Source organism: Pedobacter sp. 22226, from assembly GCF_052045455.1.
In the GTDB taxonomy this organism is placed as follows: Bacteria; Bacteroidota; Bacteroidia; order Sphingobacteriales; family Sphingobacteriaceae; genus Pedobacter; species Pedobacter jeongneungensis.
In genome coordinates, this window is the sequence record NZ_JBQEPB010000002.1 from 114,676 (window position 1) to 230,018 (window position 115,343).

General features: G+C 40.0%; 99 protein-coding genes and 2 tRNA genes (2 of these 101 only partly in view). 71 read left to right on the forward strand and 30 right to left on the reverse strand.

Going from position 1 to position 115,343, the window contains the following annotated elements:
- Together ACTJKC_RS03935 and ACTJKC_RS03940 are read right to left on the reverse strand one after the other, a co-directional pair.
- Positions 1-104, reverse strand: partial view of a toll/interleukin-1 receptor domain-containing protein gene (locus ACTJKC_RS03935; RefSeq protein ID WP_090985843.1) — the beginning only. It extends 1,249 nt beyond the left edge of the window; the window shows 104 of its 1,353 coding nt (coding positions 1-104); its start codon is at positions 102-104; its stop codon lies off the left edge, out of view.
- A 133-nt stretch (positions 105-237) separates the two neighbouring features.
- On the reverse strand, positions 238-873 hold the full coding sequence (locus ACTJKC_RS03940) for a hypothetical protein (protein WP_090985841.1): 636 nt from the start codon (positions 871-873) through the stop codon (positions 238-240).
- Between the two features lie 382 nt (positions 874-1,255).
- On the opposite strand from ACTJKC_RS03940, the gene ACTJKC_RS03945 reads away from it, so the two are divergent.
- The 9 genes from ACTJKC_RS03945 (at position 1,256) to ACTJKC_RS03985 (ending at position 6,983) form a co-directional block, all read left to right on the forward strand.
- The gene (locus ACTJKC_RS03945) at positions 1,256-1,711 is read left to right on the forward strand and encodes a single-stranded DNA-binding protein (RefSeq protein ID WP_090985837.1); all 456 of its coding nucleotides are present in this window, start codon (positions 1,256-1,258) and stop codon (positions 1,709-1,711) included.
- Between the two features lie 68 nt (positions 1,712-1,779).
- Complete coding sequence (locus tag ACTJKC_RS03950) at positions 1,780-2,865, forward strand: DUF932 domain-containing protein (protein ID WP_090985835.1); 1,086 nt, start codon at positions 1,780-1,782, stop codon at positions 2,863-2,865.
- A 43-nt stretch (positions 2,866-2,908) separates the two neighbouring features.
- Positions 2,909-3,133, forward strand: a complete 225-nt coding sequence (locus ACTJKC_RS03955; RefSeq protein ID WP_090985833.1) for a hypothetical protein — start codon at positions 2,909-2,911, stop codon at positions 3,131-3,133.
- Positions 3,130-3,666 (forward strand): PRTRC system protein E, encoded by a 537-nt coding sequence (locus ACTJKC_RS03960; RefSeq protein ID WP_090985831.1) that lies wholly within the window; start codon positions 3,130-3,132, stop codon positions 3,664-3,666. The genes ACTJKC_RS03955 and ACTJKC_RS03960 overlap by 4 nt, the downstream gene beginning before the upstream one ends.
- Before the next feature lie 18 nt (positions 3,667-3,684).
- Entirely contained in the window at positions 3,685-3,903 is a 219-nt protein-coding gene (locus ACTJKC_RS03965) for a PRTRC system protein C (protein WP_090985829.1), read from the forward strand.
- 331 nt (positions 3,904-4,234) lie between these two features.
- Positions 4,235-5,080 (forward strand): hypothetical protein, encoded by an 846-nt coding sequence (locus ACTJKC_RS03970; protein ID WP_440790412.1) that lies wholly within the window; start codon positions 4,235-4,237, stop codon positions 5,078-5,080.
- Positions 5,055-5,771 (forward strand): hypothetical protein, encoded by a 717-nt coding sequence (locus tag ACTJKC_RS03975; protein WP_090985825.1) that lies wholly within the window; start codon positions 5,055-5,057, stop codon positions 5,769-5,771. Before ACTJKC_RS03970 ends, ACTJKC_RS03975 begins: the two co-directional genes overlap by 26 nt.
- Positions 5,768-6,559, forward strand: coding sequence for a PRTRC system ThiF family protein (locus ACTJKC_RS03980; protein WP_090985823.1), 792 nt, complete (start codon positions 5,768-5,770; stop codon positions 6,557-6,559). Before ACTJKC_RS03975 ends, ACTJKC_RS03980 begins: the two co-directional genes overlap by 4 nt.
- 244 nt (positions 6,560-6,803) lie before the next feature.
- Positions 6,804-6,983, forward strand: coding sequence for a histone H1 (locus tag ACTJKC_RS03985; protein ID WP_090985931.1), 180 nt, complete (start codon positions 6,804-6,806; stop codon positions 6,981-6,983).
- Between the two features lie 166 nt (positions 6,984-7,149).
- Here ACTJKC_RS03985 and ACTJKC_RS03990 read toward each other — a convergent pair whose 3' ends face one another.
- The 4 genes from ACTJKC_RS03990 to ACTJKC_RS04005 all read right to left on the reverse strand — a co-directional run bounded on the left by ACTJKC_RS03990 (position 7,150) and on the right by ACTJKC_RS04005 (position 10,196).
- Complete coding sequence (locus ACTJKC_RS03990; protein ID WP_090985821.1) at positions 7,150-7,713, reverse strand: hypothetical protein; 564 nt, start codon at positions 7,711-7,713, stop codon at positions 7,150-7,152.
- Positions 7,714-7,762: 49 nt separating this feature from the next.
- Entirely contained in the window at positions 7,763-8,899 is a 1,137-nt protein-coding gene (locus tag ACTJKC_RS03995; RefSeq protein WP_440790415.1) for a sensor histidine kinase, read from the reverse strand.
- Positions 8,900-9,092: 193 nt separating this feature from the next.
- Positions 9,093-9,821 carry a LytR/AlgR family response regulator transcription factor gene (locus ACTJKC_RS04000; protein ID WP_090985817.1) on the reverse strand — a complete coding sequence of 243 codons (729 nt, stop codon included), beginning with the start codon at positions 9,819-9,821 and terminating at the stop codon, positions 9,093-9,095.
- Positions 9,822-9,932: 111 nt separating this feature from the next.
- Positions 9,933-10,196, reverse strand: a complete 264-nt coding sequence (locus ACTJKC_RS04005; RefSeq protein WP_090985814.1) for a helix-turn-helix domain-containing protein — start codon at positions 10,194-10,196, stop codon at positions 9,933-9,935.
- A gap of 610 nt (positions 10,197-10,806) precedes the next feature.
- Between ACTJKC_RS04005 and ACTJKC_RS04010 the strand changes: the two genes are divergently transcribed.
- The 3 genes from ACTJKC_RS04010 to ACTJKC_RS04020 are packed head-to-tail and all read left to right on the forward strand — an operon-like array spanning position 10,807 to position 16,022.
- Positions 10,807-11,373 (forward strand): TlpA family protein disulfide reductase, encoded by a 567-nt coding sequence (locus ACTJKC_RS04010; RefSeq protein WP_090985812.1) that lies wholly within the window; start codon positions 10,807-10,809, stop codon positions 11,371-11,373.
- Between the two features lie 10 nt (positions 11,374-11,383).
- Complete coding sequence (locus ACTJKC_RS04015) at positions 11,384-14,638, forward strand: SusC/RagA family TonB-linked outer membrane protein (RefSeq protein WP_316845005.1); 3,255 nt, start codon at positions 11,384-11,386, stop codon at positions 14,636-14,638.
- Positions 14,639-14,663: 25 nt separating this feature from the next.
- Positions 14,664-16,022 carry a RagB/SusD family nutrient uptake outer membrane protein gene (locus ACTJKC_RS04020; RefSeq protein WP_159435273.1) on the forward strand — a complete coding sequence of 453 codons (1,359 nt, stop codon included), beginning with the start codon at positions 14,664-14,666 and terminating at the stop codon, positions 16,020-16,022.
- A 57-nt stretch (positions 16,023-16,079) separates the two neighbouring features.
- On the opposite strand, the gene ACTJKC_RS04025 is transcribed toward ACTJKC_RS04020, so the two are convergent.
- The 4 genes from ACTJKC_RS04025 to ACTJKC_RS04040 all read right to left on the reverse strand — a co-directional run bounded on the left by ACTJKC_RS04025 (position 16,080) and on the right by ACTJKC_RS04040 (position 18,989).
- Complete coding sequence (locus ACTJKC_RS04025) at positions 16,080-16,466, reverse strand: hypothetical protein (RefSeq protein ID WP_090985806.1); 387 nt, start codon at positions 16,464-16,466, stop codon at positions 16,080-16,082.
- A gap of 107 nt (positions 16,467-16,573) precedes the next feature.
- Positions 16,574-17,011 carry a MauE/DoxX family redox-associated membrane protein gene (locus ACTJKC_RS04030; RefSeq protein WP_090985804.1) on the reverse strand — a complete coding sequence of 146 codons (438 nt, stop codon included), beginning with the start codon at positions 17,009-17,011 and terminating at the stop codon, positions 16,574-16,576.
- A 136-nt stretch (positions 17,012-17,147) separates the two neighbouring features.
- Positions 17,148-17,720, reverse strand: coding sequence for a hypothetical protein (locus tag ACTJKC_RS04035; protein ID WP_090985803.1), 573 nt, complete (start codon positions 17,718-17,720; stop codon positions 17,148-17,150).
- A gap of 147 nt (positions 17,721-17,867) precedes the next feature.
- Entirely contained in the window at positions 17,868-18,989 is a 1,122-nt protein-coding gene (locus ACTJKC_RS04040) for a hypothetical protein (protein WP_090985800.1), read from the reverse strand.
- Positions 18,990-19,284: 295 nt separating this feature from the next.
- On the opposite strand from ACTJKC_RS04040, the gene ACTJKC_RS04045 reads away from it, so the two are divergent.
- Positions 19,285-19,560, forward strand: coding sequence for a helix-turn-helix transcriptional regulator (locus tag ACTJKC_RS04045; protein WP_090985930.1), 276 nt, complete (start codon positions 19,285-19,287; stop codon positions 19,558-19,560).
- A gap of 67 nt (positions 19,561-19,627) precedes the next feature.
- Here the strand turns inward: ACTJKC_RS04045 and ACTJKC_RS04050 are convergent, their stop codons facing one another.
- The gene (locus tag ACTJKC_RS04050; RefSeq protein ID WP_090985798.1) at positions 19,628-20,071 is read right to left on the reverse strand and encodes a hypothetical protein; all 444 of its coding nucleotides are present in this window, start codon (positions 20,069-20,071) and stop codon (positions 19,628-19,630) included.
- A 1,257-nt stretch (positions 20,072-21,328) separates the two neighbouring features.
- Here ACTJKC_RS04050 and ACTJKC_RS04055 point away from each other — a divergent pair.
- The 24 genes from ACTJKC_RS04055 to ACTJKC_RS04170 all read left to right on the forward strand — a co-directional run bounded on the left by ACTJKC_RS04055 (position 21,329) and on the right by ACTJKC_RS04170 (position 41,097).
- Positions 21,329-21,739 (forward strand): plasmid mobilization protein, encoded by a 411-nt coding sequence (locus ACTJKC_RS04055; protein WP_316845006.1) that lies wholly within the window; start codon positions 21,329-21,331, stop codon positions 21,737-21,739.
- Positions 21,740-21,986: 247 nt separating this feature from the next.
- Complete coding sequence (locus ACTJKC_RS04060) at positions 21,987-23,114, forward strand: relaxase/mobilization nuclease domain-containing protein (protein WP_090985794.1); 1,128 nt, start codon at positions 21,987-21,989, stop codon at positions 23,112-23,114.
- Between the two features lie 17 nt (positions 23,115-23,131).
- On the forward strand, positions 23,132-23,770 hold the full coding sequence (locus ACTJKC_RS04065) for a ParA family protein (protein WP_090985791.1): 639 nt from the start codon (positions 23,132-23,134) through the stop codon (positions 23,768-23,770).
- 12 nt (positions 23,771-23,782) lie between these two features.
- Complete coding sequence (locus ACTJKC_RS04070; RefSeq protein WP_090985789.1) at positions 23,783-24,139, forward strand: hypothetical protein; 357 nt, start codon at positions 23,783-23,785, stop codon at positions 24,137-24,139.
- On the forward strand, positions 24,136-24,453 hold the full coding sequence (locus ACTJKC_RS04075; RefSeq protein ID WP_090985787.1) for a hypothetical protein: 318 nt from the start codon (positions 24,136-24,138) through the stop codon (positions 24,451-24,453). The genes ACTJKC_RS04070 and ACTJKC_RS04075 overlap by 4 nt, the downstream gene beginning before the upstream one ends.
- Before the next feature lie 2 nt (positions 24,454-24,455).
- Positions 24,456-24,752: a DUF4134 family protein gene (locus tag ACTJKC_RS04080; RefSeq protein WP_090985785.1), complete on the forward strand. Its 297-nt coding sequence runs from the start codon at positions 24,456-24,458 to the stop codon at positions 24,750-24,752.
- 69 nt (positions 24,753-24,821) lie between these two features.
- A complete protein-coding gene (locus ACTJKC_RS04085; RefSeq protein WP_090985783.1) occupies positions 24,822-25,130 on the forward strand; it encodes a DUF4134 domain-containing protein in 309 nt (102 codons plus the stop codon).
- Between the two features lie 2 nt (positions 25,131-25,132).
- On the forward strand, positions 25,133-25,441 hold the full coding sequence (locus ACTJKC_RS04090; protein WP_090985781.1) for a plasmid transfer protein: 309 nt from the start codon (positions 25,133-25,135) through the stop codon (positions 25,439-25,441).
- Entirely contained in the window at positions 25,419-27,884 is a 2,466-nt protein-coding gene (locus ACTJKC_RS04095; protein ID WP_090985779.1) for a TraG family conjugative transposon ATPase, read from the forward strand. The genes ACTJKC_RS04090 and ACTJKC_RS04095 overlap by 23 nt, the downstream gene beginning before the upstream one ends.
- Before the next feature lie 13 nt (positions 27,885-27,897).
- Positions 27,898-28,560, forward strand: a complete 663-nt coding sequence (locus ACTJKC_RS04100; RefSeq protein WP_090985777.1) for a hypothetical protein — start codon at positions 27,898-27,900, stop codon at positions 28,558-28,560.
- Complete coding sequence (locus ACTJKC_RS04105) at positions 28,557-29,222, forward strand: hypothetical protein (RefSeq protein ID WP_090985775.1); 666 nt, start codon at positions 28,557-28,559, stop codon at positions 29,220-29,222. Before ACTJKC_RS04100 ends, ACTJKC_RS04105 begins: the two co-directional genes overlap by 4 nt.
- The gene (locus tag ACTJKC_RS04110) at positions 29,219-29,884 is read left to right on the forward strand and encodes a hypothetical protein (RefSeq protein ID WP_090985773.1); all 666 of its coding nucleotides are present in this window, start codon (positions 29,219-29,221) and stop codon (positions 29,882-29,884) included. Before ACTJKC_RS04105 ends, ACTJKC_RS04110 begins: the two co-directional genes overlap by 4 nt.
- A gap of 54 nt (positions 29,885-29,938) precedes the next feature.
- Positions 29,939-30,673, forward strand: coding sequence for a hypothetical protein (locus tag ACTJKC_RS04115; RefSeq protein WP_090985771.1), 735 nt, complete (start codon positions 29,939-29,941; stop codon positions 30,671-30,673).
- Between the two features lie 11 nt (positions 30,674-30,684).
- Complete coding sequence (locus ACTJKC_RS04120; RefSeq protein ID WP_090985769.1) at positions 30,685-31,833, forward strand: plasmid transfer protein; 1,149 nt, start codon at positions 30,685-30,687, stop codon at positions 31,831-31,833.
- A 17-nt stretch (positions 31,834-31,850) separates the two neighbouring features.
- Positions 31,851-32,465 carry a conjugative transposon protein TraK gene (gene traK, locus ACTJKC_RS04125; protein ID WP_090985768.1) on the forward strand — a complete coding sequence of 205 codons (615 nt, stop codon included), beginning with the start codon at positions 31,851-31,853 and terminating at the stop codon, positions 32,463-32,465.
- Entirely contained in the window at positions 32,443-32,871 is a 429-nt protein-coding gene (locus ACTJKC_RS04130; RefSeq protein WP_090985766.1) for a hypothetical protein, read from the forward strand. Before traK ends, ACTJKC_RS04130 begins: the two co-directional genes overlap by 23 nt.
- A 10-nt stretch (positions 32,872-32,881) precedes the next feature.
- Positions 32,882-34,078 (forward strand): conjugative transposon protein TraM, encoded by a 1,197-nt coding sequence (gene traM / locus ACTJKC_RS04135; protein ID WP_412467486.1) that lies wholly within the window; start codon positions 32,882-32,884, stop codon positions 34,076-34,078.
- A gap of 6 nt (positions 34,079-34,084) precedes the next feature.
- Positions 34,085-34,924, forward strand: a complete 840-nt coding sequence (traN, locus tag ACTJKC_RS04140; RefSeq protein ID WP_090985762.1) for a conjugative transposon protein TraN — start codon at positions 34,085-34,087, stop codon at positions 34,922-34,924.
- 10 nt (positions 34,925-34,934) lie between these two features.
- Positions 34,935-36,893 carry a type IV secretory system conjugative DNA transfer family protein gene (locus ACTJKC_RS04145; RefSeq protein ID WP_090985760.1) on the forward strand — a complete coding sequence of 653 codons (1,959 nt, stop codon included), beginning with the start codon at positions 34,935-34,937 and terminating at the stop codon, positions 36,891-36,893.
- Positions 36,894-36,897: 4 nt separating this feature from the next.
- Complete coding sequence (locus tag ACTJKC_RS04150) at positions 36,898-37,386, forward strand: M23 family metallopeptidase (protein ID WP_159435272.1); 489 nt, start codon at positions 36,898-36,900, stop codon at positions 37,384-37,386.
- Between the two features lie 61 nt (positions 37,387-37,447).
- Complete coding sequence (locus ACTJKC_RS04155; protein ID WP_090985758.1) at positions 37,448-38,257, forward strand: DUF4099 domain-containing protein; 810 nt, start codon at positions 37,448-37,450, stop codon at positions 38,255-38,257.
- Between the two features lie 51 nt (positions 38,258-38,308).
- On the forward strand, positions 38,309-39,106 hold the full coding sequence (locus tag ACTJKC_RS04160) for a hypothetical protein (protein WP_090985756.1): 798 nt from the start codon (positions 38,309-38,311) through the stop codon (positions 39,104-39,106).
- A gap of 139 nt (positions 39,107-39,245) precedes the next feature.
- Positions 39,246-39,440 (forward strand): hypothetical protein, encoded by a 195-nt coding sequence (locus ACTJKC_RS04165; protein WP_090985754.1) that lies wholly within the window; start codon positions 39,246-39,248, stop codon positions 39,438-39,440.
- A 43-nt stretch (positions 39,441-39,483) separates the two neighbouring features.
- On the forward strand, positions 39,484-41,097 hold the full coding sequence (locus ACTJKC_RS04170) for a recombinase family protein (RefSeq protein ID WP_090985752.1): 1,614 nt from the start codon (positions 39,484-39,486) through the stop codon (positions 41,095-41,097).
- Here the strand turns inward: ACTJKC_RS04170 and ACTJKC_RS04175 are convergent.
- Both ACTJKC_RS04175 and ACTJKC_RS04180 read right to left on the reverse strand, forming a co-directional pair.
- Positions 41,057-41,130 (reverse strand) — tRNA-Met (locus ACTJKC_RS04175). The two genes, ACTJKC_RS04170 and ACTJKC_RS04175, sit on opposite strands and share 41 nt — an antisense overlap.
- 865 nt (positions 41,131-41,995) lie before the next feature.
- Positions 41,996-42,484: a hypothetical protein gene (locus ACTJKC_RS04180; RefSeq protein WP_344848517.1), complete on the reverse strand. Its 489-nt coding sequence runs from the start codon at positions 42,482-42,484 to the stop codon at positions 41,996-41,998.
- Between the two features lie 481 nt (positions 42,485-42,965).
- Between ACTJKC_RS04180 and ACTJKC_RS04185 the strand changes: the two genes are divergently transcribed.
- The 3 genes from ACTJKC_RS04185 to ACTJKC_RS04195 all read left to right on the forward strand — a co-directional run bounded on the left by ACTJKC_RS04185 (position 42,966) and on the right by ACTJKC_RS04195 (position 46,153).
- Entirely contained in the window at positions 42,966-43,346 is a 381-nt protein-coding gene (locus ACTJKC_RS04185; RefSeq protein WP_025146797.1) for an START-like domain-containing protein, read from the forward strand.
- 30 nt (positions 43,347-43,376) lie between these two features.
- On the forward strand, positions 43,377-44,801 hold the full coding sequence (locus tag ACTJKC_RS04190) for an LptF/LptG family permease (RefSeq protein WP_344848521.1): 1,425 nt from the start codon (positions 43,377-43,379) through the stop codon (positions 44,799-44,801).
- Between the two features lie 140 nt (positions 44,802-44,941).
- Positions 44,942-46,153, forward strand: a complete 1,212-nt coding sequence (locus ACTJKC_RS04195) for a bifunctional 3,4-dihydroxy-2-butanone-4-phosphate synthase/GTP cyclohydrolase II (RefSeq protein WP_440790419.1) — start codon at positions 44,942-44,944, stop codon at positions 46,151-46,153.
- 835 nt (positions 46,154-46,988) lie between these two features.
- On the opposite strand, the gene ACTJKC_RS04200 is transcribed toward ACTJKC_RS04195, so the two are convergent.
- Complete coding sequence (locus ACTJKC_RS04200) at positions 46,989-51,275, reverse strand: translocation/assembly module TamB domain-containing protein (RefSeq protein WP_440790420.1); 4,287 nt, start codon at positions 51,273-51,275, stop codon at positions 46,989-46,991.
- Between the two features lie 221 nt (positions 51,276-51,496).
- Here ACTJKC_RS04200 and tsaD point away from each other — a divergent pair, with 221 nt between their 5' ends.
- Both tsaD and ACTJKC_RS04210 read left to right on the forward strand, forming a co-directional pair.
- Positions 51,497-52,498, forward strand: a complete 1,002-nt coding sequence (tsaD, locus tag ACTJKC_RS04205; protein ID WP_440790421.1) for a tRNA (adenosine(37)-N6)-threonylcarbamoyltransferase complex transferase subunit TsaD — start codon at positions 51,497-51,499, stop codon at positions 52,496-52,498.
- A 405-nt stretch (positions 52,499-52,903) separates the two neighbouring features.
- Positions 52,904-53,101, forward strand: coding sequence for a hypothetical protein (locus ACTJKC_RS04210; RefSeq protein WP_440790422.1), 198 nt, complete (start codon positions 52,904-52,906; stop codon positions 53,099-53,101).
- Positions 53,102-53,216: 115 nt separating this feature from the next.
- Here the strand turns inward: ACTJKC_RS04210 and recA are convergent, their stop codons facing one another.
- The 3 genes from recA to ACTJKC_RS04225 all read right to left on the reverse strand — a co-directional run bounded on the left by recA (position 53,217) and on the right by ACTJKC_RS04225 (position 56,168).
- Entirely contained in the window at positions 53,217-54,230 is a 1,014-nt protein-coding gene (gene recA, locus ACTJKC_RS04215; protein WP_440790423.1) for a recombinase RecA, read from the reverse strand.
- Between the two features lie 136 nt (positions 54,231-54,366).
- On the reverse strand, positions 54,367-55,032 hold the full coding sequence (nth, locus tag ACTJKC_RS04220; RefSeq protein WP_440790424.1) for an endonuclease III: 666 nt from the start codon (positions 55,030-55,032) through the stop codon (positions 54,367-54,369).
- A 173-nt stretch (positions 55,033-55,205) separates the two neighbouring features.
- Positions 55,206-56,168 (reverse strand): hypothetical protein, encoded by a 963-nt coding sequence (locus ACTJKC_RS04225; RefSeq protein WP_344848537.1) that lies wholly within the window; start codon positions 56,166-56,168, stop codon positions 55,206-55,208.
- A 367-nt stretch (positions 56,169-56,535) separates the two neighbouring features.
- Between ACTJKC_RS04225 and ACTJKC_RS04230 the strand changes: the two genes are divergently transcribed.
- Together ACTJKC_RS04230 and ACTJKC_RS04235 are read left to right on the forward strand one after the other, a co-directional pair.
- The gene (locus ACTJKC_RS04230) at positions 56,536-57,021 is read left to right on the forward strand and encodes a hypothetical protein (RefSeq protein WP_440790425.1); all 486 of its coding nucleotides are present in this window, start codon (positions 56,536-56,538) and stop codon (positions 57,019-57,021) included.
- A gap of 1 nt (position 57,022) precedes the next feature.
- A complete protein-coding gene (locus ACTJKC_RS04235; protein ID WP_440790426.1) occupies positions 57,023-57,568 on the forward strand; it encodes a hypothetical protein in 546 nt (181 codons plus the stop codon).
- Between the two features lie 214 nt (positions 57,569-57,782).
- Here ACTJKC_RS04235 and ACTJKC_RS04240 read toward each other — a convergent pair whose 3' ends face one another.
- The 3 genes from ACTJKC_RS04240 to ACTJKC_RS04250 form a co-directional block, all read right to left on the reverse strand.
- Positions 57,783-58,967: an MFS transporter gene (locus ACTJKC_RS04240; RefSeq protein ID WP_440790427.1), complete on the reverse strand. Its 1,185-nt coding sequence runs from the start codon at positions 58,965-58,967 to the stop codon at positions 57,783-57,785.
- 499 nt (positions 58,968-59,466) lie between these two features.
- Positions 59,467-59,661: a hypothetical protein gene (locus ACTJKC_RS04245; RefSeq protein ID WP_440790428.1), complete on the reverse strand. Its 195-nt coding sequence runs from the start codon at positions 59,659-59,661 to the stop codon at positions 59,467-59,469.
- An 88-nt stretch (positions 59,662-59,749) separates the two neighbouring features.
- Complete coding sequence (locus ACTJKC_RS04250) at positions 59,750-60,334, reverse strand: RNA polymerase sigma factor (protein WP_113950442.1); 585 nt, start codon at positions 60,332-60,334, stop codon at positions 59,750-59,752.
- Positions 60,335-60,591: 257 nt separating this feature from the next.
- Between ACTJKC_RS04250 and uvrA the strand changes: the two genes are divergently transcribed.
- Together uvrA and ACTJKC_RS04260 are read left to right on the forward strand one after the other, a co-directional pair.
- A complete protein-coding gene (gene uvrA / locus ACTJKC_RS04255; RefSeq protein WP_440790429.1) occupies positions 60,592-63,405 on the forward strand; it encodes an excinuclease ABC subunit UvrA in 2,814 nt (937 codons plus the stop codon).
- An 8-nt stretch (positions 63,406-63,413) separates the two neighbouring features.
- Positions 63,414-64,067: a LysE family transporter gene (locus ACTJKC_RS04260; RefSeq protein ID WP_344848557.1), complete on the forward strand. Its 654-nt coding sequence runs from the start codon at positions 63,414-63,416 to the stop codon at positions 64,065-64,067.
- Here the strand turns inward: ACTJKC_RS04260 and ACTJKC_RS04265 are convergent.
- Both ACTJKC_RS04265 and ACTJKC_RS04270 read right to left on the reverse strand, forming a co-directional pair.
- Positions 64,057-65,379 carry a peptidoglycan DD-metalloendopeptidase family protein gene (locus ACTJKC_RS04265; protein WP_440790430.1) on the reverse strand — a complete coding sequence of 441 codons (1,323 nt, stop codon included), beginning with the start codon at positions 65,377-65,379 and terminating at the stop codon, positions 64,057-64,059. The genes ACTJKC_RS04260 and ACTJKC_RS04265 overlap by 11 nt on opposite strands.
- A 4-nt stretch (positions 65,380-65,383) precedes the next feature.
- A complete protein-coding gene (locus tag ACTJKC_RS04270) occupies positions 65,384-65,824 on the reverse strand; it encodes a hypothetical protein (RefSeq protein ID WP_440790431.1) in 441 nt (146 codons plus the stop codon).
- Positions 65,825-66,021: 197 nt separating this feature from the next.
- Between ACTJKC_RS04270 and ACTJKC_RS04275 the strand changes: the two genes are divergently transcribed.
- The 3 genes from ACTJKC_RS04275 to ACTJKC_RS04285 are packed head-to-tail and all read left to right on the forward strand — an operon-like array spanning position 66,022 to position 70,183.
- Positions 66,022-66,867: a metallophosphoesterase family protein gene (locus ACTJKC_RS04275; RefSeq protein WP_440790432.1), complete on the forward strand. Its 846-nt coding sequence runs from the start codon at positions 66,022-66,024 to the stop codon at positions 66,865-66,867.
- 11 nt (positions 66,868-66,878) lie between these two features.
- Positions 66,879-67,718: a hypothetical protein gene (locus tag ACTJKC_RS04280; protein ID WP_440790433.1), complete on the forward strand. Its 840-nt coding sequence runs from the start codon at positions 66,879-66,881 to the stop codon at positions 67,716-67,718.
- 23 nt (positions 67,719-67,741) lie between these two features.
- Positions 67,742-70,183 carry a bifunctional YncE family protein/alkaline phosphatase family protein gene (locus ACTJKC_RS04285; RefSeq protein ID WP_440790434.1) on the forward strand — a complete coding sequence of 814 codons (2,442 nt, stop codon included), beginning with the start codon at positions 67,742-67,744 and terminating at the stop codon, positions 70,181-70,183.
- A 470-nt stretch (positions 70,184-70,653) separates the two neighbouring features.
- Here the strand turns inward: ACTJKC_RS04285 and msrA are convergent, their stop codons facing one another.
- A complete protein-coding gene (gene msrA, locus ACTJKC_RS04290; RefSeq protein ID WP_344848573.1) occupies positions 70,654-71,142 on the reverse strand; it encodes a peptide-methionine (S)-S-oxide reductase MsrA in 489 nt (162 codons plus the stop codon).
- Positions 71,143-71,531: 389 nt separating this feature from the next.
- Positions 71,532-72,755 carry a YdcF family protein gene (locus ACTJKC_RS04295; RefSeq protein ID WP_440790435.1) on the reverse strand — a complete coding sequence of 408 codons (1,224 nt, stop codon included), beginning with the start codon at positions 72,753-72,755 and terminating at the stop codon, positions 71,532-71,534.
- Between the two features lie 347 nt (positions 72,756-73,102).
- On the opposite strand from ACTJKC_RS04295, the gene ACTJKC_RS04300 reads away from it, so the two are divergent.
- Both ACTJKC_RS04300 and ACTJKC_RS04305 read left to right on the forward strand, forming a co-directional pair.
- Positions 73,103-76,375, forward strand: coding sequence for a SusC/RagA family TonB-linked outer membrane protein (locus tag ACTJKC_RS04300; RefSeq protein ID WP_440790436.1), 3,273 nt, complete (start codon positions 73,103-73,105; stop codon positions 76,373-76,375).
- A 32-nt stretch (positions 76,376-76,407) separates the two neighbouring features.
- Positions 76,408-77,931, forward strand: a complete 1,524-nt coding sequence (locus ACTJKC_RS04305; RefSeq protein ID WP_440790437.1) for a RagB/SusD family nutrient uptake outer membrane protein — start codon at positions 76,408-76,410, stop codon at positions 77,929-77,931.
- A gap of 142 nt (positions 77,932-78,073) precedes the next feature.
- Here the strand turns inward: ACTJKC_RS04305 and ACTJKC_RS04310 are convergent, their stop codons facing one another.
- On the reverse strand, positions 78,074-78,733 hold the full coding sequence (locus ACTJKC_RS04310) for a LexA family transcriptional regulator (RefSeq protein WP_344848585.1): 660 nt from the start codon (positions 78,731-78,733) through the stop codon (positions 78,074-78,076).
- Positions 78,734-78,820: 87 nt separating this feature from the next.
- Between ACTJKC_RS04310 and ACTJKC_RS04315 the strand changes: the two genes are divergently transcribed.
- Positions 78,821-79,978, forward strand: coding sequence for a hypothetical protein (locus tag ACTJKC_RS04315; RefSeq protein ID WP_440790438.1), 1,158 nt, complete (start codon positions 78,821-78,823; stop codon positions 79,976-79,978).
- A gap of 16 nt (positions 79,979-79,994) precedes the next feature.
- Here ACTJKC_RS04315 and ACTJKC_RS04320 read toward each other — a convergent pair whose 3' ends face one another.
- The gene (locus ACTJKC_RS04320; protein ID WP_440790439.1) at positions 79,995-84,038 is read right to left on the reverse strand and encodes a two-component regulator propeller domain-containing protein; all 4,044 of its coding nucleotides are present in this window, start codon (positions 84,036-84,038) and stop codon (positions 79,995-79,997) included.
- Positions 84,039-84,382: 344 nt separating this feature from the next.
- Here ACTJKC_RS04320 and ACTJKC_RS04325 point away from each other — a divergent pair, with 344 nt between their 5' ends.
- The 10 genes from ACTJKC_RS04325 (at position 84,383) to ACTJKC_RS04370 (ending at position 102,963) form a co-directional block, all read left to right on the forward strand.
- A complete protein-coding gene (locus ACTJKC_RS04325; protein ID WP_440790440.1) occupies positions 84,383-87,445 on the forward strand; it encodes a SusC/RagA family TonB-linked outer membrane protein in 3,063 nt (1,020 codons plus the stop codon).
- An 11-nt stretch (positions 87,446-87,456) separates the two neighbouring features.
- On the forward strand, positions 87,457-89,139 hold the full coding sequence (locus tag ACTJKC_RS04330; RefSeq protein WP_440790441.1) for a RagB/SusD family nutrient uptake outer membrane protein: 1,683 nt from the start codon (positions 87,457-87,459) through the stop codon (positions 89,137-89,139).
- A gap of 40 nt (positions 89,140-89,179) precedes the next feature.
- Entirely contained in the window at positions 89,180-92,290 is a 3,111-nt protein-coding gene (locus ACTJKC_RS04335; RefSeq protein WP_440790442.1) for a SusC/RagA family TonB-linked outer membrane protein, read from the forward strand.
- Between the two features lie 11 nt (positions 92,291-92,301).
- Positions 92,302-94,032 carry a RagB/SusD family nutrient uptake outer membrane protein gene (locus tag ACTJKC_RS04340; protein ID WP_440790443.1) on the forward strand — a complete coding sequence of 577 codons (1,731 nt, stop codon included), beginning with the start codon at positions 92,302-92,304 and terminating at the stop codon, positions 94,030-94,032.
- 132 nt (positions 94,033-94,164) lie between these two features.
- Entirely contained in the window at positions 94,165-96,456 is a 2,292-nt protein-coding gene (locus ACTJKC_RS04345) for a glycosyl hydrolase family 95 catalytic domain-containing protein (protein WP_440790444.1), read from the forward strand.
- A 3-nt stretch (positions 96,457-96,459) separates the two neighbouring features.
- The gene (locus tag ACTJKC_RS04350; RefSeq protein ID WP_440790445.1) at positions 96,460-98,565 is read left to right on the forward strand and encodes a polysaccharide lyase family 8 super-sandwich domain-containing protein; all 2,106 of its coding nucleotides are present in this window, start codon (positions 96,460-96,462) and stop codon (positions 98,563-98,565) included.
- Positions 98,566-98,586: 21 nt separating this feature from the next.
- Positions 98,587-99,771 (forward strand): glycoside hydrolase family 88 protein, encoded by a 1,185-nt coding sequence (locus ACTJKC_RS04355; protein WP_344848611.1) that lies wholly within the window; start codon positions 98,587-98,589, stop codon positions 99,769-99,771.
- Positions 99,772-99,980: 209 nt separating this feature from the next.
- Positions 99,981-101,204: a DUF2264 domain-containing protein gene (locus tag ACTJKC_RS04360; protein WP_440790446.1), complete on the forward strand. Its 1,224-nt coding sequence runs from the start codon at positions 99,981-99,983 to the stop codon at positions 101,202-101,204.
- Positions 101,205-101,288: 84 nt separating this feature from the next.
- A complete protein-coding gene (gene kduI / locus ACTJKC_RS04365) occupies positions 101,289-102,128 on the forward strand; it encodes a 5-dehydro-4-deoxy-D-glucuronate isomerase (protein WP_344848617.1) in 840 nt (279 codons plus the stop codon).
- Between the two features lie 70 nt (positions 102,129-102,198).
- Positions 102,199-102,963, forward strand: a complete 765-nt coding sequence (locus ACTJKC_RS04370) for an SDR family NAD(P)-dependent oxidoreductase (RefSeq protein WP_440790447.1) — start codon at positions 102,199-102,201, stop codon at positions 102,961-102,963.
- Between the two features lie 131 nt (positions 102,964-103,094).
- Here the strand turns inward: ACTJKC_RS04370 and ACTJKC_RS04375 are convergent, their stop codons facing one another.
- From ACTJKC_RS04375 to ACTJKC_RS04390, 4 genes are all read right to left on the reverse strand, one after another.
- Complete coding sequence (locus tag ACTJKC_RS04375) at positions 103,095-103,721, reverse strand: carbonic anhydrase (RefSeq protein ID WP_440790448.1); 627 nt, start codon at positions 103,719-103,721, stop codon at positions 103,095-103,097.
- A 60-nt stretch (positions 103,722-103,781) separates the two neighbouring features.
- The gene (locus ACTJKC_RS04380) at positions 103,782-104,291 is read right to left on the reverse strand and encodes a flavodoxin family protein (protein WP_344848626.1); all 510 of its coding nucleotides are present in this window, start codon (positions 104,289-104,291) and stop codon (positions 103,782-103,784) included.
- Between the two features lie 260 nt (positions 104,292-104,551).
- A complete protein-coding gene (locus tag ACTJKC_RS04385; protein WP_344848629.1) occupies positions 104,552-105,160 on the reverse strand; it encodes a hypothetical protein in 609 nt (202 codons plus the stop codon).
- 308 nt (positions 105,161-105,468) lie between these two features.
- Positions 105,469-106,113 (reverse strand): Crp/Fnr family transcriptional regulator, encoded by a 645-nt coding sequence (locus tag ACTJKC_RS04390; protein WP_440790449.1) that lies wholly within the window; start codon positions 106,111-106,113, stop codon positions 105,469-105,471.
- A 78-nt stretch (positions 106,114-106,191) separates the two neighbouring features.
- On the opposite strand from ACTJKC_RS04390, the gene ACTJKC_RS04395 reads away from it, so the two are divergent.
- From ACTJKC_RS04395 to ACTJKC_RS04435, 9 genes are all read left to right on the forward strand, one after another.
- Positions 106,192-106,881: an HAD family hydrolase gene (locus ACTJKC_RS04395; RefSeq protein WP_440790450.1), complete on the forward strand. Its 690-nt coding sequence runs from the start codon at positions 106,192-106,194 to the stop codon at positions 106,879-106,881.
- Position 106,882: 1 nt separating this feature from the next.
- Entirely contained in the window at positions 106,883-107,527 is a 645-nt protein-coding gene (locus ACTJKC_RS04400; RefSeq protein WP_440790451.1) for a CatA-like O-acetyltransferase, read from the forward strand.
- A gap of 71 nt (positions 107,528-107,598) precedes the next feature.
- Positions 107,599-107,805: a hypothetical protein gene (locus ACTJKC_RS04405; RefSeq protein ID WP_344848640.1), complete on the forward strand. Its 207-nt coding sequence runs from the start codon at positions 107,599-107,601 to the stop codon at positions 107,803-107,805.
- Positions 107,806-107,929: 124 nt separating this feature from the next.
- Positions 107,930-108,003 (forward strand) — tRNA-Ala (locus tag ACTJKC_RS04410).
- A gap of 78 nt (positions 108,004-108,081) precedes the next feature.
- The gene (locus ACTJKC_RS04415; RefSeq protein WP_440790452.1) at positions 108,082-108,594 is read left to right on the forward strand and encodes a hypothetical protein; all 513 of its coding nucleotides are present in this window, start codon (positions 108,082-108,084) and stop codon (positions 108,592-108,594) included.
- A 441-nt stretch (positions 108,595-109,035) separates the two neighbouring features.
- Complete coding sequence (locus ACTJKC_RS04420; protein ID WP_440790453.1) at positions 109,036-110,337, forward strand: M12 family metallopeptidase; 1,302 nt, start codon at positions 109,036-109,038, stop codon at positions 110,335-110,337.
- 244 nt (positions 110,338-110,581) lie between these two features.
- The gene (katG, locus tag ACTJKC_RS04425) at positions 110,582-112,849 is read left to right on the forward strand and encodes a catalase/peroxidase HPI (protein WP_440790454.1); all 2,268 of its coding nucleotides are present in this window, start codon (positions 110,582-110,584) and stop codon (positions 112,847-112,849) included.
- Positions 112,850-113,048: 199 nt separating this feature from the next.
- Positions 113,049-113,981, forward strand: coding sequence for a ketopantoate reductase family protein (locus ACTJKC_RS04430; protein ID WP_440790455.1), 933 nt, complete (start codon positions 113,049-113,051; stop codon positions 113,979-113,981).
- Positions 113,982-114,574: 593 nt separating this feature from the next.
- On the forward strand, positions 114,575-115,343 hold the 5' portion of the coding sequence (locus tag ACTJKC_RS04435) for a SusC/RagA family TonB-linked outer membrane protein (protein ID WP_440790456.1). It continues 2,432 nt past the right edge of the window; only the first 769 of its 3,201 coding nucleotides appear in the window; the start codon lies at positions 114,575-114,577; the stop codon falls past the right edge of the window.

The window sequence follows — 115,343 nt, forward strand, 5'->3', positions numbered from 1 at the left end:
TTTTCATTTGCAATATCTACTATACCCCTCATTTCATTTTTTTGATAGGCATGATAATATGCTCTATAAACAATATCAACTATTACAATTTCTTGAGCATCCATTTTATTTATACAAATTATCTAATTTTTTGGATTAGGTTTTAATTTTTGTTTTGCAAACAATCGTTCAAAGGCTGGCAGTGGCATCTTTGTTTTATATATTTCTTCTTGGTAATTCTAACAATAAGTATGAGATTTATTTGAGGAATATTTTGTGAAACGTATTTTTAATCAACTCATAAAGAAGTACCGCATTATCCTTGGACACACCAAGTTGGACCACTATGCTGATGATAGTACCGATCAATAAATTTTGCCAATCAAATTTATTAAGCTGGGCGGTTAATTCCAACAGATGATCGAGCTGATTTTTTATAGCAATAGTTTGTTCTTGCAATAACGGAATTCGATCTAAAGATGTTTTTATAGTTTGAATTTGAGAAGATATTAACAAATATTCATCGTGAGTGAAATGCAAATTTTGATCGACTGTACCACCTATTAGATACTGTGCTTCATCAAACGCGCGTCCCCATTTATCTGGAGACGAAACTTCTCTTTTTAGGTATTTTAGCCATTTTTTAAAATATTCTTTTACATCTTTCCAAACGATAGAAGAGGATGCATCTTTATAAAGTATTTCGCCGGGTGAAAAATTAACTATTAAAGAGTTCGCATATCCACTATTCTCAAATATTTTAAAATAAAAAGCTGTTCCTGTAAGCCGAAATTCAGTACCTGTTGCTGACTTATCAAACTGGGTTGGGGAAAAATATCCCGTATCTACGATTAAAGTATATAGTTCATTAAGTTGAGAGCGTAATAATTCCATTTAATTAGTTTTTTTGCAATATCCGAATTTAAATGTTACATCAAACAGGTATTGCTCATTTTTCTATTTAGATGATTTTCGCTATTGCTAGTAAACCATCTCCAAGAACATAGTGGTATTCATAGATAGACTGCAGTATGTTAATCTTCGTTTGAATCTTTCCAATCGAAACGGATAAAAAGGCCGTGAATTTCGGGCGCTCCTTTCTCTGCGAGCGCATAATGTTCTGGCTGTGCCAGAACACCCTCCGGGACTTATAGCTCTCCGTTTTCTCTGCACCCGTTTTTCCGGACTTTCTTTTTTTCCGTTTTTTCTTTTGAAAAGATTTTTTGGAAAAAGGGAAAGGAAACAAAAACAAAGTAAAACTTAAAATTTTTTGATCATGGAAATTACAGGAAGATTAACAGGAGATGCAACGGTAAAGACGTTGAACGGAGAACGGAAAGTGGTCAACTTTTCAATTGCAATTAATGACAGCTACCGCAGTGGTGGCGAACAAAAGAAGATTACTACATTTTTTGACTGTTCATACTGGTTGAACACAGGTATTGCAGAATACCTAAAAAAAGGAGGTTGGGTTCAGATTTATGGCAGAGTGGGCGTAAATGCCTATATCAATGGGGGCGGTGAGGCAAAAGCTTCGCTTACCTTTCATACTACCGAGGTAAAACTGTTAGGGGCTGTTGTCACAGTTAGCAGTAACAGCAGTAGAAATAAAGGCGCTACCGTTAGCAGTAGAAATCCTAACGGTTCAGCAGGAGAAAATGTAAAAGGGGTGGGTGTCCAAATTGTGCCTACGGACACATTCGACGGGCTAGAGGGTGACCTGCCTTTTTAAGCCTTTTAGCTTTAATACTACAGTTACAGACAATTTATTCATCATTAATTATTTAAGAATTTTTTATCATGGCACATAACCTTAATTATAACAGCAGAACAGATAAATACAGTTTTTTTTCGGTAAAGGAAAAAGCTTGGCACGGGTTGGGTATAATAGTGGAATCTTATCCCACTTCAGCGGAAGCGCTAAAATTTGCGGGTTTGGACTATAACGTAGAGAAACGTCCGCTATTTACTGTTGATTCCCGTAACCTCGTTACTTTTCAGAGCAAAGATGCAGGGGGGCTGAATGATGCCTTTATGCCCGATATATTAGTGCCGAATTTTTATTCTACAGTACGGACAGATACAGAGGAAGTCCTCGGAGTGGTGGGCAGGGATTATAAAGTAGTTCAGAATACAGAGGCATTTTCTTTCTTCGATAGCATTGTTGGGGGAGGCGAGGGTATCCTTTATGAAACCGCAGGGGCTTTGGGAAAAGGTGAGCGAATTTTTATCACCGCCAAACTGCCCTCCTATATCAAAGTGGGCAAAGATGATCTTATTGAACAATATTTATTTCTCACCACCTCTCACGATGGGTTTGGAAGCATTACAGCTGCCTTTACCCCTGTAAGAATTGTATGCAATAACACGCTTAATGCTGCCATAAAAAACTCAAGCAGTTCAATCCGAATCCGTCATTCTTCGGGTGCAAACGACCGTTTAAAACAGGCACACACGCTTATGGGTATTTCGGGCAGAATAGGTGATGAAATGGAGCAGATTTTCAACCATTGGGCAAAGGTGCGTATCACCGATGCAGACCTTAAAAAACTGGTACAGGTTGCAATGGCTCCAAATAGAGAGGTGTTGGACAAACTGCAAAGGGGATTACTGGATGAAGCTTCGAGTGTTTATAAAAATATTGTGGATGACGTTTACAGCTATGCGATGAGCGCACCATCACAGCTGATCGATACCGCCAAAGGCACCCTTTTCGGGGCATATAATGCCGTGACGGGCTATTATCAGAATGCCCGAAAATTCAAGGACAGCGAGGCGAAATTTAAATCCATCATTGAGGGAACAGCAAAGCAGAGGGGACAGTCAGCCTTTGACCTTTGCCTTGACCTTGGGAAAAACGGCAATGTAGACTTTCAGTTAAATTAAATCATCGGGAGCGGTTCTTCCGCTCCCATAAAAAACACTTATCATGAGCATATTGACAGAAAAAACAGAACGAAGGGTGCTTGCGGAAATCGCACAGACTTTAAAGCATTTTGAAAATCTTACCCTTATGGGTATTTCAGCAGGGGATGCAGTACGTATCCGTCATGCAGAAAATATTATCAGGGATGTAATCGCGCAGAACGGTTACCATACTATTTCACGGAGCAGGGGCATAGCCCTGCGTAAAGACAAGGGGGGCAGGTCATGAGGACTAATTTTTTTCAGGCCATACAACGCCTGCATAGTACAGGAGTATGGATATTCAACGTAAGCTTTTCAACAGAAAACGAAGTGGTGGTTTCGGTTGTGGTAAAAGATGGGGGAAATAGAGACGATAAAAACACACTCCCGCCGATGGTCTACAGGGGAACTCCACAGGAGATTGATGAGGGGATTTTCGATGCCCTTGTTCACCCAATCGAAGAAACAAAGAACCTCTTCGCCAACCTTACTGCCTACAATAAAGGGCTTGAGGATGCAAAGGCCAAGATTATGGTAAAACCGAAGATCGAAAAATCTGCCGATAAAAAGGGGGCAACTGAAAGTATACACGAGTCAACCGAAGATAGGCCAAAATTTGAGGACATCCTGTCGGAAATCAACAAACTCAATGCAGGCTGTAAGTATTCGGAAGCCCTCGCCCTGCTCCCTGTTGTAGAAAGTTTTCCCGAAAAAAAGGCGGAGATCGAGAAATTGAGGAAAGAATTGGAATGGAAAAGCAAACAGCTGACCTTATTGTAAACGCATAAAAATAATGTTATGATGACAGCAACGATATTGCCAAGGGTATTTGTTCTTAAAGCTAGGGAACAGGACATCCGTTTATCCGACCCCTCGGGAGCATTCAGCCCCGAGCAGGTCATGGATTTTTACTCGGGAACTTACCCGATCTTGACAACTGCAAAAATTGAAGGCCCCGAAATAACTGGTGACGAAATGCAATATAGATTTATCACCACACTCGGCACCAAGGGATAATTATGAAAAGGAGGGTAAAATGTTTCAGAACTACACCACACTCCAAAGCTTACTACCTGCACCAACAGCTAGCAAGCTTTGCGCAGAACCTAGACCGCACGCCCGATCTATCGGATATAAAAAACAATCCGAAAAAGCCTGCACCCCCGATTTTAACGGAAATGGTTTTTTAAACCACCATTTCTTACCTGTACTTAAAAGCTACCCCCATGAACTGAAAAATTGGAGGAAATTTGAAAAGGATTTTTTTCAGTCCGCTAAAAATCTGTGTGCCTTATATGGTATTGCAATAGATTACCATAATCAAAGTCCATATCCGCAAAATATAGCATTGGCATTCGCTGAACTGAACAAAAAAATGGCCTTATTGGATGATAGCCTTTCCCTTAAGATTATATCCATCGAGGAAAGCCTTGCATGTTTAACTACAGTTAAGCAGTTTGATACAGGGATGACCCTTTTTTATCTGCCAGTTGAACCGCTCAATACTCTACTGGCAGATAAAGCCCGAAAGGAAACGGCTGAACTGCTGTTATCGGTCTGCGCATATCTTTATCAGATAGGAGGAGTTCCCTATCATGAAGAAGATAGCAGCTATCTATATTATATCTACGATAATGTAACAGAGTGGAGCAGCGAACCGGAGTATTTCGAAGAATTAGGTCAACAGGAAGTCTATCTTAATGAGATTTTGCAGAGCCGTAAAAAGGGGTTAAAGTTGTTGGAAAGGCTCAAAAATCCGGTGAATTTAAAAACCTTAAAAAAAAGGCAAGAGCAGTTCATTCCTAAAACCAGTGCAGAAATCACACTTCACCGCATTGCCCAAAGGGTATGTAAAATGATGAATGATTACCCTAACCGCTCAATAATGGACAGTATTTATGGTGATCAGTTTTGTAAGGGTAATGATGGGGAAAACATAATCATGGCCGACCAGTATATCTCCTTTATGTGGAGTAATTCTGATCATTTATACGATCAAATTATTGAATGTGTCAATGCAGAACTTAACGAGTTTGATTCTATCGATGAACCGTTAAGCGTTCAGTTTTTCGATTTGCAGCAGGATCAGCCTGTTCACGACCTTTCTTTTGAAAAGGAGTTCTTTGATCTTTTAAATGAAATATCCGATAATCTAAATGACTTTCACAATGAAAAATATAACACCACTTCTTGATCAGATTTTTATGCCTTATAAAGCGTTGCTGTTCTACTCGTCACAGGCCGAAGGCAGTCATTATGTAGAGAGTTATGATATGGACAGCTTAGGCAGACCAATAAATGCCCATCCGTTGTCAATAAAGGAGAGCAGGCAACTAGCGGAATCACTTAAAAAAAGTGATAAAGAAAAACATACTGCTTTTTTACAGCCCGAGGGGCTTATTCCCGAGAATATTCTTTACTTCAGTTCCGCAGGAGACGGTTGTGCAGTTTGGTTTACTCCAAGGTGCAGGCAGCATCTACTTTTTAAAAAGGAACTTGGCATCGGTGACGGAGAAGCCATGTTGCCGCCCCTTTTGTGGAGGGCTACCAAAAATCATTTGTGGGTTTGGGCGTTGGGCAAAGAAAACAGACCTGATTTATCTGCACCGTTATACTTCGCCCCCTTTTTCAATTGTTACATAGATGGAAGGGTATGTATGGGCAATGTGGACATCAATGTGCCAAAGGACTGTAGATTGGAGCGGTTTATGGCGGAGTGGGAAAAGTATTTTTTCGGATCGGCTTTTAGCCATCTATTAGAGCAGGTTTCACCAGTAAAAGGTAACATCGTGCAGCTATGGAAAAGGCAGGTTGGCAAAGTCACAGATTTTCCTATTTCAATACTCAAAAAAAATGGCAGAAAACTTAAAGATATCCTATCATGAATGGCATAAAAAAACGGGTACACATTGTTTACCCTTACCTCTTAAATCCTACCAATCCTATTTCAGTTAACCTGATCGGTGCAGGAGGAAGTGGCAGTCAGATGCTTACAGCCCTTGCAAGGATCAACCATGCTCTAAATGTGCTTGGGCATGCAGGGCTGAATGTTTACGTATTTGACCATGATACAGTTCAGCGAGCCAATCTCGCAAGGCAGCTTTTTACCGAAAATGAGATAGGATTGAATAAAGGAGTTGCACTCATCAACCGTGTTAACCGTTTTTTTGGGACGGATTGGAAGGCTATGCCCTACGGGTATAATATAAGCACTGCGAAAAAACGTTTGGCTAATATTACCGTTTCTTGCGTTGATACTATTGGGGCCAGGCTTGAAATAGAAGAAAGTCTCCATTCGGGGAAAGAACACCACATTGATCGTGATTCCGCTATTTATCTGCTTGATCTTGGTAATGGCAGGGATTCGGGACAGGCTGTGCTATCCACCGTTGGAGAAATTAAGCAAGCTAAATCTTTAACTTTCGAGACAGTTGGAATGCTACCTTCTATGGTAAATGAGTATAAAGTAATGTTAGAGAATGGAGAAGAACTGGATAATCAACCAAGCTGCTCTTTAGCCGAAGCCCTTGGAAAGCAGGATCTTTTTATAAATTCTGCACTCGTGAATATGGCCGCATCTCTTTTGTGGCAGATGCTAAGGGTGGGCATCATAGAACACAGAGGGTGTTTTCTCAGTTTGGGAGGTTTCAGATCACAGCCGATAGCGGTATAAACTTATTCCAAATCGCCCGGCGGCGGGCTACGCCCGCCCGTTTTTCGGCAGCTGTTTTTGCCCCCCACATTTCAAGGCTAAACAGACTGCCGTGTGAAAAAATCAGTTTACCCGTGATACACATAATAGTGACATTTGTCGGCCGTTGGTTTTTTGGATGAAATGTTTAGTTTTGGCCCTGGAATCAATTCTGAAAGATAAAACAATTAACAGTGAGGTCTTTGACCGCAAAAAAAGAAAAGTAATGGATAAATTCAAAAAAGTACAGGAAGTGATCGCTTCAGTTGAGGCTGATGTTGCAAAATTTTATGACAATGGAAATGCAGCTGCCGGTACACGGGTGCGCAAAGCAATGCAGGACTTAAAGGTTTTAGCTCAGGATATCAGAACTGAAGTAACAGAAAAGAAAAACAGCGAAAAATAAACAATAACTGTTTTGGGATAAAAACCACTGATCAGCATCAGTGGTTTTTTGTTTAGTTAATAAAAACCTTCTTTGTGATATTTAAAATATTGCCAATTTTAGATCATAATCCAGCACGATAATTTGTGAAAATTAGCAATGCAATAGAATGTGGGAAAGCATAATATCATAAAGGATAATTGTAATTCACTTTCTTCTTGGAATATTCGTAGGCATGGTTCTTATCAGCTATGCCAAGTTCATCATAATATTTGTTCGCAGCTAACTTATATGTGTTGAACAGCTTTTTTCTTGATGCAATTTGTGTGGCACTGAACATCCAGCTTTCATCCCCACTAAACCTGAAACAAAGTTCGCTATAGATCTGTGCACGTAAGAGTTTCGCACGTGAATCAAGTATTTTTTCTTTGATTGCCAGCTCAATCATATCTTTTGCTATTGTCAGATTCTCTAAAGTTCCCTTAGTCCTTTGCGCGGGTGCAGCAAGCATCTGGTTATAACTATAATATAACAGTGATCGGTAGAGGAGGGCGGTTGTGTCTTTTGGTGATTTTTTCAGAACCTTATCAAGACTATCGGTAACAGGATTATATTTTCCTTTTGGTGGTACCAGGATAAGCCCATCTTCGACCGTCCGCAAGGTAAAGTTAATTACCCGGGTTGCGGGCAATTGCGCACTTGCAAAAAATGGAAGCAAAAATAAAACGGTGGGTATGATATATTTTTTCATGGTGTGGTGTTTTTTAATGTATTATTGACAGATGGAGGTTCCTGATAAATCAATCTAATAGGGGAGCGATAATCCGTACATCAAATATCCCTTCAGAAGTGCTGTATTCCATTGATGCCTTACTACCATAGATCAGTTTAAGCCGCTGTCTGATATTATCCAGTCCCTTATTCATACTTTGTGACGTTTTTTTTCTATTGAGAAGATTTCTAGAAGTAATTACGATCTGGTCATTTATCAGGCCGATATCAAGATTGGCCGGATTTTCAGGGTCCTGAAAAATACCATGTTTAAAGATGTTTTCTACCAGCGTTACGAGCACCAGTGGAATAAAATTCTTGGATACCAACTCCGCAGGATAAGTAAAATTTATGCATATATCATTTTCAAACCGGGTTTGGTGCAATATAATCAGCCTGTCTATCTGTTCCAGTTCATCCTTTAAAGGGACGGTCTGCTCACTGAACTCACAATTAATGCTGTAACGCATAATATCGGAAAGCTGCATAACCGCTTCTGCTGATTTCGGCAATTTACCATAAACGTCCTGATAGATAAAATTTAAGACATTGAACAGTAGATGGGGATTGATCTGCGCTTTAAGGTATGAGTTTTTCGCGTTTGCCAGTTCTATCTGAAGTTCGCGTTCGGAAAGAATGCTCTGGTAGTATTCCGTTTCCGTTTTCTTACGAACCTCTATCTCTTTTAGATGCACAAGAAAGAGGTAATAAAATCCTGCTGCTCCCATAAAGATCAACGATCTCCATAGCTGGTTGAAAATATACGGTTTACCTATGCTTATTTTGTGATAACTGTACCAAGTGGTTTCTTTCAGAAGATACGTGTCTATGCCATAGCTCGTAAATAGGTAGAAAAAATAGACGGCCCCCAAAAAAGTTGGCAGCTTCCATATCCAATTATTTCTAACCTGAAAAATCCGGTGATACAGCCATAGCGCACATAGATAGAATAAGCCTATGTTCTGTATATAATGATAGATATAACTCTTGGCATCCCCGAATACTCCAGTAGCCAACCCGATTATACCTGTCTCGGCACTGATGAAAAGTGCCCAGCTCAGAAAGTGGATTTTATACCTGGATAGTAAAATCGTAAAGTGCTTCATCACGGCCATAATATAATTTGGTAAAACCTCTAATACTGCTGGTGTAATAACTTCTTTCAAGCTTTAAAACACGGCTAGTTTCATAAAAAAAAAGCTATGAAACGCACCGAAAAGCGGCTGAAGAAAAAAACAGTTTTTGTCTTTAGCTCGGCAGGGAACCGAAATTCCCATGGTACTGATCCGACTACATCAAGTATCCTCATTACTATTACTGGAGGCATCGCAGATGCAAACCGTTAATTGATCAATCTTGCTAAATCCGGCCGGTAAGCAAAGTTTTTTCTTCAAGAAATTTTATGAGACCTTTTTTATAGGTTTCGCCCATTTGAACCTGATGGCCCTGTCCAAGGTTTATCGTATTTCCAACAATTTTCTGGATCTTTCTTGCATTGATTATATGTGATCGATGGACCCTATAAAAAAGATCTTTGCTGAATATTTTTTCAACATCCTTCAATGTCAGATAAACAAGTTGTTCAGTTTTGGAAGTTACCATTGTAACATAATTTTTTGCACCTTCAAAGTACAGGATGTCCTGCTTTTTCAATCGTGTAAGTTTCCCCTTTTCGCCCGTTTTATAAAACTTGATATTTTTTCCAGGTTGTTGCTTTAAGGAGAGTTCGTTCTCCATCACTCCAACAACTATTTGGGTGAATTTGGCTAGTTTGATAGGTTTCAATAAATAGTGTGTAGCCCTAACTTCGAAAGCTTCAAGAGATCGGTCAAATGCACTGGTGAAAATTATCGACCTGACCTTAGGTTTTAGCTCGAGAGCCAGTTCCAGTCCAGTAAGATAGGGCATTTCAATATCTAGAAATATGATGTCGATCTCATCTTCAATACATATTCCGGATAATGCTTCTAGAGGGTTGTTGAATGTTTTGACCAGTTCAAGATTGGGAATAGAACTGATATAAGTGGTGAGTAGCAAAATGGCATGGCGTTCATCATCAATGATGACGCATCTGATTTTGTTTTTCATAAGCGGTAGTTTGGGATGGTTTAATTTTTCTTTTATTTCATTGATTTAGTTTTACTGATTAAACAATAAGGATAGTCGAAGAGCGGTTTAATTTACAATTTAAATGATCATTTATTTAGGGTAAATTCGTTCCAGGTCTCCTGCGAACGGTTCATCAGGGAAAAAATCCTTTATGGAACATTCCAAGATTTCGGCAATTTTATTTAAATGGTTTAAATTGTATTTATCATCGGTTTTCGTACTCTCAACGTTTCCAACAAATTTTCCGCTCAGCCCCATTTCAAGCGATAATTGCTTTTGACCATACTTCTTTAAAAGCCTGATTTCCCTCACTTTATCAATTACAAACTGCTCTATTTCAGACGCTTTACCCATTTTGACTAAGTAAAGAATAAACAAAAAAATGTTTGCCCTACTATAGTAGGGTTTTTGATATTTTTCGTATATTTGAGATATATTAATTAGGTATTAATAAGAGTCTTGCGGTCGCAATTTCTGACGCCGTGACGTAGGACAGCAGTTTAATACCCATATCTATGTGTAGAAATCAATATATTTGTATTTCGAAATAGATGTGGGAACTGCTGTAATTCCGTGTCACTTAAGGCGTCAGAAACTTTATTGCACCACGGTTGGTAGTTCTCACATTTATTGAACTCAATCACCAAGACTCGTATAACCAATACGAGGATGAAAATAGACAATCACAATTCAGAACTAACTAACCATTGTTTTAAGAATGGATTGTATGGTTTTGTCCTCTATTTTCTAAAATTTTTATTAAATTTTTCAATTGTCTTATGCTACTGTCCCTTTAATAGGATGTATGCATTAAAGCCTAAAAACCCTGAGTGATCCCCCTGTGCCTACAGGAGGCAGTGCTTAATTTAATATAGGTTTAGTATTGGTTCTTGGCCTCCTGTGAGCATTTAATTTTTTCCGGATTCACCGGAAAAGTTTCATTTAATCAACTAACTAACAAATCATGAAAAAAACGATATTATTTATCGCTATGGCTACGCTATGCTTATTTTTTAAAGCTAATGCTCAGCTTAAATACCAACAAAATGTTAAAAATGAAGCCTTTGTAATCGGAGATAAGGTTCCTGATCTTATGTTCGACTCAGTTTACAACCATATTTCGAAAACTTTAAAATTATCGGATTATAAGGGTAAGGCTATTATTCTTGATTTCTGGGGAACATGGTGTAGTACATGCCTTAAATATACTCCCCACATGCAGGAATTTCAAAAGAAATATGGGGATAGGCTAGCCATTATCTTAGTGGATGATGCCAAAAGGGATACTGAGAAAATCCTGATGGACTTTCTGGAAAAAAGAAAAAGTGAGGGCCGGGAAATAACATTACCTATTCTTCTAAAACCAAAAAACACAAGGATATGGTTTCCTCATAATGTATTTCCTCATTATGTATGGATCGGTGCAGATCAACGAATAAAAGCAATTACTGGCCCAGACGAACTGAAGGAAGAAAACATTTCAAGATTAATCGCTGGGTTGAATCTTCATTTACCGGTAAAGGAGAGATAATATGGTAAAGATGAATTTTAGTAATTACAGACTAAGTAATAAAGCACTATGGATCATGGCATTTTTGATGACCCTGCTTTCAGTTTCCTCTGTATTTGCTCAGAATCCCCTGACTCAGGATGGACGCAACATAATAAAAGGCCAGGTGTTTCTTCCAGATGGGAAAGGCGTTAATGTCATTTTGCGCTCTGGTTCAGGCGGTACACGTACTGCAGATTCAACTGGACGTTTTATTGTTGAGTTGAGAAGATTGCCAGATACGTTAAGATTTAATGCAGTCGGATATATTACAGTTAGTAGAATAATCCGAAATCCTGAAGAAAGTAAAAGATATCTCTCAGTTAAAATGGTGCCTGAAATCCGTGATCTTGGTGATGTGCAGATTAGTACAGGTTATCAACGGGTAAGACCTAATGAGGTAAATGGCAGTGTTTCTGTAATCGATGAGAAAAGGTTAAATGCAAGAACGGGAACCAATATTCTGGACAGAATTATAGGTCAGACTTCAGGTGTAACACTGAATGTTGGGAAAGCTAATGGGAACCCACAAAATACAACCGGAATATCCATCCGTGGTCTGGGCACCATCAATGGTCCTCTTGATCCTCTGATCGTGGTTGATGGATTTATATATGAGGGTAATATCAATAACATTAATCCTTTTGATGTTCAGGATATTTCCATTCTTAAAGATGCATCAGCGGCTTCTATTTGGGGTGCAAGAGCAGGAAATGGCGTTATAGTTATCGCTACCAAAAAAGGTCGGTATAATCAGGATATCGTAGTTTCATTCAATGCAAACACGACAGTTAACGAAAAACCCAATTTAGGTTCGTTTAGGACGATGAGCTCGAGTGATTATATAGACGTCGAAAAAATGTTATTTGAAAAAGGGTTTTTTGACAATCGTATTAATACTGGATATCAGGCTTTGACCCCTGTTGTAGAAATATTATTGGCTTTGAGATCTAATAAGTTAACAAATGTAGAGGCTACTAAGCAACTTGATTTATTAAGAAGCAAAGATGTTAGGGATAGCTATCTGAAATCATTTTACAGACACGCCGTAACCCAACAGTATGCATTATCAATAAGGGGGGGAGCTATTAATAATTCTTACTCACTTTCAGCAGGTCATGATCAGACGGTTGATGAAAGCTATTCCTCCACTCAGCGAACTAACTTACGTTTTGCGCATAGTTATAAGGTTAGCTCAAAGCTTACCTTATCAACCAATATCTTACTCACAGCCGCTTCTTTCCAAAATGGAAGACCCGTTTATGGCAGCTTAAGTTCTGCAGGTAGGCAACCGACATATCTGAAATTTGAAGATGAATTGGGTAATGCTATTCCGTTGGCTCAGGTTTATCGGCAAATATATACTGATACTGCCGGCGGCGGTAAATTGTTGGATTGGAAATATTATCCTGCTAATGAATATGAAAATACAATATTTAAACAGAAGCGGAGGGAAATCTATGGATCAATATCATTGAACTATAAAATTCTATCCTTCCTTTCGGCCGATCTTACATACCAGCAGCAGTTTCAGCAGGAAATCTCAACAGATGACTATTCAGTAAACAGTTATTACGCAAGAAATCTTGTTAACAGTTATTCCCAATTAAACAGATCTACAGGTATCGTGAAATATAATATTCCCAAGGGAGGTATATCACGGGTTGCACAGAATAACATTAACTCTGCGACCTACCGATTCCAATTGAATGGAATTAAAAATTTTGGTGTCCATTCTGTTAATATTATTGTCGGCGCAGAGGCGAGAAACAGTGGAACCGATGGTAATACTAATTTATTTTACGGGTATAATGGCGATCCTTTGACATACGGGAACGTAGATTACATTAATAGTTTTCCCAATTTTATTACTGGAAGTACCAATCAGATTAGCTCTGGTGACGTACTCACAAAACTTGATTATCGTTTTATTAGTCTGTACGGAAATGCTGTATATTCTCTGAAAGGAAAATATACAGTATCTGCAAGTGTTAGAAAAGATGGCTCAAATATTTTTGGGGCAAATACCAATGATAAATGGAAGCCTTTGTGGTCAGCTGGATTAGGATGGACTATTTCTGACGAGAATTTTTATAATTTAAGAGAGCTTCCCATACTAAGGCTAACATCAACATTTGGGTATAGTGGCAATGTAGACCTTTCAAGAACGGCATCACCTGTGGGGCTTTATGGTTCTAATGCGATTACTGGACTACCATACGTCAGGATTAGAACGATCAATAATCCCGATCTCAAATGGGAACAGCTTTCCCAGTTAAATATAAAAATTGATTTTGCAACCAGAAAGGATCGAATTAAAGGTTCAATTGCTTATTACATAAAAAGGGGATCTGATCTATATGGACTCACTCCATTCGATTATACGGCTTGGGGCGGAGCCGCTGATGTTACCAGAAATGTGGCTGATATGAAAGGCTATGGTGTAGATGCAGAATTTCATTCCCTCAATGTTCAATCGGGTAATGTTAAATGGGATACGGACCTATATTTTAATTACTCTGAAAATAAAACTGTTAAATATTACAGGCAGAGTGTGACAGGGATATTTGGGCTTTTGGGTGCTGGACAGTCTATTACACCCATTGAGGGAAAACCCTTGTATGCAATAGCAGCATATAAGTGGGCAGGACTCAATTCCAGCGGCCTGCCACAAGGTTACTTAAAGGGAGCCGTAAGTACAGATTATGCTGCAATTTCTGCGGAAGGAAATCTAAATGGCGACAATATCAGGTACATAGGCCCAGCAAGTCCAGTTTACTTTGGCTCTTTGATCAATTCGTTTAATTTCAAGAACATAACTTTATCTTTTAACCTGAGTTATAGGTTTGGGTATTTCGCGCGAAAAGAGACTATTTCCTATAATTCTCTAGTGAATTCTGGAATTGGAAATGCTGATTATGAGAAGCGCTGGCAGAAGCCGGGGGATGAATCGTTCACCAATGTTCCCGCATTTATCTATCCAATAAATGGTCTAAGTGATTCTTTTTACCAAAATTCAGAGGTCAACATAATTCGCGGTGATAATATCCGGTTAGATTATGTCAATCTTGGATATAGGTTCGATGCGGGTAAATGGAGATTTCCGTTTCGAACTTTTGATCTTTTTTTTAATGCCACATCTCTTGGGATAATCTGGAGGGCAAACAAGGATGGTATCGATCCTGATTATGTTGGGCGCATCAACCCATTTAAGGGTTACACATTTGGGATCAGGGGAAGTTTTTAATGCTAAAAATTTTAAAATAAACGTTATGTACAGATTCAGCATATTATTGATACTAGTGGGCATGAACATTTTGTCTGGTTGTGACAAATACCTCGATAAAAAATCTGATGCCAAACTAATCGTTCCAAAAACTGTAGACGACCTCCAGGGAATGCTTGACGATGGCGCTACTATGAACCTGATGAGAACTCCATCTTATGGAGAAAGCGAAGCAGATGATTTTTTTCTACTCCCAACAACACTTAGTGGATTTAACCAGACACTAAGAGACGTATATCTTTGGAAATCTATAGACTATAGATTTGGGAATGACTGGTCAGACGCCTATCTCCCAGTGTATAATTCCAATTTATGTCTTGAGATACTACCCACCATTCCTAGAGATGACTTAAACTCAAAACAGTGGGATAATATTAAAGGATCAGCGCTTTTTTTTAGAAGTTATTATTTTTATTGCTTGACTACAACATTCGGTTTAGCATATAACCCGGCAACTTCAGAAAGGGATCTGGGAATTGTTTTGAGACTATCGTCCGATTTTAATGTCAAATCGGAGCGGGCTACGGTAAAAAAATGCTTAGATAGGGTTATCTCGGATATTGAAGAATCGCTATTGTTATTGCCAAATGTAGGAGAGAATACCTTAAGGCCTTCCAGGGCAGCTGCGTTTGCCTTATTGAGCAGGGTGAAGCTCTACATGGGTGATTACGCTGCCGCATTTAAATATGCCGATGAATGCCTGAAAATAAAGTCAAGTTTGATAGATTATAATTCAGATACTGATTTATTGGGGATTGATCTAAATGTCCCGTTTAAGCGGTTTAATAAAGAAACTATTTTCTACACAGAACTTAACTTCGGATTTTCAATTCATTCAACTTCAAGAGGGAAAATTGATACCCTGTTATACAACTCCTATAGTGCAGATGATCTGCGCAAAAAAGCGTTTTTTAGGCCGAATGGTCAGTATCAGCAATTCAAGGGCAGTTATGCCTCAAGTTCAACAACTTTTTTTAGTGGTTTGGCAACGGATGAGATGATCCTAAATAGAGCAGAGGCGAATGCTTACCTTGGAAATATAGAAGCAGCTTTGACAGATCTGAATTTATTAAGGAAAAAAAGATGGAAGAACTCAGTTCCTTTTATACCTGTCACAGCGATAGGGAAAGTTGATGCACTTTCTAAAGTCAGGGAAGAGCGGCGGAAGGAATTACTTATGAGGAATATTAGATGGGCTGACATCAAAAGATATAACGTGGAAGGTGCTGGGATTACACTTAAGCGGGCATTAAATGGAGTTATATATTCTCTTGAGCCAAATTCCAAGTTTTATGCTTTGCCATTGCCAACTGACATCATTGAGCAGGGATTGCAACAAAATTAGATTAGTTAATTGATAGTGGAAACAGGGCTGGACTGGATAGTCCTGCCCTAGTTTCATTTACTGCTGATTATTGGCGTAAGTCATTGACCCGTCCGAAGACCCGGTTACACGGGCAAGACTGGCTGAACTTAAACCCGCAGTCAGGTTCAAAGTGGATTTTACTGTTGGCGCAGTGTCTGGATTATTCACATAACTACGATCAATAGTGATCTCACAAGCTTTATCATTACCACTGCATTCGTCTTCTGGAGGAGTAGTGCTCCAATTGTTTTCATCCTCAACCTCACTGATAGTGTAAGTTGCTGGACCATGATAATAAAAGGTAAAAGCTTCAAATTTTGAAATTTTACCATTCGCAGCCTTAAATGCAGACTGCGTGAACAAAACTGTTAAACCTAACAGTAATGCGTAGGCTCCAAAGCCTATTTTGCGTAATGTATTCATATTTTAGTAGGTATTTTTTGCTTGAAAAAATATCCAAAAAAGTTTAGTTGAATTATGGTTCAAATTATTGTAATCGATAACAGAAAGGCTTCCAGACTGTAATCATTTCAAATTGCAAATCCTTTTCCTGGCCTCCTTTCTTTAGAATGTATAAAGTAGACGGTTACAATATTTAGCAGGAGAAAGAAAATATTAAATACCAAATGTGTACGCCAGCCCATTGATTTTAAAATGCCACCACAGCTACATGGTGTTTTTATGTAAAATCCACTTAGTATTAATGTTATATATCCGGTAAATGCAATTAATAGAATCGTAGAAAGGTAAAGACCAATTCTTCGCGTTTGCAAGAAGGTCAATAGGGCTGCAGCTATTATCTCTATAAATGGGATTGCCCACTGCAGTATACTGATCATTGTTGATGAAAAATGCTGGAGCCTCAACTGGTGCTTAAAATCCTGGTAATCTATAAGCTTAGATCCTGCAGTGTAAATCCAGAGAATTATTAATAAGCTGGTTGCGATCTTTATATATTGATCTTTCATGATTTGCTTCTTTTTGTAAAGCAAATCTCATAAGTTAAAGTTGGTAAGGCAGCTAACGATAATTAGAAAAAAGCTATCTTTTTAAATAAATAACCTAATCTGCATTAGAAAAATGCCTGAAATGCACATAATTAATTTAGCTTTTATTTTTTAACCCGCTGAGCGTATTGGCATGCATCCCAATAAATGCTGCAATATCATTGACCGGGGCCAATTGAAAAATGTCGGGATGTTTTCTTAACAGGTACTCCAGCCGTTCCTCGCCTTTCAGATGATGTGTGTCAAATGTCTGATGAAAATGTTCCAATATTACTTCATCTAATAAATTTGTAATCAGCTGATTGAATTCGGGAAAGAGTTTAAATAAGTTCTGTGTATGACCTTTAGAAATTACCATAATTGTGGTGTCGTCCAGACCAGAGGTTTCTAGTTTAAAATCATTAAAGTTTTTTTCAATCAAATTCGGGACGATTGACCCTTCGAAATGAAATCTGAGCATTTTTTTTCCTGGATCTAATTTGCTTTCAAGCTCAGTCTTTAATAATCCTCGTCTCACAAATATAATTGGAAAACTATTGCGCAAATTTCCATCAAGCAACTCATTGTTTTTGAGTTTATGGTCTTTTAAAGCAATTCTAAGATAGGCCTTTAGGGCAGAGGAAACATGGCCATAACCTTCAAGATGCTTGCAAAATGTTGTAAAATTCATAAATGTAAAATTATACAACATGAAGCCTACCGGTCAAGTGGTAGAATTTACCACCCCCACCACCTGCCTGTTAATTCGTACTAGAACGCAATAAAATTTATTTCTACAGACATAATTTTTAGCAAGCTGGAGCAGTTTTTAATAAGTTTAGTATTTTTCTTGAGCGATCGCAAGCATTCTTGCCAATTTTTCAGATACTCTACGGATATCTTCAGGATTATGTACGTAATACCCATTGCTAAAACTTTTTTCTGAAATTTCAGGCTTTTCAGCAGTGCTTACATGTGATATGACATACTGATGTATGCGTGTCGCCTTTTGCTCTATGATAATTCCAGCCTCAACATTCAGAAAGATATAAAAGGCCAATTGCTTTACTGATAGTGACACTTTGTATGTTGAATCCAAGAGTCCGGAATTTACCAGTTCAGTATTTATAAAATCTAATTCTTTTAGAAACTCAAGCTCAGAATCAAACAATTTTAAGAGCGAATCTTTTATTGCTTCAGAGAAAGGCGAATATAGGGAAACAGCAAATGCAGGGATCTGAATTAGGGATTTACGCATGTAAATTAGTTCCCGGTAGTGATCAGATATTGCTGATAGGCTATTGAGTTTTTCGATAACAACTGTGTGGCAGAATTCGTAGAAACGGGGATGGTTGAACTGTCTTGAAATAAGCCTTCCAATGATAGCTTCTTCTGAAAGCTGGGTATCATTGTTGTCGCAAAGATAATTTATAAGCTCTAAATTAAATGAAATCCACTTATAAGTCGTAGTGCCTGATAGCTTAAGATAAAGAGTATCTCTGATAATTCCTTTTAGATCCTGACTGATTTCAAGATAATTTATATAATGTAGAGCAGCATCAATTTTTTCCTGATTTTCCTGCTGATACTTTTCCATTGCTGAGGTTGATGGCTGAATCGAAAGATCAAATTCTAAAGGATAGTATTTCCATAGATAATTTAAGAGTTCTTCAAGTGAAAACAACATAACTTCTAACAGCTTGCGATGATCTTCACTTTCAATCCCTTGTTTCAAAACATCCTCAATCTGGTTTATCATTCTGCCAATGGATGTTAACTGTAGATGAATAAAATCTTGTAAACCGCATTTGCTCTCCGGTACACAGGAATGAATTTTTTGTTTTAATCTGTTTACCTCATTCAAAATATCAGATTCACTATTGTCTTCTGGTGCAAACGCTATTGATTTATTCGTTATTGAATCAATTATCTGATAGAGGTAGCCGAGTTCGATATTCATGGATGAGAATGCATTTAGGTTATAAAAACCTAAAATTATCTGATACTTCTAATAATTGAAATTGTTTTACACCAGGGATAATGGTAGAAGTTTAGAAGGTAATTATTGCCGTGACGAACAGACTTTCAAGCTCTATAATTAATTTTCAAGATTTCTGTTTTAGATCAAAATTAGTGGGGGGTGGTAATTTCTACCACCTTTCTAGAACTTGACGTATTAGACATAGTTTCTTCTTTTTGTAACAAAAATTGGTTATAAAAATAAAGGTTTTTTTCTGAAACTAATGGAACTTAATATGGAAAAATTGAATGCAATCCTTGACGTCTTGCTGAAAATTTATGAAATTATGCAACTTATATATTCCAAGTCCTATGGCAACCTAACACTGCCCGAGGATCAAATGCTAACGCGGCTTGAAGTGATGGAGTATCTTGGGATAAGTGATAGTACTTACAAGAGAAAGGTCAGGAAAGGAATTTTAAAACCCAGCAAGCTTCCCGGTGGAGATAGATTCTACAAAAGTGAACTGCAAGAGGAATTCCTGGAAAGTAAAAGGAGGGGGCGGGTATAAGTAACTACGTATCAGTTGAGAAAGTTCTTAAGTTTGAGGCGAGATCTAGCTAGGTGGTAATCCTAGATTATTCGTCGTTAAGCAATTTTTCCAGTGCGCCCTTGAGTTCTGGCTCTTTATCAAATTCTCTTTTTACCAAAGCCAACAGGCCGGTAGAATAGTCAAGGTAATATGTTTCAAATTCCTGTAAGTTTTTAAAGCGATCAGTGAATCCATTCACGATGGAAAAAAGGTTTGAGTATAAAGGTTCACCCATTGAAACGAGTATTTTTGAGATATGATCGGTCGCCTGGATAAAATAAAGGGTCTGTCTATAATTTAAGGTTGCCTCACCGTTATAAAGCTGTTCGTTAAGTTCATCCTGCTTATCTAGAATTTCATAGGTGGTAACAACTACCACACCTTGTTTAGATCCGGAAATAATATTGGTGTTTTGCAGAATCTTAAGGGTGATATAGCCGTATTCCCAATCATCCCTTCCTTTTTCAAAACGTAGTCTGAATGTACCCATAACATTTAATTATAGATTAAATAATTTTCCCTTCGTATTAAAGTAGAAAAGCCATATTGTTATATAGTAACCTTCAGATGCAATATAAAAAAAATATAGATCAAATGCGCGCGTTTGTTAGCATCAAGCTTTGTCTTTTTCACTTTCCATCCATGGTTTTTATTAGCCTAATTCTTCCAGAATAATCAGTTTGAATAGATCCTTGGCATCCGTGAATAGCGGATCAAAATGAATATATCTGACATTCTAAAGAGCTAATTTTATTAGCTGTCGCTAAGGTTTGAAAAATTTATAAGCTTATGATATCAATCAATTTGTGCACTTAGCACTGCGATTTAAAAAGGTCCACTTACCGAATTCTTGATGATCTATTCCCAGTTTACCTCGGCCACAATGTTAATTACAGGTTATGGCACGACGGGGAAAAAGAACTTTTAGGTCACTTTAGGTTCATTTAGCGGCCAATTTAGGCCAATTCAGGTCAAAAATTTTATCACTCTAAATTACTGGATACGTTTGGTCAATGAAACGGAATAACCCGTTTTGCCACTAACGAAATAACTAGAGAGCAAATGCCCTGCTTAGTGAGATTCGTCAGAATCGATCAAGTTGAGCATTGCTTTTATGGAAGCTGTTTTTATAGCTGCTTTCGATATTAGTTCTATCTGCCGTTGGCAGATAGATAGGTGCATAGCATCGGTTCTTTGAAATTGTGGGATGAAGCATTTTTCCGTGAGGAACGGAAAATTCTTGCGAAGTTGAGATTGTATCAATAATACGAAAGCGCAGAGGCAGGCGACGGCCAGGTCCGTATGGACTTACGTGAGTAATCCCGGTATACCGTTTTTAAAAACTTTGTTTTTTGTTTTAGTTTTTAGTTTAGGTAGGAGGGGCCATCTGGCCCCTTTTTTTGTGTCTTGATTTTAAGAATCATTCGCTGGTCCCGGAATTTGGACGCCTCAAGTATGTTTGGGCTTCAAATTCATGCAATACGGATTTATGTTAAAGTAAGACCTATCAATCTAGGAAATGATGATGTCAAATCAGATCAGCTAAAGTTGTGCGCCATCTTAGTGATCACCTAATACTGCTGGTTTGGTTTGCCATTAAAATCTTAGTTTTTTTATACCCGCAAGATGTCTTTTTGTCTGACAATAATCCTGTGGATTATTCCCACAAAAAGAATCTTGCCCCATAGCGGAGCTATTGGGGGCTGAGAAAACTCGCAACTCATTTTCTCTTTTAGATGATATCAGGATGGAAAGAAAGAACAAACAGGTTGGTCGGCCTTTTCTCAAAGACGGTAAGAGAAACAAAAGGTTGAGCGTGCGGTTTTCGGAGGAAGAATTTATCTTCATTTTATCCCTTGAAAAACTTCTTGGGCTAAAGAGGACTGATATAATCAGAAAACGAGTGCTTGAAGTTAACGTAGCCCTAATTTTTGACGGGCGTTCAGTTTTAGCCAGCATTGATCAGATAGGACTTGAACTTTCCAGAACCGGAAATAATATTAATCAGCTTGCCAGGTATGCAAATATATTAAACAAGCAGCGGGTGCTCTCCCCGGTAATTTTTACACGGTATAGTAAAGAACTTGATAAGCATTCTCTTCTTTTAAAAAATCTTAACCTGGAAATAAAAAAAATATTAAAGTTGATGGGGAGCTAAACTGATGTAAAGTTACCGGACTACTTCTATAACTCGTTAGCCTATTACCTAGTTATGCTGTTAGCAAGTTCAACAGTAGCTGTATAGCTATTTCGTCGCATACTTTGATCTCTGGTTATGACTGTAGCTCAAAAGCTTGCGATACTGCTAACAGGTTTCAACCAGAACGGCATAACTATGATGCCAGTTACAGTGATTTGTAGTAATTCTGTGATCTGGTGAGCAGGTTACCTAGTTCCTAAATTTTATGATCGTAAAGATACTTGGCTCTTCTGCTACTTTCGCCGGGGTAAGATATAACCATGAGAAGATGCGTTCCGGAAAGGGGGAACTTTTAAAGGTCAGAAATTTCGGAAGCCTAATGGGGCTGGACAAAATTGGTTCACAGGATTATATCAACTATCTCAAAGCTGTATCATCTGTTAACAAAAGGGTGAGTAAGCCCCAGTTTCATGCGGTAATCTCTGCTAAGGGCAAAACGGTTTCGAAAGAAGAACTTTTGGATACAGCAGGAAAGTGGCTTGCGGAAATGGGTTATGGACAGAATCCATATCTCATCATTTTTCACAATGATACAGAGAATAATCATGTTCACATTGTATCTACCCGAATTGATAAGTGTGGTAAAAAGATTTCCTCGGCGTTTGAGAAAATCCGTTCAGTACGAGCGCTATCCACCGTCTGCAAAAAACAAAAGTCCAATATTAAAAATTTAGAAAATTTTTTTCACTACCGACATTCTACCGTTGCCCAGATGAGGACATTACTTGAAAAAGTGGGGTTTGAAGTCCGGATAGAAAAAGATCTTTTCCAGATACTAAATTATGGGAAGAGCGTCCGTGAATTTAAGCTGGCAGATATTGAAAATAACTGTGATCAGTATTGTACTGATAAAAAAAGAGCACAACAATTAAAAGCTATTTTCAAAAAAGTACTTTCAGTGGATATACAGGGGAATTATGAAGTCTCGCAAACGGATGATCTCAGCTCAAAATTGGAGCTCCTTTCAAAAATGATGCGCAAGAGATCTGGAATTGAGCTGGAGTTTCATTCTAAAGATGCGAAGCATCCATACGGATATACCATAATTGATCATACCAACAGATCAGTAATGAAAGGATCTGAAGTAATGCCCATTAGGGAGATACTGAATGGCCTGTCTACGAATAATCAGATTCAATCTGAACCTGTCGAATATAGAATATCCTTTTCAGATCCCAGGATTGAGGTTGATTATATTCTTTCCGAGTTGGAGGGTGGAGGCTTAATAGAAGAGGCTGTAAGGGAGATTGAACTTAAAGATGATGTTGATGACGAGGCTATCCATGGTCGTAACCGTCAGCGGAAGGGCAAAGCCCGAACGAATACACGTTAAACTTAAAATATTATTTTATGCTGATTATTATTGGAAACCAAAAGGGTGGAGCGGGGAAAAGTACGCTCACTCTATTACTGGCTAACTTTCTAACGCTAGTTAAAAAGCGGAAGGTAACCGTTATCGATATGGACTACCAGCAGTCGCTGGCCCAAAAATATGAAAAGACCAAGGCTGCTGAAAACCCGGAAAACTATGAAATTATTGCGGCAGGTCTGGAACATTTTCCTTCTATGTACACAGTTCTCAGCAAAAGCAGAGAGCATATCGTAATTATCGATCTACCCGGGAAGCTTGATGATGATGGGCTGATCCCTGTATTCAGCGCCGCAGATCTGATCCTTTGTCCTTTTGCCTACGATGAGTTCAGTTTTGATTCAACTGTGTTGTTCTCCGTCGTGCTTAAGAAGATCAATCCAAGCGGACAACTGGTATTTATCCCGAATAGGATCAAGGGAAATGTAAGGTATGATACTGCCTCTGATGTAGAAACCCAGCTTTCCAAATTCGGAAAAATCACCCCGGTGATTTCTGACCGCGTAGATTTCCAACGGACGGACACGTTTCAGACACCGTTATCCCTTTACCCCGTCATTCTTCCGGTATTTGATCAGATCTATTCGGATCATATTGAAGAGACTGCATCCAAAATATAAAAAATAGCAGATATGAAAGTAGAGATAACAACAATGGCTGATGCGCTGAGAAAAACCATCAGCCCCCAGAATGTAAATCTATCAAATAAAGACCCTGTAATAAAAGCAAAAAAGCCCGATGTTGAGAAAAAAGCTACAAATAAAGAGACACTAATTATTGAGCTTATCCGGGAATTTGATTGTACCGGTAATACGCACATGTTACACCCAAGGCTAAACCGCCACACCGTGCAGTTGCTCAACCGGCTCAAGCTGGCCTCTGGTATTGATATGAACAAAGTGATAGCATTTGCGCTTCATAGACTCTTCGATCAGCATCCGGAAATTAAAAAGTTTATTAAAACATCGTTAGAAAATTTTGAACTATGACTTGGATACAATTTCTTTCCTGGCTATTATGCATCTATGCATTTTATTATTCCGGGCTTATCGCTTTCGATCTTTCGAGAAACAGGAAGCTGGCAGATACAGAGAACCGAAGTGAAACAACTGTCATAATTGATCTTCCTATTGCTGAAAAGGTATCGCTCAAGGAAATCGAAGATGAAGAAATCGATTATTTCCTAGGTGATGGAGAAATGGAAGAGCCTCCCATTGTTTTTTCTGGAGGGGTATCGATAAAGGAGCTTTTTGCCCTGGCGCGTTCCGAGTCTATCGAGTACACTTCTTCAGTATCCTTCTGATCATGAGATATATAGTTTTTTTGACCGTGGTCGTTTGCATATTGATTTTGACAAGGGCTATGGCGCAACCTGGTATTGCAGAGATGGGAGAGGCAAGGAGTTTCATCAGGGAGTCGTTTTTTTCCATGTCCGATCTATCCTACGTACTGGCTGCTCTTATTTCCATAATAGGCGCAGTACATGTTTACCATAAAATGCAGATGGGAAAGGATGTAAGTGCTGACATTCCTGCTTGGTTCTTTTCCGCACTCTTTATTATAGTAATCAATATTGTTCTGGTCCATGTTTTCGGACTCTGATCCACATTCTTGTAACCGCTAACGGCGGTTTTTTTATTTCCCAATAATTCACAATTAAAATCCAATCAAATGAGAAAGATCAAAAATCTAAGGTTCATCATTTTTCTGTACCTGTGCACAATCAATGGGTATGTTATGGCACAGAGTGGGGTTAACGGTTTGAATACTGCAACCAGCACGCTTAAGACCTATGTAGATCCGGCGACTAATATTGCCCTTGTGATCGGTGGACTGGTCGGTATTGTAGGTGGCATCCGCGTATATTCCAAGTGGAACAGCGGTGATCAGGACATTAACAAGGAGCTGATGGGTTGGGGAGGCTCCTGTCTCTTTCTAGTTCTATCCTCCCTTATCGTGAAGGCGTTTTTCGGGCTGTAACAATGGAAAGGCTTTTTCCGGTCTACAGGGGACTACAGCGGCCCTTGACCTACAAAGGTTTTAAGGGGCGTTTTATTTATTGGGGCGTAGGCATCCTATTACTCTCGTTAGTTATTGGTGCGCTAAGTATGGCACTTATCAATATGTATGTGGGGGCGGTAATTATGCTCACGCTAATCTTAGGTGGTTTTTTTTACATCGGTATCCAGCAGAAAAAGGGACTTCACAACAAAACCCGATCTATTGGGATCTATCTCCAGACCAACCATCTTTCAAAAATCAATCTTTATGGTAAGACAAAAAGAATTTAGGGTACCCTATTTAGGGATCGATATCGGTGCAGAGCTGGATATTTTATATGGACTCAACGGAGAATTTTCCGTGTTGATCGATATTACCAATCCAGTGCTCAGGTTTGGTGGAGACCCCCGGGCTTATGATAATTTTCATGAGATTTTCACCAATCTTGCCCGGGTGATCGGTGAAGGCCATGTCCTCCAGAAGCAGGATATTATTTATAGGGCCGAATATGAATATAAAGTTGCAAAAGAATATCTTCAGGACAGTTACAACCGGCACTTTGAAGGAAGGCCATATGTCAAGCTCCAAACGGTGCTCACCATTACCAGACAGGTAAAAAAAGGGGCATTGTTTGTACACGATAAAAAATCGCTTGCTGAGTTTAAGGTAACTGTTGCCAAGGTTATCGGTATGCTTGACAGTTCCGGTATGGTGCCGAGGGCAATGAGGGAAAGAGAGATCAATATGTTTATCATGAAGATCATGGCGATGCAGTTCGGGGAAGAAAGTATTTCGCTGGACAATTATAATCCTACGGATACCGAAGTAAATATCGGAACGCGTTCTTTCCGCTGTGTACCGCTGATCAATATCGACCAGGTTGATCTGCCTGCGATGCTTCCGACATTTGGAAAGCTATCGGATAAAGAAAGCTTAAAGGGATTTCCAACGGATATCCTTTCTTTTCTTTTTAAAGTGCCAAACTGCTCCAATATTCTTTATAACCAGGTCTTCGAAATCCCTTCGCAGACTACAACTGTCCGGCAGATGGAGCTTAAGCGGAAACGGCACAGCGGAATACCAGACCCTGCGAATAATCTTTGCGTAGAAGATATTTCTTTATTGCTGGACGAGGTTGCAAGGGATGGCAGGTTAATCATCAACGCACATTTTAATATTATTGTATGTGCAGAAAAAACACTGCTCAACAGGGCTTATAACTATATCGAAAGCGCGCTGTTCCGGGCCGGGATTATCCCTAGCAGGAATGCATATAACCAGCTTGAGCTGTTCAGGACGGCGCTCCCTGGCAATGCTGCTGAACTCCGGAAGTATGACTGGTTTCTAACCACTGCTGAAGCAGCGATATGTCTTTTTTTGAAGGAAAGCCTACCCAGGGACGAGAAGTCAGGATTTCTGGTCCGTTTTACTGACAGGTCTGGAATCCCGATCGCTATTGATCTTGCGGATCTGCCGATGTCTTCCGGAAGGATCACAAACCGGAATAAATTCGTTCTTGGTCCGTCTGGTACAGGTAAGTCCTTTTTCATGAATTCCCTGATGGAACAGTATCTGTTATATAATATGGATACCGTGGTCATTGATACAGGTCACTCATATTCAGGGCTGTGCCATTATGCCGGTGGCAGGTATATCACCTATAGCGATGATAGTCCAATTACGATGAATCCTTTTGCTATTAGTGAGGAAGAATATAACATCGAAAAGAAGGAATTTATCCTAGTACTGATCCTAGTCTGTTTAAAGGGGCCTGAGGGGGATGCCAGCCAGCTGGAAAGGGATGTGATTTCTGAAGTGATTACTTCCTATTATGCCAAATGGTTTTCGATGGGAGAATCTTCAGGGATCAAAAAGCTCAACTTTGATTCTTTCTATGCTTATGCAATTGAAAAGATCCCGCTGATTATGAAAGAGAATACCGTGCCTTTTGATTTTGAGGCTTTCCGGTTCATCCTGCGAAAGTTCTGCAGTGGTGGCGAATTTGGTACTATACTCAACGAGGATGCGGATAAATCCCTCCTCAAGGAGCGTTTGATTGTCTTCGAAATTGACAGCATTAAGGAAAATGCCTTACTTTTTGCAATTGTCACGCTCAATATAATGGACATTTTCATCCAGAAAATGCGTTACCGGAATTTTCAGCGGAAATCATTGGTCATCGAAGAAGCTTGGAAAGCCATTTCATCACCCCTAATGGTAGGCTTTCTGGTCTATGTAGATAAAACGGTCAGAAAATTTTGGGGGGAACTGATATTGGTTACCCAAGATCTTGCCGATGTTGTAGGTAATGCAATAGTAAAAGATACGATTGTAAGCAGTTCTGATACCGTAATTCTGCTAGACCAAGCCAAATTTCGGGACAATTATGATGAAATTGCAGCAATGCTCTCTATTTCTAAAAGTGAAAGGAACAAGATTTTTAGTGTCAATCAACTGGACAACCGTGAAGGCCGAAGCCCCTTCAAGGAAGTGTATATCAGAAGGGGCGACATTGGAGAGGTTTATGGTGTAGAGGCTTCGCTTCCCCAATACCTGACCTATACCACCGAGAAACCTGAAAAACTAGCGGTGGAAAACTATCTAGCAAGGTTCGGTTCCTATCCTGATGCGCTCGAAGCCTTTATTGGTGATTTTAAAGGTTCCGGACTTTCCCTTGGTGATTTCGTTAAACGGGTCAACTCGGGTGCGTCTGGATTATTAACAAACGCTTAAACAACTTAAAATCATGAAAGTATTTCTAATTATTTTTTGTGCTTTGTTATGCGGTAGCATAAATGCACAGACTCTTTATGTTGATCCGGTTACTTCCGCGGCCATTGCAGGCCATTCAGGCGTAATAAATAGGCAGCTCGACCGTACAAATGATAATCTGAGCCTCATTTCCAGGGGACAGCTGTTGGTAACAGGTCAATTGGTTGTAGTCAATGATATGCAGGACAGGATTTACAGGGGATTGACCGAGGTATCTACAATACTTAACAACCTAATGTCGGTAAAGGAGATTACAGATATTGGACTCGATATCGTTACCGATGTAGAGAAAGCCATGGAACTTGGAAAGTCCAATCCCATATTATTACTCTTTGCCGAGCAAAATGCGCGCGAGTTCAGAACCAGGGCAGTAAGGCTAAGTTCGGAAGTTGGTGCATTTGTGCTCAAAGGTGGCCGTGATAACCTAATGGATGCTGGTGAACGTTCCAAATTGCTAAACCATATTGCATCAGAGATGCGTATTCTTAGGGGCACCTCTTATGGAATGCACCGGGCAATGTATTGGGCAAAGATGAGGGGGATTTTTGCTTCCCTAAACCCGTGGTCTGACTGGGTCAATATGGATGTCCGGATTGCCAATAGTGTTCTGTCGACTGCTAAATACCTGAAAAGATGAGGGCGCTGATTCTATCATTAGCTTCTTTTTTCTGTATACAGATTAGCGAAGCTCAACAAAAAGCACTTAATATTCCCGCAATCCATCAGCTGGTTTCTGATTCCAAAAATGAGCATGAGCGGCAGTCAACGGCAAGGGATAGGCAGGCGGTAAACAGTATTAACGAAGAAGCTAATAGAACGCTTTTAGCGCGGTTCAAAAATAGATACCGGGAATTACAATCACATTTTAATTCCATCGGTACTGCCATTGATCTGCTTGACATCGGAACCCGTGCGGCACCCATGGTCAGTCAGATTGCAAAGGATCAGTATAGTTTATATGAACTGGCTGGAAAAACGCCTGAACTTTTACCATTCGTGCTCCAGACAGAAATTGATCTGCTCGAAAAATCGAGAAATCTGCTTTATTATTTAGCAGGGCTTACGGCCAGTCTTGGTGCAGTAAATCAAATGAAGTCATCGGACAGGAGAATCCTCTTTGACCATATAATTTCGGAACTCTCAAATTTAAGAAATCTGGCAGTCGGACTGGTCCAAACTTTTAATTATGGAAATATATTCGCTTCAATTCGTAAAGCTAATCCCTTTTCTGGTTACGTCGAAATGGATAGGGCAATTGTTAAGGATATTCTCCAAAACGCTAAATACCTCAAAAAATGAAACGAATATTTTATATAGTGCTTTTTGGCCTGAGTTCATTTAGGCTCTCAGCGCAGCGGATAGTTATCGATACACGGCATCTTGCAACAGTAAGCGAAAACGCTGTGGCCAGAAATGCCGCTGAAGTCAGCCATAATGAACTGCTGAACAAGATCAATAAATCCCTGGACAACATTAATACCAATAGTTCAAGCATTGTAATTGCACAGAGCATGATCTATTCTTCTCTTTCCAACGTAAATTCTGCATTGAAAAATGGACTGGCCTTAAGGGATATGTATTCAGTGTGTGAGGAGATCATTGGCTATGGCAGGGAAATGAGTAAGCTAGCCGTAAACGAACCTTATCTTGTACTGTTCAGTGAGCAGATCATCAAAGATGTAGGAACACGCAGTGCCAAAATGATGACAGAAGTTTCAGACTTTGTGCTCAAGGAAGATCAAAATATTCTGATGGATTACAATAGCAGGGATAATCTGCTTACGGGTATCCGAAGCGATCTACAGATTATTCGCGGCTTGGCATACGGTGCATGGAAAGCAATGTACTGGGCAAAGGTTAAGGGAGTGATGAGTATGCTCAATCCATTTCAAGGTTACATTAACCGCGACCGGCAGATTGTAGCCGATATCATCTCAAAGACCAAATATCTCAAAAAATAACACTTAGATATAATGAAGAAGTTATTGGTTTTAACATTGCTGTTGTGTGAAAACATGATAGCATATTCACAGAAACAGATCAAGGATGAAAGTATCGTTAACCAGCAGGAACGTATGGTCTTTAAGCAGTGGGATAGAAAAAAGTTTACACCCACATCTGGTTTTTTAGGGCTAAATCCTTATTACTGGCTAACCTGGGGGTTACATCCCAACTATCCCAAAACGGATCTCAGGCCATTAGGCCCATTTGGGCCACAGACCCAGCGGTTGGGAGCCGTGACCGGTATGCAAGGGATCGATAAAAAATATGAGCTTCATTCTGATACCCTTGCCCAAACTGCCCTATTACAGATTGCGGGGATGTCGGGAATCCTTTCCACAACCGATCCTCTGTGGATACTCTATTATTCCAGGCAGCTGAAAGGGGTAACTGACTTCGATCCAAAAGAACTTTTAGGTAGGGTTCCTCCAAATGCCAGAGAAAAGATCATTGCCAGCGGAAGCCTCAACTGGTATAGCAGGGAGATCGGTATCCTTGCTGAAAGACTGGAAGCGGCACGATCGACAACGCTCGAAAGGGGCGCTAGGATCTTATCTTATCACCGATTGCTCAGTGAATTCCGCAAACTATCGGCGCTCTGGACCGATAAAGTAATTGCCACTGCCCGGGAACCTGCAAAAGTTAAAGTAAGACAGGATCTTATCGGGCAAGATGTAAAGATAGAAAACTGGACACCGGAATCCGATATCAGGATTGCGCGGGAGATCCTTCAGAAAAGAAAGTACTAAATCAAAGGAAAATGAAAAAGATTTTATTGTTTGGAGTGGTCATGATGTTGGCCACTGGTTTTGCAATGGGACAAACTACCGACTACCGCAGATCCTTTGAGTTTCTGCAGGGTAACGGAGTGTATGAAGAAGGAGTGATGGTTATACTCAGAGGGCTTAAGGAATCTATATGGACACATTTCGATATGTTCATTGCCGATGCAAAAGCACTAGCGGCGATATTCATGATCATTTTTTTTGCAATCAAATCTTATGAGATGATCGCTGGAGATAAAAAACTGGAGATTATGCCCTTATTGCGGCCCTTCGGACTGGTGATGATCATACTCTGGTGGGGGGCGTTTGTCAAAATGGTCGCTTTCCCAACTGATCTGGTAGCTGCGAGAACCGAAACTATGTTCAACAGTGAGCAGGCAGAGGTAAACACGCTTAGACTCATTCGGGCCGATTATATGCAGAAGGTTGCCAATTCCCTCTATAGTTTTCAGGCTGAGACAGAAATGGCAGAAAAAGAATCCGATACTTGGATGGGGAGGGCTTGGGATTCCGTGACCAGTACGGTCAAGGAAGGGATGTCGACAGTGGTCAGTCCGGTAATAGAACTGAAAAACCGCTTAAAAATTGGTATGCAGTTGCTGCTTACCCAATTGCTTGAACTGTTAGGGATATGGATACTACGGCTGGCAACCTATGTGATCTTTATGATCCAGATTATTTATTCCACCATTCTTATTATTCTTGGACCATTTGCAGTTGCAGTAAGCATACTTCCCGCTTTTCGGGATTCTTTGAGTACCTGGATCGCTCGTTTCGTGTCTGTTAACCTTTATTTGGGAATTGCATATCTGATTATGTATCTGGTAGCGTTGCTGCAAAAATACGCTATGACCTCTGAGATCAGCAGGTATAAGGAGCTGATCGGAGAAAACGGAGATGCCGCCAATTTAGAAAAAATGGCCTGGTTTGCAGGGAATGGGATTCTATCCTTTGGTACCGTGATCTTAAGTTTTCTGATCGGTGCCATCTGTATGTTTACTGTCCCTAGTATCTCCACCTGGATTATCTCGACATCTGGTATCAGTTCAGCCGCATCAAATTTTGGCCGTGGTTCACAGACCGTTGTCGGTATTGCTAAAAAAGCCACTGGCAAATTCTTTTAAATCTAAATCCACCAACTATGATCATTAAAAATATCGAATCTAAGATCCGGCTGGCAACATTTGTATCTATAGGAAGTCTGGCCTGTGCTTTTCTGATCTGTATTTCCATTGCTTTTTTCGCTTATAAACAGATTGAAGTCGCAAGAAAGAGTATTTACATCTTTGAAAATAATGTACCAGTATTGGCCAGGCAGACTGATGAACAACTGATCAGGCCGGCAATCTATAGGGGACATGTAGAGCTTTTTCATTCACTGTTCTTTTCTCTAACACCAGATGATCGTTATATCGATTACCAGATGAAAAAGGCCATGTATCTAATTGATGAATCGGGAATGCAACAGTACCTAAACCTCAAGGAAAAAGGTTATTTCAGCTCTATACTTTCCAGTAGTTCAGTACTCACTTTACAGACTGATTCTATTTTTATAGATGTCAAAAAGAAATTTTTCCGCTACTATGGGAAGCAGCGTATTGAGCGCAGAAGCTCAATTGTTACCAGATCGCTAATTACCGAAGGGTATCTACGGGACATTCCGAAAAGCGACAATAATCTATATGGAGTGCTTATCCTTTCCTGGAAAACGCTTGAAAATAAAGATGTAGAAAATGTTCAGAAAAATCCGATCTAACAGAGACCCCGGCATAACGGTTTCTGCCGAACTCTATCAAGAATTCAGGCCATACCTGACACTAATCCGCAGAAAAACGGTGCGTTTTTTACGGGCACACCCCAGGCTGGTATTTACTCTGATGGTTGCCCTGATTATCTTTTCATTGCTGTTTTCCTTTGGCCTTTTCAGTTCTGACAATAAGTTGGATGCAAAAGCTAATAATCTCCACAGCCAGCATGGGAGTGGAAAAAATCCGCAGTCTATTGACGACGGATTGTCAAAGATCAGTAGTACGGGTGCAAAACTGAGAAAAACGGTAGAGATCAAAAAACAGGTCGATTCAGTATTGGAGAGGGCTGAGCTGAACAATATGGATACGCTTTTTTTGGAAGCTAAACTAGAGGAGCTAAAGAGGCTTCGTTAATCACAATGTTATGAAAATAAATTTTAAAAAACCACGGTATATAATCCCATTGATTTCCATCCCCTTCTTATGCCTTTTCTTTTATGTATACCAACAGAGTGCATCTAAAAAACAGTCGGGCAACCTGAAGGAGGATATGAATGGTAATCTCACTGAAATATCAGACCAGGTCCGCGAACGGGGCTTATCCGATAAATTAGAGGCTTATAAGAACAGTTACAAAGAGGCAGATGGTTATTCAGCGATTAAAACAGTTAGTGAAGAGCAATTGCCACAGGCAACGTTGGCCAGTTCATATTCTGATCGGGAAAAGCAAAAACTTGATTCAATCGAAGAATCGATCAAAAGACAAGCTTACATGCCCAGGCAACTGGAAAATAAATCATATCCTGTTTATTCTGCAGGTAGGTCAGAATATAGTGTTGGTGGCAAGCCTGAGGATCGGGCAGTAGCACAGGCATTGGCAAGTCTGGCGGAGGCCAGGAGTAGGGAGAAACCATCGCCGAATAATATATCAAAGGAAACAGATCCTATGGATCTTTTCAAAAAACAGATGGCTTATGTGGACAGCCTTCAGAAAGTGAATGATCCTGACCATATTGCCCGGCAAAAAGAGAAAATGATAGCAGTGGCCGGATCGGCTAAAGAAGAAAGAACTCTTCAGGTTTCGAAGATTTCTGCACCTACAACCGAATTCAACACGTTAACAGCTTTCGAAAACCGGCCAATGATCACTGCGATCATCGATGAGGATATAACTGGTTATTCCGGTTCACGGATAAGGCTCAGGTTACTTGACCAGGTTTATGCAGGAAAATCACTTTTACCAAAAGGTACTGATCTATATGCCAGGATCAGCGGTTTCTCTGAACAACGTGTGCAGTTAGAGATCAGTTCTGTGATCTGCTCGGGAAAGATCTTGCCGATAAAACTATTGGTTTATGATACGGATGGTTTACCTGGTCTATATGTTCCTGCATCAGCTTTCAGGGAGTTTTCCAAAGGCCTGGGCTCAAGCCCTGTTCAGGGATTTAACACCATGGGCAGTTCCCAGAATCAAAATGAATTCGTAATGAGTACAGTGGATAAACTGTTCCAGTCTACTTCATCGGCTATTGCCAATCTGGTTAGAAAAAACAGAGCCAAATTAAAATTCAATAATCAGGTATTCCTTGTCGATCCACATGATCTGCAAGAAAAAAATTAAAAAGACATGAAAAACAATATTCTAACTATTGTCCTGTTATTCTTGATGGCAGGGACGCTTTCTGCCCAATCTATGGGCAATACAATTGGAGCATCCATTGAGGTCCCAAAAATTTATATCAAACGAACATTAACGCTACATTTTCTTGCTCCGGAAAAAATAACATATGTGGATATTCCAAAGGGGCTCGTTGGTGATCTTCCTGATAAGAACCTGCTAAGAATTAAGATGCTAGATTCAACCAAGTTTAAAGATGGTTATATGGGTGTCCTAACTATCATGGGAGAAAAAAGGATCAAACAGTATGCAATCATCTTTGATGATCGGCCGGAAACGGCTTTCAGTTCTTTGATTGATATCTCCTTTGGCGAGATGAGGGCAGTTGAAGCGAAAAGTTCAATAATCTCTAGTGCCGAACTTGACAGTATTTCCAAAAAAATGTTCGAGCACAAGCCATTCGATGCGGAAGTAAGAGAAAAGAAAAATGGAATCAGGGCAATACTGAATGGCATCACCACTGTTGGACAGTACCTGCTTTTGGATATTAGCTTTGATAATGCGACGAAAATTCCATACGAGATTGATGTGTTAAGGATGCACATTGAAGACCGAAAACAGCACAAGGCAACAACTGTTCAGTCATTGGATGTTGTTCCGATATCCAGCTTTAGAGATATTCCAATCTTTGAAAAAAGCTACCGGAATATATTTGTCTTGCGCAAATTGACCTTCCCGGATCATAAAATACTTAATATTGAATTATCAGAAAAACAGATCTCGGGTCGATCTATTGCCTTTAATATCCGCTATTCCGACATTCTAAAGGCAAAGAAGATCAGCAGGTAAAAAACGGAGTATGGAAGAGTCGAAGGAAATTCAGAAACTACATGGTTTCCTGCAGTGTCTGATCTATTTTGCAATTGCGTTAGAGATAAGCGTTTTCGTATATCTGGGCGCCCCATTTTGGGGGATATTCAATATGGGTTTAGAGAAGGTGAAATCAATCATTATATACAAAGAACTGATTTACAGCAAACTTTCTGTACTGTCATTGATCTGTCTGGTCAGTATTGGTACGCTATCCAAAAAAGAGTTAGATTTTGATCCTAAAACAAAAGTTGTTTATCCTTTAACCTTGGGACTCCTTTTTTATTTTGGCAGCATATTTTTTTATGGAAGACCTAGCAGCTTAGTATTTTCATATACTACGGTAACCAACCTGACCTATATGTTTCTGTCGTTGATTGGGGCGGTAATGATCAGTGTGTCGATGGATAATATCTCAAAAATCATTAGATCGGGACTTGGTAAGGATAAATGGAATGTTGAAGCTGAAAGTTTCATGCAACAGACCAAAAAGATTGAGAATCCTTACTCGGTAAATATACCGATGCTTTTCTATTACAAAGGAAAAGTAAGAAAGGGGTGGCTAAATCTGGTGAACGTTTTTCGTGCAACGATTTTGATCGGGACACCTGGGTCAGGAAAATCCTTTTCGGTTGTAAACCCTTTTATCAGGCAGCTGATTGCCAAGTCGTTTACGGTCTGTTTATACGATTTTAAGTTTCCAGATCTAGCAAAGATCGCATATTACCACTTTTTGCAGGGAAAGAAAAAAGGCTTGTTGAAGGATTTTAGTTTTCATGTCATCAACCTGACGGATGTCGAAAAAAGCCGGAGGATAAATCCATTCCGGTGCGATTATATTACTATGTTGGCGGACGCTTCAGAGACAGCAGAAGGAACCGTGGAAGCATTAAAAAAAGGCGATAAGGCCAGCGGGAGTGACGCTTTTTTTACCCAATCAGCAATCAATTTTCTTGCATCATGCATTTATTTTATGAGCAGATATGAAAACGGAAAATATTCCAGTCTTCCACATGTGATGGCTTTTTTAAACCGTTCTTATCAAGAGATTTTTTCAGTACTTTTTACCAATCCTGAATTGGTCTCATTACTATCACCTTTTAAGTCTGCATTCGCCGCGAAGGCCTTTGATCAGCTGGAGGGACAGATCGGAACGCTAAAAATATTTATGAGCCGTATGGCTACAAAGGAAACATTTTGGGTGTTTTCCGGGAATGATTTTGATCTAAAAATTTCGAATCCGAAATCTCCGGGAATTTTAGTAATGGCTAACGATCCCAATACACAGAATATCAATTCTGCATGTTATTCGGTGGTAATCAACCGCCTTACACGGCTGATTAATTCGAAAGGCAACCTTCCTTCTGCAATTTTACTAGATGAAGGTCCCACGCTTTTTGTTCACCGGATCGAGAACCTGATTGCAACGGGTAGATCCAATAAAGTAGCCGTATTAATAGGAATGCAGGAATTGCCCCAGTTCAAACAACAGTATGGAAAAGATACCGCAACAACCATCACTTCCGTAGTTGGCAATGTGCTGTCCGGTTCGGCGAGGAACAAAGAAACGCTTGACTGGCTGGAAAGAATTTTCGGTAAATCGAAACAGATCGGAGAAAGCATTTCTATCGATAGGAGCAAAGTGTCGAAATCAATCAGCGAAAAGCTGGAAGTTTTAATCCCAGCTGGCAAAATCACTACCCTTGGCGCAGGAGAGCTTGTGGGGTTACTTGCCACGGATGCGGATGATAAATATACGGGTGAGTATGAAACCTCAGCTGTAAACTGCAAAATAAACCTGGATCTCAAAGAAATTAAAAAGGAGGAAGAAGGATATGTTGAACTGCCGGATTTTTACGATTTTGGAGGAAAGAAGGAAGAAATCCTCACACGGAATTTTTTGCGGATCAATAAAGAAATCGAATTATTGGTCGCTGGTTTTATGTAGTGTTATGTTTATCAGTGCTAATGGATACGGGGCCATTCAGGATACTGTTTCTTCTAAAAATTGTTATGCGACACTTCCGCTTAAAGTGTTTAAGCTAAATTCTGGATTTGGCTTTAGGCTTCATCCCGTTACCGGCGAAAAAAAATCATTTCATAAAGGGATTGACATCGCAGCAAAAAATGAAATTGTCTGTTCTGTTCTAGATGGACAGGTTGTTAAGGTTGGATATACCCCGATAATGGGAAACTTCGTAACAGTGAAATATGGTAACTATACAGTTTACTATGCACACCTTTCAAAATTATATTGTGTGGTAAACCAAAACCTTTATACGGGATTTCCAATCGGTTTAAGCGGATCGACTGGAAGAACAACTGGCGAACACCTGCATTTAACAGTGCAGCATAAAGGTCTGCCGATCAATCCACTTTATTTCTTAGCAGATATACTTTTTAGAAATGATAATGAGCTTGAGCAGTATCTGAATCTGTAGTTCAAAAAATTGCAGCAGTTGCTGCCCACATAATTTAACCCAAACTTTTAAATACACCCATATGCAGTATTCAAATTTGAATGTGCGCGATCTTCCTGTTGAGGATTTGCGCGAACTCGGACTATTTAAGGATGGGGAGATTAATCTTCCCAAGAACGATATCGATGCATTGCTCTCTGGCATGAGGACTAGCTTAATCAAGCTAAATAATGTCATTCACAGTGGTGTCGAAGTGCAGGAGATGAACGTAAAGCTTTCTCTTGCCAAAAATTCAGATGGAAAAGCGGAGCTTTTAGTTCACCCGGTATACAAACAATCAATTGCGCCGAAAATTATTTCATCAACGGAGGCAGATGATCTGATTACCGGACTTAAAGCAAACCTTATCAAAGAAACCGTTGAAAATGGACAGAATAAAAAACTGATGGTGGAATATGACTGGGACACAAGGGAGTTCATTGTGACTGATACTTCAAGATTACGCGTTCCCGAAATGGTGAATGGTATACCACTAACACCTTATCAAAAAGAGCGTTATGCCAATGGCCGCCAGATTGAAATGCCTGATGGGACTACCTTTCAGGCCAGTAGCGCTACTCCGGATGGAATCCGTTCCAATAGGTTGGCGCTTGTCGTCTCTCTTTTGATGGACGGTGGAATATCCTACCTTCTGCTAACAGGTCTAAAAGCCATGGTTGGCGATCGGGGACTGTTGCCGCAGAAAGATGAGCGGAATGAAAATTATCATAAGGCCCTTCAGGCAGCGGCCGCGCAGAAGTCTACGGTTAAGAACCCTGAAGAAACAACCTCAGCCATATCCAATAATAACGAGTATTCACGTGGATACGGCAGATCAGGGGTGTCGAGATAATCCTGTTCAAACAAAATAATTAAATGAATTTTAACCTTAATTTTTTCAATTATGAATGAGAATAATTTGGAGTACTTACAGAATACATTGAAGTACTTAGGCTTTGGAGATTCTCTTAATGCAGATCTAAAGGAGTCAATTGCACATGGCCCCGTGGGCTTTAAAATCCAGTCTCCCACCAAGGAGATGCCAGATCCGGCTAAAAGATATGAGCCGGAGTTTGGTGATAAGATGACATACGTACTTAGTTTTTCAAAAAGTAAGGAAACCGACATGTATTTTTTTAATAGCTATGAGGCAACACTGAAAAAAGCGGACACAAAGGATCTTATTTCGCAGACCTTTTATATCAATAAAGGGAAAGGAGTTACAGCCAAAGAAAGTTATAACCTGCTGTCGGGACGTGCTGTAAATAAAGATGTTGTTTTAAAGAGTGGCGAAAAAGCGAACCTTTGGCTTAAGTTAGATTTTACCGAACATACTCCAGAGAAGGGTTACGCAATAGATCCTTATGGTAAAAATTATGGCTTTAGTCTTAAAGAAACAGTAGAAACTTTTCACATACTTAACATGGAAAAGCTAGGATTTAAAGATCAGTTGCTCAAAAGTCTTGAACGGGGTAATCTTCATGAGGTATCCTTCATGAAAAATGGAAAGGAAGTAACTGGCTTTGTTACAGCTAATCCTAAGTTTAAAACACTTGATTTCTATGATCGTGATTTAGGGGAGATCTACAGTAAAGCTGTAGACCGCAAGGAACCGGTATTAAAAGAGGAAAAGGAAAAAGAATATGCTCTCGAAGGCGCAATAGAGCCAAAAGTCGAAGAAAAAAAGGGTCGGGGTAGGTAATCACTAATTCAGGTTTGTAATAATGCAGGGGGCTTTTAGTCCCCTGTCTTGTTGTATATGATGTTTTTTAATATCATGGTATCCTATCTGTTGAAACAAATATTTTAATGAAGTAGCTAGCTACTATAACTTAATCAGTATGGAAAGTCAATTAACTGTTGAAATGATTCTAAGACACCACGATCTTACGGTTGAAGAAGTTCTGTCACTACCATTATTCGCAAATTTTACTGTTGATGAAGCAGAAGATCTAATATTAACTGTGAAAAAATTTTCGATTATTGTATTTAATGCCCATCAAAAGTTAGAGAGTGATGATGGAAAAAGCGATTGATTATTACTATATTAAGTGATATACATTAAGGTAAAATTATTATATGTCAGATGTTTTATTTTTTGATTCTTTCGCCAAGGGAAAACAACATAAGCAAGTAACCCGGAGTAAAGAATGTGTTATTTATACCAGAGTGAGTGGTAAAGACCAGGTTGATAACCTCAGCCTAGGTACTCAGCTTAAAGCCTGTACGTCGTACGCTGAAAAGTTTGGTTTCGATATCATGGCCCAATTCGGAGGTACCTATGAGAGTGCGGAGAATGATGAAAGAAAACAATTTACAGCAATGTTATCTTTTGTTAAAAAATATAAAGGAAAAATTTCCGCCATATTAGTTTATAGTCTTGAACGTTTTTCTAGAAATGACAATTCTATTTGGTTAAGTGGTGAACTCAGGAGGTTAGGGATTGAAATTATTTCTGTAACGCAGCCAATTGACACTTCAAATGCATCTGGTCAGATGCAACAAAAATTACTTTTTCTTTTTGGGGAATTTGACAACCAGTTACGCAAGCAAAAGTGTACAGCAGGTATAAGGGAAATGCTGCTACGTGGCGATTGGCCAACCAGTCCCCCTCTTGGTTTTGATATTGATAAATCAGGAAATCGAAGAAAGATAGTGGTCAATGCAAAAGGTAGGTTATTACGTCAGGCATTTGAGTGGAAGGCCTATGAAAATGTCTCCAACGAAGTTATTCGTGACCGTTTGGCGCTGAGGGGATTAAAATTGATCCATCAGCGGATATCTGAAATTTTTAGGAATCCATTTTACTGTGGTTTAATGGTTCATAATATGCTGGAAGGTAAAGTAGTTGAGGGAAATCATGAAAAACTCGTTCCTAGAGAATTATTCTTAAAAGTTAATGGTTTGTTAGATACATTGTCACATGGATTCTCAATCAATGAGGAAAATGTAGATATACCACTTAAACGGTTTATGGTCTGTGCTGAATGTGGTAGGCCTTTAAGTGGGTATTTAGCACGTAAAAAAAATATTCATTATTATAAGTGTAAAACCAAAGCATGTTGTAATAATAAAAATGCTAATGATTTAAACAGAAGGTTCGAAAGGGTTTTGGAATTTTTTAAAATAGAAACGGCAAAAGACTATTTAGAATTAATAAAAAATCAAGTGGTGGCAACCTTTAACCAATTAACTAAACATAAGGAGACAGACCTTATACAGTTGGAGAATAGCTATAGAGAAATTAAAAGTAAAGTAGATCGTCTTGAAGAAAGGTATATTGAGGAGGAGGTTAGTAATGAACTTTATACTAAGTATCATGAAAAATATTCTCAAGAAAAATATGAAATTGAGCGTAATTTAATGACGCTATCAAATAAAAGTTCGAACCTAGTAAAATGTGTCGAATTAGCGATCGAATATGCCACTCAACTGCCTTCTAAGTGGGTTTCTGGTGATTATCATACTAAGCAACAATTGCAATCATTACTATTCCCTAAGGGTATAAGTTATGATAAGAAAAATGATAAAGTTCGAACCAAGGAAATCAATTTTGTGTTTTTGTATATAGCTTATTTTCAGCAGGTTGTCCTTAAAAAGCAAAGAGGCATACCAGAATTGGATCTGAATTATGCCTCTTTTGCCGCTTCGGTAGCGGGGAGCAGGATCGAACTGCCGACCTCAGGGTTATGAATCCTGCGCTCTAACCATCTGAGCTACCCCGCCGGGTAAATATTTACTTATAACGTAAATACCGATGTGGTTATTTTTAAGAGCTGCAAATATAGAATAAATATACATTTTAATAAAAAGAAATGTGAAAAATACTTTAAGGCCTTAATGCTCAGTAAATTTAAATGAATTTGATGTGCTTAAAATTGAAATACGCGCTTAAAATAATGACAGGTTTTGTTCTCACATAAAGATAAAGCGTCGCTTTTCTGCAGTTGGTTAAATTAAACAAAGCGAAAAATATTCAAATAATTAACCGGTTGATCACCATATGGTTTTTGATGCAGATCAGGCCAGGATATTGGTAACCGGGGTTGTTTAATGTTTCAGTAATCAGGTTTTCTGCTGGTGTAAGCATGGTTTCTGGTAAAAAGGCTCTGTTTCAGGCTTTGGAACGTCTGTTTGATGCAAAATAAGGTCGGCACCGGACATATTAAGTATCAACGAGGGTTAAATAAGTTCGAAACCGGGCTTATTTAGTTCCAGCGAGGGTGAAATAAGTATCAACGAGGGTTAAATAAGTTCGAAACCGGACTTATTTAGTTCCAATGAGGGTGAAATAAGTGTCAACGAGGGTTAAATAAGTTCGAAACCGGGCTTATTTAGTTCCAACGAGGGTGAAATAAGTATCAATGAGGGTTAAATAAGTTCGAAACCGGACTTATTTAGTTCCAACGAAGGTGAAATAAGTATCAGCGAGGGTGAAATAAGTTCCAATTAGGGTATATAGTAATGTCTGTTCAATAAACGGTGTTATTGATTAGCATTGCATCATTTAGCGTTATTCAGGGCGGTTTAGCTGCTGTTTAATAAAATCATTCCCCGGCAAACCATACAGGCCTACCGGGGATGCATTTTATTAAGGTTGTGGTGGCGTAACGGTTTTCGCTTTTCGCTGTCCCGGGAAACGTTGACTAAGGTCGTCGTAAATGGCCTGCGAGCCCAATACACTGGATCGACTGGCACCTTTTACCGTGTGATAAAAAATAAGGGCAGCTTCGTAAGCTTCGCTCCCTGCTACCATTCCGGCATCTTCTACCGCTGTAATGAGAACATTTAACTGCTGATAAATGTCATACAGGGCGGCAGCCAGTTCATAATCTTTTGTGGCTTCCTCCAGATCCATATAAATGGGTACCAAACTGGGGTTATGCCGGGCATATTCAAGCGTTTTTTCTACAAAGCTGAGGGTTTTGTTACCCATTTTTAACATTCTCCTACGTTCTTCCGCTTCTAAACTAACGGTTAAGGCATTACCTAGATTGGCTTTAAATGCAACTATTGCATCTGCACTTGCTTTCATCTGTTCTGGTGTAATCACCGCTGAAATTCTGTTTTTTGGACTCATAATCCTGTTTTTTAAATGGTTATAAAATTGTTAAAGTAAACAGCATCAACAACGTGTATGCAGGCAGGTCTCCAACATAAACGCTAACAAAATCGTCAAAACCAGGATAAGCAGTTACATGGTTGTTCCTGCAGGTTTTGAATTTAATTGTGGGATGAAAAAAACAGGGATGATGGTTTTACGGTGATTCCCGTTAAAACTTATTTGAAGATAACATTTTTTTTAAAAAAGAACAATTGTTTGCCCCTAGTCTTATTTAGTTTGGAGTTTAGCGTCAGTTAACCAGTTTAAACAATTAACCAGTTAACCGATTAACCACTGACGAATGACTAATGAACCAATGACCAATAACCTAATGACCAATGAACTAACTACCTAACTATCCACCAAATTAACTAACTGTTGCAGATGTAGAATAAATTACCTTTCTTTAGAAAAATAATATTAAAAAATTCCGGAATTATCCTGGTAGTGTACTAACATGGCAGAAAAGAAAAAATTTACACTCGAGTACGAAGTTAGATCGTCGCCAAGAATATTGTATAGTTTTATCAGCGAACCTAATGGCTTATCGCAGTGGTTTGCAGATGATGTAAATTTCCGCGATCAGGTATATACCTTTACCTGGGATGATGAGCAGTTAAAGGCAAAACTGGTTTCGGTAAAAGAAAATAAACTGGTTAAGTTTAAATGGCTGGATGATGAACCTCAATGTTATTTTGAGATGGAAATTGTACAGGACGAATTAACCAATGATGTAGCCCTCTCGATCACTGATTTTACTACTGATGAGCTCCTTGCAGAGAAAAAATTAATCTGGGACAACCAGATCGATTATCTGATTAGCGTTTTGGGTGCATAATATTATCGCCGTATTGTTTACCTTTGTAGGGTGAAAAAAATACATCTTCTATTAATAAAAGCATTCGTGAAACCCTTCATAGCAACTTTTTTTGTTATGATGTTTATCCTGTTGATGTTTTTTCTGTTTAAATGGATTGATGATTTAATAGGAAAGGGCTTCGAATGGTACACCATTTTAGAGCTGATGTACTATGCTTCGGCCGCCAATGTTTCGATGGCGCTGCCCCTTTCGGTACTGCTTTCTTCTATCATGACCTTTGGTACCCTGGGCGAAAATTACGAGCTGGTTGCCATTAAATCGGCTGGTATTTCGTTGCAAAAAGCCATGCGCCCCTTATTTGTGGTGATCCTGATGCTTACCGTAGCTTCCTTCTTTTTCTCTAATTATATGCTGCCCAAGGCCAATTTAAAATTTGGCTCGCTGCTGTACGATATCCGGAATAAAAAACTTTCCTTCCTGATTAAACCAGGGGTTTTCAATAATGCCATTCCGGGTTATGCCATCCGTGTCGATTCTAAGGAAGAAGATGGGACCCTGCATAATATCATGATTTACGATCACCGGGAGAATAATGGTATTCCAAAAATTATCCTGGCCAAAGAAGGTAAAATGAGCAAAACCTCTGATGGGAAATTCCTGCAGCTCAACCTCAAAAACGGCATCCAGTACGAAGAGCAATCTTCTAAAAATGGTATGTACAACCCGAGGCAGGTTTTTACACGGAACCGTTTTAAAGAAACCTGGCCGCGTTTCGATATGTCGTCTTTCGATCCGAATACAACCGACCCTAATGCATTTGGTAACAGTACCCCGATGCTCAATTTGAAAGGCATTGTAAAAAAGCGCGATTCGCTTACCAAACAGCTCGATACTTTACAGATTAAAACCATTGCCAACCTTACCAGTAACTTTAAGCAGTTTAATACCACTAAAGGTTATACCAAAGTAAAAGCGGCACCCCGCGAAATTAATGATGTGATATTGAAGAGCATCCCGAACGGATCGCGTAAGCTGGCGCTCGATAATGCCACCAACGTAGTGGCCAACATTATGCAGCATGTACCCAACTGGGGCCCGCGTCAAACCGATTTAAAGGGCGAAATTATCTTTGCTACTGTAGAGTACCAGCGCAAGTTTACACTGGCCGCTTCCTGTATCCTGCTTTTTTTTATCGGCGCACCATTAGGGGCAATTATCAGAAAAGGGGGGATGGGTTTACCCGTGGTGGTGGCCATCTGTTTCTTCCTCGTGTACCACATCATTACCACCGTGGCCGAAAAATCAGCACGCGAAGGAAACCTGAACCCGATATTCGGAATGTGGATCGCAGTAATTGTACTCTCGCCACTGGCCGCATTTTTAACGTATAAAGCCACCGTAGATTCGGCACTTTTTGATGTAAATTACTACAAACAGCTTATCGTTAAAGTGTTTAAAAAGAAGGGAAAATAAAGGCCTTTTCCTTTACTTACAAATGATATTTTAATCCAAATAATGCGCCATAAGGTTGTACATTTGTACGGGTTATTGCCCTGGTGTAAAAGTGGTTTTAACAGGCCTTACGCAAGCTTTGCCCCATAATGCTATATAAAATGCAAACGAAATTAAACACAATAGAAGAAGCCATCGCAGATATAAAAGCTGGTAAAGTTATTATTGTTGTAGATGATGAGAATAGAGAGAACGAAGGTGATTTCTTAACGGCTGCCGAAAATGCAACCCCCGAGATCATCAACTTTATGGCCACTTATGGTCGTGGTTTAATCTGTGCGCCCTTAACAGAAGAGCGTTGTAAGGAATTAAACCTGAACCTGATGGTGGGCAAAAACACCGCCGCTTACGAAACCAATTTCACCGTTTCGGTAGATCTTGTAGGCCATGGCTGTACCACCGGTATCTCGGCAAGCGACCGTTCTAAAACGATGCTGGCTTTGGTTGATCCTAAAACGGATCCTGAAGAGCTGGGCAGACCCGGACATATTTTTCCTTTAATTGCCAAAGATGGTGGTGTAATCCGCCGTGCAGGTCATACCGAAGCCGCTGTAGATTTAGCACGTTTGGCCGGTATGAAACCAGCAGGTTTATTGGTAGAGATTTTAAAAGAGGATGGCGAAATGGCCAGACTTCCTGACTTGTTTAAAATTGCGGAACAGCACCAGTTAAAAATTATATCAATTGAAGACCTGATTGCTTATCGTTTAAGGATTGACAGCCTGATTAAACAGGAAGTTAGCATCGATTTGCCAACGGCCTGGGGCGATTTTAAAATGACGGCCTATACCCAGCTGGATAACAATGCAACACACCTGGCCATCTCGAAAGGAACCTGGAATGCAGACGAGCCAATTCTGGCCCGCGTACACAGCTCATGCGTAACTGGCGATATTTTCGGTTCGTGCCGCTGCGATTGCGGACCTCAATTGCATAGAGCACTTGAAATGATCGAAAAAGAAGGTAAAGGGATTGTAGTTTATATGAACCAGGAGGGCAGGGGTATCGGACTGATTAATAAATTACGTTCATACAACTTACAGGATGCCGGTTTCGATACGGTAGAAGCCAATATTAAGTTAGGTTTTAAAGGTGATGAACGCGATTACGGCGTAGGTGCACAGATCCTGAGATCGGAAGGTGTAACTAAAATGCGCCTGATGAGTAACAACCCAACCAAAAGGGCAGGCTTAATTGGCTATGGCCTGGAAGTAGTTGAAAATATTCCGATCGAGATTGCCAGTAACAAACACAACGAACGTTACCTGACCACTAAAAGAGATAAAATGGGCCACTCGATTATGAAAGGATAGGTTTGAGTTTGGAGTTGGGCGTTTGGAGTTTCCAGGCATTGAGCCCAGTCTACAAAGGTTAATATAAAAAAGCCGGTAATTGAATGTATGTTCGGTTACCGGCTTTTTTAGTCAATAGTCTTTAGTCCTTAGTCATGAGTCATGAGTCCGAAGTCGATTAATTGAGCGGGTCATCCCTACAGTTACGTCATTTCGATCCCGAAGATTCGGGAAGAAATCTATATGGATTAGTCCGAAGCCGATTATTTGAGGGGGTCATCCCAAAGTTCCGTCATTTCGACCGGAGTGCAACGTAGTGGAGAAATCTGTTTCGTTAGCTACTATCGATTAATCCTGTAATGGAGTTTTTCAACCTGAACGGAGTGAAGGATCTGCAGCAATAATCACTTCCCCTCCGCTGTGATCATTTTAATGAGCTTGTGTATTAACAAAGGCAGTAGTTCTTTTGTTGGAGATTCTTCACTGCGTTCAGAATGACAGATTTTTTATAATACGCACAATCCTCAGTGGGTTTGTCATCCTGAACGGAGTGAGGGATCTGCAGCAATAATCACTTCCTCTCTGTTATGATCATTTTAATGAGCTTGTGTATTAGTAAAGGCGGTAGTTCTTTTGTTGAAGATCCTTCACTCCCGAAGATTCGGGAAGAAATCTTTTAAAGTACCGCAGTATAGTTTGGCTTCAAAGATCTCTTCACTCCGCGTTGCTTCGGAGATGACGACTTATCAATAGAAATCTGCCAATCAACCCGGCATTGAACAATCTACTATGAACTAATGAACCAGTAAACTGATGACTAATGACCAATAAACTAATGAACCAATAAACTAACCGCCTACCTTCTCTCTTTCCCTTTGCTCTGATTAATAATCGCATCTTTACTAAGCGATTTATTCGTTTTAACCGGCGCTTCACTTTGTTTCCGTTTTAAATTACGGCGGTAGGCACCAGAAATTTTCTGGATAAACTCCTTAAACGTATCAAACTGCTGGGTGTATAATAAGCCAAACGAGGTTACATTCGCCGTCGGACTGATCCCGCTGTTTAAGAAAATACTCTGTTGTGTTGGTGGTTTGTTGGCTGCTTTAATGGTTAAGCTACCATCTTTCCTTAATAAAAATAAAGCCTCAACCTCTCTGCCCACATTGTTGTCGGCAAAATTGATTAAAGTAAAATCGTTCACACTGTTCCGGTCTACAATACCGGCATTAATAATTAAACGGTCGTTAAAGAACTTGAACGATGCATTGGCCTCACTTAACGAGCGCACGTTTAAATCCACAAAATTTAAGTTTAACGAAGAGAGTACGTTGTTAAACTGGTTAAACACCAGTTCCGTTGCTGTACTGGTTGCTGTAGAGCTCAACTGGTTTCCGATAGATTCTCCACCATTTCCGGGCGCAAAACTCCTTCTGATAATTAAACTGAAAGCCTGTAAATTCAGGTTGTTCTGATCGCTGAAATAAGTCTGCAATTCTTCCTTGATAGAAGGCTGTGAAGGGAAATTAATATCCAGTTTAATATCCGGTTTTAGCAGTAAACCTGTTAATCCCATTTCTACCTCGGTATTTACCCTCTGGTTGGCATTACTGCTCGCATCGCGGTTGGCCGCTTTATACAAGTCGTTTAAGCTTGCCCTTAAAGCATATACCGCCTTTAAGTTAATCTGCGCAGCCGTTGGATTACCCGTCCAGCGGATCGTTCCGCCCTGCCTGATGTCGAATTTCTTGTTGATGACTTCCTGCGCCGTAAAATCAAAACTTCCGGTTTCAATAATGTAATCACCCGACATCTCGAAATCGCCAAAACTATTAATATTCAGGTTTAATTCTGCATTACCTTTTCCACTCAGGTTACCCAGTGTGGTATAAATATTAGCTGTGGTATTTGGATCGATGGTTAGTTTAAAGCTAAGTGTTATCCCATCGAAGTTTGTTTTTTTCTTCACCACAACAGAAGAGTCGCGGCTTACAAAATTGATGAAGTCTTTATCCGATATCGTTTCAGAACTGTTTAAAGGCAGATTAAAAATCGTCCCTTTTTCAGTTTTGGCTTTAATATCGATTTTCATCTTATTTGTTGGTCCGGTAAAGCTAAATACCCCGGTACCATAAGCCCGGCCATAATAAACCGAATTGTCTTTAGCCGTAGTATTCAGGGCCATTAAATTATTGGCTTCTAGCTTCACATTTAAGGTAGGGTAATTGATGTTGTTTAAATCGACAGTACCTTCTTTTACAATACCCTCATGCCCTTCCAGATCGTTCAGGGTAAAATTATCAAGCTTAATAATGCTATTGTTCACCTCTACCTTATCGGTAATTACATAAGTGGCTTTCAGGTAATTTACCATCAGCTGCCCTTTATCAAGGGATAAACTTCCGTTAATCTCCGGTTTGTCAAATTTTCCTTTTACGGTTAGATCTGCAGAGATATTGCCTTTTAAATTGGATACCAGCTCTTTAACAAACGGTTCTAATATAGTTAACTTACTTTCGTTCATTTTCACTGCAAGGTCTATTTCTTTCTCCTGCAGATCGAGGTTTCCCGTCAGTTTAAAAGTCTCCGAATCGTCTGCCACCACGCGGGTAAATACATTTATTTTTTTGCTTTCGTTGTTGTATGATGAGGTATCGGTTAATGTGCCAATGTAGATGTCGTTAAAGTTTAGCGAATCCACCTTCAAATCGTCGGTAACCCTTGGTGCTTTCAATATGCCATAGAGATTCGTTTTCCCATTGGCATTTCCGCCTAGTTTAACGCCAAATCCTTTGGTAAAAGGGTTAAGGGTTTTGAGGTTAAAATCTTTAAGCCCCAGCGTAATCAGGTCTTTCGGGTCATTAGAAATCAAACCATCAATGGTTAACTGCTGTTTTCCATTGGTGAGGTCGAAATTGGTAATTTCTGTTTTGCCATTGTTCAGCACAATACGCACCTTTTCCTGGATGCGCCATTCTTCGCTGTTTATTTTTAAGATAGAAGGCAACACACTCAGCCTGGCCGTGGTATCCTGGTTTTTGGTAAACTCTACCAGTCCGTTCAAATCGAGCTGATTCGCTTCGTCAGAATTCGACATTTTTACGTTGAAGGCCAGACTATCGTTCCGCAGGATGTTCGAAATGTTTACATCTTTGATAAACAAACTGTCGTTAATCTGCACACGGTCTGATGTTACAATCAGCTGCAGCTGTTGCGTGGTGGTATTTTCATCGAGGATGATGTTGTTCACCACAATGCCATTATATTTCAGTTTCTTCACAAAACCGTTTAACGTAGCTTTATTGTTCCTCGAATCGAAATCGCCCGTTAAGGTTGCGCCTTCTTCCAGTTCTAAACCCGGGGCAAAGAGCTGCGCCAGCGGTTCGAATTTTTTAACCATCAGGTTAAACTCGAAAATCTGGTTTTTATATTTAATGATATCGGCCTTTAATGAAGGAATATAGGTTTTGGCAATGGCTTTGTAATAAGATACAATTGAATTTAAATCGTATTCTCCTTTAATATTAGCGTCTAAAATGTCCGACCGGATATCAAGTACGCGGGTTGCGCCCGTACCGTTGGCAGTTAACTGTACCGAATCTACACTGTAAATGCCTTTAGGATTCTGGAGCCTTACCTCCTGGATCAGTAATTTACCCGATATGTTATTGAGGTTAGTGCCCGAAAAGTTGGTGGTAAATTTCGCATCAACCATCAGCGAATCTTTTAACAGTTTTAAAGCTTTCAGCTTCGCTTTAGAAATGGTTGCATTAAAATTAAATACCGGCAATTTAGGGTTCAGGTTTACCCCACCATCAAATACCAGCTTAACATTACGGTCGTTAATGCTCAGCTTGCCGTCGAAATATTTTTTATCAAAAGTACCATCAATTTTCACATTGTGGTAGCGGTAGTTGTTAAAGTCGATATAATCTACATCGCCGTTAATTTTCTCGGTCAGGTCTTTTAACTCCGTTCCGCGGCCTTTTACATATAATGAAGAACTGATGCGGCCGAGGCTTTTTTCGTCAATAAGGTTGCCGATGTTGAAATCGTAGGTTTTTACATTTCCTGTATAAGAAGGTACATCGTTTTTATCGAGCTTCATGTTTACATCCGAAACAATGCGGCCAAGTTTTGTTTTAAATTCGCCATAAGCGATAAAATCGTTCTGGAAACCAGTAAAACTGCCGTTAAAGTTAATGTTGCCAAACTTGTTCACAATTACCGGGATCATTCTCTTTTTGCTGTTGGTAATGCCCATTAGCACCTCATCAAGATCGGTTTTGTTGGTGCCGGCCATCTCGATGTTCAGGTCCATAAAAGTTTCCCTCCATTTCGGCAGCCCCTTTAAAATAAAATCGCCTTTAATGTGTGTGGCTTTTCCTGTTCTTAACGAGAGTTTTTTAGCCTTAAGGTTATTCACCAATCCGGTAATCTGTCCGTCTACATCCAGATCGAGTTTCATGGTATTCAGCTCAGGTGCAAAGAAGGCAACATCACGCGAAGTAATGTGGCTGTCTTTAAAGTTGGCTTTCATCCGCACATTGTCCACATAATGATTAAAATCCCTGTAGCTTTTAAACTTCATCTGGTAATAATCGGTTAAACGGCTCTGGTTAGTTTCCAGCAAGAGGTTTTTCAACTCAATGGCATTGCTGTCGATGGTGGTTTGCGCGGTCAGGTTTTTTAAATAAAATCCGCTACGCTCCCTGAAAGTTAGGTTTTTGATATTGGTTTTAACCAGGTGGTTTTTCATATCAAGGCCTTCAAAAATCCCGCTCAGTTGTTTTACATCTACATTATCAAAATTTACACTGCTGCCCTGTGTGGTATCTTTAGCGACGAAATTTTTATACCTGAAAGCAAATTTGTTTAAAATCAGGCGGCCGAGTTTTACATCAAAAGGCTTACTCTTTTTTTTCTTTACCGTAGGTTTACCAGAATCGAAGTAGTTGATGATGAAATCGAGGTTAGAAGACTTATCTTTGAAATCCTTTAGGAAAAAATGCCCGTTATTGATCTGGACGGTATTGATATCGATAATCTTTTTATCAATGGATAATTGATTGATATCGACCATAAATTGAGGCGTGCTCAATAAAGTGTCTTTTTGTAAATCAAGCACCAGTAAATCTTCCAATACGATAGATTTAAAGGGTTTGATATACAGGCTTTTGATTGATATAGTGGTTTTGAGCTCTTTTGATAAATATGCAGCCGCTTTCTGAGCAAAGTAAGTTTGAACAGGCTTAAATTGCAGAGAAAAAATAACAAGCGCGAGCAGCAAAATTATTGATGCGATTACCCAAAGGAGTATTTTAAATAGTTTTTTAATAATTTTGCAGCTTAAATATTAATAATTTGTCTGTTATACTTGCTATCGAGTCCTCTTGCGATGATACTTCCGTTGCTATTTGTAACAACGGCAAAATTACTGCCAATGTTATTGCAAACCAAACAATTCATCAAAATTATGGTGGTGTAATCCCTGAATTGGCATCAAGGGTACATCAACAGAATATTGTGCCCGCCGTACAGCAGGCTTTAATTAATGCCAATGTAACAAAACAGGACATTAATGCCGTTGCTTTTACACGCGGACCAGGCCTTTTAGGATCGTTATTGGTTGGTGTTTCATTTGCGAAATCTTTTGCATTAGCCTTAAATATACCTTTAATTTCTGTCAATCACATGCATGCGCATATTTTGGCGCACTTTATTGATGATCCAAAACCGAACTTCCCTTTCTTGTGCCTCACCGTTTCGGGCGGGCATACGCAGATTGTACTGGTGAAAGATTATTTTGATATGGAAATTGTGGGCGAAACACTGGATGATGCCGCAGGAGAAGCTTTTGATAAAACGGCTAAACTACTGGCATTACCTTATCCGGGCGGACCGCTGATCGATAAACATGCAAAGCAGGGAAATCCTTTGGCTTTTAAATTTGCTGAACCGCAGATCGCCGACCTGAATTTTAGTTTTAGTGGTTTTAAAACTTCCATTCTGTATTTTATCAGGAAACAGGAAAAGGAGAACCCGAACTTTATTGCCGAAAATTTAGATGATATTTGCGCATCGGTGCAACATAGCATTGTTCAGATTTTGTTGAACAAGTTAAAAAAGGCGGCAAAGCAATTTAATATTAAGGAAGTGGCCATTGCCGGAGGCGTTTCGGCAAACTCTGGTTTAAGAAACGGGTTACAGCTGGCCGCTGATGAGTTGGGCTGGAACATTTATATTCCCGCCTTTCAATACTGTACAGATAATGCGGGTATGATTGCCATTGCAGGCTACCAGAAATACCTGAAAAATGATTTTGTAGGGCAGGATGTTTCGCCAATGGCGAGGATGGAATTTTGATAGATGGGTTAATTGGTTAGCTGTTGAAATCGGTTAATTGTGTTATCATGACAATTGTTTAATTGCAGGATTGTTAAATTGTTAACTGGAAACTGCCAACTGATTAATTGGTACATTGGTCATTAGTAATTGGTACATTGGTCCTCATTATGTCGTCCATTGCGAGAGGACTTTTTCAGCCGACTAAGCAATCTTTTCTGAATAGAAAAAGATAACGAGGGGGCGCTTGCACTGGAAAAACGAAGGAAGCGAGGAAATTGATAAAATGCTTTTCTGTATTCTCTTCGACCACGGAAAAAGCAGCTTATAACGCTGCACCTTTGGTAAAAGCGGAAATAATAAATAAACGGGCAGTTAAATCTGTCGATTAATCATCCGGGCCCAAATCCGGAAAAAAAACTATATATGACTGGAGCATCGTTAATATTCTGGATTGTTTGTGCAATACCGCTTATTGCCATTATTTACTGGCTGATCAGGAAAGATAAAAACAAACTTAAAGGAAGCTGGGGTGTGATTATTTTAGGTGCACTGGTTATTGCTGCACTTTTGGTAATCGTATATGTGACCAAAGACTTTGATACTGTTTTTAGTCAGAATTAAACCTAATCTTTATTAAGGGAGATGTAGAAATTCCTTAAAAAAATCCATTAAGTAAACGCCCTGTTAAAGATAGTTTAACAGGGCGTTTGTATATTTTAATCAGCAAATCTTTGGCTTATTTCTCAGCCAGTTTATCGCTGGTTACTTCGGTCTTGATTTTGATTTCCAGTTCTTCAGCAAGTTCTGGATTGTCGCTCAACAATTGTTTTACGGCATCTCTACCTTGTCCGAGTTTGGTATCTCCGTAAGAGTACCATGATCCTGCTTTTTTGATAATTCCAAAGTCGACCCCTAAATCTACAATCTCTCCGTTTTTAGAAATACCTTCGCCAAACATCACATCAAATTCTGCGATACGGAAAGGCGGAGCCACTTTGTTTTTAACGATTTTTACTTTAACACGGTTACCAGAAACTTCGTCAGAATCTTTGATCTGTGAAATACGACGAATGTCCAAACGTACTGATGCATAGAATTTCAACGCGTTACCACCGGTTGTGGTTTCAGGGTTACCGAACATTACGCCGATTTTATCACGCAACTGGTTAATGAAAATACAGCAACATCCGGTTTTTGAAATTGTTCCGGTTAATTTACGTAGTGCCTGACTCATTAAACGGGCATGTAAACCCATTTTACTGTCGCCCATTTCGCCTTCAATCTCACTTTTAGGAACCAGGGCCGCAACAGAGTCAATCACAATTACATCAATAGCACCAGAACGGATCAGGTTATCGGCAATTTCTAAAGCCTGCTCACCGTTATCTGGTTGAGAGATTAGCAGGTTATCGGTATCTACACCTAATTTCTTTGCATAAAACTGATCGAAAGCATGTTCTGCATCGATAAATGCTGCAATACCACCTTTTTTCTGTGCTTCGGCAATAATGTGTGTAGCTAAAGTTGTTTTACCAGAAGATTCTGGTCCGTAAATTTCAATAACCCGGCCTTTCGGAATACCGCCAATGCCTAAGGCGATGTCTAAACTGATTGATCCTGTAGAAATAAAATCTATAGGTTCGACAGCAGAATCGCCAAGTTTCATGATGGTACCTTTACCGTATGATTTCTCTAGTTTATCTAAGGTTAGCTGTAAAGCTTTTAATTTATCTGGATTTGCAGTGCTCATATCTTTTTTCATTGATTGCGTAAATATAATTGATTATCGGCTAATATGGTCAAATGTTAATATTTATAATACTAATATATTTAGCTAAGGTAAATGTTTTTTAGCTAATGTCAATAGTAAAGTGAAAATAAATTTTTCAGGCTTTTAATTTATCTCTTTCATTCTGTGCGGTTAAGCGCTCGAAATACCTGCACATGTAGGTAATTTCGCAAACATCACATTTAGGATTTCTGGCTACACAAACATAACGTCCGTGCAAAATTAACCAGTGGTGCGCAATGTGGATATCGTGCTCTGGAAGGTGTTTAACCAGATCTTTCTCTACCGCCAAAGGAGTTTTTCCATTGGTTAAACCTAAACGGTTGGCTACGCGGAACACATGGGTATCAACCGCCATTGCAGGTGCATTATAAATTACGGAGGCAATTACATTAGCGGTTTTCCGGCCCACACCAGGCATTTTCTGCAAATCATCTATACCAGAAGGCACTATATCATTAAATTCGTTCAGCAGGATATTGGCCATGCCCACCAGGTGTTTAGCTTTATTGTTAGGGTAGCTGATGCTCCTGATGTAATCGAAAACAATATCGGGGGTAGCCTCTGCCAAAGTTTTTGCATTTGGGAAACGCTGAAAAAGGGCAGGGGTAACCATGTTCACCCTTTTATCGGTACACTGTGCAGAAAGGATTACAGCAACTAATAGCTGATAGGGGTTGTTGTAATGTAACTCGGTTTCTGCATCAGGCTGCTTGGCCGAAAAATGTTCTACAAAAAGTTTGTAGCGTTCTTTTTTAAGCATAGGCAAATATAGGGGAAAGATGGAAAATGGAAGAGGGAAATGTGTGATGGCTGGCCATTAGTTTATTTGTGAATAGTTTGATGGTTCAAGGCTGATAGTTTAATCGGTTAATTGTTTAAATCGGTTAACTGATGCCAGACTAATTACATCGACTCATGACTCTGGACTTCAGACTAATGACTAACCTCTATTTCCCTCAATAACTTATCACATTCAGCAAAGGCATTATACAGGTATTTATTGCGGTGTTTTTCTCCCTGTCCGCTAAAGGAAACCGATTTCATAACCAAGCCCTGCATCCATTGTTTGGTTTGCCTGCAATAAGCCTGATCTTCGGTTCTTAAATAGTTAAAAGTATTAAATCTGTTGTAGCAGCTCATGCGGTCTTTAAAATCTACTAAGTAGGAAATACTCCCCAAAACATCACAGTTGTACCAGTTGAATGTGTGGGCCGGGTCGATGGTTTTTTTGCTGCTGATGGCATACATATTCATATCCGTTAAGCAGTATTTTACCTGCTCCACAATTTTAATAGCCAGCCCGGTATCGGTAAGGTGCCCGGCCTCAAATGCATACCTGATCTGTTCTAATGTGCCTGTTATGGTATCTTTCGACCATATTTCGGTACTGGGTATTTCTAAATAAGCGGCATGCAGCGCTTTCGAAATTTCGATAATTTCATCAGAAAGAAAGGAAGAGTTAAAAGGTACTTCGAGATTATTGGCGCTGTTTGCCCAGAAAAATAATTTAAAACTGGTGAGTTCGGGGTATTTAAAAAAATGAAATACAGGAATGTCGTCAGTAGTAATGGTAATGTGTTTCTCCTTACTGTTTTTAATTGCCTTAATGTTATCTAAAAGATTGCGCAGGTAATTTACCATATCTAAATCCTCGTTTACGCTGAGGTAACTAAAAGTAACCGATAGTGATTGCTTTGGACTATATAAAAAAGGTACATCAAAACAATCAGACAATTTGATAATCTGCTGGAAAGTGAGGTTGCTGTCGCCCCTTATTTTTTTATATGCTTCGTTGGTACTGATCCCTAACTCTTCGGCTACACTTAGTGCCAGGTTCTGGTAATCGGGAAGCGATGATTTAATTGCCTGAAAAAATAAAGCCTGTTGGTTATCCATAAAGATTAATTTTTGAATTCAAAATAGTGTTTTTTAATAACTAAAAGAATTATTTGACTGGTTTAAATTTTAAAGTATAATTTTTAACAAAAAAATTTTACCTGTTTTTTATATTTTAAAGATAATTATATGCCTGTTTGTAATCTTTAAAGTTAATTGATGGATGTTTAGAGTTTTAGATTTGATTAAGAATTTAAACGGACATCAAAATGAAAACGAAAATCTCTATACCCATTATATTTCGCGGTTATGTCGCGGGGTTTAATGTAAAAACAACAACATCTGCTTTAGCTGTTTCAGCTGGTTTTTTCTTTTCGGGCTGTGCATCTTTTTCGGATAAGAAGATAAGCCACCACAAAAGCAATTATTGCAAAAAGATTTACCGCAACTCTCAGGCGTCTATCAGCTAAAACCAGATTTGGTGTATAATAAAGACGGCGAAGCTAAAATGGCACAGGGCAAATATTTAATTGAAAACATCCATAGGTATATCAGTCAAAAGAAGATCGATTTGGATACTTCTGCCAATTTACGGCTAACAGTTAAAGTGCTCGATAGCAATAAGGTCAGCTTTCTTTTTCAAAAAGATAATGTGGTTCTTGATCGTATAACATTACCGGCAGAATTACAACCAACCGGATTGTTGTACTTAGGTAATCACTATGCAAAAGCTATCGGTGTTCCATATTTATGGGGAGGTACAATGAGTGAGAAAACAAAGATCGGTTTGGCGAATGACGGTAGCCTAATTCTGAATCATGTTACTGATCGCTCGGGGGGAATCTTATTGGTGTTTTTGGGTGGGCATTCTTCCCAATCTGCCTATCATTTTAAAAGAATAAACTCAAAATAGTATGAAAAAGCTTTTTTTATTTTTCGTTTTAGCCCTGCTAGGCAATGCGGCTAATGCACAGCGCGATTATGATAATTTCTTTAGCGCTTTGAACGGTGGAATAGAGTTTGGCGCGGCAACATTACGTGAACCGTTAATGTCAGGTTTTATCGGTTATAACAAGCCTAATTCTTACATCAAGTTCAGGTTCTCTTCTGTAATGCAGGATACCTACGAGGTGAATGTAAATGGCGAAGACACTAAGGTGCCTGGTTTTTCGGAAGCGGCATTAATGCTCGGCAAAAAGGTAAAAATCAACACCAACAGCCGTTTCGAATTTGGTGCAGGTGTCGCAGTTACGAGCGATCTAAAGAAATACGATCAATCGAATAGCGATACCACGCGTGATAAAATTATACAGAAAAATGCTGCTGCACTTGTTGCAGAAGTACGATATGTTTTCCGTTTTATTGATGATATCGGGGTTTCTATATCCATTAATGGAAATGTAAATAAGCAGAAAACTTTTGCCACTGCTGGTTTAGGTTTGGTACTCGGCTTAAAGTAACATGATTTTGATTTGAATGAATAGATTTTATACTGTGGGTTTTATTAACGGCACCGTCTTTTAATCATAAACCTGATGGGAACGGCAGCCCGAGCTTTTTATGCGAGGCTATAGTGTAATTTTGAATGATTGAATAATTGAATGATTGATTTAGTGAGTGAGTGAGTGAGTGAATGGATGGATGTTGAAACTTCTCATTCATTCAATTATAATGTTAATGAAAGGAGGTGACCGGTACTTTAACTTCTTCGGTTACGCCCTGATTGCTTTTAATTAGCCAAAATGCAAAGAAAGCGCCAACCAGGGCCATTGCAGCACCTACATAAGCTGGCGAAGTGTAATCGAAGCCATAAACCAGCGGAAGTCCGCCGAAGAAAGCACCCAATGCGTTGCCAATATTAAAGCTCGCCTGGCTTGCTGAGGCTGCCAGCATTTCGGAACCTTTAGCACTCTGAATCATCAGCATCTGGATGGGAGCAGCCAATGCAAAGGATACGGCACCTGTAATAAATGTCATAATTAAAGCCAAAGGCTGGCTGGCCGATACAAAGTGCACAATGGTTAGGGTAACTACCATGGTGAGTAATAATGCAGCAGAGGCTTTGGCCGGCGAAAATTTATCGGCCAGTATTCCACCAATGTAATTGCCACATAACATGCCTATTCCGGCCAGCATTAAAATATAGGTTACAGCATTTGGCGAAAAGCCTGCAACTTCTGTCATTAGTGGTGCAATATAACTGTACCAGGTAAACAAGCCGCCTGTTCCGATAGAGATCATAAAAATAATGATCCATGCTGCTCTCTTTTTAAAGAAACCTAATTCTGCTTTTAAGTCGCGGTTTTTGGTGGCATCTAAAGCCGGTAACCATAATTTTAAACTTAATAAAGTAATCAGACCAACAAATACTACAACTGCGAAAGATATACGCCATGAGAAATTATGCCCGATAAAAGTACCTAATGGTACACCCACAATATTGGCAATGGTTAAACCCATAAACATTAACGATACGGCCTGGGCAGCTTTTCCTTTTTCGGCTATTCTGCTGGCAACCACCGAGCCTACGCCAAAAAATGCACCATGGGGCAGGCCTGAAAGTAACCGGGCAATAAATAAGGTATTAAATGTTGGGGCAAAGGCCGAAAAAGCATTAAAAACGGTGAACATGATCATCAAGGCAATCAATATCATTTTTGGCGGATATTTACCTGCAATCATAATCAGTAAAGGGGCGCCGATTACCACACCCAATGCATAAGCCGAAATTAAATGACCGGCTTGGGGGATGGTTACTGCTAAATCTTTCGAAATATCTGGCAATAAACCCATCATCACAAATTCTGTGATTCCGATGCCTAAACCGCCTAAAGTGAGTGGAAGTAAGTTCTTGTTCATAGCGCCCTTAGTGTTAAAATTACACTATGCAAAGTTAAGGCTTTTTGCTTTAGGGGATTGTAAAAATTAGGACATTTATGGGGATGGAAGATGTGGTTATGGAAAATGGATGAGGGCCTGCGATAAATTGTTATTAGATTGTTTTATTGTTGAATTGTTTTATGGTTGATAGTTAGATGGTTCATGGACGATATGCAATAACCAAATTGCAATTACCAATAAACTAGTGCGGAATAAATTATGACTCATTAGGTTTTGGCGATTAGTGGTTAACAATTTAACAATCCCACAATAAAGCAATCCGGTAGCAGTTTGCAGTTACAGTTAACCAATTCGAACAATTAACCAATTAACCAACATTGCAGCTACCAATAAATCAATGGCGAATGAACAAGTGAACAACCTAGCCATCATCCATCTTACCTCTTCCATTTTCCATCAACAAAAAAAAGCTTGTCCCACCCTGTGAAACAAGCTTTTTTGTCTTTGTAAAATTTTTCTACTTCGCTCTGCTGTAAGCTAAAATCTTATTGATGGTTTCATCTTGAGGATTTGTAGCCAGTCTATCTAACTTACCTTTTATTTGATCATAAAATAAGTCGATTTCTGCGTCAGATTCAATATCAGTTTTAGGCTGAAACATGTTAGGTGTAGGTAAATTTACATTGTTTTTTGATGTAGAGGTTTTTGTCATAAGCAACTGAATGTGATAAGTTTTATAAACTTAACGATTGTTCAGATGCTTTATTTCAACCCCTAAAATATTTTATGTAACAATTTTGCTACCCTTTATAAGTCATCTCCTTAGTCTTGAGCATTTTGCGCAGGTTGCTTAATGCATAACGCATGCGGCCAAGGGCTGTATTAATGCTTACATCAGTTAAATCGGCAATTTCTTTAAAACTCAAATCAGCGTAATGACGCATTAAAAGCACTTCTTTCTGCTCATCTGGCAATAAATGGATCATTGCTTTTAAATCTTTATGGGTTTGATCGCGGAGCATTCTGTCTTCTGCACTTTCATCATAAAAGTGTAGCATATTGAATACATCCATACCATCGGAACTGGTGATGATAGGTGTTCTTTTTTCTTTTCTGAAATAATCGATAACCAGGTTGTGCGCAATACGCATTACCCAGGGTAAAAACTTACCTTCTTCGTTATATCTTCCTGAGCGCAGGGTATTGATCACTTTTATAAAAGCATCCTGAAAAATATCCTCCGCCAGATATTGGTCTTTAACCAATAAGTAGATAGAGGTATAAATTTTACTTTTGTGTCTTCTTAAAAGTTCCTGCAATCCATTCTCGTTCCCGGTAATATATACCTTTACCAGGTCCTGATCGTTATATGATTGTAAATTCATAGGTTTACCTACACTAAATCCCTTACTATTTGCCAAAAATTAATTTGTAGATGTTTAATTTCTATAGCTCTTCTCCTATGTTTTTTGAATGTGTCAGTTTGGTTTTGAGGTTGTTAATATTCAAAGAAAGTTATTTTTTTATCAAAAAACAAAAAATAAAATGTTAAAAAATAAATTAACCGTCTGAGTACCCTATTTTTGTAATTCCAAAAACCCTAACCACATTCTGGGGTTATACAATATATTCTTTACAATACATGAGCAAAAAAGAGGCCGAAAAAGATCCGCATAAAAATATTATCATAAAAGGTGCCCGCGTGCACAACCTAAAAAATATCGATGTTGCCATCCCCAAAAATAAACTTGTGGTGGTTACGGGTATGTCGGGTTCGGGCAAATCGTCGCTGGCTTTCGATACCTTATATGCCGAAGGACAACGCAGGTATGTAGAAAGTTTATCATCGTATGCCCGCCAGTTTATGGGACGGATGAATAAGCCTGATGTTGATTATATTAAAGGGATTGCCCCGGCAATTGCCATCGAACAAAAGGTAATTACTTCCAACCCACGCTCAACGGTTGGTACCTCTACCGAAATTTACGATTACCTGAAACTGCTTTTCTCGCGTATCGGTAAAACCATCTCGCCTGTTTCGGGCAAAGAGGTTAAAAAAGATTCGGTAAGTACGGTGGTAGATTATGTAAATGCCATGCCTGAAGATACTACGGTAACCATTTTTTGTCCGCTGTACCCGCACAATAACCGTACGATTAAAGAAGAACTGGCTATCTTATTGCAAAAAGGTTTTCTGCGTGTATTGATTAACGATAAAATTGAAAAAATAGAATCTGTTCTGGATGATGCTGATTTTAAGGATGCTGAATTAACAGATGATAAAACCGTTCAGATCCTGATTGACCGGATTGTAACCAACCAGGAAGAAGAAACTTTAAGCCGTTTGGCAGATTCGGCACAGACTGCATTTTTTGAAGGTAAAGGCGATTGTTATGTAGAAGCGCAAGGTACAACGAAACACTTTAGCGATCGTTTTGAGCTTGACGGAATTAAATTCGAAGAGCCTACACCAAACTTTTTCTCTTTCAATAACCCTTATGGCGCCTGTAAACGCTGCGAGGGGTATGGGAATGTGATCGGGATTGATGAAGACCTAGTAATTCCTGATAAGAGCAAAAGTGTATATGATAATGCAATTGCGCCATGGCGTGGTGAAAAAATGAATGTATGGCTGCAGAATTTTATTAAAGCTGCGCCGAAATTCGAATTTCCGATCCACCGCCCGTATAGTGCCTTAACCGAAAAAGAACAGCAATTACTTTGGACCGGAAATAAATATTTTGCCGGACTGGATGCTTTTTTTAAAGAACTGGAAGAGCAGACTTATAAAATACAGTACCGGGTAATGTTATCGCGTTACCGCGGAAAAACCACCTGTCCTGATTGTAAAGGTTCGCGCTTGCGTAAAGATGCTTCTTATGTTAAAATAGCCGAAAAATCAATTATCGATGTGGTTTTGATGCCATTATCAAAAGCTTTGGTTTTCTTTAACGAACTGAAATTAAGTGCAAATGATATCAAAATTGCCAAACGTTTACTGGCCGAAATTGATAACCGTTTCCTTTATTTAAATAATGTAGGTTTGGGTTACTTAACCTTAAACCGTTTATCGAATACTTTATCGGGAGGGGAATCTCAAAGGATTAATCTGGCTACCTCATTGGGAAGTAGTTTGGTGGGTTCTATTTACGTATTGGATGAACCCAGTATCGGTTTACACCCACGCGATACAAATAAACTAATCGAGGTATTGGTTTCGCTCCGTAATGTAGGCAATACCGTGATTGTGGTAGAGCACGAAGAAGAAATGATGCGTGCAGCCGATTATATTATTGATATCGGTCCCGAGGCAGGTACACACGGTGGTAACCTGGTTTTTAGTGGGAATTACGAAGAGATTTTAAAAGATAAAAACAGTTTAACCGGTCGTTATCTTTCAGGAGAAGAAAAAATTGCCATTCCGGAGAAACGCCGTAAATGGAAAGACCATATCCTGATTAAAGGCGCTAGGGAAAATAACCTGCAGAATATTGATGTGAAATTTCCGCTTGGTGTATTTACGGCGGTAAGTGGGGTTTCGGGTTCGGGTAAAACGAGTTTGGTTAAAAAAATCTTATATCCGGCGCTTCAAAAAGCAATCGGGAATTATGCGGGCGAGCAAACCGGTGCTTATGATGGCATTTTTGGGAATTACGACCTGGTAAGTGCGGTAGAAATGGTCGATCAGAATCCTATCGGACGTTCAAGCCGTTCTAACCCGGTTACCTATGTAAAAGCCTGGGATGATATCCGTGCACTATTTTCAGGTTTAGCATCTGCAAAAGCTGCAGGCTTAAAACCGGCTGCATTTTCTTTTAACGTAGAAGGTGGACGTTGCGATGTTTGCCAGGGCGAGGGGGAAGTGAAAATTGAGATGCAGTTTATGGCTGATATTTACCTGCCTTGCGAAGCCTGTAACGGTAAACGCTTTAAACAGCAGGTTTTAGATGTAACCTATAAGGAGAAAAACGTATCCGAAATTCTGGATATGACCATAGATGAAGCAGTTGATTTCTTTGAGGATGAACAAAAAATCCTCAACAAACTAAATCCTTTGGTTGATGTTGGTTTGGGTTATGTGCATTTAGGGCAGTCATCCAATACTTTATCAGGCGGGGAGGCGCAGCGTATTAAACTGGCTTCGTTCCTGATTAAAGGTAACAATGCCAATAAAACGCTGTTTATTTTTGATGAGCCTACCACCGGTTTGCACTTCCACGATATTAAAAAGCTGTTGAAGGCGCTGAATACGTTAATTGAACAGGGAAATACAATTTTAGTAATCGAACACAATATGGATATGATTAAATGTGCTGATTGGGTAATCGATATTGGTCCTGAAGGTGGTGATGGCGGCGGCCAGCTGGTGTTCGAAGGATTGCCTGAAGACCTGGTTAAGGTTGAAAAATCGTACACCGGAAAATATTTAGCATCGCATTTAAATTTAAATCCATAATTTCGGCAATGCTTTTTCTAACGTTTTTCATCGGCATCGTTCTCAATGCAATGGGTTATATACCCCCGGGCAATATCAATCTGACTGTTGCGCAACTGGCCATTAACAAAGGCATGCGCCAGGTTTGGTATTTTATCTTATCATTCTCCTGTGTAGAAGTATTTTTCACCTTCGGGATGATGCGTTTCGCGAGGTGGGCCATGAGTGATATCAACCCGAATGAGGCCGTAAGCGAAGTGCGCCTAAGTACCCTGGTTGATTGCTTTATGATTGTGATGTTTCTGGTGATGGGCACCATTACCTGGAGAAACCGGAAAAAAGTACCTAAAACGAGCAATAAAAAAGAGGATAAACGCAGCGGAAGTGTTTTATACGGATTAATTTTAGGGGTGCTAAATCCGGTCCAGATTCCATTCTGGCTATTTTTTGGCAATTATGTGATTTTACATCAGTGGATTGAAACCGATTACCTATCGCTGGTTATATTTAGTTTAGGTTCGGGTGTGGGTTCTTCGCTGGCACTTTATGTATATGCCCATTTTGCAACTTATATTCAGGAGAAATTTGCGTTAAGCAGTCTGATTATCAATAAATCAATCGCGATATTTTTATATGCACTGGCCGCTTATCTGGTAGTGAAACAGTTGATTGTTATTTTATAATCCAGCCGGTTTCTGCATCGGCACTGCCAATGAGTTGATAATTACCAAAGGTGCCTAAAAGGCTTACGGTTTGCCCTTCTTTTAACGTTGTTTTAACGGCAGCTAAACTATCGGGTTTATCATAAACTTTTTGCTGAAGTACATTTATTTTAAGCTTTTTCAAGGGCTCCGTTGCTTTTATCAGGCCATTGCTTTGAATAAAACCAATGCTACCATCAGGCAGTTCTGCCTTATAATAACTTCCTGTTGCGGCATTCGCCTGTACAATTGTGCCCGAATTTAGTGTAGCCAGAACAGTTGCTTTATTTTGTGGCGAAGCAAACATTTTAACGGCAGATGTGGTCCTTAAGGTTTTATTTAACCTGTTGCCCGGGGCAGTAACGTTCGCCGGAGTTTTGGTTACGGGATCTATAAAAGGCAATGGATTTACCGCACCGTTAAAAGTATAAACGCCAAAATGTAAGTGGGTAGGCGTAGCACGGGCATTGCCGGTATTTCCCATTAGGCCTAAGGTATCACCAATTTTTACTTCCTGTCCTTCTACCGCGATCTGTTCATCTAAATGGGCATAATATAAGGTATAATCTTTGCCTTTCGGGCGCATCCAAACCACTTTTCCACCCAGGTTATTTTCGTTTACCCGCGTTACCGTTCCTTCCGAAATGGCCAGAACAGGCGTTCTGAAATTGCCGAAAATGTCTACCCCTTCATGTTTTCTTGCATCATTATCCCTGCCATCTCCCCAATAACTTTTAATACTGTTGGTATTTTTCGATTTTATCGGGAAAGCAAGCGATGGACCGGCTGTAATCTCCAATTCGTAGGCCACATTCTGCAACAGTTCAGGTTGCAGCCTGATCAGATAAGTGCCGGTTTCATCAATATCGAAAACAATCGGATTGTTTAAAGTATCGGCCGAAGTTATAAGTTTTTGGGCCTGATCTGTGTTATACCAAACATCAATATAGATTAAAGCACCAACCGAGGGCGTTTTGGTCAGTTTTATGGTTAATTTTTGCCCTTTGGTTGCATTGAATTTATAAGCCGCCGCCGGAACTTTATCTGCGGCAAAATAACCGTTTTCTTTATAAGGAATATTAATGTTTAATGCTTTTTGCGTACTCACTGCAGCGGCATTTAACCATGCAGAACCCATCTCGGTTTTATCGAGACCCACATTCATTAATTTTCTTTGGTATTGCTCGTGCGGACTAGCAGCTTTAAACAGGTTAACAGATCCTGTTTTGCAGGAAATGATAAACATTGCAAAAGCAATAGAGAAAAACCACAAAAGTAATCGGGGAGTTTTCATTATGCTAAGCCTTTTTTAAGCGGTTAAACACGGCTGCAGTAACCAGTCCGCCGATGACGTACCAGGCCACCGTTAAAATCTTTGTTTTATCAGTTTTGGTAACCGGTGTATCATCCAAACCTATTTTGTCTGGGATGCTTATGGCGCCCAAGCCAGCAGTAATACCAGCAATTGCCCCTTTCAGATAAATATTTTTCCGGTCTCCTAAACCAATGGCACTATAATATAAACCATTGCTTATGATATCGCCGGCAAGGGTAGCCAGGTAAAGATCGTTGCCTCTGGGCGCTTCGAGGTTTAAACTATCCATCGATTTCGATAAAGCCTCTTCGCCCAAAAGATCAATCCTGGGTGCATCAGCATCGAGGTGCCTCGCACTTTCATGTAATATATTTAAGGCTGCAGCACCTGCAAAGCCAGCGAGTAATGATTTAAGTAGTTTCATAATAGAATAATCCCTGTAAGCCGTAAATTGTTTTATTGGGGTGGATATTATAGCTTTAGCTGCATTTGCAGATTGGTATTTGTTATAAAATTGATACACGGATAAGGTTCTGTTAACCTAATCATAACATTAAATTTATGTTTAAGAAGCCTGGTCAACCTATTATTGGGCTTTAATACAAAACATATTTTATCCTTATGTCTAACAGACGATTTTTCCTGAAAAATAGTTTGGCTGCTGCGGTTGTGGCCAGTATTTCGCCAGTTTTATCTTCATTTGCTGATGAGCAGCATCCTGTTTCTGCTAAAACTGGTAAAGCGCCGAAGTTGCGTTTTGCTATAGCCTCTGATGGCCATTACGGGCAACCGGGGACTGAATATAAACTTCATCACCAGAATATTGTGAAGTGGTTAAATGAAGCGCACGATAAAAATCCTTTAAATTTTGTAATCATTAACGGAGATCTGGTTCATGATCGCCCTGATTTGCTGCCTGAAGTTAAAAAAGATTATTACGATAAACTTAAGGTTCCTTTTTACGCCATTCCGGGCAACCACGATCATGCCGATACCAAAATATGGAAATCGGTTTTTGGTTATGAAGATAATTTTTCTTTCGAAAAAAACGGGGTAGGTTTTGTTCTGGCCAATACTTCGGATACCAAAGGAACTTATTTATGCCCTAATAACGATTTTTTAAAACAGGAACTGGACAAGTTCAAAAACCTCAAAACTGTTTTCGTGGTATTGCACATTCCACCACATTTTTGGGTACCCGAAAGTCCCTTTGTTGATTGTCCGGATACCATTAAATTATTGGATAGTTACCCCAATGTAAAGGCTGTTTTTCATGGCCACGACCATAGTCTTGATGCTGTTTTTTACACAGATAAACTTCCTCATTTTTTTGATGCACACATCGGCGGGAACTGGGGTACGGCTTATAAAGGTTACCGGATTGTAGAGGTTGATGAGAATGATAAAATTCAGACTTATCAGGTAAATGCAAGCCAGTCGCCAATGTTAAACGAAACCAAATTTTAACAATTACATCAATGAAAAGGACATTTTTGATGCTCATTTTTGCTTCTGCGGTATTTAACTGTGCTGCGCAAAAGATAAATGAAACCAAAACAGATGTTAAAGCAGGAACGGATGCTGCTCAGCCTTTTCTGTTTTCTTTAAATACCCTCACCGCAGAAAACCCGCGCTGGAATATCCATTACTCTGGTAGTTATGGCGAAAGAACCAACGGACAATTTGGCTATGATGGTTTGGGTCAGCAGTTTGGTGTTAAAGGCTATTTAGGCAGCAGATTTACTTTATATGCTACAGCTGCAATCGGTTTTGCCAATGCCGGTGGCATTACCTCTGCCCAACAGGCGGAAGTAATCAGGGATTTGGTTGGTGGAAAAGGTATTGCAGGCTTTCGGTTGGGTGCTGGTTTAGGTTTAAGCCGTGATTGGTCGAACATTGGCTCGGCAATCAGCCGGATTACTGCTTCATTCGACCGCACAAACTGGCGGATGGCGGGAAACCTCCGTTTCGAAAAAGCTTTTGATAAAACGAGAGACAAACTCGATTTTATTACCAGTTTTGGCTATCAGCACCGTGTTTCGAATGTCTTGTACATCGGTGTTGAAGCTTTAGGACAAGATTTAGAAGGTTTATGGGAAAAAGATGAGGCAGAAGGTGGCGCAAAAGTAATGCTTGGCCCGTCAATAAACCTGGAACCAAACCATTCCAAACTGTCGTTCTCCATCTCCGGCGGACCAGTTTTCTACGCCACACGCAGTCAGGTAATCCCATCTGAAGCGATCCGCGAAATCGGCTCCGTGGCCTCAGGCAATGGTTATACCATCAGGGCCCTGGTTAATTTTAATCTTCACCGCTAATATTGCGTATATTCAATAAGAAAATGAAAAATACATACTTTTTAATATTCTTGTGTTTCCTGATTATTCAAAAGGGATTTGCACAATTGCCTGGTAAAAACGAAGCCACAAAACAGATTTTATTGCCAAACGGATGGAAACTGAGTCCTGCAGGTCATTCCCTGCAATTGGGCGATCTGCCATTAAATATGCAGCTAAGTGCTTCGGGCAAGTACCTGGCCATTACCAATAACGGCCAAAGTACTCAATCGCTGCAATTGGTTGATGCCAAAACAGAAAAGATTATCGATGAAAAAGTTTTGAGCAAATCCTGGTATGGCATTGCTTTTAGTAAAGATGAAAAACACCTTTATGCTTCAGGCGGAAATGACAACTGGATTTTGGATTTCAATATCCAGAATGATAAACTGTGTAAAAGCGATACAATTAAACTAGGTCCGATCTGGCCAAAAGGCAAAATCAGCCCGGCGGGGATAGTGGTAAATAAAAACAACAATAAATTATATACCGTAACCAAGGAAGATAGCAGCTTATATATTATTAATCCGGGTGAGAAAAAGATCCTGAAGAAAATCCAGCTTCCGGCAATTGCTTATAGCTGTGTTTTATCTGCTGATGAAAGCAAACTGTATGCTTCCCTGTGGGGCGGAAAATCTGTTGCGGTTATCAACCTTGCTGCTGAAAAGATTGAAAGGCTCATCCCTGTAGGCGACCATCCAAACGAACTTTTACTTAACAAAAAAGGAAACATTCTCTTTGTGGCTAACGCAAATGACAATACCGTTTCGGTAATCAATACCTTAAATAATAAGGTAATCGAAACCATTGCCACCACGCTTTATGCTACGCAGTTAACCGGTTCTACTACCAATGGGCTGGCGCTGAGTGCCAATGAAAAAACCTTATACATTGCCAATGCAGATAATAATTGTCTGGCCGTTTTTGATGTAAGCAAACCAGGTGTAAGCCAGAGCCAGGGATTTATTCCGGTAGGCTGGTACCCCACAAGTGTTAAGGTTTTAGGATCGAAAATTTTGGTTACCAATGGTAAAGGCAATACTTCGATGGCGAACCCACAAGGGCCACAACCCATTTCTAAGGTAGATAACAGTGGTTACCAAATGGGCAGCACGGCCAATAGCAGGCTGCAATATATAGCAGGATTGTTTAAAGGAACATTATCTTTTATCGATGCCCCAAAGCCCGAGCAATTAAAAATATATACCAAACAGGTTTATGCCAATACACCTTTTACTGATAAACGTACGGTTACTGCGGATGGTGAAGCCGGCAACCCGGTTCCACGTAAACAGGGCGAAAAATCACCGATTAAACATGTTTTTTATATCATTAAAGAAAACAGAACTTACGACCAGGTACTAGGCGATGTTGCAAAAGGAAACGGTGACTCTACGTTAACGCTTTTTGGTAGAAAAATTACGCCTAATCAGCATGCTTTTGCTGAAAATTATGTGCTGCTCGATAATTTTTATGTAGATGCAGAAGTAAGTGCCGATGGACACAACTGGAGCATGGCCGCTTATGCCACCGATGTAGTGGAGAAAACATGGCCAACCAGTTATGGTGCACGTGGTGGCAGTACAACTTTTGAAGGAGGACGGCCGGTTACCTACCCTAAAGGTGGCTTTATCTGGGATTACTGTCAGCGGGCTGGCGTAAGTTACCGCAGTTATGGCGAATTTGGCGACTACGGCAAAGCAAATATCAAATCGTTGCAGGGCCACATGTGTGCAGCTTCTCCGGGTTTTGATATGGACATTAAAGATCAGGTGCGGGTAGATGCCTGGCAGCACGATTTCGATTCGTTACTGGTGGCCGGTGTGGTACCTCAGTTTAATACTTTAAGAATTTCTAACGATCATACCAGCGGACAAAAGAAAGGGAAATATTCGCCACAGGCTGCGGTTGCAGATAACGATTTAGCTGTTGGCCGTATTTTGGAACATTTATCACATAGTAAAATCTGGAAGGAATCGGTTGTGTTTATTCTGGAAGATGATGCACAGAATGGTCCCGACCATGTTGATGCGCACCGTTCGCCCGCGTATGTGGTTGGTCCTTACGTAAAAAGGAATACGCCTGTACATACCATGTACTCTACTTCAGGTTTTTTAAGAACCATGGAACTTATTTTAGGACTACCGCCAATGAGCCAGTATGATGCTGCCGCCATGCCCTTGTATGAATGTTTTACGGCTAAGCCCGATTTTACACCTTATAACGTGCTGCAGCCGCTTATCGATCTGGATACCCGGAATGTAGCCGTGAATGAGAGCAGTAAACGTTCTGAACTGTTCAACTTTGCCAAAGAAGATGCTGCACCCGATTTAGATTTAAATGAAGTGGTTTGGAAATCGGTTAAAGGCGAGCAATCGGTAATGCCGGCACCCAAACGCAGTGCCTTTGTAATTTTGGAGAAAAAGAAAAAAGACGATGATGATTAGTGACTATTCATGATTACGTTTTAAAAGTGATCGTCATTGCTAGGAACGAAGCAATCTTAAATCGCTCGCTATTAGCGATAGTTGTAAGATTGCTTTGTCGGCTGAAAATGCCTCCTCGCAATGACGATTCCTCTCCGGCACGTTGCACTAAAAAAAATCTTTCACTAATATTGACTTTTGTAAAATCAATTATCCTTCAGATAAAAAAAGGGATTTTAGCAGCAATCAGGTTTAAATGGATAATATTTGCACTATTAAAGGTTGATTAGCATAATGCAGCCCTAAATAGTATTCCTGACAGTGCCACCTAAACCTGATGGCAGCGGTCCCGATTTTTCATCGGGATTAAGCGAACAGCAGGGCAGGATGAAAAAAATGCTACTGTATCCGATTTCCATCAAAAGAAACTGTTTCTTTGCTTTCTGCCAATCACTTCCCCGAAGAGTCGGGCCTTGTTATAACGATCTTCTTTACAGCTTCCAGTCTGGTCTTTCGAAATGGCAGGTATAACCATAAGGATTTTTCTGCAAATAATCCTGGTGTTCTTCTTCCGCATTCCAGAAATCTGTTTCAGGTACCACCTCGGTTACAATTTTACCTGGCCATTTGCCAGATGCATCCAGCTCTGCAATTAATGTATTTGCGGTATCTTTTTGTTCATCACTATTGTAAAAAATGGCAGAGCGGTAAGAGGTACCTACATCATTTCCCTGTCTGTTGCGTGTGCTTGGATCGTGGATCTGAAAAAAGTATTCTAATAATTTACGGTAGGTTAAAACAGTGGGATCAAAGGTAACTTCAATGGCTTCGGCATGTGTACCATGATTCCGGTAGGTGGCATTGGGCACATCGCCACCGGTATAACCTACAACGGTAGAAATTACACCCGGGTAATGACGGAGCAGTTCTTCTACTCCCCAAAAGCAGCCGCCTGCAAGTATGGCTTTTTCAGTATTCATATATCTTCCTTTTTTTGATTAATAAAGATACGACGAAGATGTGTAAAGGGAAAGTAAAGAAGGATGCCGTTTAGTTGTATAGGGTAAAACAAAACGGATATTTGGCGCGCAAGTTTTGTACCAATACAAAGCTTCTTCCCGACCTCCACATTTAAGCTTTCCCGAAAATTCAGGATGCCTTGTTGCTGTATGATGCATAAACCCTTGTCAATAAGACCCGACAGCAGCGGTTTCGATCCTTCATCGGAAGTAGCGAATGGCGGGACTGCAAACCGCCAGGAACTACAGGTTGCTCATTTCCTGAGGTTAATAAATGTCATTTGGATTAATCAGGCTCTTATTGCTTTGCTAATACATATCGCGTAGCACCAAACGCACATCGACAACCTTTAAGGATCTAATGGCTCGTCAAAATCGATTTGTAAAGATGTGGTATTCAGGTAAAATTCAGATTCGGTTTCGCTCAAACGTTTTCCGTTTTTGTATGGATAGTAGCCCAGCTCTTTTTTACAACGTTCCAGCAGGATATCGGTAATGTAATAACTCTGCGATTTTACGGTGCAAACCATTCCCGGTTTGTCAATTGGCATTCCGTACCTGAACATCAGCCTTGCACAATTCCGCAGATTGGTGGTGGTATGGCGGGCGTGCGGTTCCATAATAATAGCGCTTTCGGGTATCTGAAGTGTTTCCATTAAAAATTTCTTCATTTCATAAGCTTCGCTGAATTTGGTTTTATAGGGATGCACCCTTCCGCCCGAAACAACGATGAATGGTGCCATGCCTTTCTGGTATTGCAGGGCAGCTAAGCGACAGCGGATCATGCCTCCGGCACTTAGTGCAACCTCTTTTTCCTCTGGTCCGGCACCAGGCACTAAAATCAAACTATATGGATATTTTTTCCAATCCGTTTTTTTGATCTGGTTAAAGGCCGCAAGGTTTACGCCTTTTAGCATGGGTTCATAATCAGCTGCATCGTTTCTTTCGTTTAGTTCCAAGGCCGTTAAAGCAAATTGCATGGCAGGTTCAAAAAACAGGTTGTCCTTATTTTGCAGGGTTAAACCGGCACTGGCTGCAGTAAGTTCTGCGTATTCCTTATCTTTTGAACTGAAACTAATGGAATCGATTTTGGGATAATTGGGCTTATTCCCCTCAATATATATCCCAATAGCGTAATTGATGGCCTTAGCATCCTGTTCCCAGGCTTTGATTAAAAGATCTTTGTGAGTTTCTTTATTGTACATAGCATAACACCCTGAAGGATTTAAATGGTTCATCACCAATTTCCCCAGTGCATTATTATCGGAGTAAATAGCCGCCAGTCGGTTGCTAATATCTGCGATTTCTGCTGTAGAAAATTTTAAAGCTTTGGCATAACAAGAGATTTCGGCCCTGCAGTTTTTCAGGGATTCGTTTACCTGTGCTGTTTTCGATTTCAGCGCACTTTGTAATGCCGTATCAGCTGCAAGCATTTTACGCAGTTCGGGCAGTTGCTGAAATAAAGTAAGCAGGTAATAATTTTTGTATTGTACCTCGTTTCTGGTTTTGATTAGCGGATAAGATTGAACAGGTAAATTCTGCGCGGATATGCTTTTACAAAACAGGCAAAGCAATAGGCAAAATAAAAGGATTTCATTTAAAAAATTTTGATTGCAAATTTAAAGATAAGGCGTTAACCAAACATTAACAAGGCGTTACGATTTAGATACTATTAAATCGATTTAGTTTGTGATTGAAGTTGGTTAATGTTAATTTAAAGTACCGGTCAAAATCGGTACACAGAGTTAACATTAGGGATACATAGTGTTAAAAATACACTTATACTTTTGTCGCCGTAGAACGCTCCATAAATTAACCTGTTAATCGTAAAAAGGATAAGCCTATGTAAATGTGAAATCTACAATCTGCTTAAAAAACAAAACCCCAATTATATTTCAAAACCATTACTAAGAACAAAAAGATGACATCATTTTTTTTAACCGCGGGTATAAAAAATACCTGTAGGAAACTGCTATTGCCTTTAGGATTACTCGCCATCTGTAATTCAGAAGCAATCGCAATAAATTACGGTGTAACTGCACCGGGATTGCACCTTAAAGCATTTGCATCTGTAAGTGGAACGGTTACCGACCAGAATAACCTGCCTTTACCCGGTGTAAGTGTATTTGACAAAAAAAACAAAAAAACAACAGTTACCGATATCAATGGTAAATACTCAATCAATGTTGATGAAGGCGCTGTACTGGTATTCTCATACATTGGTTACGATAACCAGGAAGTGGTGGTTAACGGCCGCCAGAATATCAATATCATTTTAAAAGAAAGCAGCAATACATTAAATGAAGTAGTGGCCATTGGTTACCAGAAAATCAGGAAATCGGATGTAACGGGTGCCATCAGCAGCGTTAAGGCGAGTGAAATGAATTTAAGCTCGCCAACGGTTGGCCAGGCTTTGGTTGGTAAGGTTGCGGGTGTACAGGTATCGCAAACTACAGGCGCACCGTATGCCAGTACAAAAATCCGTGTTAGGGGTGTAGGCTCTATCAATGCCAGTTCCGACCCGCTATATGTAATTGATGGCTATCCTTCCGGGAACAACGTTTTTATCAATCCGGAGGACATAGAAACCATCGACATTTTAAAAGATGCGGCATCAGCGGCCATTTACGGATCAAGGGCATCGGGTGGTGTGGTGATGATTACCACTAAAAAAGGTAAAGACGGAAAGGGACGTTTCGAATACGATGTTCAGGCGGGTATGACACAACTGGCCAAAAAAGTAAAATTATTAGATGCGGGGCAGTTTATCCAGCTGATGATAGACGGACGTAATAATGCTTATAAAGATTTAGTGGTTAACGGAGGCAAAATTACCTGGAACGATGCGATGTTTTCGGATAATAATGCTACCCGTACAAAAAATGTAGGCAATGGTTCATCGGTAAGTATTCCAACAGATATCTATAATTTTGCCACACAAACGGCAATTGCTCCTGCAAATAATACCGATTGGCAGGATGTACTATACAGAAATGCATTTTTTCAGCGCCACAACCTTTCATTCTCTGGTGGAAATAAAGACATTAAATACTTTGTAAGTGGCGGTTATCAGGATCAGGACGGTATTGTAACCAATACAGCCATGAGATCTTTAAACTTCCGTACCAATATTGAAGGACAGGTAAGTAAGCGCTTAAAAGTGGGTGCAAATATTGCTTTAACGCAAACCAATAATAAAGAAGTTGGCGAAGGCCGTTTCAGTCCGATGATGTCGGCACTGCTTTATCTGCCTTATCTTCCTGCATACGATGCCAATGGCAATCCGGCTAAATACGGCATGTCTGCACTGGCCAACGAGTTTGGTTACCAGGGACTGGAAAATCCGCTGGCTACTGTAAATGAAATGAAAATTAACCGCCTGGGCAACCGCAATAATTACAATGCGTACGCTACCTATGATATTTTGGACGGTTTAACATTTAAGGCCAATTTAGGTGCACAAAACTATAGCGAAAAGTACGATTATTACCGTCCGGGTAGCTTAAGCAATGGTGGTGGTAACGCACCATATTCGGTTTCATCACTGGCTGCGGCAAATGCAGTGGCACAGAACTATACCACAGTTGATAAGCTTGCCGAGTTTACCTTAAATTATAATAAAAAGATTGGCAAACACAGTCTGGATGTATTGGGCGGATATTCTGCACAGCAAACCAATACCGATCTGGTAAGGGTAACGGCAACCGGATTTACCAGCGACAGGATTGGTGAAATATCTGATAAAGGGGCACTAAATACCGATTTTGTATTAAACTCTGCAGTTAAAACTGTTACTACGCTGCTTTCTTATTTTGGTCGTTTAAGCTATAATTTCGATAGCAAATATTTCCTGACGGGATCTTTCCGTACCGACGGATCATCAAGGTTTGGTCCTAAAAACAAATGGGGCGTTTTCCCTTCAGTTGCTGCGGGCTGGAATTTATCGCAGGAAGACTGGTATAACGAGTTTTTAGGAAAAGGTTCTGCTGTTAAATTAAGGGCAAGCTGGGGATTAAGCGGAAACAACAACATTGGCGATTATAACCATACGCAAACCATGAGTACACCTGGTGGAACTATTTTTGGTCCGGGTAATGCTATCACTACAGCAGTTTGGGCCGGTAACATCAAAGACCAGAGCCTGGGATGGGAATCTACTTCACAATATAACCTTGGTACCGATTTAAGTTTCTTTAATGGTCGTTTATCGGTAATTGCCAATTATTATTACAGTTTATCGTATAATTTATTGTTTAATCAGCCAATTTCAGCCATTTCGGGGACTTCTACCATTTTAACCAATTTAAAAAACAGTAAAATAAGAAATACAGGTTTCGATTTACAACTGGATGGCCGCATCATCAACACCGATGATTTTACTTTGGGTTTAAGCGGTAATATTGCCTTAAACAAAAATAAAGTACTCGATCTGGGTGGTAACAGCACCATTTACAGTTTTGGTGCAGAAAGACAGTACATTACACACGTTACCCAGGAAGGACAACCTATTGGTATGTTTTACGGCTTTAAAGTTTTGGGCAGGGTAACACCAGAACTGGTGGGTAAAGTAGCGCCATCGGCTGCACAATCGAACAGTCAGAAAGTGGGCGACCTTTATTTCGAAGACACCAATGGCGACGGAATTGTAAACGATGCAGATAAAAAAATCATCGGAAGCCCGTATCCTGATTTTACCTATGGTTTTGCCGTAAATGCAAGTTATAAGGCTTTTGATATCAGGGCTTCTTTTAACGGATCGTATGGAAATCAGGTATTAGACGGGCAAGATTATTACCTGTACAATTTTGAAGGATCGGGCAATCAGTACGTAGAAGTGGCCGATCGATACAGGAACGAGGCCAACCCGGGTAGTGGCCTAAACTACCGTGCATCACGCGCAGGTACACAAAGCAACAGTACACGTTTATCTTCATTCTACCTTCAGGATGGTTCTTACTTGAGGTGTACCAATATCACTTTGGGCTATAACATCCCTAAAACGTTAGCTAAGCACCTGCATGTAGAAAATATCAGGGTTTTTGGTAGCGTAGACAATGCCTTTACAATTACCGATTACAAAGGATATAACCCGGAGGTTGATTACAACGCTGGTGCAAACTTAACCCCTGGCGTTGATTATGGCAATTATCCATTGGCCAGAGCTTACAATTTAGGTGTTAAATTAACTTTTTAATCCACCTTAAACCATCATTAAAATATATCAAAATGAGAAAAAATATATTCATAGTTTTTTTAGGTCTGATTTCACTATCGGCCTGTAAAAAAGATTTTCTTGATCAAAAAAGTCCTAATGCAGTAACTGTTGACCAGTTTTTTGCTTCACCTAACGATGTACAGCTTGCCGTTAACGGTATTTATCAATCATTAAGGAGTGGCAGTAATATTGGCGAGGGCAGCGGCCTGTACACCGATCAGCGTTCGGATGATACAGGTACCAACGATAACCAGTCGAATGCGGGCGAACCTTTCCAGTTTGGCAATTTTAGCATTCTGCCAAGTAACAGTTATTTAAAAGGCCATTGGGGAAGTTTGTACCAAACCATCAGCAGATGTAACGTAGTTACTTCGAATATTGATAAAGTAAGTTTCCCAAGCCAGGATACAAAAGGGCAGTACCTTGCCGAAGCCAAATTTATCAGGGCCCTGATGTACTTTCATTTGGTTAGAAAATGGGGAGATGTACCTCTGGTAACCAAACAGTTAACCAGTAGCGAAGAAGTATTGGCCAATACCTCACGCCAGCCACAGGCAACGGTTTATGCCCAGATTGTTGCCGATTTAAAAGATGCCTTAACCAGCACACTGCCTAACCTGCAAACAGGGTCAGGTTTGGGCCGGGTATCAAAAGCTGCTATAAACGGATTATTAGGACAGGTTTATTTAACCATGGCCACTACTTTTGAAAACGGTAAGGCAGATAACCTTACCAATGCCAGCACGTATTTATTGGCGGCTTATAACATGAAAAGTTTTGGTACCTTAGCCAGCATACCTTATGCAGATGTGTTTGATGTAACAAAGAAAAACAGTAATCCGGAGGTTATATTTGAAATTGTAAACTATCAGGGCAATATAAATTATGCATCGAGTATTGCGGCAGATAACCAGCCTTTTGGTGAAACCATTAACTCAAGAAAAGCGCCTACAGGTGTTGGAGGCAATGTAACACCCGATCTGGTACTGGATTATGAAACCGGCGACCCAAGAAAAGATTTCTCAATTAAATATGCAGCTGATACCAGGGTGTTAGACTGGTATGTAAGCAAATACCGCGATGCAAGTGATGCCGCCGGAGTGAACGGTTATGGTGGAAATAACTGCCCGCTGATGCGTTATGCCGATATTATTTTAATGCTTGCTGAAGTAAACATGCTGCAGGGTAATGATGGTGTAGCTATTCAGTATTTAGATATGGTAAGGGCAAGGGCTGGTGTGCCTTTATATGCCGTTGCACGTACAGATGCCAATTACAATACAAAATATCCTACGCTTAAACTGGCTATTTTGCACGAGCGGAGGGTAGAACTTGCCTTTGAACACCAAAGATGGTTTGATTTGTTGCGCTTTTTCACTACTGATGAACTTGTAGCCTATTTCCGTGCCAAATCTCAATCTAATTTTGGTAACGCAAAGTTGAGCAACTTTACCACTAAAGACAGGTATTTCCCTATTCCTTTTGATGAAGTTAAACTCGATCCGGTTAAAATGTACCAGAATCCGGGGTATTAATCTTAAATCAAAGAAGCCAGTTTTTTAAAACCTGGCTTCTTTTTCTAATACTAATTTGCAGTTGGCAGTTTGCAATTGCCGGTTTGCTGTTAACAATTAACCAGTTAACCAATTTAACCAGTTAACCAACTGCCCCATGCCTCTAAATAATATTCCGCGTAATTTTTCCCTTAATAATATAAAGCGATTGAATGTTCTTTTTATCGATTACTGTATCACCAGTAAAATCGGGGTTTGATGAACGGAGGATTAATTTTGCATTATCCGGGTGCTGAAAAATCAGTTTTATGGTGCGCAAACTATTGCTTTCCTCATCCGTCATTACCACATAAGCTTCTCCCCATTGTAATATTTCCAGATTAATAATTTCTTTAACCGCAATAATTTCGCCGGCAGCATATTTTGGGTACATGCTATCGCCATATACAGGCAAATAAGCAGTACAATCATTAAAAGGAAGGTAATTTACCAGGTACTCTGCCCTTTCTTCCTGTACAATCAGATCTTTTGCATCCGATAAACTCATGTCGAAATACGGAACCCCCTCTTTACTTTCACTAACGCCTGGCTTCTTTTTAAAAAAGGGTTCACCTGTTCCGGTTTCAAACCAGGTTAAATTTACATCGAATTTAAGTTCCAGTTTATCTTTAATGGCATTTGATACTTTTAAACCGCCTCTTTCGCGAAGAACATCCGATAAAGAGCCTTGTTTAATATTCAGCGCTATCGCAAAGTCTTTCTGTGTCCTGAATTTTAGCAAATCCATTAATATTTTTAATCGCTGGTTTTCAGTTTGTTGCATAATTATTTTAAGATTTTCTTATTTTTTATAAGTAATTACTTATTTATTTTGCTAAATTCGTTAGCTAATATAATAAAAATACAAGGTATGGAAGGAGTATATCATTTTAAAAAAGAAACCGTGAGTTTTATTAATGCCATCGAAAGCTTTTTTGCTATGGGAAGTATTAACACCAGTTTACAGTTTTTAAAAACCTGGTTAAATCCGCCACAGAACGAATATGATTATTCGCCACAGAAGCATCCGGCACAGCTACTACGTTTTTACGAAAAACTACTCCCGCTTTTCGATTATTCTGACCTGATTTTTAACCACAGGGAAGCAGATACTGATTTTGTAAAAGCCATTACGGCCGATGAAAGCAGTTTGGAACGGGAATCGGTTCTGCTTGATTATAGTCCGAAATTGTTAAGCAAAGGGGAAATGCAAAATCCTAAATTAATTTTTCTGGAAATGTACCTGTTCTTTCAATCCCATAGCTATAAAATTGCCTATAAAGAATGGCTGCTGGCCGGGTTGGAAAATACACTCGATCAGGAGTGGGATGCCCATATTTACGAAGTGTATGGCAATACCAGGAAAATGCTGGAAGCCTGCTGGTTAATCCATGAAAGGATTGTTACTAAAAATAGCTTTAAAAGTATCGACAGGTATTATCATTTAGCGGTGTTTGAAAGTACATCACCTCTGGCTTTTGATCATAATCTTTTCCAAAATCCATTTGCCGTAATTGAGCATTTTTTTACGTTAGATAGTCTTGCGGGGCACAAAACTTATCTTAAAAACTGGTATAAAATAGCCCTGGCAAAAGAAAGCCATGTGAATAACAGTTCGAATTACTTTTTCTTTTATAACCAGTTTACACAATTGCTTAATGCCGGTTACATTATTGCCGCTAAAAAACTGATATATAAACAATATGTTGTAAAAGAGGCAGATTATGCAGCTATTGAAGCATATCAAACCCAATTGTGTGAGGTAAATACCCTGCCACCTCATCATGTTAAAAATCCATATTTATTTATTGAAACTTTTTTTGTGCCCGAAAAAATTAAACAATTGCGTTTGGGGCTTTTAGAGTGGCTTTATGCAGCCTTTAGCAATAAAAGCAGCATTAAATTAATGGAAAAAGAATACCTTTTTGAACAATACGAAAATATGCAGATGATTATAGAAGCATTTTTTCTGGTAATTAATGATCCACAGCTGGGGGAAGAAGAAGATTGGGTTGTTTATTTGGAATAGCGTACAAAATTCATTATCAGCTATCACCCATAAACTCACTTGGTGTTTTACCAAAGTGCTTTTTAAACTCCGAGCTAAAGTATTTTCTATCGCTAAAACCTACAGCATAAGCAATTTCGGCAATATTACCTGAACCCTGTTTAAGCAGCTGTGCCGCCCTTTTTATCCTGAGCGATTTAATAAAATCGTTTACAGAAAGATCGGTTAGTGCCCTGATTTTTTTATACAACACAGGCTGACTCATGCCAATTGCCGAAGCCAGGGCAGGTACATCAAAATCGGGATCAGCGATACGGTCTTCAATAACCTGTATAATTTTATTCAGGAAATTTTGCTCGGTGGTGTTAATTACCAGGTTTTTAGGTTCTAATGTAATTACCTGCGCAAATTTTTGTTTAAGGGTTTCGCGGGCGGTTAAAAGGTTCTGGATATTGAGTTCCAGGATTTTTAGATTAAAAGGTTTCATGATATAGGCATCGGCGCCATTTTCAAAACCATTAATCTGATGCACATAAGCCGATCGGGCGGTTAATAATACAACCGGGATATGACTCGTACTTTCATCTGTTTTCAATTTGCGGCATAACTCAAGGCCATCCATTACCGGCATCATCACATCACTGATAATCAGATCAGGGATAAGTTCCAGTGCACAGGCTAAACCGGTAGCGCCGTTTTCACTTTCATAAATGCTGTATTGATCTTTCAGCGCATTTTTAATAAAAGCCCTTACATCTTCATTATCTTCAACCAATAAAATACTTTTTCTCTCTTTTTCTGCAACTGGTAGCGCTATAATGTTTTCTTCTTTTAAGTATCCGGCAGGTGTTGCAGGTGCACTGTAATTGGCTGCATCGTCGTAGTAAACATAATCGGAGATTAAATCTGTACTGTTAAAATGCGCTTTTCCGGTTTTTAAACTTACCGTAAAGCAGGTGGCACCAAATGTTTTTTCATTTTGGGGTGTACTGCTAAAAGTGATTTCACCATGGTGCAGTTCTACAATACTTTTCGATAGGGATAACCCTAAACCTGTACCGATGGTTGAGTTTGCGTTGGCCTGGTAAAAATTGGCAAACAGGCTGGCCTGGTTTTCAAGAGGGATCCCTTTTCCATTATCGCAGATCAGGATGTTAATGTTTTGATTTTCCTGGTAAATTTTTAAACTTATTTTTCCATGATTAGGGGTAAACTTAAATGCATTTGATAATAAGTTAAACAATACTTTTTCCATTTGTACCTTATCAAAATAAAGCTCAAATTCGGGTGGCGTGGTTTCGAAAACATAATCAATATTTTTGGAGATCGCCATGTTCTGAAAGGCGAGAAATATTTCCCTGCAGAATTTAACAATATCGCCCGGACTTACATGTAAAGTCATTTTTCCACTTTCTGCTTTTCTAAAATCAAGCAGTTCGGTAACGAGGTTCATTAAACGATCGGCATTGTTTTTAATGGGCTGCAGGTCTCTGTTCAGGGAGGGATCGTCTTTTGCATTTTCAATCAGTTTATCCAACGGACCAACAATCAGTGTTAAAGGCGTACGGATTTCGTGCGAAATATTGGTGAAAAACTCAAGTTTATGTTCGTTAACTTCTTTTTCGGTTTTGAGCACGGCCCTGATCAGTAAATAGCGTACAAATACGATGGATATGCCTGCAAAAACACCGAAATAGATGAGATATGCCCACCAGGTTCTGTAAAACGGTGGTAATACCTTAATCTGTATTGTGCTGATGGTATTAGTCCAAAGCCCGTCATTATTGGTGCCTTTAACCATCAGGGTATAATTTCCGGGAGAAAGATTGGTATAACTGGCAGAAGGAATGTCTACATAGTTCCAGTTTTTTTCAAAGCCATCAAGCTTGTAGGCATAATGGTTTTTATCTGCTTTTATAAAGTTTAACAACGTGAAATCGATAGCAAATACATTTTGATCGGATGAAAATGTGATTGATTTGAGGGTGCTGATGTTCTGTTTAAGCGGTCCACCCTGATCGCTTAAATTTACAGTCTTATTAAACAGCTTTAACCCGGTAAATATAACGGGAGGGGTGTTTTTATTTTCTTTAATTTCGTTTGGGTAAAAGCTCACCATTCCGCTTAATCCACCAAAGAAAAAAGCTCCCTTGCTGTCTTTCAGGAACGATTTGTAATTAAATTCATTACCCGGCAAACCGTCTTTGGTATTGTAGGTTTTAAAGGTTTTCTGTTTCGGGTTATACTTGCACAAACCTTTGTCGGTCGTAATCCACAGGTTCCGGAAATCGTCTTCTAAAATTCCCATAATGTTGTTGCTGGGTAAGCCATCTGCAGCAGTAATCCTGATATAGCGGTGATGTGCTGCATCAAGTTTAAAGAGTCCATTACGCAGCGTCCCGATGAGTAAATACCCATCTTTATCTTCCGTTAAACAACTCACCTCATTGTATTTTAAAATTTCCGGCGCTGCGGCCACGCGACCAATAAACCTGGACGAATCTTTTTTTAGCTGGTAAAGTCCTGAATTGGTGGCCACCCAGAGGCTTCTTTTAGTATCCTCGAATATATTAAGTACAGCATCAGAAAGCCCGTTTAAGCGGTTGCGGATAAATTTTCCGGTTGTTGCATTAAAAGTATTAAGGCCACCATTGGTGCCTACCCAAAACCGGCCGTAACTGTCTTCAAAAACGGAGGTAATTTCGTCGCTACTTAGTGATGAGGTGTCGTTTTTACTGCTGTTGTACCTTACAAAAGTCTTGGTTTCAGGTTGAAAAAGATTTAATCCTCCATAATGGGTACCCACCCAAATCCTGTTTTTTTTATCTCTTATTACAGCTTTAACCAGGTTTGCACTTAAGCTTTTGGGGTTATTGGGGTTGTACTTGTAACGGATAAAGGTATTGTTTTTCCTGTCGTAATAATTCAGCCCCTCGCCCTCCGTACCGATCCACAGATTTTGATTCTGATCTTCCATAATCGAACTGATTACGTTGCTGCTTAAACCATTTGCGGCGGTATTGCTCCGGTAAACTTTAAAAGGCGTATAATTAGGATAAACCATGTTGATGGCGCCGTAATAGGTGCCTGTCCAAATGATTCCCTGCCGGTCCTGATAAATATCGTAAACAGAGTTCTGACTTAAACTGGAAGGGTTTTCCGGTTCATTTTGTAAAGTGCTGAAGCTTTTGGTAGCAGGATCATAAATATTAATGCCATGTAAACTTCCGATCCATAGTTTTCCTTCCCGGTCGAGTATAATTTTCCGGATGTTATTGCTGCTTATTCCCTTTGGATTAAGGCTTGAGTATCTGTAATTGGTAATGTTCCTGGTACTCAGGTTTAGTTTACTTATACCAGTTTGTTTGGTGGCAATCCACAGGTTGTTTTCACGGTCTTCTGCCATGCTGGTAATGTGGTTATCAATTGCACTGTTAAGCGCCTCACTAAATTGCTTAAAATAAGTCAGGTAGCTTTTGCCATTTTTAAAAACCATACGCATTAAGCCGTTAGAAGTACTCAGCCACAAAGCACCGGAATGATCTTCGGCAATGGTATAAATTTTCAGAGGCTGCTTTTTCTGATAAAAAAAACGTTTAAATGTATATCTCTCTTTTTGGTTGAGAAGGTTCAGGCCATTGCTGGTACCAATCCAAACACGGTTTTGTTTATCCTGAAAAATGCAGTTTATTGCAGAGGCGCTAATGCTGTTAGAGGCGTTATCGTTATGCTTATAACAGTCAAAATCATCGCCGGCTTCATTGTATTTATTAAGGCCTTGCGATGTGCCAATTAGCAATGTGCCGTCTTTTAAAGCTAAAATTGTTGATAGATAGGAGGAAAAGCTGAGGCTTTTTGGGTTACCGTTTTGGTGGTTATATACTTTAAAAGATTGCGAGTCGTATTTGTTTAAGCCAAAGCGGGTACCAAACCACATAAAACCTTTACCATCCTGGGCAATTGATAATACAGAACTTTGAGAAAGCCCGTTTTCTACATTGAGGTGTTTAAAAGCGTATTTGTTCTGGGCATGAGATAAAGAGATAAAAAAAACTAATGTACATGTAAACAGGGATTTCATGTTGGTGTAAAATGAAGGATGGCTAGCTTTTATCAATTAAAAGTACAAAATGTTTCCATTATAAAAACAAGATGCCTTTAGCGCAGGCAATTTTAACAATTATCTGCCTGTTTGTTCCCTTTTTAATGTTGTTTTATGCCTTTATTTAGAATTTTCACCCTATTTACTTAGGATTTTACCCCCTCCGTTTTTTCTCTTCTAAATAGATTTGGCCTTATGCATTTACAACTAAAATGCAAACAATAACCAAATATATAATAACCAAAAACTGATTCACCTATAATAAAATGAGCTATCATTTTTTTAGGCAGGTAACGAGCAACGTACCAACAAACTATAACTATATGAGGAAAACTTACTTTAAGCAATTGATGCTTTTTTCGTTAACCGTATATGCGGTGTGCCCAAATCTGGCCAATGCAAATGCAATACGAGTCAAAAGCCATGTAACAGGTAAAACCGGATTTACTAAAAACCATCGGTTGGAAGTAACAGGAACTGTAACCGATAACTTCGGAAACCCCTTGTTTGGTGTGAAGGTTTCCATTAAAGAAACCGGTACCAACACTTCTACCGATAAAAACGGGAAGTATAAAATTAGTGCAGTTGAAGGCGATGTGCTGATTTTTACGCTTAATGGTTATCTGATACAAGAAACTGAGGTTAAACAGGCGCTGTTAAACGTGAGCTTAATAGAAAACCAAAAACAGCAGGTTGCCGTGCCTGTACTGTACGGAGAGCAATCTACCGTAACCAAACTGCAGTCAACCGCCACTGTTTATAACAACGATTTAATAAAAGTGCCTGTAGCGGGTATAAACAATGCCTTATCGGGCAGGCTTGCGGGCTTATATACCTTACAGAGTAATGGCAGGCCAGGTGCCGATGGTACAAGTATAACTGTAAGGGGCAATGTGCCACTGGTTTTGGTAAATGGCGTGCCGAGAGATTATTCGTCTATCGATCCTGAAGAAATAGAATCAGTAACCATTTTAAAAGATGGTTTATCTGCTGTAATGCTTGGACAGCAATCTTCTAACGGTGTTGTAATGATTACCACGCGGAAAGGTGAGGTAGGAAAACAGCGCATTTCGTTAACCGCACAGGCGGGATTGCAATCGGCAGTAAAATTGCCAAAGCCTCTGGATGCTTTTAATTATGCTACTTTATATAATGAGGCCCTGGCTAATGATGGCAAGGCACCACGCTACACGGCCGCCGATCTAAATGCATGGGCCACCGGGTCAGATCCTGTATTTCATCCTGATGTAGACTGGTACAGCACCATCCTGAAACCAAATACACTTTTTAGCAGGTATAACTTAAATACTTATGGCGGGGGTAACTCCACCCGCTATTTTCTTGATGTAGATTACCTTAACCAGAGTGGTATTCTGAAGCAAGATGATAATAAAAACCCTTACAGTACCAATACCGACTATAAAAGGTACCTCGTGCGCACCAATATCGATATTGATATTACACCAACTACTTTATTAAACCTCAATTTGTTCGGTCGTATCCAAAATGGAAACCAACCGGGTGGTGCAGGTGCCAACAGTGCAATTTTTACCACAGGTACAACTTTATCTAACTTTGGTAGTAATAATATCTTTTCGCAACTGGCTGCTACGCCAAACAATGCCTATCCTGTTTTTAATCCTAATGGTTCGTTAGCTGGCAGCTCCGATTATCAAACCAATCTATGGGCAGCAACAACACAATCGGGTTATTTTTACAACAGCACACGCGATGTTTCTGCTGATATCTCTTTACGTAAAACACTCGATAATCTGACTAAAGGTTTATGGGTAAAAGCATTGGCAAGTTTTAATACCAGTGTGTCGGAAAATATCATCCGCACCAAACAATATGCGGTTTATAAACTCGCCGGCACTAACCCAGATGTGTACCAGAAATTCGGTGTAGACGGGCAGCAGGTTAATCTTTCTACCAATACCGGGCAGAGCCGAAATTTATTTGTAGATTTTTCTACAGGCCTGGATAAAACCTATGGCAATCACAGCATTAGTGCTTTACTAAAATTTAATTCGCAAAGTGCACAAACAGCCAATCAGGTCCCGATGATTTACAATAATTTATCGGGAAGGGTAAATTATAATTTTAAAGAAAAATACCTGGCAGAGGCAGCTTTAAGTTATAGCGGTTTAAACCGATATGAAAAAGGCAATCGCTATGGTTTCTTTTACGGTTTCGGTTTGGGCTGGAACATTGCTAAAGAAGATTTTTTAAAAGATACAAAATGGTTAAGTACACTTAAAGTGCGGGCTAACTATGCTTATACAGGCAATGCAAATCCTGGTTATTTCGCCTACAATCAGTATTATATAACGGGTGGTACTTATAATTATGGTACTACACCAACAGCAATTGCCGGTACAACAGAAGGTACATTGGCCAACCCTAACATTACCTGGGAAAAAGCCAACCAATATAACTTTGGTATAGATGCAAGCCTGTTTAATAACAAATTATCTGTTGCGGCAGATTATTTTAATAATGAAAACTTCGATCTGGTACAAACCAGAGGAAGAAATTCGGCACTTTTAGGCATCGCTTACCCTCCGGAAAACATAGGTATTAACCGGTATTCTGGATTGGAATTCGATTTAAGGTACAGCAACAACATCGGCAACTTTAACTATTACATTGCGCCAAATGTTTTTTCGCTTCAAAAAATTATTCAATACCAGGATGAAATTGACAGGCCATACCCATGGATGGTTAGAACAGGACAACGCGAAGACCAGACTTTTGGATATATAGCCGATGGACTTTTTCAAAACCAGGCTGAGATTAACTCCAGTGCAAAAATTCAGGGTTATACACCTGTTCCCGGCGATATTAAATACAAAGATTTAAACAACGATGGTATTATAAATGAACTTGATATACAGGCGCTTAAAAACAATAATCCAATCTGGTTTTATGGCCTTAATTTAGGCTTCAGTTATAAAGGTTTCGATTTTTCAGCGCTGTTGCAAGGGGTACAAAACCGGTATATCTACCTGTCGGGTTCAACCGAATGGGCATTTCAGAACAATGGTTTAGGACAGGCTTATGAACAGAACCTCGGCCGGTGGACACCCGCCACAGCGGCCACTGCAACGCAGCCCCGTTTAACCATAGGTTCAAATCCAAACAACGAGGCTACCTCTTCTTACTGGTTACACAATGGCAGTTATGTACGCTTAAAAAATGTAGAGCTGGGTTATACTTTGCCAAAACTGCTAACCAATAAATTAAAACTGGCATCTATCCGCTTCTTCGTAAACGCTGTAAATGCAGTTACTTTTTCGGCTTATGATAGGGTAGACCCTGAAGTTTACGGAAGTGGTTATCCGCTGCAAAGGGTAGTTAACGCAGGTTTAAATGTTAAATTTTAAGGTCGGGCAATATGAAAATTAAGATAAAAGAAATAGCTGGTGTTTTAGCAATCACCATTGTAGGTTTTTCGGCATGTAAAAAACCATTATACGAAACCGAACCGATCAGTCAGGATATTACCTATGTTTTCGATAAAACAGATTCGTTAGGCGTACAGGCCAAAACCTTTCTGGCCGATATCTACTCTTACCTGCCGAACGGATACAATAGAATCGGCAACGATGTGCTTGATGCAGCCTCTGACGATGCGATCAGCTCCTCGCCTGCGAGTACGATAGAATATTTTGTAAACGGCCGCATTTCTGCTGTTAGCCCGGTAGACAATTCGTGGGACAATAATTATAAGACCATCAGAAAGGTTAATATTTTTCTGGCTAATATCGATGTGGTGCCTTTAAACCAGAAAGGATTAAAAGTGTACTGGAAAGCAGAAGCCAGAATACTGAGGGCAATAGCTTATTTCGAGCTGATTAAACGTTTTGGCGGTGTACCTTTAATGGGCGACAGGGTTTTAGGCGTAAATGATGATATTCAGTTACCCAGAAATAGCTATGCAGATTGCCTGAAATATATTGTGGATGAATGTGATGCCCTAAAAACCATTGCAAGACCAGATAATTCGCTGGCCGCAGATGAGGATTATGGCAGGATGACCCAGGGAGTAGCACTTGCCTTAAAAGCGAGGGTTTTATTATACGATGCCAGTCCGCTGAATAATCCAAACAACGATTTAACCAAATGGGCCTCAGCCGCACAGGCCGCTAAAGATGTAATGAGCCTGAATATATTTTCGTTAACAGCGGCCTATACTTCGGTTTTTAATACCAGAAAAAATACGGAGGTTATTTTGGCCTATCAGCGTGGAGTAACTTTTGATCTCGAAACCAGGAATGCACCGGTGGGTTATACTGCTACCAATGCATCAGGCTCTGGCTATACCAGTCCAACGCAAGAATTGGTTGATGCTTTTGATATGGCCAATGGCAGGGCAATCAGCGATCCTGCATCAGGCTATAATGCTGCTGACCCCTATGCCGGAAGAGATCCGAGGTTTTACAGGACTATTTTCTACAACAACTCAAAATGGCTGAATAGAATCGTTCAGACTTATGATGGCGGACTTGATAAACCGGGCAGTGCGGTAAACGTGCAAACCCGTACAGGTTATTACATGCGTAAATTCTTGAACGAAACTTTCGAAACTGCCACTGTTTACAGTAACCAAACGCATAATTTTCCAATCTTCAGGTATGCCGAAATTCTGCTCAATTATGCAGAAGCCATGAACGAAGCAGCAGATAATGCTGTAAACAGGGCCGAAGCTTTTAACCAGCTAAAAGCGATAAGGTTAAGAGCAGGTATCGCCATAGGCAGTACAGCAGGTTATCAGCATGGTTTAAAAACCACCATGAACCAGGCCGAAATGCGGGAAGCCATCAGGCACGAACGCAGGGTAGAGATGGCCTTTGAAGAACAGCGTTTTTGGGATATCCGCAGGTGGAAAATAGCCGAAAACGTATTAAACGGCACCTTACATGGCATGCAGATTATTAAAAATGCGAATGGCACATTCTCCTATACCATAACCAATGTACTAAATGTATCGTTCGATGCTTCTAAAATGTATCGTTACCCAATTGCCGCAAGCGAGGTAAACAAAAACAGAAACCTAACACAAAATCCGGGCTGGTAATTGGAGATTTTAAAATTGTTAAATGATAACCATACATGTTATGCAAAAAATATTATATAAATTATTAATCCTTTTAACCCTGTTGCCCGGCATTTCTTTGGCGCAAACGGTTATAAGAGGAACCATAGTAGACGATTCAGGCCCGATACCCGGTGCTACCGTTGTAGAAAAAGGATTAACCAATAACGGTACCGTAAGCGATGGCGAGGGCAGGTTTCAGTTCAGTTTAAAAGGAACTTCGAAAATCCTTATTATTAAATCGATCGGTTACTTAACACAGGAAGTAAATGTAGCCGGAAAAACAGCCGTATCGATCAACTTAAAGCCTGATACCAAAGGTTTAGATGAGGTTTTGGTGGTTGGTTTTGGTAAACAGAAGAAAATTACCAATACAGGTGCTACCAGTTCTATTTCTGCTACAGAAATTAAACAAAACCCAAGTGCAAGCATCCAGAATACGTTGGCAGGCAGGTTACCGGGTTTTACCTCACAACAAAGAAGCGGTCAGCCTGGTGCAGACGGAGCGGCTTTCTTTATCCGCGGGGTAAGTACTTATGCCGGCAGCGCATCACCATTAATTATTGTTGATGATGTGGAATACGATTATAATCAGGTTTCAGACATCGATCCCAATGAGGTAGAAACCGTTACCATTTTAAAAGATGCTTCAACCACAGCGGTTTATGGCATCAAAGGGGCTAACGGGGTTTTGGTAATCACCACTAAAAGGGGCTTAGCTGGTAAGCCACGTATCAACCTGAAATCGGAAGCGGGTTACCAGATGGATGTGAATACACCCGAATTCCTCAATTCATACGAAGCGAAATTATTGAATAATGAAGCCCTCAGGAATTCTGGCGATTTAACCAATAAAGCTTATGCCTCAGATGCCGATCTGGCGGCCTACAGAGATCATACCGATCCCTATGGTCACCCGGATATCGATTGGTGGAAAACCATTTTTAAACCAGGGGCAATGATTACCCGCCAAAACCTCGATTTTCAGGGCGGTACCGAGAGTGTTAAATATTTCGTTTCGGCAGGTTATTTATGGCAAAACGGTAATGTGCGCGATTTTAGCTCGGATAATGGCGTAAACAGTAATTTTTATTATAAACGTTATAATTTTAGGTCTAATTTAGATATTCAGGCAACCAAAACATTAAGCATCCGTTTAGATTTAACAGGTCGTTTTGGCGAAACCAACCAGCCATACAACTCCCAGCAGGGTAATGCTTATTATGCAAACGGAAACGGTATCGTTGGCGAAATTTACAGTGGCGGGTATTTACCTCCATGGGCTTTCCCGGTTACCAATCCGAATGGTTCCTATCCATATAACCCCTTGTTAACCAATGCCAATACCAGTATAATTGGTCGTTTGGCAGAGTCGGGTTATTCCAGAACTTTTGATAACGACCTGAATATTGTTTCGAGTGCTAGTCAGAAACTTGATTTTGTCACTCCAGGCTTAACCGCTAAAGTATTATTGTCTTACGCAAGTGCCCAAAGCTATACTGTAAGTGCCAGCAGAACCGCCTTGCCATATTATCTTTATAACTCGGCCACAGGACTATACCTGCCATTAAATGCAACACAATACCGTACCCCGCCTTTTTCGGCAGGTTATAGCAATACCAGTATTTTTCGTACCATAAGTACCCAGTCTTCTTTAAACTACGACCGCAATTTTGGTGACCATCATGTATATGCATTGGCATTATACAATGATAACCGGGTGATCAATTCTACCACCACTGCCGATGCCAATCAAGGTCCGGGTGTACCAACGGTAGTTACCGGAACCACCTTAAGAGGAGGATACGATTATAAAAACAAGTATTTAGTAGAGTTTAATGCGGCTTATAATGGCACCGACAGGTTTACAGGAACAAAAACCAGGGGCTGGTTCCCCGCTGCATCCATTGGCTGGAATATTTCTGAAGAGAAATTTTTCTCTGATAATGTCAAGTTTGTCGATTTGTTTAAAATCAGGGCCTCTTATGGTCTGGTAGGATCGGATGATATTGGCGGGGCCAAAAAATACCTCCAGTTATATACTTCGGCCACAGGCTCGTATAACTTCGGTACAACCAGCACTTCGTATAATGGCATTACCGAGGGCAGTTTAGGCAATTTAGATGTAACCTGGGAGAAAGAGAAAAAACTCGACGTAGGTTTCGACCTGAATATGTTTAAAGGAAAACTTAAAATAACCGCCGATTATTTTAACAACAACCGTTACGATATTTTAACAACCCGGCAAAGCGTTCCATACACTATTGGTGTAGGTTTGCCTCCGGTTAACCTCGGTAAAGTAAACAACAGGGGTTTTGATGGTGAGGTAAGTTATAACGAAAAAATAAACGATTTTTCTGCCGGAGTGAGGCTAACGTTCTCATATGCCAAAAATAAAATCCTTTTTCAGGATGAGGCGCAGCCTGCCTACCCCTGGTTAGCGGCAACAGGCAACCCTATCGGGCAGTATTTCGGATGGCACTTTTTAGGCTTTTACACCGCGGCAGAAATTGCTGATCCAAAAGTGGCTAAACCTACAACTGCCGTAGGGCCTGGCGATATGAAATACCAGGATTTAAATGGCGACGGCATTATTGATGATACCGATAAAGGGGTAATTGGTAAGCCAAACCTGCCGAATACCACCTATGGTGCAAACTTTAACTTTGGTTATAAGAACTTTTACCTGAATGTATTTTTCCAGGGTTCTTATGGCTACAGCACCCGTTTTCACTCCGAAACCATTACACCGGGTAACTCAAATTATCAGCCCATCCATTTACAACGTTGGACACCCGAGACTGCAGCTACTGCCATATTTCCCAGATTGGGTGGTAATGCTGTTACCAATTTCCCTAACGCAACAAACAATTTCTCTGATTTCTGGACCAGGAACAATTATTATGTACGCTTAAAAACGGCAGAAATCAGTTACCTGTTTCCTAATTCACTGGCTAAAAAGTTACGCCTTTCCGCAATCAGGGTATATGCCAATGGCAATAACCTGCTCACCTGGACAAACGTAACCGACCTGTACCAGGTTGACCCTGAAAACGGGAACAGTACCACTACCGTAATTAGTGTGTACCCAACACAACGCATTTATAATCTTGGTTTAAATGTTACATTTTAATTAAAATGATCATGAAAAAGAAAATTTCAATCATAGCCATACTCGCTTTCATGGTGGTAACCTATTCCTGCAAAAAAGGTGGGTTATTGGATGAGAGTACCCTGACTACCCTGAACGAAGAAACAACCTTTGCCGATAGCATTAATACACAGGCATTTTTAACCCGTATTTATCAGCAGGTAGGTTTTCAGTATGATATACAATACCTTGATGCAGGCGGCCATTCGGGTGCAGCTGATGAAGGTGTTGCCGGCCGTTACAATGGCACCCAAAACTCTGCCGTAGTGATTGCCTTTGGTTTGATATCAAAAAGCTCAACCAATTCCGATTTTATCAATATGTGGTCGGTACCCTATCAGAATATCAGAAGGGTAAATGTACTGTTGCAGAATATCGGGGGAGCACCATTGAGTGCAGCAACGAAAAAAGGCATGATTGCAGAAGCAAGGTACCTGAGGGCATGGTATTATTTCCTGTTGATCAGGGCTTTTGGAGGTGTACCTTTGCTGGGCGATAAGGTTTATGATATTACTGAAGATTTTAGCTTAAAAAGATCAACCTACCAGGACTGTGTAAATTACATCGTTTCTGAATGCGAAGCTGCCAAAGCAGATCTGCCTACCAGTGCCACCATTTTGCCACAAAATTATGGGCGCATTACCCAGGGAGCCTGCATGGGGTTAAAATCGAGGGTGCTGTTATATGCTGCAAGCCCATTGTTTAATGGCGGTCAGCTTGCCCCCTCAGGCGAATTACATGAGCTTACCGGTTACAACGCTTACGATAAAGAACGTTGGAAAAAAGCTGCAAACGCCGCCCTTGATATCATCAATACCGGTAGTTATTCTTTATATGTAGATAATGGACCAACCAACAGACCAGGATATGGTTTTTATAAGGTTTTTCAGATGCGGGTTAACAGCGAATACCTGTTTGCCGCAATGCGGGGTGCACAGCGCGAGTTCGAAAGCTTTTTGTTGCCTCAAAGCAGATCCGGCGGTTATGCTTTTACTGTAAGCCAGCAAACGGTAGATAAATTCCCGATGATTAATGGAAAAGCCATTAACGAACCTGGTTCTTTATACGATCCGGCAAACCCATACGCGAACCGCGATCCACGTTTTGCCAACTCTGTAATTTATAACGGCTCGCCATGGATTTTAAGTGGCAATAATGCAGCACCGGTATATACTTATGTAGGTTCTGGTACTACTGATGCGGTTAGTGGTCCGCTTGGATTCAATACAGGCTATTTTCCGCGTAAATATCTTTTAGAAAATTCTACCGGAAATGGCGAACGTTGCTGGGGCTTGATCAGATATGGCGAAATCCTGTTAAATTATGCCGAAGCGCTTAATGAATACAGCGGACCGGTTGAAGAGGTTTATGCTGCTTTGAGGAAAATCAGGGAGCGTGCAGGAATTACCGCAGGAGCAGATGGGAATTATGGCATTAAAGCCGGTGCAACGCAGGAAGAAATGCGTGCCATTATTCAAAAAGAGCGCGATGTAGAATTATTTATGGAAGAACACCGGATGTGGGATGCCAGAAGATGGAAAACCGCCGCTGTTGATTTTGAAAAACCCATCAGAGGGGTGAAGATTACCAAAACAGGCAATACCTATAACTACGAATATGTAGATGTGCGAGAACATCATTTCCCGGCCAATTACGGCCTGTTCCCGATGCTGGCCTCAGAGATTGCAAAAAACACCGCCTTGATCCAAAATCCAGGTTGGTAGAAATAGAAAAACATCAGATTGATCTGATAAAAAAATGGTTAGTGTGTAGTTAGTTGGAGCCACCTTGCGTAGCTTGGTGGCTTTTTTACAACGCCTGCATGATTGCAGAAAAAGCGAAAATCAAATTGAAAAATGCCGTTTAACAAACCTTCAAAATACAGCTCTACAATAATCAGATTATCCTCATTGTTGCTGGTGCTGCAAGTTACTTTAACCTTTGCGCAAGTGACCTCAAAGGAAGTGAACTGGCCTGTTTTTATGGCCAGGCAAAATTTAAAATGGGATAATACGGCAACCGGTTATTACAGTGGTATCATCCTCGGTAACGGGCTGCTCGGTACCAATATTTATAAAGAAAACGACAGTTTGATCCGCTTTGATATCGGGAGGAGCGATGTGGTAGATCACCGCGAAAAACTAATGCCCGATGCAGGTAAATTATATACACAGGGGCGTTTACCAATTGGTTATTTCACCCTCAAAACTTCTGGTAAAATAACCGGAGCTAAAATGGAACTGGATATCTATAACGCAGAAGCTAGGGGTACAATAACCACAACCCTCGGCACCATTACTTTTAAAGCCTATGTTGCTGCAAATCAGAATGTCATCAGTATTTCGCTTAACGCGGCACAACAGGAAAAAGTTTCGGCATGGGGATGGAATCCCGGCAAAAGCATCAGTCCGAGGTACTTACAAAGCTACCCTACAGATAAACCCGCAAATTATCCGGAAAATCCGCAGGTAAAAATCACCAGCGAAAACGGTTATACCATTTGTAACCAGCCCCTGCTTAACAAAGGGGGTTACACAACTGCATATAAGATTACAGGCAATGCCACATCAGGCAAATTGCTGGTAAGCGTGGGTTATGATGCGTACAATACCCTAAACGAAACATCGGAGGCATTAAATAACCTTAAAAACTTTAAAGATAACACCGAAAGTATTGCCGCACACCGCAATTGGTGGCACCATTTTTACCAGCAAAGTTTTGTGGCCCTGCCCGATAAACGCATGGAAAATTTTTACTGGATACAGTTATACAAATTGGCCTCCGTTACCCGGGCAGATAAACCCATTGCCGATTTAATGGGCCCATGGACAACTGCCACGCCCTGGCCGGCCATCTGGTGGAATTTAAATGCGCAGCTTACCTATTCACCCATTTTTACCGCCAACCATTTAGAACTTGGTGAATCCTTATTTAAATCTTTAAACGATAATAAGCAGAATCTCATCAATAATGTGCCCGCACAATGGCGCAATGATGCTGCTGCAATCGGGAGGAGTTCTTCATACAACCTGGTTAGCCCCATAACCGAAGCAGAGATCAACAAAGGAATATTCGAGCCTGCCAACCTCACCTGGATGTTGTATTACTATTATCAATATTATGCTTACAGCAAAGATGCGCAGACCCTTAAAACGAAGATTTACCCTTTGTTAAAAAGATCGGCAAATTTTCTGATCCATCAGCTTAAGCAGGATGAAAAAGGCATTTATCATTTTCCGCTATCTTATTCGCCCGAGTATAAAAGTGCCGAAGATGCAAACTATACCTTATCCAGCCTCAGTTGGGCATTACAGACCTTAATTAAGGTAAATCAGGAACAAAAGCTAAATGACAGCGACGCAGAACAATGGGAAAAGATCCTCAAAAACCTCGCACCCTTCCCGGCAGGTGATACCGGATTTTTGATCGGTAAAGATGTTCCTTTAAACAGCTCGCACCGCCATTATTCACATTTATTGATGATTTATCCTTATAACATCATAAACTGGGAACAACCAGAAAACCGGGCTATAATAAGTTTATCGCTAGATAACTGGCTTTCGCGCAAAAGTGCACTGGCAGGATTTTCCTTTAGTGGGGCAGCCTCCATTTATGCAGGCACAGGAAACGGCGATATGGCTTATCAATGGTTAAATGAACTGTTCGATCGCTTTGTGCAACCCAATACCCTGTATCGCGAATCTGGTCCGGTAATAGAAACTCCTTTGGCGGCAGCAACGTCTATACAGGAAATGCTGATCCAGAGCTGGGGAGATAAAATCAGGATTTTTCCGGCTGTGCCATCAGGCTGGAAAGAGGTATCGTTTAAACAGCTCAGGGCAGAAGGAGCCTTTTTGGTAAGTGCCGATATGCAAAACGGGCAGACAAAAAATATAAAAATAAACAGTTTAAAAGGGGGCGCGTTAACGTTGGTATCCAACATGGATAAATTTTCTATCCATTCAAATAAACGTAATAAAATAGACTATCAGGTGCAGAAAGAAGGCGAAAAGATCAAAATTGAAATTAAAAAAGTCATAATTGGAGAAGTGATCAGCCTTGTTTCTACTAGCTTTGAAGATAAAACAACATCGGGATTGCCATACAATCGATACCAGAACTGGTTTTGGGGCTTAAACAACAAATAACACATGGTTACGATAAATAAAATTACAGATTTAACCAGATCAGCCTCAAAAATGAATGGATTTAGCGTATTTATACTTATCCTTTTCCTGATAGCTGTCAGTTTCCGGGCAAAAGCACAAAATGAGCCCTATAATACCATTCTAAGCCGGATTAATGCCGATTTGCAAACTTTTGTGAAGGATAAGGCACTGAGCGACGAAATAGCCAATCACCTTAAAAACCTGAATACCGACGGCAGCTGGGCTGATATCAATTATAATGATGCGCAATACGATCCCCTGAAACGGATTAAAGATATGGCAACCGCCTATATCCGCCCCTCAAATAAGCTTTATCAAAATACCGAACTCTATGGTGCAATTGTTAAATCGCTTCAAAACTGGCTCGATAAAAACCCGAAAAATAAAAACTGGTGGTACAATGATATTTTTTATCCGCAGGCCATCGGGCAAAGCCTAATATTGATGCGCAGTGCCAAAACGCAACTTCCTGCCGGATTGGAAAACGCATTGATTAAAAGAATGATCCGGAAGTTAAAAACAGGTGACGGGGCCAACACCTCAGATGAAGCCTTACATTTTCTGTACAGGGCCTGCCTGACCCAAAATAAAGCCACTTTAGATTCTGCCGCAAAATACCTTTTTGAGCCTGTAGCCATTACCGACGGAAAAGAAGGTGTTCAGGCTGATGGAAGTTATTACCAGCATGGCAAACAACAGGCTATTGCCAGTTATGGGCGGGTATTTGCAGGCAATTCGGTTAATGCGGCCTTTTATTTACGCGGAACGGAATATGCTCTGCCAAAAGATCAGATGGCTATTCTGGTCAATTACCTTAAAAATACTTTCCTTAAAACAATAAGGGGTTCATTTTACGATTTTAATGTGCGCGGCAGGGGCATTAGCCGTAAAGATTCGTTGAGCAGCGGCATGGGCGGTATGGTCAATAAAATTAAATTTTTCGATCCCGAAAATGCTGCTTATTGGGATGCTTCGGTCAAGCGGATATCCGGAACAGCGGCGCCTGATTATAAAATTGAACCATCGCACACCCAGTTCTGGAAAAGCGGATATACCCTTCATCTTCGCCCGCAATATACCTTTAGTGTGCAAACGGCATCAACAAGAACCTTACGTACCGAGAGGGGAAATAATGAAAACATACTGGGCAAGTTTCTTCCTGATGGGGCAACCAATATCCAGCGTAGCGGATCGGAATATGCCAACCTGATGCCGGTTTGGGAATGGGATAAAATTCCCGGTACCACCAGCAGGGATTATCCTGATGATAATGGCGCAACCATAAAAAGTGACTGGGGCATTCCCGGAACGACCAAATTTGTCGGCGGAGTAAGCGATGGTAGGTATGGAGTATCTTGCTATGATTTAAATTATGATAGCGTACAGGCCAAAAAAGCATGGTTCTTTTTTGATAAAGAAGTGGTTTGCCTCGGTACAGGCATTAAAAGCAACGCTAACGAAAATATCACCACTACCATTAACCAAACCTGGTTGCGGGGAAGTGTAGCGCAGGGTAAAATCAAAAATGAACTATGGGTAACCCATGATAGTATCGGGTATATTTTTCCACAGGATGCTAATGTAGAAATCAGCAATAAGGCGCAAACCGGAAGCTGGTACCGCATCAATCATTTTCAAAGCAAAAGCGGATTGAAACACGATGTATTTAAAATCTGGCTAAATCATGGTAAAAATCCTCAAAATGCTGTTTATCAATATATTGTAGTGCCGGGCTTAGATGCATCGGGCTTAAAAAAATACAACCGCGCCATGATCCGGATTTTAAAGAACACAGCAGAAATGCAAGCCGTACAGCATATCGGATTAGATATGCTGCAAGTCGTTTTCTATCAGGCAGGCAGCCTGTCAGCCGATGGGCTATTGCTCACTGTCGATCAGCCTTGTACACTGTACATCAAAAACTTAAACAGTAAAAATCCTGCACTTTATATTGCTGATCCGGCGCAGGAACAAAAGAACATTAATGTTTCGCTAAAATTGCCTGGCTTAGCTAAAACTCAGAATATCAATTGCAATCTGCCGGGTGGTGCACAATCAGGTGCTACGGTAAATTTCAACCTTAAATAATTTTCAGATACAATAATAACTATGAAAAACCCCAACTTAATTACCGCATTGCTCATGCTAACAGGGCTAAGTGTTTTTGCCCAGACAGAAAAAAAGCCGATGGCTCAATTGATTAACGACGAATTTAAATTTGCTGCCGGTCAATATCAGGTGCTGGCCAAAAATATTCCGGCAGGTAAAACACCACAAAGTTTCGATAAAGGGAAATCTGTAAACTATGATATTAAATGGTGGTGCAGTGGCTTTTATTCGGGAAGTTTATGGTACATCTACGAACAAACCAAAGATGCCAGTATCAAACAGGAAGCCGAAGCAGCCTTAAAAGTAATAGAGCCTAACCAAACCTATACCGGAAACCACGATCTGGGTTTTATGATGTACTGCAGTTTCGGTAACGCCTACCGTTTAACCGGCAAACCAGAATATAAAGCAGTGATCCGGCGTTCTGCAGAATCTTTGGCTACCCGCTATCGTCCGGCTGTAAAATCAATCCAATCGTGGAATAAGAGCAAATTATGGGAATGCCCTGTAATTATAGATAATATGATGAACCTCGAAATGATGAACTGGGTAAGTGATAACGGCGGGGACAAAAAATATAAAGAAATTTCGGTTACACACGCTAATACCACACTAAAAAACCATTTCCGCCCCGATTTTAGTTCTTACCATGTGGTTGATTATAACCCCCAAACCGGAGAAGTAATTAGAAAAGCCACCTGGCAGGGCGCGGCAAATTGTTCAGCATGGTCGCGTGGACAGGGCTGGGCACTATATGGTTATACCATGATGTACCGTTTTACCAGAGATGAAACCTATTTAAAACAAGCCAAAGGAATTGCACATTTCATTTTAAACCATCCGAATTTACCTGCCGATAAAATTCCTTTCTGGGATTTTGATGCACAGGGCATTCCTTTTGCCAAACGCGATGCCTCTGCAGGGGCATTAATGGCTTCGGCATTGTTAGAGCTTGGACAATACACGTCAGGCAGCGAAAAAAACGAATTTAAATCTGCAGCCGAAACCATGATCTATTCGCTTTCGAGCAGTGCTTACCATGCAAAATTGGGTGAAAATGGCGGCTTTTTATTGATGCACAGCACAGGTGCTTACCCCCTGAATAGCGAAATAGATGTACCGCTTGTTTATGCAGATTACTACTATTTAGAGGCTTTGGCGAGGTATAAAAAGTGGTATTTGTAGAATTGATAAACGATAGGATTTAAATAAAAAGATTCGTCATTGCTAAGAGGAACAACGAAGCAATCTTCATACTAGTGATTCTTGCTATAAAGATTGCTTCGTCGGCTGAAAAGCCTTCTCGCGATGACGACTTTTAGCAGCTTATCATCGCGAAATCATTGTATATTAATGGAAATCGAATTATTATAAAATAGATTAAAACAAAATTGATGAAATATAAACTGATTTTTTCTGCCCTGCTTATTTTTTCGCAGTTGGCTTACGCACAAAAGAAAGCCAGTACCGGTGCCGAAGACCGTGCTTTTTGGGTGAAAACTTTAAATCGCATTGCTTATCCGGTAATCCATAACCTGGCCAACCAAACCTTGAAAAAGAACATGCCTTTAGAAAAAGCTCCAGGTTATGGTTTAAATGCCGCCAAAGTAACTTATTTAGAAGCTTTAGGCCGCACCATTGCTGGTGTAGCGCCCTGGCTGGCCTTGCCCGATGATGATACTGCTGAGGGCAAGCTCAGAAAAACCATGCGTACCGAACTTTTAAAAGCTTTGGCAAATTCGGTAAATCCCGAAAGTCCCGATTACATCAGTTACCGTTCAGAAAGTCAGCCTATTGTGGATGCCGCTTATGTTGCCCATGCTTTTTTACGTGCTCCAAAAGCATTATGGGAGCCGCTTGATGAAACCACTAAAAAGAGATTTATAGAAGAATTTAAGTCTTTGCGTACGCGAAGTGGCGCCTATAATAATTGGTTACTGTTTTCTGGCTTAACAGAAGGTTTTTTATTGAGCATTGGCGAACAGTACGATCCTGCACGTGTGCAGTTTTCGATCAATAAAATGAAAGAATGGTACGTTGGCGATAGCTGGTACAGTGATGGCGAAAAATTCAGTATGGATTATTACAATTCTTATGTGATCCACCCGATGCTGGTTGATTTGTTGAAAGTGTTGGTTGATAAGAAAAAGGCACAACAGGCCGATTATGATCTGGCATTGAAAAGAATGGTGCGTTATTCAGAATACCTGGAAAGGATTATTTCCCCGGAAGGTACTTATCCTGCTTACGGCCGCTCCATTACCTACCGCACTGCTGCCTTTCAGGCTTTGGCACAAACCGCTTTGATGGAAAAACTGCCCGAATATGTAAAACCTGCGCAAGTGCGCGGCGCATTAACCAGGGTGATGCATAATCTTTACGATGGCAACCAGAATTTTGATGACAAAGGATGGTTGGTGCTGGGCTTTAACGGTCACCAGCCCGAAATAGCCGATACCTATACTTCTACAGGAAGTTTATACATGGCTACACTTGGTTTTTTAACCTTAGGATTGCCCGCCACTAATAAGTTCTGGACAGATGCACCCGCCCCATGGACCAGTTTGAAAGCCTGGAGCGGAGAAAGCATAAAAAAGGATTATAAAGTTGAGTATTAATACCAATAATAAATATCGTATAAATATATTTGCCATAGGATCTGATATGAGTTCGGGTTCTACATCAAACTCAATTTTTAACCAATGAATAAATTCGAAAGCCGTTACGCTCAAAGCCCTAAGGAAGTTAAACACATGGATACCGCAGCCTTGCGGGAAAATTTCCTGATCGAAAACGTATTTGAGGCAAACCAGGTAAATTTAACCTTATCTCATTTTGACAGATATATTGTGGGCGGTGCAATGCCTGTTGATCAGAAAATCGCATTGCCAAACCCGGATGATTTAAAAGCGACCTACTTTTTAGAGCGCCGGGAATTAGGAATTATCAATGTTGGTGGAAAAGCAATTGTTACTGCTGACGGCGAGACATATGAATTGGATTATAAAGAAGCATTATACATTGGTAAAGGAACAAAAGAAGTATTTTTCGAATCAGCTTCACCAGGCGAAGCCGCTAAATTATACATCAATTCTGCTCCTGCACATCATACTTATCCAAACAAAAAAGTAAGCAAAGCCGAAGCCGAAATTGTAGAATTGGGTACACCTGAAACTGCTAACCATAGAATCATTAATAAGTTATTGGTAAATAGTGTATTGCCAACCTGCCAGTTGCAAATGGGTATGACCGAATTAAAATCGGGCAGTGTATGGAACACCATGCCGGCACATACGCACGACAGAAGGATGGAAGCTTATTTCTATTTCGAAGTTCCGCAAGGGCAGAGTGTTTGCCATTTTATGGGCCAGCCACAAGAAACCCGTCACATCTGGATGCAGAACGATCAGGCGGTAATTTCGCCAAACTGGTCTATTCATTCAGGCGCTGGTACAAGCAATTATACCTTTATTTGGGGTATGGCTGGCGAAAATCTCGATTATGGCGATATGGATCACTGTGCCATTACCGAACTGAAATAATTATTGCTTACCGTCATCTCGACTGAAGCGTAGCGGAATGGAGAGATGTAAAAACTGAACTTTAAACATCATGTCGAACATATTTAATTTAGCAGGTAAAACTGCATTGGTTACCGGTTGTAAAAGAGGCATTGGTAAAGCCATGGCTTTAGCTTTGGCCGAAGCAGGTGCCGATATTATCGGTGTTTCTGCCAGTTTAGAACTGGAAGGAAGTACTGTAGAAAAAGAAGTAACCGCATTGGGCAGAAAATTTTATGCTTATCAATGCGATTTTGGTAAACGCGAAAATACCCTGGCCTTCGCAGCACAGGTAAAAGCCGATCATCCGGTTATTGATATTCTGGTAAACAATGCCGGAACCATTTTACGTAAACCAATTGCCGAACACCCGGATGAATATTGGGATGAGGTAATTGCGGTAAACCAAACTGCTCCATTTATTTTAACACGCGAAATTGGTCGCGATATGATTGCAAGAGGTAGCGGAAAAGTAATTTTCACAGCATCTTTACTGTCGTTCCAGGGGGGGATTACCGTGCCTGGTTATGCAGCAAGCAAAGGTGCAATTGCCTCTTTAACGAAAGCTTTTGCAAACGAGTGGGCTTCAAAAGGTGTTAATGTAAATGCCATTGCACCAGGTTATATTGCCACCGATAATACGTCGGCTTTACGCGAAGATCAGGACAGGAGCACTTCAATTTTATCACGGATCCCTGCCGGAAGATGGGGAACACCTGAAGATTTTAAAGGACCAACTTTATTCCTGGCCTCACCAGCAAGTGATTACGTACACGGAACAATTTTAACCGTTGATGGCGGTTGGATGGGAAGGTAGTTTAGTCCTTAGCCCGGAGTCTTTAGTCCTTAGTCGGTGATTCAGAGTTCAAATAAGTCAAGTTTTTAAAACTTGACTTATTTTATTTTTTATACGGTCTGGACTGAGTACCCTGTACTCATGACTCTGGACTAATAAAGATTATAAATTTCCTTAATGTCCTTCAAGATAGCTTCAAAATCGATTTTTAAGTCAATTAATTTACCCGTGTGGATATCGAAAACCCAGCCATGCACGGTTATTCCGCGTTCGGTAATCGCTTCCTGTACTGCTGCGGTTTTTAACAGGTTTACACATTGTTCCTGAACGTTAAGTTCTACCAGGCGGTTATAGCGGGCGCCTTCATCGGCAATTGCATTTAATTCGTCTTTGTGGATGCGGTAAACATCACGAATATTTCTTAACCAGGGGTTTAAAATGCCCATATCGGCTGGTTGCATCGCCGCTTTAACACCGCCACAGTTGTAATGGCCGCAAACCACGATATGATTCACTTTTAAGTGACGTACAGCGTAATTTAAAACCGTCATCACGTTTAAATCTACGTTGTTTACAAGATTGGCCACATTGCGGTGTACAAAAGCCTGACCAGGCTGTATGCCCATTAAATCTTCAGCCGTAACCCGGCTATCTGAACATCCGATGTACAAAAACTCCGGACTCTGCCCTTTAGATAATTCGGTAAAATAATCAGGATCGATAGCCAGTTTATTGGCAATCCATTTTTCATTGTTCTTAAAAACGTCTTCTACATTCATGTTTGTGCTTTAAATAGCGTTTTTGGATATGTAAATTATAATCAGCGTTATTTTGGATTTTTATGTAGTTATAAAACTAAAAAAAGATTTTCTGATTTCTGCAAGTTTTTCGTCAGTAGGTGTGTCGTCCGAATTAAAATAGACGTGCCCCTTATAATCCATTTCCATATAGTTGGCTGTCATAAAAAAAGGTGTCGTAAATCCATCGGGGAGATCTGCATCTGTACCCACTGCAATTAATTGCACCGTTTTCCCTTTCAGGTTCCGGCCTACTTCTTTATTTAAAGTTACCCAATCCGTTAGCCTGTCGAAAAGGTTTTTCATCCTTCCGCTCATGGCATACCAGTAAACCGGGGTAGCGAAAATAATGTGTTTATGGTAAAGGATTTCCTTCGCAAACGTTTCAAAACGATCTTCCGCGGGATATTGGTTCTCGTAACTGTAGGGCATAAAATAATGCTCCAGTAAATTTAACTGGTCAAAAGCAATTTCTTCGGTAAGTTTGCCGATAAATTTCTGGGTATTCCCGTTTAACCTCGCACTTCCATTTATAATCAAGATATCGGACATCCTTGTTTTTTGTTTAAATAACAAGTTTCGTACTTAAATGTTTAATGGTTTTACAAGTAATGTAGTAAGAAAGCACAAAGTGAATTCATTAAAAAGGCTCAAATAATGCCTTCTATACAACAAAGCCGTCATCTCGATTGGAACACAGTCCCGAAGTTTCGGGTGGGAGAGATCTATCAAACAGATTTCTCGGCTGCGTTGTACCCGGTAACTATCGGGTCCGTTCGAAATGACGACTTATTGTAGTATTCTAATATTTTTTAGCTGGCAACCGCTACCGCATTTTTATTAATGTGGTTGGGAAGCTCTTCGAGGGTATATAAGTTAACCAACGATTCTCTCAATACGTTTTTTGCATTGTACCAGGTGTTTTCTTTGGTAAAATGGCATGCACCATTGCTCAGTTCAGTAATAATTGCACCAATTAATGTAGCAAAATGGTTTTCGAAAACATCGCCGGGATGGTATTTTATAGAAAAAACCTTACTGTAGTTTTGAAGTTGTGATTCAACCTCTGCACTCAGTTTTACCGGTTTGGCAACTTTTCTTTTTTTCTTTTTAAATAATCCTAATATCTTTTGGATAAAGCTCTGTTTAATGATTTTCTCTTTAAAAAGCTTTTTCTTGTATTCTTTAAGATCAAAAGATTTAAGTGATACGCTAAAATTAAGTTTCAGGTTATTTTCGTTAAATATTTCAAGGCTTGGTTTATCCCATTTAAAAACAATTGGCAGGTTACCGTTTGTGTTTCTGAATGAAAATGAAGAATTGAGATCCAGAACATTTTCGTGTTCATTTAACCGTTTTAAAATGGTTGGAATAAGATCGTCTGTTAAAGAGTTAGTGTAGATGTTAATGTAAGCACTCATGTTAAATTAAGATTAGCTGAATCGTTGTAAATAGCGGTAAGCCTTAGCGTTACGCCTTATTAAATGATAATTAAGGATATCATTGTATTGTTGAGCCTTCTGTTTTTTAAACAGATCAACTCCAATACCGATTAACTTGGTGATCTTAAAGAGAATTGGCGGTTTTGGTTTTTCATTTGTATATATGGTTGTTTGTGTGTTTTGTTTTAGTAGTGAAAATAATTTATGACCTAAACGGGCAAAAATACCGAAACGTTACAATTATTTTACAAATATCTTTTAAGCAATAATTATACCATAATGCTATTCTAGGATTTTAACCTTTCGAGCAGTTTTTTCATATTGCTGAGCTGTAAAATATTTTTAAATTCAGGGGTGTCGAAACCTCCCTTATCAATCACTTGTTTCAGGCTTCTGTTAAAGCTTCTTACAGATATGCCTAAGTAGGCTGCCATGTCTTCTTTCGAGATCGAAATGTGCTCGTCTGCCTGGAGTTTAAGCAGTTTTAAAAGTGCATATTCTAATGTGTATAGCTGCTGGAATGATGCACGTGTACTGGTTTGTATAATTCTGGTCGATAGCTCCTGGAGTAAGATTGTAGTAAATTCACTACTCTTGCTGATCAGTAAATGGAAAAGAGAATCAGGAATTACATAGGCGGTAACCTCGCTTATTGCCGCAACATTACACAAACAATCCATCTTTTTTATCGCCTCCAGCTCGCCCACAACTTCGCCTTTTCCCAAAAATTCGATAATAAAATCCTTCCCGTTTTCCTCAGAAATAAAACACTTGCTTATTCCATCTTTAATCACGTAAATATTACTGATTTTTTCGCCCTGTTCAATAAAGCGGTACCCTGCTTTAAAATTTTTAAGCGTAATGTTTACTTCATCATTTTCTGCACAGAAACGTTCGATAAAGGATAAAAAGGTAAGGTTTGTACGTAACATATTCTATCAACCGAGACAAATGTCCTTTTTTAAAGGATCAGGTCGCGCTATTTTTGTGCCACTAAAGTAAGCATAACAATGAAAAATAAGATTACCGTAATTGCTTTTGATGCTGATGATACGCTTTGGGTAAACGAACCTTATTTCCGTGATACCGAAGAGCAGTTTGCCGATCTTTTGGAAGATTTTGTGCCCCGCCACAGCATTATGGCCGAATTGTATAAAACAGAAATGGCCAATTTGCCGCTTTATGGTTATGGTATTAAGGGTTTTGTGCTGAGCATGACGGAAACGGCCATGCGGATTACAATGGGGAAAATTGACCCCATAATTGTGGAAAAAGTACTCGAACTGGGGAAAGAAATGCTCAATAAATCTGTAGAGTTGTTAGATGGAGTAGAGGAAGTGTTAAAAGCTTTACATGGAAAATATAGATTAGTGGTGGCTACCAAAGGCGATTTGCTCGATCAACAGCGAAAACTTACTAAATCGGGGCTTGATCATTATTTTCACCACATCGAAATTATGAGCGATAAACAGGAAAAGGATTATCAGAAACTGATCAGGCACCTGGATTGCAAAGCCGAAGAATTTTTGATGCTGGGCAATTCCCTGAAATCGGATATTCTGCCCGTGCTTAACATTGGTGGTCACGCAGCACACATACCTTACCACACTACCTGGGTGCACGAAAGCATCGATCATACCATCGAACACCCCAACTTTTATGAAATGGGAAGTTTGGCTGAAGTTTTACCAAAATTATAGAATGAAAGAAAAAATAGATATCAACACCTGGATCAGAAAAGATCATTTTAAATTTTTTAGCGCCTTTGAAGAACCTTTCTTCGGCGTTACCGTAGATGTAGATTGTACCGCTACCTACGAAGAGGCAAAAGAAAACAATATTTCGTTCTTTTTGCTTTACCTGCATAAATCGCTCGTTGCCGTAAATAGCGTAGAACCTTTTAGTTACCGCATTATAGATGGCGAAGTTTGGAAATACGATAAGGTAAATGCTGCGGCAACCATAAACCGGCCAAATGGCACCTTCGGATTTGGCTATATGGATTTTTGTGAAGATTTTGAAACATTTAAAACCGAAGCCCATAAAGAAATCGAAAAAGTACAGGCAACTACAGGTTTAATCCCTTCTTCATCCGGCGAAAACGTAATCCATTATTCGGCTTTGCCCTGGTTAAACTTTACTTCTTTATCGCATGCCCGTAATTATTCTCATCAGGATAGCTGCCCGAAAATATCTTTTGGAAAGGTTCGTGAAGAAAACGGAAGAAAAATAATGCCGGTATCTATTCATGTAAACCATGCCCTGATGGATGGATACCATGTTGCCCAGTTTGTAGATGCCTATCAGGATTTATTAAACAAAAAAGAAGTTAACGCTTATATTTAGCTTCGCGCTTTAGGAAATTAAACCTAAAAAATATTTAATACCCGGTTAATATTGGGAATTTATTTTCGGCAATGTTTATAGCAGCCGTTATTATTCCGTTCTATCTCCTGGCGATGGTAGGCATGTGTTACATGGATACTGTGTATAAGGCCATTATGTTTTTGGTGATGCTGTTGATTGCTACGTTTATATTGTTTTTATTTGTTAATTACCCTTTACAGTCGGCTATTGCAGTAATCTGTTTTATGGCAATGTTTGCTTTTAAACTGAAAGATTAATTAAAAAGATGAATTATCATTTGCAATCGAGAAAGTATTTGCTATTTTTGCTGCACAAGCAGGAAGCTTGTTTTTTAATCACCGGCTTGGTCATTCTGAATTGGTTATTGAGATTTTAAAATCCGGGGGATTAGCTCATTTGGCTAGAGCGCTTCGCTGGCAGTGAAGAGGTGATCGGTTCGAATCCGATATTCTCCACTTATAATTAACCTTCTAAATTAACTTTTAGAAGGTTTTTTTATGTTAAAAATGATCACTAAGTCCGGATGTATGCCTATGATCAGGTCAAAATTTACCACCTATCAGTTTATTGGTCAGTTTGTACTAACTGCCATTTTAATTGCATGTGTCCGGGCATTTTATGGAAATCTTCATGCTGCCAGGCCTGTTCCATTATTTTCGCGCTCAGGTTTGCCTGTTATCTTCTGTACCATAGTGTTACCAGTTTACATCATAGCCCAAATGAAGTTAAACTATAAAACCACGATTATCGACACAGATTTAAAAACGATTTCTTTTAAAATGTTCTTATTGCCCATAACCAGAACCTATCCCTTTGAGTATTTTGAAGGTTATATTCATACGGTTGTAAAAGATAAATATGGCGAATACAAATGCTTTTACCTGGTAAAAGAGGGAAAGCTAATGTATAAAATGTCGGGCCGGTTTTACAGCAATATAGATCAACTTCATGAGGGTTTATCTTCCCTGAAAGATCGGGGTTTCCTGAAATTATCAGCTTCCTTGTCTATAAAAATAGCCTTGAAAAAGCGGATTTTAGCAGCATAAAAAACTTCAATCTTTTATATTTTAAGTTTTATTAGTAGATAAGCACACATCATCTACCGATACACTTCAGATCGATGGCCTGGCATTCTGCCCGAAAGATATTGCAAAACAGCGCAAAATTATACCCTGTCTTCTTAATAATATAATTCGTACTCATTTGTTTGTATTTTTATATCAAAATATGGTATAATCTGGTTAATAATCAGCCATTTTAAAGTTTAGTATTTATTAACTTCGTTTATGTTGATTTGTAAGTTGTTGTAGGATAGATGGTTTTGTGTGTTAATGCGGTTGAGGAGACCAGGTTTGCTTTTTAAGCATTACTTTTTAAAAACACCATCTTGAGGTAGGGTAAATCTTTGTTTTTCGGCTTAACGCTAATGGAAGGTTAAGCAAATATGTTATTAAAACTTAATTATCTCTAACCATAAAACAAAACTAATGAAAACAAACAAAAAGATTTACCTCGGCGTATTTTCGGCCATCCTGCTCTGTATTTCAGTTTTTAGCTGTAAAAAACAAGGTATCGAAAACGGTGTTGAACCCCCTGTTAAAAAATCGGATCAAATGCATGAGTTTAATTTCGGTGGAAACAAAATCCTGATCAAAGAAGACAAAGGCACTTATTACCTCTCAGATGACATTATCTTAACTGAGCAACAATTTAACCTGTTAAAGGCCAATAGTAATGCGGCAATGTCGAGCACGGCAAGGGCGTTAATTATGAACTCGCTGGTAAAGCGGTGGACTAATTCGATTGTGTATTACAGCCTCAGCAATCTCGGTGCAGATACTGCCTCATCACTCAAAGCCATGCAGTACATTGCAAGGGTATCGCCACTTACCTTTGTTCAACGCACTTCTCAAGCCAATTACATCAATTTTGTTAAGTCTACCGGGAATAGCTCATCAGTAGGGATGGTTGGAGGGGCCCAGAACCTCAATTTATACAATTACAATACGCCCGGAATTATCATACACGAAATATTTCATGCTTTAGGCGTCATGCACGAGCAGTGCCGGACTGATCAGAGCAGTAACGTGGTAATCCATCCCGAAAATATTCCGGACGATAAGGAGTTCAATTTTAACCAGGTTTCGGTTAGCGGCTATACCAATTATGGTAATTTCGATTTCGAGTCGATCATGATGTACGAGCCTTATGCCTTTTCGAGCAATGGCCAGCCCACCATTACCAAACTCGATGGTTCTACCTATCAAACCAGTTATCCGGCCGCTAATATGTCGCCTACGGATATAGCTGGCATTAACCAGTTGTACACCGGTTTTACCTATACCGGTTTACCGGCAAATACCAGTTACGAAATTGCTTCGGCGCTGGATAATAACAAACTGTTAAATGTACCAGGCAGCGCTACTGCGGATGGTACCCAGATTATTCTTTATACCGATGGAAACACCAACAATGCCAGGTGGAATGTGACCAAAAATGCTGACGGGTACTACACCTTGTCGCCTTTACATGCATTAAGCAAAGCGCTTACAGTGGTTGGCAATGGTGTAGCAAATGGAACGAAGCTCGAAATCAGGACCAATACCGGCGACCCCACCCAGCAGTTTAACATCACGCCTGAAGCCAGTGGTTATTACATTATATCGCCCCGCAGCGTGCCTTCAAAAAATGTTGACGTTCCGGGCAGCAATACAGCCAACAGTACATTGCTTAATATCTGGAGTTACGGAGGTGCAAATAACCAGAAATTTAAATTTAATACGTTTTAAAATCATCTCTGCATAAACCTGTCTTATTATGCCCCGGAAGGTTTGAATACTTAACGGGGCATTTTATTTTTCAGTCGGCCAAGCGTTTAAACACTGCTAAAAACCTGATATAGAATCATAATAGATTCTAACTATTTCATTATAGAATTAAATGATTGGGATTAGTTATTATGATTCTCTAAATTTATATTATTCCTGTTTAACAGCAGGATGTTTAGCTGTTTATTAACAAAACATTATACATATGGAAAAAGAATCGAACGACATCAGTAAATGCCCGTTTCATAATGGTAGCATGAAGAGCAATGTAGGTGGCGGTGGTACCAGAAACAACGATTGGTGGCCAAAACAATTAAAACTGAGCATTTTGCGTCAGCATTCTGGTTTATCCAACCCAATGGATGAAGATTTTAATTATGCTGAAGCTTTTAAAAGTCTGGATCTGGATGCGTTAAAAGCAGATCTTCATGCACTGATGACCGATTCGCAAGATTGGTGGCCGGCAGATTTTGGTCACTACGGTGGCTTATTTATCCGTATGGCCTGGCATAGCGCCGGAACTTACCGCGTGGGCGATGGCCGTGGCGGTGCAGGAGCAGGTTTACAACGTTTCGCACCATTAAACAGCTGGCCTGATAATGTGAGTCTTGATAAAGCCCGTCGTTTACTCTGGCCTATTAAACAAAAATATGGCCGTAAAATTTCGTGGGCCGATTTATTGATTTTAACCGGAAATATCGCATTAGAATCGATGGGTTTTAAAACCTTTGGCTTCGCAGGTGGAAGGGAAGATGTTTGGGAAGCTGATGAATCGGTATATTGGGGTTCGGAAACGACCTGGCTGGGTGGCGACCTCCGTTACGCACATGGATCTGATGGTGCAGATAAAGCACATGGCGTATTGGTTAGCGATGATGATGCCGATGGTGATGTACACTCGCGTAACCTCGAAAAACCACTTGCTGCGGTACAGATGGGTTTAATTTATGTAAACCCTGAAGGGCCGGATGGCAATCCTGATCCAATTCTTGCTGCAAAAGATATCCGCGATACTTTTGGCCGTATGGCGATGGATGATGAAGAAACTGTGGCTTTAATTGCAGGCGGACATACTTTTGGTAAAACCCATGGTGCCGCTTCGGCAGATCACGTAGGTAAAGAACCTGAAGCTGCAGGTATAGAAAGCCAGGGTTTGGGCTGGAACAACAGCTATGCTTCTGGTAAAGGAGCCGATGCCATTACCAGCGGATTAGAAGTAACCTGGACCACCACACCCACTCAATGGAGCAATAATTTCTTCGAAAACCTTTTTGCTTTTGAATGGGAATTAAGTAAAAGCCCGGCTGGTGCACACCAGTGGGTAGCTAAAAATGCAGAAGCGATTATCCCTGATGCCTTTGATAGTTCGAAAAAACATTTACCAACCATGCTCACCACCGATCTTGCTTTAAGGTTAGATCCGGCTTACGAAAAAATATCCAGACGTTTCTTAGAAAATCCCGATCAGTTTGCTGATGCTTTTGCACGTGCCTGGTTTAAGTTAACGCACCGTGATATGGGCCCGATTGCCCGCTACCTTGGCCCTGATGTGCCTCAGGAAGAATTGCTTTGGCAAGATCCGATTCCTGCAGTTGATCATGCATTAATTAATGAGGGTGATATTACAGGTTTGAAAGAAAAAATCCTTTCAAGCGGTTTAAGCATTTCCGAACTGGTTTCTACGGCCTGGGCCTCTGCTTCTACTTTCCGTGGTTCTGATAAACGTGGTGGTGCAAATGGTGCACGCATCCGTTTGGCTCCGCAAAAAGACTGGGCGGTAAATAACCCGGCTCAACTGCAAAAAGTATTAAATGTGCTGGAAAAAATTCAGCAGGAATTTAACGGTGCTCAGTTTGACGGCAAAAAAGTTTCACTCGCCGATTTAATTGTATTGGGTGGTGCCGCTGCGGTAGAAAAAGCTGCCGGACATACTATTACTGTCCCTTTTACACCGGGCAGGGCAGATGCCTCGCAACTGCAAACCGATGTAGAATCATTTGGTTATTTAGAACCTGTTGCTGATGGTTTCCGCAATTACCGTAAATCAAAATCTCCGGTTTCTACAGAAGAATTTTTGATTGACAGGGCACAGTTGCTTAATTTAACGGCGCCTGAATTAACTGTGCTGGTGGGAGGTTTAAGAGCACTCGATACCAATTTTGATGGTTCAAAAAATGGGATCTTAACTGATAAACCGGGCCAGCTGACTAACGATTTCTTTGCAAACCTGCTGGATATGGAAACCCAATGGAAAGCCATTGCCGAAGATAAAGAGTTGTATATCGGCAGCAGCCGCGCAACTGGACAGCCAAAATGGACGGCCACCCGTGCTGATCTTGTATTCGGTTCTAATTCCGAATTAAGGGCAATTGCAGAAGTTTATGCCAGCTCAGATGCACAACAGAAATTTGTAAAAGATTTTGTAGCTGCCTGGAATAAAGTAATGAATGCAGATCGCTTTGATTTGAAATAATTTTAGAATAATTTTTCTCGTCATTCCCGCGCAGACGGAATCTTAATGCCTTTAGTTTTATGCATTAAGATTCCCAATCGGGTTGGGAATGACGATTTTTCTGACTGAAATTAAATTTATAATTGTTCGGCTATTACAATTAAATAAACTTGTTAATTGCGTAACTAATTACGTAATTTGTTTAATTTATAAATAGTTGATGAGCAATAATCAGAATATCTATATCATTGGTAAAGGCGTAATTGCAAAAGCATTGGCCGTTGCACTCTCATTACAAGGAAAAAATGTAACCATAATCCGTGGAAGTGTTGATCATGGTGAGGCTTATCAAGAAAATATCTTCGTCAGTACCGGAGATCAGACTGTGAATGCAAAAATAGCCATCAGCACGTTTGCCAGTCACGATAAACTCGACGGACTGATCCTTTTGGCCAATAAATCTTTTGGGAATGATAAACTTGCTGAGCGCCTGGAAAAATATGGAAAGGATTTGCCGATCGTTTTCCTGCAAAATGGACTGGGTGTGGAAAAAGCTTTTATCGGCCGGGGTTTTACCCAATTGTACAGGTGCGTGTTAATGGCTACCAGCCAGGTTATAGCAGAAACGGATGAAGTGCGTTTAAAAGTGGTTGCACCATCACCCATCGGAATAATTAAAGGCTCAAAAGAAAACTTAAAAGAAATTGTAAAACAGATTGATGCCAGGCTTTTTCCTTTTCGGATGGAAGAAAATATCCAGGTCCTGATCTGGAAAAAGGTAATTACCAATTGTGTATTCAATTCCATTTGTCCGCTGCTCGAAATTGATAACGGTGTTTTTCATAGAAATGCTGCAGCACTTAAAATCGGGGAAAAAATTATTGCAGAATGTATTGCTGTTGTGAATGCAAACGGTATAATGTTAACCGCTGATGATGTTAATCAAAATGTGCTGGCGATTAGCAAAATGTCTGACGGGCAAAAAATATCAACCTATCAGGATATACTGAATAAGCGTGAAACAGAGATTGAGACTTTAAATTTTGCAGTAGCTAAACTCGGTCGTATTTTTGGCTATGATTTGCCCTTCACTTCTATGCTAGGCGAAATGACAAGGCTTAAATCTGAGCTTTTTAAAGGGCAAAGGCAATAACTCAAAAGGTTACAAATAAAGTGATGATCACACCATATTTCATCAACACGAATTTGGGGTCAGGATTTTATAAATTTGGCCCTTATCAGAAAATTTATCAGATTTTCTGAACTAAAATTAAAAAGAGTCTAAAACTTATATTGCGTTAGCGCTGACAACGTTATTTTTTAATTTTTAGTATGTCCGTTTGTTCAAAAAAATTAAAATCTGTAAAAATAATCATACTATAATCTGATTAATACGGTTAAGTAAGACTTAAATAGCAAAATAATATTCTTGATTTTGTGGTAAAATAGTTAATATTGGGTAGATAAATCGTTTTATCCATAACCAAATATAATGAAGAGCCCAGGTACATTTACTTCGTATTGTGCAGTGCACCCCTGTGTAGTTAACACTGATGTCTGTTTATCCTATCCCTATCCCAATCCCGTAATTACAGGTTGTCCCACTGTTTATTGCTTAAAGCCTTCTGATTAATTTATTGATGATTTCCAGGTCAATTATTCTGTTTTGAATAGTTGATAAAACGTTTTACCCATAATTGGGTGAAGAATAGATAATTAATTAAACATTAACTAAAGCAAAACTAAATGAAAATCAATCTACTCAAGATTTCAGGGCTTTCTGTGCTTTTTCTGCTCAACAGTCCTGCATTTTCAATGAATCCGGTTGCCGCAAAATCTAAGCGGTTTTCTGGTCTGGACGTGCCTTTTGGCCATATTCAGAGCCGAAAAGTAATCACCGGAACCGTATTGGATGAAAAAAATATGCCCATCCCCGGGGTCGGCATTAAAAACATCACTTCGGGTAAAACGGCAGTAACAGATGAATCTGGTAAATTCAGCATCGAAGCCAATCCTGGAGAGGTAATCCGCTTTTCGTACGTGGGGTATCAGAATAAGGATGTAACCGTAGGAGAACAGAACAACCTCAGCGTTAAAATGGCCGTTGCCGAAGCGAGTAAATTGGATGATGTAGTGGTAATCGGTTATGGTACCGTAAAAAAGAGCGACCTTACCGGTTCTGTTGGGGTGGTAAAGGCCAGCGAATTACAGGAGCGCCCGGCACCATCGTTAAACCAGGCTTTGGCTGGTCGTATTTCGGGTGTGCAGGTAAATACCAACTCGGGTAGACCGGGCGGGCAGACCAACATTAAAATCAGGGGTTTCAGTTCCATCAATACCAGTAACAACCCGCTTTATGTGGTAGATGGGGTGGCTTTACCGGTAACTACCCAAACACAGAACAGTAACGCCATCGATTTTATCAACCCGAGCGATATTGCCTCGGTAGAGGTATTAAAAGATGCATCGTCAACTGCAATTTACGGTGCCAGGGGTGCCAATGGTGTAATTTTGA

Excerpts from the sequence above, each read along its gene's own strand:
- ACTJKC_RS04355 (WP_344848611.1), top strand. The coding sequence starts at position 98,587 with ATGAAAAACCCCAACTTAATTACCGCATTGCTCATGCTAACAGGGCTA.
- ACTJKC_RS04385 (WP_344848629.1), bottom strand. The coding sequence starts at position 105,160 with ATGAGTGCTTACATTAACATCTACACTAACTCTTTAACAGACGATCTT.
- ACTJKC_RS04320 (WP_440790439.1), bottom strand. The coding sequence starts at position 84,038 with ATGAAATCCCTGTTTACATGTACATTAGTTTTTTTTATCTCTTTATCT.
- ACTJKC_RS04330 (WP_440790441.1), top strand. The coding sequence starts at position 87,457 with ATGAAAATTAAGATAAAAGAAATAGCTGGTGTTTTAGCAATCACCATT.
- ACTJKC_RS04065 (WP_090985791.1), top strand. The coding sequence starts at position 23,132 with ATGCTGATTATTATTGGAAACCAAAAGGGTGGAGCGGGGAAAAGTACG.
- katG (WP_440790454.1), top strand. The coding sequence starts at position 110,582 with ATGGAAAAAGAATCGAACGACATCAGTAAATGCCCGTTTCATAATGGT.
- ACTJKC_RS04315 (WP_440790438.1), top strand. The coding sequence starts at position 78,821 with ATGGAAGGAGTATATCATTTTAAAAAAGAAACCGTGAGTTTTATTAAT.
- ACTJKC_RS04185 (WP_025146797.1), top strand. The coding sequence starts at position 42,966 with ATGGCAGAAAAGAAAAAATTTACACTCGAGTACGAAGTTAGATCGTCG.
- ACTJKC_RS04305 (WP_440790437.1), top strand. The coding sequence starts at position 76,408 with ATGAGAAAAAATATATTCATAGTTTTTTTAGGTCTGATTTCACTATCG.
- ACTJKC_RS04165 (WP_090985754.1), top strand. The coding sequence starts at position 39,246 with ATGGAAAGTCAATTAACTGTTGAAATGATTCTAAGACACCACGATCTT.
- ACTJKC_RS04400 (WP_440790451.1), top strand. The coding sequence starts at position 106,883 with ATGAAAGAAAAAATAGATATCAACACCTGGATCAGAAAAGATCATTTT.
- ACTJKC_RS04350 (WP_440790445.1), top strand. The coding sequence starts at position 96,460 with ATGGTTACGATAAATAAAATTACAGATTTAACCAGATCAGCCTCAAAA.
- ACTJKC_RS04145 (WP_090985760.1), top strand. The coding sequence starts at position 34,935 with ATGGAAGAGTCGAAGGAAATTCAGAAACTACATGGTTTCCTGCAGTGT.
- ACTJKC_RS04325 (WP_440790440.1), top strand. The coding sequence starts at position 84,383 with ATGAGGAAAACTTACTTTAAGCAATTGATGCTTTTTTCGTTAACCGTA.
- ACTJKC_RS04235 (WP_440790426.1), top strand. The coding sequence starts at position 57,023 with ATGAAAAAGCTTTTTTTATTTTTCGTTTTAGCCCTGCTAGGCAATGCG.
- kduI (WP_344848617.1), top strand. The coding sequence starts at position 101,289 with ATGAATAAATTCGAAAGCCGTTACGCTCAAAGCCCTAAGGAAGTTAAA.
- ACTJKC_RS04110 (WP_090985773.1), top strand. The coding sequence starts at position 29,219 with ATGAAACGAATATTTTATATAGTGCTTTTTGGCCTGAGTTCATTTAGG.
- ACTJKC_RS04060 (WP_090985794.1), top strand. The coding sequence starts at position 21,987 with ATGATCGTAAAGATACTTGGCTCTTCTGCTACTTTCGCCGGGGTAAGA.
- ACTJKC_RS04335 (WP_440790442.1), top strand. The coding sequence starts at position 89,180 with ATGCAAAAAATATTATATAAATTATTAATCCTTTTAACCCTGTTGCCC.
- ACTJKC_RS04100 (WP_090985777.1), top strand. The coding sequence starts at position 27,898 with ATGAAAGTATTTCTAATTATTTTTTGTGCTTTGTTATGCGGTAGCATA.
- ACTJKC_RS04085 (WP_090985783.1), top strand. The coding sequence starts at position 24,822 with ATGAGAAAGATCAAAAATCTAAGGTTCATCATTTTTCTGTACCTGTGC.
- ACTJKC_RS04000 (WP_090985817.1), bottom strand. The coding sequence starts at position 9,821 with ATGAAAAACAAAATCAGATGCGTCATCATTGATGATGAACGCCATGCC.
- ACTJKC_RS03945 (WP_090985837.1), top strand. The coding sequence starts at position 1,256 with ATGGAAATTACAGGAAGATTAACAGGAGATGCAACGGTAAAGACGTTG.
- ACTJKC_RS04010 (WP_090985812.1), top strand. The coding sequence starts at position 10,807 with ATGAAAAAAACGATATTATTTATCGCTATGGCTACGCTATGCTTATTT.
- ACTJKC_RS04280 (WP_440790433.1), top strand. The coding sequence starts at position 66,879 with ATGAAAAGGACATTTTTGATGCTCATTTTTGCTTCTGCGGTATTTAAC.
- ACTJKC_RS04150 (WP_159435272.1), top strand. The coding sequence starts at position 36,898 with ATGTTTATCAGTGCTAATGGATACGGGGCCATTCAGGATACTGTTTCT.
- ACTJKC_RS04005 (WP_090985814.1), bottom strand. The coding sequence starts at position 10,196 with ATGGGTAAAGCGTCTGAAATAGAGCAGTTTGTAATTGATAAAGTGAGG.
- ACTJKC_RS04420 (WP_440790453.1), top strand. The coding sequence starts at position 109,036 with ATGAAAACAAACAAAAAGATTTACCTCGGCGTATTTTCGGCCATCCTG.
- ACTJKC_RS04310 (WP_344848585.1), bottom strand. The coding sequence starts at position 78,733 with ATGCAACAAACTGAAAACCAGCGATTAAAAATATTAATGGATTTGCTA.
- ACTJKC_RS03950 (WP_090985835.1), top strand. The coding sequence starts at position 1,780 with ATGGCACATAACCTTAATTATAACAGCAGAACAGATAAATACAGTTTT.
- ACTJKC_RS04035 (WP_090985803.1), bottom strand. The coding sequence starts at position 17,720 with ATGAATTTTACAACATTTTGCAAGCATCTTGAAGGTTATGGCCATGTT.
- ACTJKC_RS04405 (WP_344848640.1), top strand. The coding sequence starts at position 107,599 with ATGTTTATAGCAGCCGTTATTATTCCGTTCTATCTCCTGGCGATGGTA.
- ACTJKC_RS04020 (WP_159435273.1), top strand. The coding sequence starts at position 14,664 with ATGTACAGATTCAGCATATTATTGATACTAGTGGGCATGAACATTTTG.
- ACTJKC_RS04080 (WP_090985785.1), top strand. The coding sequence starts at position 24,456 with ATGAGATATATAGTTTTTTTGACCGTGGTCGTTTGCATATTGATTTTG.
- ACTJKC_RS04120 (WP_090985769.1), top strand. The coding sequence starts at position 30,685 with ATGAAAAAGATTTTATTGTTTGGAGTGGTCATGATGTTGGCCACTGGT.
- ACTJKC_RS04180 (WP_344848517.1), bottom strand. The coding sequence starts at position 42,484 with ATGAGTCCAAAAAACAGAATTTCAGCGGTGATTACACCAGAACAGATG.
- ACTJKC_RS04210 (WP_440790422.1), top strand. The coding sequence starts at position 52,904 with ATGACTGGAGCATCGTTAATATTCTGGATTGTTTGTGCAATACCGCTT.
- ACTJKC_RS04090 (WP_090985781.1), top strand. The coding sequence starts at position 25,133 with ATGGAAAGGCTTTTTCCGGTCTACAGGGGACTACAGCGGCCCTTGACC.
- ACTJKC_RS04270 (WP_440790431.1), bottom strand. The coding sequence starts at position 65,824 with ATGAAACTACTTAAATCATTACTCGCTGGCTTTGCAGGTGCTGCAGCC.
- ACTJKC_RS04105 (WP_090985775.1), top strand. The coding sequence starts at position 28,557 with ATGAGGGCGCTGATTCTATCATTAGCTTCTTTTTTCTGTATACAGATT.
- ACTJKC_RS04160 (WP_090985756.1), top strand. The coding sequence starts at position 38,309 with ATGAATGAGAATAATTTGGAGTACTTACAGAATACATTGAAGTACTTA.
- ACTJKC_RS03990 (WP_090985821.1), bottom strand. The coding sequence starts at position 7,713 with ATGAAAAAATATATCATACCCACCGTTTTATTTTTGCTTCCATTTTTT.
- ACTJKC_RS04045 (WP_090985930.1), top strand. The coding sequence starts at position 19,285 with ATGGAAAAATTGAATGCAATCCTTGACGTCTTGCTGAAAATTTATGAA.
- ACTJKC_RS04370 (WP_440790447.1), top strand. The coding sequence starts at position 102,199 with ATGTCGAACATATTTAATTTAGCAGGTAAAACTGCATTGGTTACCGGT.
- ACTJKC_RS04155 (WP_090985758.1), top strand. The coding sequence starts at position 37,448 with ATGCAGTATTCAAATTTGAATGTGCGCGATCTTCCTGTTGAGGATTTG.
- ACTJKC_RS04040 (WP_090985800.1), bottom strand. The coding sequence starts at position 18,989 with ATGAATATCGAACTCGGCTACCTCTATCAGATAATTGATTCAATAACG.
- ACTJKC_RS04195 (WP_440790419.1), top strand. The coding sequence starts at position 44,942 with ATGCAAACGAAATTAAACACAATAGAAGAAGCCATCGCAGATATAAAA.
- msrA (WP_344848573.1), bottom strand. The coding sequence starts at position 71,142 with ATGAATACTGAAAAAGCCATACTTGCAGGCGGCTGCTTTTGGGGAGTA.
- ACTJKC_RS04245 (WP_440790428.1), bottom strand. The coding sequence starts at position 59,661 with ATGACAAAAACCTCTACATCAAAAAACAATGTAAATTTACCTACACCT.
- traM (WP_412467486.1), top strand. The coding sequence starts at position 32,882 with ATGAAAATAAATTTTAAAAAACCACGGTATATAATCCCATTGATTTCC.
- ACTJKC_RS04430 (WP_440790455.1), top strand. The coding sequence starts at position 113,049 with ATGAGCAATAATCAGAATATCTATATCATTGGTAAAGGCGTAATTGCA.
- ACTJKC_RS04340 (WP_440790443.1), top strand. The coding sequence starts at position 92,302 with ATGAAAAAGAAAATTTCAATCATAGCCATACTCGCTTTCATGGTGGTA.
- ACTJKC_RS04050 (WP_090985798.1), bottom strand. The coding sequence starts at position 20,071 with ATGGGTACATTCAGACTACGTTTTGAAAAAGGAAGGGATGATTGGGAA.
- ACTJKC_RS03960 (WP_090985831.1), top strand. The coding sequence starts at position 3,130 with ATGAGGACTAATTTTTTTCAGGCCATACAACGCCTGCATAGTACAGGA.
- ACTJKC_RS04130 (WP_090985766.1), top strand. The coding sequence starts at position 32,443 with ATGTTCAGAAAAATCCGATCTAACAGAGACCCCGGCATAACGGTTTCT.
- ACTJKC_RS04025 (WP_090985806.1), bottom strand. The coding sequence starts at position 16,466 with ATGAATACATTACGCAAAATAGGCTTTGGAGCCTACGCATTACTGTTA.
- ACTJKC_RS04380 (WP_344848626.1), bottom strand. The coding sequence starts at position 104,291 with ATGTCCGATATCTTGATTATAAATGGAAGTGCGAGGTTAAACGGGAAT.
- ACTJKC_RS04260 (WP_344848557.1), top strand. The coding sequence starts at position 63,414 with ATGCTTTTTCTAACGTTTTTCATCGGCATCGTTCTCAATGCAATGGGT.
- ACTJKC_RS04015 (WP_316845005.1), top strand. The coding sequence starts at position 11,384 with ATGAATTTTAGTAATTACAGACTAAGTAATAAAGCACTATGGATCATG.
- ACTJKC_RS04055 (WP_316845006.1), top strand. The coding sequence starts at position 21,329 with ATGGAAAGAAAGAACAAACAGGTTGGTCGGCCTTTTCTCAAAGACGGT.
- ACTJKC_RS03965 (WP_090985829.1), top strand. The coding sequence starts at position 3,685 with ATGATGACAGCAACGATATTGCCAAGGGTATTTGTTCTTAAAGCTAGG.
- ACTJKC_RS03980 (WP_090985823.1), top strand. The coding sequence starts at position 5,768 with ATGAATGGCATAAAAAAACGGGTACACATTGTTTACCCTTACCTCTTA.
- recA (WP_440790423.1), bottom strand. The coding sequence starts at position 54,230 with ATGAGCACTGCAAATCCAGATAAATTAAAAGCTTTACAGCTAACCTTA.
- ACTJKC_RS04170 (WP_090985752.1), top strand. The coding sequence starts at position 39,484 with ATGTCAGATGTTTTATTTTTTGATTCTTTCGCCAAGGGAAAACAACAT.
- ACTJKC_RS04250 (WP_113950442.1), bottom strand. The coding sequence starts at position 60,334 with ATGAATTTACAATCATATAACGATCAGGACCTGGTAAAGGTATATATT.
- ACTJKC_RS03975 (WP_090985825.1), top strand. The coding sequence starts at position 5,055 with ATGAAAAATATAACACCACTTCTTGATCAGATTTTTATGCCTTATAAA.
- ACTJKC_RS04070 (WP_090985789.1), top strand. The coding sequence starts at position 23,783 with ATGAAAGTAGAGATAACAACAATGGCTGATGCGCTGAGAAAAACCATC.
- ACTJKC_RS04300 (WP_440790436.1), top strand. The coding sequence starts at position 73,103 with ATGACATCATTTTTTTTAACCGCGGGTATAAAAAATACCTGTAGGAAA.
- ACTJKC_RS04075 (WP_090985787.1), top strand. The coding sequence starts at position 24,136 with ATGACTTGGATACAATTTCTTTCCTGGCTATTATGCATCTATGCATTT.
- ACTJKC_RS04345 (WP_440790444.1), top strand. The coding sequence starts at position 94,165 with ATGCCGTTTAACAAACCTTCAAAATACAGCTCTACAATAATCAGATTA.
- ACTJKC_RS04375 (WP_440790448.1), bottom strand. The coding sequence starts at position 103,721 with ATGAATGTAGAAGACGTTTTTAAGAACAATGAAAAATGGATTGCCAAT.
- ACTJKC_RS04240 (WP_440790427.1), bottom strand. The coding sequence starts at position 58,967 with ATGAACAAGAACTTACTTCCACTCACTTTAGGCGGTTTAGGCATCGGA.
- traN (WP_090985762.1), top strand. The coding sequence starts at position 34,085 with ATGAAAAACAATATTCTAACTATTGTCCTGTTATTCTTGATGGCAGGG.
- ACTJKC_RS03940 (WP_090985841.1), bottom strand. The coding sequence starts at position 873 with ATGGAATTATTACGCTCTCAACTTAATGAACTATATACTTTAATCGTA.
- ACTJKC_RS03955 (WP_090985833.1), top strand. The coding sequence starts at position 2,909 with ATGAGCATATTGACAGAAAAAACAGAACGAAGGGTGCTTGCGGAAATC.
- ACTJKC_RS04225 (WP_344848537.1), bottom strand. The coding sequence starts at position 56,168 with ATGGATAACCAACAGGCTTTATTTTTTCAGGCAATTAAATCATCGCTT.
- nth (WP_440790424.1), bottom strand. The coding sequence starts at position 55,032 with ATGCTTAAAAAAGAACGCTACAAACTTTTTGTAGAACATTTTTCGGCC.
- ACTJKC_RS04390 (WP_440790449.1), bottom strand. The coding sequence starts at position 106,113 with ATGTTACGTACAAACCTTACCTTTTTATCCTTTATCGAACGTTTCTGT.
- ACTJKC_RS04030 (WP_090985804.1), bottom strand. The coding sequence starts at position 17,011 with ATGAAAGATCAATATATAAAGATCGCAACCAGCTTATTAATAATTCTC.
- traK (WP_090985768.1), top strand. The coding sequence starts at position 31,851 with ATGATCATTAAAAATATCGAATCTAAGATCCGGCTGGCAACATTTGTA.
- ACTJKC_RS04095 (WP_090985779.1), top strand. The coding sequence starts at position 25,419 with ATGGTAAGACAAAAAGAATTTAGGGTACCCTATTTAGGGATCGATATC.
- uvrA (WP_440790429.1), top strand. The coding sequence starts at position 60,592 with ATGAGCAAAAAAGAGGCCGAAAAAGATCCGCATAAAAATATTATCATA.
- ACTJKC_RS04275 (WP_440790432.1), top strand. The coding sequence starts at position 66,022 with ATGTCTAACAGACGATTTTTCCTGAAAAATAGTTTGGCTGCTGCGGTT.
- ACTJKC_RS04360 (WP_440790446.1), top strand. The coding sequence starts at position 99,981 with ATGAAATATAAACTGATTTTTTCTGCCCTGCTTATTTTTTCGCAGTTG.
- ACTJKC_RS04265 (WP_440790430.1), bottom strand. The coding sequence starts at position 65,379 with ATGAAAACTCCCCGATTACTTTTGTGGTTTTTCTCTATTGCTTTTGCA.
- ACTJKC_RS04115 (WP_090985771.1), top strand. The coding sequence starts at position 29,939 with ATGATAGCATATTCACAGAAACAGATCAAGGATGAAAGTATCGTTAAC.
- ACTJKC_RS04395 (WP_440790450.1), top strand. The coding sequence starts at position 106,192 with ATGAAAAATAAGATTACCGTAATTGCTTTTGATGCTGATGATACGCTT.
- ACTJKC_RS03985 (WP_090985931.1), top strand. The coding sequence starts at position 6,804 with ATGGATAAATTCAAAAAAGTACAGGAAGTGATCGCTTCAGTTGAGGCT.
- ACTJKC_RS04415 (WP_440790452.1), top strand. The coding sequence starts at position 108,082 with ATGATCAGGTCAAAATTTACCACCTATCAGTTTATTGGTCAGTTTGTA.
- ACTJKC_RS04285 (WP_440790434.1), top strand. The coding sequence starts at position 67,742 with ATGAAAAATACATACTTTTTAATATTCTTGTGTTTCCTGATTATTCAA.